The following is a 115343-nucleotide window of genomic DNA, read 5'->3' on the forward strand; positions in this document are numbered from 1 at the left end:
CCTGCAAAAATGGGATTGCTTAATGAACAACAACCCGCTTCAGTATCGACCGTATTATAATGAAAAGATTATATCATCTTTTTATGCCAGTGGCTATGAACGACAAGTATGACTTTATAGTGACATAGCAATGAACCGGGCAGCATTTTCCTTCAAAAATCCTCGCCACGCAATGCCCCTGTCCATGCTTCTATTTTCATAATGGTCCAATAGGCCTCTGAATATTTCTCCATCCTTTACCCTGAATGCAGGCCCGATTAACATTCCTTTTGAAACTAAAGGGATTTTTCTTATAAAAGCCAAATCCCCGGATTTCAGTGCCCCTTCCTGAGTAAAAGGGTTTACAACCGCTTCTTTGTGCTTATGTAGGATATTCTGTACAATTGTAGAATTTTCATAGCAGTCAATTTCCAGCACTTCCACCGGTTCCCATGCGGCGGTCAAAAACAGGGCGCCGAGCATCCTGTCTGTTTCCGTCATCCCATCTGCTTTTACCTGGAGAAACTGATGAAATACAGTCTTGTTTGCTGCCGTCTTATAATCAAATAGAAGCCATTGCCTGAAGAGCGTATCCAAAGCAGAACCTGATTCAGCTAGTTCAAGAGATAAGGAGAATTTTTTGGAGAAAATGAATTTTGCTCTTACCTTCTCCCGGATATTGGTCTCTCTTTCCAAGTACAGCAGGCTCTGGGTATACAACTCTTCCGTATGCCTTTCAGCCTGCTGCTGCTTTTTGTCCTTATAAGATGCTAAATTGATCAGTGGTTCTTTTTCCTTCACATTAAATCACACCTATTGCCATACGACTTTCTCTAAGCGTTCATTCCATCTGAATTTTCTTCCGGTTTTTGCCTGCGGTTTCCCGTCCAGGATGACATTATCGCCGGTGAAGCCGATATGGACCTTCAAAAGACTGCCGCCGACACCATACATATCCACTGGTATCTCATTTTCCTCAAAAGAGCGGATACGTTCTTCTGTAAAACCGCCTGATACGACAATTTTGACATGGTCGAAGCCTTCTGCATTTAATTCTTCACGAAGGGCAAGTATCAATTCAGCATTGACCCCTCTTGGATCAAATGTCCCAAGCAAGTGCTGATTTCTGACGAAGTATTTGTCAATCATCGTGCGTGAGGTATCAACACGAACACCTTTCAGCTCAGAACCAAAGGCCCTAGCCACTTTTAGGGCATCATCGATTACGTCATTATTATAATCCACCAGCGCAATCAATTCGTCTTCAGGGAACGTTTCCTTATATGCCTGCGCAGCCGCTACAATGTCTCCATTGAAGAGCTGTATGAGGGCATGCGGCATGGTCCCCATCCCCTGTTTGCCCCACCATTCATTCATGGCATGGGTCGCCTGGGCGGTAGATCCGCCGATAAAGGCTGCGTACCCATCTCCAGCCTGCTGGGTATAATGGTCATCACGGTCTCCCATAAAAATGACCGGCTTTTTCTTTCCTGACAGAGACGCCGCTTTCATCAATTTGTAGACATTGGTGGCAACCGACGTTCTCCTGCCAAGGATTCCGTCGATGATTCCTTCGAGATAACCAAAATCCTGATAACGCCCTGTAATGGTCAATACTGTTTCGAATGGAGCAATCTTGTCTCCATCCTTCAGTGAATGAATTTCGAGATCTTCCGGATTATCAGCGAAAGTATGCAGCAGAGCAATGACTTCATCTGTACCGCAGAGAACGGCATGCTCCTTTTGGAAGAACTGCATCGTGACTGTGCTGTCTGATTTATACTTCCTTGCAATTTCTCTTGTTTTTAAAAAATAAACAGCTGAGAACCAGCCTTCCTTGACCCTCTCATCAAACTTGAAAGTGTCGTTGGTCAATCTATTCAGTTTCCCTTGAAGTTTCAATTGAATTTCCTTCATCCTAAAAGCTCCTTACCATCAACTGTACACATCTATTGATTGTCATTGACTGAGTAATAAAGGAACATCAACCACAAAAACAGTTCCTTAAAAGTTAACGAAACAAAAAAGCGAAGAACGACTGGGTACATCCTTCACTTTTTTGCTATTAGGTAACTTGTATTCATTTTATTATAGTTTCATTCTTTTAAGAATACCACTTCTTAGATCATTGTACTAGTGTCTTGAAGCTCTTCAAGTTCCCTAGAAGAAATTAACACATCTCTAGGTTTGCTTCCTTTTGCTTCCGATACAATGCCGTGGCTTTCCATCATGTCCACAAGCCTCGCCGCACGGTTATATCCAACACGGAAATGCCTCTGGATGAGCGAAGTGGAAGCTCCGCCTTGGTTGACTACAAACTCACACGCTTCCAGGAACAACTCATCTTCCTGTTCATCCACCTGAGCCTTTTTCAGCAGCTCATCCTGCTGGAACAAGTAATTCGGCTCTCCCTGCCCTCTGACGTGATGGACGATTTCATCAATTTCATCATCAGAAACGAACGTTCCTTGAAGCCTAACCGGCTTGGACGATCCGTTTTCAAGGAACAGCATATCGCCCTTCCCAAGCAGCTTTTCGGCTCCACTCGCATCAATAATCGTCCTGGAATCCACTCCTGAAGAGACGGAGAAAGCGATCCGTGTTGGAACATTCGCCTTGATCAAGCCGGTGATGACATCCACAGAAGGACGCTGGGTCGCAATAATCAGGTGAATTCCGCAGGCTCTTGCTTTTTGAGCAATACGGCAGATGGCTTCTTCTACATCAGCAGGAGACATCATCATCAGGTCTGCCAGCTCGTCAATGACAATTACCAGATACGGCAGCTTTTGGCTCTTCTCGCCGTTTCTTTCTGCTTTAAGGTTGTAGCGGGTGATATCTCTGACTCCTGTATGAGCAAACAATTCGTAGCGTCTTTCCATTTCCTCCACGGCCCATTTAAGAGCGGCGGTCGCAGCTTTTACGTCTGTAATTACAGGACTAACCAGATGCGGCATGCGGTTATAAGGAGCCAGCTCCACCATTTTCGGATCGATCAGCAGCAGCTTCAGTTCCTGCGGAGAAGCTTTGTACAATAGACTCACCAGAATGGAATTGATGCAGACACTTTTTCCCGATCCCGTCGCACCCGCAATCAGTCCATGGGGCATCTTGTTCAGATCCGTGACAATCGGCTCCCCTGATATATCTAGACCTAATGCCGCTGTCAGAGGTGAAGAGCTTTCCTGGAATGGGCTGCTCGAAATGATCTCACTCAGTGAAACCGGACGGCTCTGCTGATTCGGGACCTCGATTCCGATGGTGTGCTTACCTGGAATAGGAGCTTCAATCCGGATATCTCTTGCAGCTAAACTCAATTTGATATCATCAGCCAGATTCGTGATTTTGTTCACTTTCACGCCAGGTTCAGGCTGAACTTCAAATCTCGTTACGGCCGGTCCTTCTGTTACATTCACGACACGCGCCCTGACATTGAAGTTCACCAGCGTATCATTCAGCAGTTCTCTTTGAGCTTCAAGCCACTCACCGCTCGTTTCCTTTACGATTGGAGGAGCAAGAAAATTCAATTGGGGAAATTCATAGCCTTCTTCCTCTATGGGCTCTTCCGCCAACTCTTCATATTTTTTCAGAGTAGTATTATCCTGGATTTTCTCTTCAGCAGCAGCCCGCTTAGTCTCGGAAACTGGTTCTGCCTTTGGCGGATGAACCATCTTCCTTTTATCCTGCTTCAGCATTAATACATTGAAGGGCAGGTGTGACCGTTTGGTAGGACTCTCTGAAGGTTCTGGCTGACTGCTGATTTTCTCTTCCGCAGGTGCCGGCTCAATATTAATCTCCTCTACACCTTGAGAAAGAACAGGTTCCGGGTCATTTTCTGACTCTAGTTCCTCATTCAAAACAGATTCCTCAGGATTTTCTTCTGGATATTCTTCAGCCTCTACCGCAACAGGGCTTTCGTATTGTAAATCATCTTGTTCCGGTTGATCTTCTTCATTATGGCTTTGCAAAGGAGATTCCTCTATGGCTGTCTCATCTTCCTTGACTGCCAGTGGGACATCTACAGTCTCATTCACCCGTTTTTCCATGTCACCCTGTTCTAGGGTTGATTCTTCTTCGCTCGTGTTTTGGACCCTCATCTCTTCCAATCGTTTTTTTCGATCCATTATCCGCTTATCCTGCTTCAGCATCAAAACATTGAAAGGCAGGTGCGAGCGCTTGGAAGCCGGCTGAGGTGATTGTTCGGGTTCATCCTGTGTGACTTCCTGGCCTTCCGCTGATTCTGCACCGTCTATAAACAGCTCTGCTTCCATTGTTTCACTCTTTAAGGACACGTCTTCAAAAACTTCATTAGTCTCTTCGGTCAAAGATTCCTCCACATCCTGCAATCCAGGTAAGGAGTCTGGAACTTCCTCCGTTTCAACAGATTTGGTTTCCTCAAAACCGTGCTGTTCTTCTGTTTCAATAACTGTGTCACCTTCAAAACCCCCTTTAACTGAAGGCTCTTCAGGCGTTTCCACTGTCACTTCGGTTTCATCTGACTGAAAATCAGAAGATTCTTCAACGTGTACGTCATTTGCCTCCACAAGCTCTCCAGCCGTTTCAGTTAAAGCTCTCTCTTTTTCATGCAGGAAAGGGAATGAGTCTGAACCTGTCTCCGTTTTAACGGGTTTGGTATCCTCAAAAACTTGCTGAGCTTTTGTTTCAATAACCGACTCAACTTCAGAATCACCTTTAACTAAATGATCTTCAAGGAGTTCCTCCGGTATTTCTGCTTCAGCAGACACAAGTTTAGATGATTCTTCAGCAGGTACGTCACTATGTAATCTTTCTGGCTTGGTTTCTTCCATTATTTTTAATGGCTCGAATTCATCTAGTAAAACTTTTTCTCCCTTAACAATATTATTAAGATCTTTGTTTTCGTTAGAAGGATTTGTATAGTCTTCTGAGCGTAAATCCTCTGAAATCCGAATTTCTGGCTGAGTCGGTTCAATAGCCTTTTCGGACTCTCTCCACAATCTTGGTTCATGGCTTTTCAGCTCGAATTGAATCGGATCCTTTTGTGCAGGTTTACTGAAGCCGTAAATAGGCGAGGGAATTTCCGTTGGACGGAAAGGACGTTTAAAGGGGTCTCCCTTTTTTTCAGAAGCCTTCTCTTTCTTCGGGCTGCCTTTCTGGATCTTGGCTTCTTTCTCATCTTTCTCAGATTGTTTCTCTTTCTCTTGAGAAGGGCTGCGCCTCTGCCTTCTCTGCTCTGATCGATTTTCTCTCTCTTCTCTTCGTGCTATCCCTTGATCCGGAATGACCGGAAACCTAAATTCTCCTTTAGGATATTGATAGGAGATCCTCGCTTCAATGTCTTTGTTTTTTTCATTAGGTGCATCTATATTTCGCTCTTCTTTATAAGAGGCTTCATCTGATTGAATAGGTTCATCTTTTAATCTGTTAAAAACTTTTTTAAGCCAACTCAAATGTTATCACTCTCTCTACTGTAATCATCTCTTTATTGTAACAGTTAAAAGAAAAAATTCGAGTAAAATCACCAGAATGGGAGATTTTGTCCATAATTGGTTTCCCAAGCCATCTGTTTTGTGTGACATGCTGCTCAGGTTGTCCGTACCTCCGTACTAAATGACCCTACAAAAAAATTGACCCTCCGGAATGAACTTCCCTCTGAGTCAATTTTTTGTTGGAATTATTATCAAATAGCAGCAAAGTTTACGAAAAGCTTTTAAATAGCAAACGGCTTTCCGACTTGTGCATCTTCTTCAAGAACCAGTATGCCTTTTTCTTGAGGAGCATCCGGAAGATCAAGCTCCTTCGCAGAACAGATCATGCCTGAAGAAGCAACGCCTCTCAACTCGGCATCCTTGATAAGCATCCCGCTAGGCATAACAGCTCCAACCTTCGCAACGACGACTTTCTGTCCACTGTCGATATTCGGAGCACCGCAGACAATCTGCAGCGTTTCTTCCCCAACATCCACTTTACAGACACTCAATTTGTCTGCATTCGGATGCTTTTCTTTTTCCTGCACATACCCTACAACAAATTTAGGAGAGAAGTCAGCCTGAAGCTCTTCTTCAAAACCATTCTTTTGGAGGGCGTCATTGATTTCCTTCAGCTTGTCCTGATTCATTTCCACCTGCCCATTGCTGTCAACCTTCAAGTAAGAGGAAGCATTGAACAAATTAAATCCGATCGTTTCGCCTGAGTTTTCATCAAAGATTCTTACCGCGTCACCTTTTTTATCAAATGCCTTCTCACCTTGAAAGCCAGGAACCATTGAAATGATTAAAGTATCTCCAACGCCTTCCAAATTATAAAATACGTTCATTCTTATTTCTCCCTTCCAGATTTACGATCCTGAGCCAAAATAAAAATCGGTTCCAATTCATTATCTTCATAAAGAAAAGATAAAGAAGTAATCGGAACTTTTCCGTTTGTAAAAAAGCTCATAGTCAATTCAGCAAGAATATCATACCCTGTTTCATTTCTGATGTCACCAATAATCAAGACATCCTGATGAGGAACGGAGATCGTCATTTCTCCTTCCGTTTTCTCTTTCATATCCTTAAGGAATGAAGCATTTAGAATCCGGCTCGCATCATAGCCGTCATTCGTGTTCAAGAAATGAAATACATTACCGGCAAGAGTATCCTGCTTCAGCTTAACCGGAAGAGAACGAAGGTTGAATCGTGCAGCTTCCTTCACTTTCTCCGCTGTCCATTTCTCTGCCTGCAGCAATTTTTCATCAATCATGCGGTAAGTAGCACCAAGATCCACCGCATAATAAATCCGCGTTTCCGCCGTATGATCTTCCGTTATAAAAGGCACATCCTCTTGTGTATCGGTCGGGAATGAGGTTGAGCGGATAACCGGAAAGATCTTCTTCTCTTTATCCGTCAGCGTGTGTTCATACCCCATCACATCCAGGGCCTCTTCCACATAGTAAACAACCTCATCGACGGCTTTCTCTTCCGAAACTTCCCACTTAGCAACAATCGGTGCCAGCGTGACACTGATTCCTTTTCCAGTATTGATATTTTCTATTCGCAAGACCTCTTTCTCCCTGTCAAAAAGAAACTTGCGGTCAGGAGAAGAAAGCCTCTCTTCTAGCTTCTTCCTCATTTTCTTAGCATCCATTTTATTTGTCCTCCTTTTCGTCAGGAGCATACTTTAATCGTTCTTATTGTACAATAAACAGCCTGTTATACAAAATGAAAGGGATAGATTTGCAAGGCTTCATTGATAGTGGTTTTTTTCCACTCTGAACTTAGCGCAGCATAAACAGTATTCTTTAATCCTCCTGAAAAAGGTGTTTACCGTGTAACCACCATGCTAGAAACCTTCATTCCCTTCTGCAGCAGGGTGTTTACCGCCTAATCACCAAGCTATAATTTCAAAATCCCACTAAAGCAGGGTATTTACCGCCTAGACACTTTTCCAAGCTCTGAATTCCAACAGGGGAACGGTGTTTAAGATACTACCGCCAAACGAATATCTTTCTAATCCTTCGACAAATTCCGGGGCGTGACTGTCACGCCCTGCAGACTTCCATGCAAAAAAAACAGAGGAACACGGGCGCTCCTCTGTTTAAGGCCATTACAGCCCTTGAATAAACTCTTCGATCTGCTCTTTCGTTTTTCTGTCTTTGCTGACGTACCGTCCTAGTTCTTTGCCGTTATCGAATGCAACGAAGCTTGGGATTCCGAATACGCCCAGGTCGGCACATAGGTCGATGAATTCATCTCTGTCAACGTATACGAATGTGTACTGAGAGTTATTTTCCTCGATTTCTGGAAGAACCGGATCGATCACACGGCAGTCAGGGCACCAGTCTGCTGAAAACATGAATATGTGCTTTCCTTCGCTTTTCATAGAGTTGAATTCTTCCATGCTGGATAATTTTTTCATCTTATTTCCCTCCTGTACTGATGTACAGCTGGTCTGATTTGATCCAGCCGATTTTTCTCATATAAAAAGATATTACCAGCGTAAGCAAGGCAGGTCCAACAATATGCAGCACCAAAATCTGTACCCATACCTGCCCGGAGAAGCCCATCGTTTTCAGCGTCATGATCTGCCCGACAAAACCACTGGTTCCCATGCCGGCACCTGCTGCATTGTTCTCCATGACCCATATCGTCGTCCCGATTGGAGCAAGGATCATTCCGGCTAACGTCGGCGGAATGAGTATACGCGGATTCCGGACGATATTCGGCACTTGAAGCATGGACGTACCGATCCCTTGTGCAAGCAGGCCGCCGAATTTATTTTCACGATAACTCATGACCGCAAAGCCGACCATCTGGGCACTGCACCCGATTGTCGCTGCGCCTGCAGCCACTCCGCTGAGGTCAAGCATCAGGGCAATGGCTGCTGATGAAATCGGTGCTGTCAGTGCCAATCCCATCAGAGCCGCTACCAGAATTCCCATAATGATTGGCCGCTGTTCTGTTCCCCATTCAATCCAGCTGCCGAAAAGAACCATAAATTCTCCAATCCACGGTCCTATCAAAGCCGCTGCCGTGTAACCCGCCGTAATGGTTACAAGGGGAGTGACAATGATATCCACCTTGGTCGTTTTACTGACTACCTTTCCGATTTCCGTGGAAAGCACAGCCGCGACATAAGCACCGGCAGGACCTCCCAGGGCTGCTCCTGCTGCTCCCGTAACCACGGCTGCAAAAAGAACGAGCGGAGGTGCGCCAAGTCCATAGGCAATCGCTGCCCCAATGGCTGGACCCATTAGGCCGATGGCCAGGTCCCCCATCTCGATAAGAAAATTAAAATCTAACTGTTGTCCAATCGTTTTTATAATGAGTCCTATAATCAAGGATGAGAACAAACCGAGTGCCATAAAGGACAAAGCATCGATAAAGTATACCTTTGCTGAAGGCTTGACTCCCTGTCTTTCTAAAAATTCTTTCATGTTGCCCTCCTTTTACACGTTATCAAACAGAATCATTTACTAGTGTAAAGACACATGTCGTAAAAGTCCACTATATTCTTTCCTCTTAGCTTTTGTTTTCCCTTAAATCTCCAGAGTATGAGTTATTTTCTCGCTATCGCCAAGGGAGAAAGAGGAAAAAGGGCAAAACAAAAACGCCCGATTGATTAACCAGGCGCAAAAGATAATAAGCTTTATTTATTTTTAACAGAAGAGACGACCTCCATCATGAACTCACTATCGTCGACCAAATCATCTTTAACGGATTGGGTTGTCATTTTAGTACCGCCGATTCCAGCAGTCAATTCAAATTGATCTTCCTCTACTTCACGAATCAAAAAATAACCGAATCGGTCATCGTCCCTGAAAGTTTCCTGCTTTACTATACTGGATTCATCCTCAACAGACAGTTCATAAAGCTGCTCACTGTCAGAAGACACATTCTGGTTATAAAATAAAATATAAGTATGATTTCCATTCTCTATAATTACATTATTAGCATTTTCCTCTTTGATGGTTGATCCAGATGGGAGATTAAAATGAAAGTTCTCTGTTTCCTCTGCCGCTTCTTCAACAGGACTTTCAAAGGTTTCTTTTACAGCTTCCACCGCTTCTTCCTGACTTTCCTCCAGTGTTGCACTACTGCAGCCTGCTGTCAGCATAAGCAAAGAAATGACAGAAAGCTTGAACATGATTGATTTTGACACCCACATCACTCCTTATCCAGCACTCATTCTTTTCTATCATACCCCTCAAAAAGGCCTATTGACAACCCTATTTTTAATAAGATTCCCCATCATTCGACAATTTATGAGAGCCTTTACATTCGTTTCGCTTTTTCATTCATGGTAAAATAAAACAAAACAATCATAAGGAGGCTTTTTTATGGAACTGACAGTCTATTTAGCAGGAGAAATACATAGTGACTGGAGAAGCGAGATTAAAGAAAAAGCTAAAGCATTACAGCTTCCCCTTTCATTCGTAGGGCCAATGGAGAACCATGAACGCTCAGATAATATTGGGGAGGAAATACAGGGAGAACAGCCTGGAGCTGTCTATAAAGATGACGCTGCCTCAGACCTCAACAATTTACGCACAGAAATTCTAATGTCGAAAGCAGATTTGGTCATTGCCTTATTCGGTGAAAAGTATAAACAATGGAACACGGCCATGGACGCAAGCGCCGCCATCGCTAAAGGCAAGCCGCTGATCCTCGTCCGTCCGCAAGAACTGCATCACCCGCTTAAAGAACTGTCCAATAAAGCAAATGTAACGGTTGAAACAGTCAACCAAGCCATCAAAGTTCTATCTTATATTTTCGAGACAGAGTAAAGGACGGATCAATTTTTTTGAAGAGGCTGGGACAAAACCATAATAAAAAGCTCTCTTCGCAAAGATTGTGGCTGAGTAAAAAGAATGGATTTCCGCTCCAGGTGCACGACTCCGTGGGGCGGGCGGTGAGCCTCCTCGGCTTTGCCTGTGGGGTCTCACCTGTCCCGCTAGTCCCGCAGGAGGTCGCACACCTTCCGCTCCAATCCGTCTACGTTCAGGAAAATCGATAAATAACCTTAAAAGCAACATCTTTCAAATAGTGCCTATTAAAATGAAAGAACCGCATGAAGTCAAGTATAAAACCTTGAACTCATGCGGTTTTATTTTTCTAATATCCCAACTTATGTCCCAGCCTCTTTTCTTTTGGGTTGAACGTTGAAGAGGGCCAGGAAAATGGGATTTACTATTATTATGCAGCCCGCTCAGCTTTCGAGGGACATCAAATCAAAAAAATCTCCACTTGATGTACCTCGCTCCGCCAGCGAAGTACATTATCTTGAGAATTTCCTCTTTTGATGTACCTCGCTTCGCCAGCGAAGTACATCATCTTGAGAATTTCCCCTTTTGATGTACCTCGCTTTGCCAGCTAAGTACATTATCTTGTGAATTTCCTCTTGTAATGTACCTCGCTCCGCCAGCGAGGTACATTATCTTGAGAATTTCCCCTTTTGATGTACCTCGCGCCGCCAGCTAAGTACATTATCTTGAGAAATTCCTCTTTTGATGTACCTCGCTTCCCCAGCTAAGTACATTATCTTGAGAATTTCCTCTTTTGATGTACCTCGCTCCGCCAGCGAAGTACATCATCTTGAGAATTTCCTCTTTTGATGTCCCTCGCTTCGCCAGCGAAGTACATCGTATCGAAAAAACCTTAAATGATGTACCCCGCGCACTCTCAAATAAAGACCTCTGCTTACCCCAGCTGTGAACCCGTTCTCCTGAAATTCCACTGCCCAACCAGGAGCTTTACCGTATGCTTGAACATCTCATCCCTGTTCACGGCTCCCTTTGTAAAGATGCCCATCGCTCCTTCATGCTGGCGGATTCCTTCACTTTGACAGTAATCATCCATGACCGGTCCAAGCTCTTCGCCATTCAGCAATCTATTGGCAATCGTTTCAGGCAAAAGAATTCTGGCACCCCCTGCTATGATGGGGTTCTCTCCTCTTTCAGCCAGCGCTCCCCAGTTACACAGAAACAAACCGTACTCAGTTTCCACCACGCCTCCCTCCAAACCGATTCCAAGATCACCTCTGGACATTTCAAGGACAGCTGCTCCACGGTTAATTGCCCCCTGGATGGTTTCTTCATCAGAGAAAGGCTGTTCACTGACACCCGATTCTGTTTTAAAACTTTCAAAATGCAGCTCTTCGGAGAGAATTTCTGCAAATCCTCCTTTGACAGCTCCAACCTTGGCTTTATTTTTTGTACCAATGCCTATAATCATCGTGTTTCCTCCTATTTTTATAAATTTTCACAAAAAGAAAGAGAGGTTAGCCCTCTCTCCCTTGATAGTCTATTAAGAATTTTGGCGGATGCTTTCGATTGTTGAGCGGTCGCACTCTTTAACAAGCTTTGTGATCAATTCTTTTGCCGCAGCATAGTCGTCCACGTGAATCATGGAAGCTGCAGTGTGGATGTAGCGGGAACAGATCCCGATGACTGCACTTGGAACACCCTCATTTGAGATATGGACGCGTCCTGCATCCGTTCCGCCTTGAGATACAAAGTATTGATATGGAATGTCATTTGATTCCGCTGTATCAAGGATGAACTCCCTCATGCCTCTGTGAGTAACCATTGAACGGTCAAGAATGCGGAGAAGAGCACCTTTTCCAAGATGGCCGAACTCTTTCTTGCTGCCTGACATGTCATTCGCCGGACTTGCATCAAGCGCAAAGAAAATATCTGGATTGATCATGTTGGCCGCAGTCTGGGCACCGCGAAGGCCTACTTCTTCTTGCACAGTAGCACCGGAATAAAGTGTATTCGGAAGGTCGACACCTTTCAATTCTTTAAGCAGTTCAACTGAAAGTCCGCAGCCGTAGCGGTTATCCCAAGCTTTTGCCAGAATTTTTTTCTCGTTTGCCATTGGCGTGAACGGACAGATCGGCACAATCTGCTGACCAGGCTTGATGCCGATTTTCTTCGCATCTTCTTTATCATCCGCACCGATATCAATCAGCATATTTTTAATCGCCATTGGCTTGCTTCGCTGTGATTCATCGAGCAGGTGTGGAGGAATCGAACCGATGACGCCTGTAACCGGACCGTTGTCTGTGATGACCTGAACACGCTGGGCCAGCAAGACCTGGCTCCACCATCCTCCAAGCGTCTGGAAGCGGATCATTCCGTTATCCGTCACAGAAGTAACCATGAATCCTACTTCATCCATATGGCCGGCTACCATGACTTTCGGGCTGTTTTCCTGACCCTTCCTTACGCCGAATATCCCGCCAAGGCCGTCCTGGATGACCTCATCAGAGTATTTTGTCAGTTCTTCCTTCATAAATTTACGTACAGCATGCTCATTGCCAGGCGCGCCAGGCAATTCAGTCAGCGTACGGAATAATTCCATTGTCTCTTGATTCATAATGGCTAAAACCCCTTTATGTATATAATGATAATCTCCATTCCTATTTTACAGAACTTTCAAGCGACTTTCCACAAATCTTGCTTAAAAGTGATCTACCCTTTAAGATGTACCTTCCTCGAAAGTTTAGTATAATGGAATCAGAAATATTCGTGCTAGGAGGAAAAGTAATGAATTGGAAATCGTTTTTACTCGGTGCAGGAGTTGGAATTGCTGGAGGATACTTACTGAAAGAAACGCTTAATACACAAACATTGCATTCTCCTGAAAAAGTTCTGCAAACCATGAAAACTGCATTTAAAAAAGAAGGGCCGATCAATGGATCCTGGATAGGCATGGTGCCGGAAAGCTATGAAGTATATCCGATTAAAACCAAAGTCTATCGCGGCGGCATCTCCCGCCATAAAGATGGAGCCCTTCAGCAATATGAATTTATTGCCGATTCTAAAACAGGGACGATTCTGAACATCCAGCAGCTGTCCTGACACCAAAAACGGAAAGGCCCATGATGAGCCTAAGGCCAGTGAAATCTACCGAATTTTATAGTCTACTTGTTGTGACCAAAGATAAAGTCAACTTCCCTTCCTTAAATAGGAAGAAAAGTTGACTTTTTTCTTTGAAAGCAATGTACATGCTGCTCTCTTTACTGCACTATCTTTGGAATCTTTTTATATTATCGAAAAATTTGCCTGCCGGGCTGGAAGGGTCCTATTTCATCTAGTCGTTAGAAAGATACTGATACAATCCAGTGACCGGTGGTACTTATTCATATCGTTCAGTATTTTGGATAGTAAATAAAGGAAAAAAGCTCCCTTATTTACTTCAAAACACTAAGAAGAGCTAAAATAGGGGAATAAATTTCCCTTATTTAACTAAATACAGTAGAAAGATGTGCTTTTTTATCATATAAGAGAAAAAAGTTCCTCTATTCACCCCAGAATGAGCTTGAATTTGCAATTAAGGGAAAAAAGTTCCCTTATTTTTACCGCTGGGTACCCTATTAAAGGTAATGACTGTCCGCTTACGCTATAAAACTCATTCCATCGGGCACACAACCAAGTGGTGTATGCATCTTGAATGGACTCCAACCTTCTTTCATACATTTGAAGCGTAAAAGACACGAATCTGCAATTAAAAATCTTTTATGGACTTTTCCAGTGAACTCATGAGCCTTTCCGTTTTTTTATTTCCGCCTATCCACAGACTGTTCGATTTCACCCTCTGGATTCCATCTAAGTGCACGGTAGACAGCGTCATGGTAAAACAAGAACCAGTATCCTTCATCCATGGCTTTTCTAATCCATTTTTCTTTTGCGTGAATAGATGTCATCGGATAATCATCATAAGCCAGGACCCATAAGGGATTTTTATGCGCATGGGTCGGCATTAAATCCGCCATATGAATGAGTTTATCCTCTCCTCTTTCGATAAGAATGATGGAGTGGCCATCACTATGGCCTCCAGTGTGAATCATCTTCACACCATCCAGCACTTCTATTTCATCCTTGAAAGCCTTCACCTGATGGGCGATGCTTTCCCAGTTTTCTTTCCAATATGTATTCTTGGAACGGATATTCGGATTCCTCATTTCATCCCATTCTGTTTGAGATGTGTAAATGACTGCATTAGGAAATACGGATACAAGTTCATCGCCTTCATATCTGGTCAGCCCGCATGCATGGTCAAAATGCATATGAGTCATCAATATGATATCTATGTCACTCGGTTTCAAACCCAGCGATTGCAGCGATTCCTCTATGGAGGATTCTTCCGACACTCCATAATTACGCTTTTGTTTATCCGAAAGTTTTCCTTTTCCAATTCCAGATTCAATCAATATATTCTTACCATCCAGCTGAAAAAAGATTGGATCCGTTCTTAACTCAATCTGATTCAGGTCATTAACTTCGTACTTTCTGGACCATAACGGCTTGGGCACGACCCCGAACATTGCACCGCCATCCATCCTGGTCACCCCGCCGTCAAGCCATCTAAAACTTAAGTCTTGCAGCTCCAATGATTCCATATTCCATCTCCCCTTTCTTTCTTCATATTATCAGAAAATTCCTCCGTATTAAAACTTCAACCATCAGGAAGGCCGTGAGTTAACACTCTAAAGCACTAAGAGGGACAGTCCCTATTCGCACGGTAACGCGTTAATTCAGCACAATTCTGCCTTTCCTAAACTCACTACAACAAAAAAACAGCCCACCTTTGTGAGCTGCCCATTCCTTACGACTATTTTTTTGGATACTTTACTTCACTACGGTAGATTCTTTCACCCCGGGAAGAAAATTTTTCTTCATACTCTGTCATGATGTTTCCTTCAAAATCACTGTTATGAAGATCCAGGCTGAGGAAAGTCAACAGAAGACCATAATGTGAAAAGCTCTGGAGCGAATACTCAAACAGCCCTTGGTTATCAGTCTTGAAATGAATTTCACCTTCATCCACCAGGATATCCTCATACAATTTCAAGAAGCCTTTAAATGTCAGACGCCTCTTTTCATGGCGGTTTTTTGGCCAAGGATCTGAAAAGTTAAGATACACCCTGTCTACATCATTTTTCTCAAAGTATTCTTTAAGGTTTTTGGCGTCAACATTCAACAGCTTGACGTTCGGTATGTCCGCCTCGATGATTCTGTCCAGGGCCGAAACAATGACACTCTCGTACAATTCAATGCCAATATAGTTAATGTCAGGATTGGCTTTAGCCATTTCCGTCACAAATTGTCCTTTGCCGGTCCCGACTTCAATATGAAGGGGGTTATTATTGCCGAATTCCTCACTCCACTTACCCTTCTTTTCTTCAGGCTGGGCAACAACATATTGAGGATACTCATTAAGCTTTTCGCTTGCCCATGGTTTATATCTTAAACGCATATAGACACCTCTTTTTTCTTGACCTCTTTTTAAAACTGTTTTTGTAAGTATTGTTGGCTATTCAAGGAGTAGTTGATCTTCGTTCCAGGCGTACGACTCCGCGGGGCGTGCGGTGAGCCTCCTCGGCTTTGCCTGCGGGGTCTCACCTGCCCGCTAGTCCCGCAGGAGATCGTTCGCCTTCCACTACAATCAACACTGTATAAAAAAGTAAAAAACAAACTTTTAGAATACAGCCATTAAAGTATAGTTCTTAAAAAACATCAATTTTAAAAAGAGTAAAAATAGAATTTCTCATCGTCAAAACAATACCATGACATCCCTTTCTCTGCAAGTCATGTCGGGATTTATCAGTATTTGATGAGTGGTTTTATAATCTGAAGTATTCACGAGGATATACCTGTATTACTATAAATCAGGGTTCTGTATGCGTTTACATATAAGTTAAGCATTGATAAGGGGTCTATAAGGCCCCTTATGCCAATTTGGATAGCGATGATGTTCTGTTAAGGTTATAAATGTAGCTTATTTGCACGGTCTTGAAACAAAGAAAAGGGGATGGATATAAATGAGTAAATTAGTAAATATCGCTGCTGAGGTTTCAGTTTTGGCCGGAATGGCTGTTATGTTCGTAGGGTACAGCTTGGCAGTATATCCTGTAGAGAAGTTGACTCAGCGTTCGTTTTCAATATAAGTAAAACTAAGAAAGCCGCCACAAAAAATTGTGGCGGCTTTCTTTGTCTGAATGAACGGACAGCCTTTTGTACCTTTTTATCGATTTGCGCCCGGCAAAAAAACATTTCTCCGAATTTCACACCAGACCTCTTTCCATCCTTCATCCCTATCCATGCATAAACAAAAAAAGAATCCACAAACTACATGTGAATTCTTTTCTATATCTCAACCGGAAAGGGTGTTATTATGCCACTCGGACATCATGATCAAATGAACTTGTTAAAGGATATATTAATTAACCACTCTGATGACTGCTGCGGTTCGGTCGCAGAGTGTGAACAGCTGGAACGGCTGGTGAAGTCCCTGATGGTGAACACGGACATAGGAGACGGTATCAAGCCGATTCTTCAGGAAGTTTATAACTACAGCCAAAATGGGATCAACTCTTCTGACCTCGATCTTCATATCACTTCCCAGAAACAGAACCTTTCCCAATGGGTTCATGACATGGACACTTTATCTTAGAGCTTAGACGATGGAGTGAAGGTATTCAATCCAGTGGTTCATTTCGTGGAATCTCGCCTTCCCTTTATGCCATTGAATGGACAATAGGGTTTGGGAGACCACATACCATTTCATTCGAAGCTTAAGGCTGTCTGTCATTGGGACACCATATTGCGAAAGCCACGTTTCCCAGTTCTCCTCAGGTATATACCAATAAAGGAGAAGGCCGATATCAATAGCCGGGTCGGCAATCATGGCTCCATCCCAGTCAATCAGATACAACTGGTTGTTATCCGAAAGCAGCCAGTTGTTGTGGTTGACATCTCCATGGCAGACTACATATTCGTCATGAGAGATATTGGGCAGATCCGTTTGGAGAAATTGCAGAGCCTCTCTCACCTTGGGATGTGACAGCAGCTCAAAATCGAGCCCGGTCTCCAGTTCTGCCAGCATATGTTCAGGCTGAAAACGCTCTTTTCCCAGTCTCTCCAGCATCGTTAATAACGGTCTGGAAGAATGGATTTTCTTTAAGAGCTTTGCTGCCCTTTCCTCTTCCATTTCTACAGGATCCAGTTCTCTCCCGTTCAGCCAATGCTGCGCTGTTATAACATCGCCATTCTCTATTCTTTTAGTCCAGACAAGTTTTGGGACAATCCCTTCAGCTGACAGCACAGCCAAAAAAGGAGAAGAGTTCCTTTTCAGAAAAAGCTTTTGCTCCTGATATCGGGCAAAAAATGCTTCTCCTGTTGCTCCTCCCGCCGATACAATTTCCCAATCCTGATCAAATAAGTGTTCCAATAATACTCACCCTCTATTGGTTCGCTTCATTTATATTAAAATAGTATCTTTTAAATATCGTATTTGTCTTTGCATAAAAAATTGCGGCTGATTATAGTAACAGGTTTCCATTCCATAACTATAAAATCGCCTGGAAAATAAAAAAGACAGCTATTGGGCAAAAAGTGCAATAGCCATCTTTATCAATAGTATCGTCTCTTGCCCCATTCCGTCAAGTCCTATCGAAAGCGGGGATCGCAGAGCAAATCTTATTCAGTACGTACCTAGAGAGTGATTTACAGCTGTTTATTAATCGATGCTGTCAAAAGCACATTATACTGCATCATTTCTCGATTCCAAGAGTTTGATGCTGTTCAAAACCACTTTTACTGCATCATTTACCAATTTCAAGAAGTTTGATGCCATTCAAAGCTATCTTATACAGCATCATTTTCCAATTCTTAAGATCTCATGCTATTGAAGCAGCATCAATTCCCGCTATCGAATATTTCATGCTGTTCAAATCCTTTATACAGCACCGTTCTCCCGACCTATTTATTTACCGCTGATCAAAGCTCTACCTGCAGCAAACATAACAGCTGACAGGATCAGCCTTCAATGTGTTTTTATTCAATAACTCCAGCGTCTCCAGTCCTGCACGTTTCCCGTCAGCTATCAGTTTCCACGGTGCTCCGCCTTCCGGAAGATGGACAGACGATCCAGACTCACGTGCATGAAATAGAATAAACATCTCATTCCAAGGGCCATATGCCTTAATGTTATGGAAATGCAATTTGACCATCCCAGGCCCACTGTAATCCGCCTTTATATGCTTCCTAATCAATTGAGGTGTGCTGAACCTTAGAGCCCCGTGGGATTTACGGATGGTGATCAGCCCTTTTATATATTCAACCTTATCCTGATATAACGTTCGCCTATGCCAATCAAGCTGATTGATTTTGTCCGGGGATTTGTAACTATTTTCGACTCCCTCCTTGGTACGGAGAAATTCCTGTCCAGCATGCAAAAACGAAATCCCTTGGGAAAGAAGGACCATCGACGTGGCAAGCATATGTCTCTCTTCCCTCTCTGCTTTATCAGGACAGCACGCCGAAATCTTATCCCACAAGGTATGATTGTCATGTGATTCAACATAGTTAACCGTCTGGGCAGGATGTAAAAACAGCCCGGATTCTTCTGTTAACCCAATGCTGCCTGTAAGCACTTCGGCGGCTCTTTTTTCGAGACCGCTGTGTCCAAGTGCAAAGCCCCTGTCATACAAGTTAAAGGTGCTCCCTTTGATACCGTCTCGAAATGAGTCATTAAATTGGCTGACTCCCTGCATCTTTCCGGCATTGCGGATGGCAGCCTTCCTGCTCTGAGGCAGCGGGGTATTTAAATCCCAGCCTTCACCGATGATCAATGCATTAGGCAGTATCTTTTCCACTTCCTTATGAACATCATTCATGGTTTCAACATCCAGAATTCCCATCAGATCAAAACGGAATCCATCCACCCTGTATTCTTTCAGCCAATACCGAACCGAATCCACAATGAATTTCCGTACCATTTTTCTTTCCGAGGCGATGTCATTTCCTACTCCGGTGCCATTGGAAGGCATGCCATTCTCGTCATATCGAAAATAATAGCCTGGAACAATTTTTTCAAAAGAAGATTCCTCTTTTATATAAACATGATTGTACACAACATCTAAAATGACCCGGATTCCCCTGCTGTGAAGGGAGTGGATTACCTCTTTCAGCTCATTGATCCTGATGTATGGGTTCTGGGGACTGGTCGAGTAGCTTCCTTCAGGAGCATTAAAGTTCAGCGGATTGTAGCCCCAGTTGTATCTCTCATCGTCCCGGAGATCTGATACTCCCTCAAAATCATTTACGGGCAGCAGTTCCACATGGGTTATCCCGAGTTCATCCAAATAATCCAACCCTGTTGAAAGTCCGTTTGACGTTTTCGTTCCGGCTTCCGTGAATGCCCGGTAGACGCCCTTATTCTTCATACCGCTTTCCTCATTCATGGAAAAATCCCGGACATGAAGTTCATAGATGATGCTGTCTGTCTTGGATTCCAATGCAGGGAGTGACTCCATGGCTGGAACCGTTTTACCCATGTCAACGACAGCGCCCCACTCACTGTTGAGTGATACAGATTTAGCATAGGGATCCACCGCTTCCTGCCAATGAAGATTGATACAGGTCAGATAAGTATAAAAACAGCCTTCTGCATTTTCCTCCAGAGTAAAGGTCCAAACTCCTTTTTCCCCTCTTGTCATGTCGTGCTGCTGGATGGCACTCATATCGAGGTCAGTGATTTTCAATTTGACCTTCGTCGCAGTCGGCGCCCAAACTTTAAAGGTGGTCCTGCCGGCATCAAGGCTCACACCCAAATCATTTCCTTCATAAAAATACTTTTCATCGAATTCCAGCGTCCTTATCACTGCTCCAACCTGCAGATCCGTTTCATTACCATGCTCATCTTCAATATGATAAGTCCTGTCCAGCTGAGGTTCAAAATCAATGGAACATATATATTTATTCTGTTCCTGCAGAGAGTGTCTTTCTCTAATCGTAAGAGGAAGCTTTTCTTTGTTCTCTTCTTTTATATAAAAAGCTGAAGACTTTCCCTCAAAATAGGCGTGGGGAAGCAGGACTGTTACCGTTTTCATTTCATCTAAATAGGCAAAGAATTTTCTTTGTATGATCAGCAAAAATATACACCTCCCCTATGGACTCAGCTATTGATATCCGCTGTCTTCCAATTATGATGCTGTACTTCGATATGTAGCTTTTTATTTTCTTCAATGAGCCCGATATACTCACCATCCACTTGAACAGGTACGGGTTCAGGCGATGTAATCAGAATTTCTTTTACCCTATAGGTTTCTACCTCTTTGAATGTGGTATGCTTGCCTAAAAATACGGACAGAAAGACCACTAGAAGCTTCAGCCTGGACAGGTTCTGGACAACCGTGAGATCCAGCATGCCATCAGCAGAATCAGCCTTGGGAGAGATTTTCATTCCCCCTCCAAAATATTGCTGATTCGAAATCGTAATAAACCATGTGTGCCGGAAGCTTTTCTTTTCCCCATCGATTTCTGCTTCCAGAACCAGTGGTTTGAATTTCATTGCTTCTGAAAAAACCAGAACAGCATAAATAAGTTTTCCCAGAGAAAGTCTATTCAGCCATTTCTTAATGGGGGAATGCTGTGCTCTCATCGTGACTTTTGCATCAAATCCTGCTCCCATACTATTCACAAAGTACCCTTTGCGATACCCATTCAACACATACAATCCAGTATCGTGGAATTTTTCTTGCAGCCGATCTTCTTGGAACAGCCTGATGACTGTAGCACCCTGATCAGCTTTTGCCGGCCACAAATAACCTTTCGCAAAATCATTTCCGCTTCCGGCTGGGAAATGACCGACTGTTACATTGTCATAGCCGATACATTGATTGATCAGGGCACTGATGGTACCATCCCCGCCTACTCCGACAATAAATAATTTCTCGTCAGGGGCTGCCTCCACAGCATTCCGGACGGCCGCCCTCATCTCATCAACCGAATGGGTGAAGCAGAGATCATCTTGATGAACCATTAACTGCTTCTGCAATTTCTCCCAGACAGGAACCAAATAGCTGTTTTTGGCATTCATATTTATGATATAAATAGTTCTCATATTTCTTCTTCATCTTCTCGTAAAGGATGGTTATCATCCGACTGCCACCCCGTTCTCTTAAAGGAAGTGCTTTGACAGAAATCCAGAAGTCCTTTAGCCAATTTCAATTGAACGTTTTTAATAGGGGAATGGGATGCCCTCATTTTTCCGAACCACTCTGCATGCGCTCTCTTGTCGATGAGATGCAGGTTTTGAGGAGCCATCCCATAATCGATATATCCATTTCGGCTGATGACCCCCTTTTTGATGGGAAGATTCACCTCCAGATGCTTCATGAGAGTGGAAATCACCGATTCCATCCTATTTAAAGAGATCAAAGGATTTAGCACCTTGGAATCCCTATCCCCAGTCTTCTTCAGCCAGAAACGTTCCTGAGATCCTATAAAAGCGGCTTCATCATCTTCTTCCATAAAGGTTAAGCACCAGATCTCTGTGGGGGTCAGTAAAAGAATATCCATTTCCATTGGAGCATTTTTGAACTTAAAAACCGGGAAATACATCAGAAAAATATTATCTGGGAACCTTTTCAAAAAATACATAAGCCGCTCGTCAGAAGTATAACTTTTATCAACGTAAGATTTTTCCATTATGGTAGAACTCGCCCACCTTAACTGAAAGTGAAACAACTGGTCGAGGAACAGGTGCTTCAGTTCCTCTTCGGTCGAAGGAAGTTCTGTAAAATTCAAATTCATCTCTGAATCTTCTTCTGAAGGAGGGGCCTGCATTTCAAGTTCCTGCCATTCCGCCTCCTCTTTCTCCCGTTTTTTGAACAACCCTCCAAATTTGGACATCAAACTTGTTTTCTCTGAGATATCCTCTGCTTCTTCAGGTTCTTCCTGAAATAACAGCTCTCCCTGGTCCCAGCTTTCCTTCCATTTTGCCCATTGCTGTTTTTTTAACCGGACAAATTGGGAAGGATAACGATAAGTATCCAATTCATACCGAGAAATATAGTCTTGCAGCTTAATTAGTTGCGCCATAAGTTTTTCCCCTCTTGCATTATATGTTTGTATTTTTATGTTTCTTACTAATAAATTTCAATCATAGGATCAACGTGAACTTCTCTACTTCTTCATACTTAGGTGTACGGTCGAGATGCGTCCGGTAGAGTACAAATTCCTCTATCCGGAAACCCAAAGGTTCTTTCAGTGAAAAAGGGGTAAGCAGGCTGCCGGCGAATCTTTCATCTCCTCCCCACTTCCTGGCAATCGTAATGTGTGGATTGAATGGCCTTTTGTCTAGTTCATATCCTTCCTGCAGGCATTCCGAGTACACAGCATCTCTTAAAGTGGACAAGGAAGAAGAAGGACTTACATCACTCCAGAGAATCCGGGGTGATGACGGATTTCCGAATGTTCCAAGATTTTGAACGGTTAATGAAAAAGAAGATAATTCTTTCTTCACCTCATGGATTCTGTCAATAGATTTTCTTAGGCGTTCTTCTTCGGTGCTCCCCAAAAAAGCCAAAGTAATATGGTAGTCCTCTGGATGTACCCATCGTTGAAACCGCAAAGCAGCCTTTACCCTTGACGACCAATCATCCATGCTTTTTTTCGTATCCTGCGGCAGCGGTACCGCATAAAAATAATGGTGTTGTTTCATCCTGCACACCTTTCCGTATTTTCATTAACTTTCATTTTATCAGACTAAGCATGCAACAGATATCTAAATCAGCAATTGCATGCTGGATTCCATCACAATTATTGCCATCTTTAATAGCCTTTACGCCTGGTAATTAAACATTTCAGTGAAGAGATAGCTGGGAACGACATCATGTGGATGTTCTTTTTGCAGTGCTGGTTACCCGATCAGGTTCATGACTGAGGACTGGTAAAAAATAAGGGAAGTTTTTTCCGTTAATTGCAGAATTGAGCTCATTTGGGTGGTGAATAAGGGAAATTTTTTCCCTTATATAAAGCAAAAGCGTCTATTTTCAACTTTTTTAGTCAAATAAGGGAAGTTTTTTCCTCTATTTAAGGTATTTTCGGCGCTAATCAGTCAATAAGGGAAATTTGTTCCTCTATTTGGTAGATCAAATTACTGACCACCTAACCGTTGAAAGTGACCTTTCTCTGTTCATGGATACGGGAATCAGCATCTTTTTATTGACTAGATGAGAATGTACTCTTCCAGCTTTAACTGGAAAATGTTTCCCTAAAAAATACAGAATATGATAGCTTTCAAAAGCAACAATGCTATCTTACCCTCATCCCCTTTTCTAAAGGAGGATCTTCGCTGCAGGCGTGCGACCTCCTGCGGGACTAGCGGGCGTCTAGTTCCAGCGCCCACCCCTCGGAGTCATGCGGCTGGAGCGGAAGTCCATTACTTTTAAACAGCTGCAATCTTTGCCCAAACAGCCCTTTAATAAAAAAGAGGCATTATTGAATTTTTAAGGAGAAAGCATTTACTATAGTAAACGAAATCATTAAATCTTATATATTTGATAAGATTTGTTAGAATTAGTAACATAATAATATAATGAATGGACTTATAACGAAGAACTCATTGACTTTAAATGAAAGGGCGTAATGATATGAAAGTCGTTCAAAATATAGCAGATTTAATCGGAGATACACCGCTGGTCAAGTTGAATCGCCTGAAACCCGAAGGCGGAGCGGAGATTTATGTAAAACTGGAATTCTACAACCCGAGCAAAAGTGTTAAAGACCGTGCTGCCTATCAAATGATTGTGGAGGCTGAGAACGCCGGGCTATTAAAAGCAGGCTCCACCATCATTGAGCCCACAAGCGGAAACACCGGAATCGGGCTTGCGATGAATGCAGCAGCAAGAGGATATAAAGCAATCCTTGTCATGCCGGATACGATGACACAGGAAAGAATCAACCTGCTGAAAGCCTATGGAGCGGAAGTGGTACTCACTCCGGGAGATGAAAAAATGCCGGGAGCGATTCAAAAGGCGAAAGACCTTACAAAGGAAATCGAGAACAGCTTCATGCCGATGCAGTTTGAAAATGAATCTAACCCTAATGCACACCGCAAAACAACAGCGGTGGAAATCATCGAGGCAATGGAGGAACTGGGTAAACCCCTATCCGCATTTGTTGCCACAGCTGGTACCGGCGGAACGATCACAGGAACCGGGGAAGTATTAAGAGAACACTACAAAGATCTCCAAGTTCATGTAGTCGAGCCTGCGGGTTCACCTGTCCTTTCAGGCGGACAGCCGGGCAAACATAAATTGGTCGGTACAAGCCCGGGTTTCATCCCAGAAATTTTGAATCAAGATGTATACGATGAAATTCATAAAATTGAGGATGAAGATGCGTATGATATCGCAAGGCGTATGGCCAGCGAAGAGGGAATCCTGGTCGGTCCATCTTCAGGTGCAGCCTGCTACGCCGCAATCCAGGTAGCCCAAAAGCTTTCACCGGATGATATCGTAATATGCATCGCTTGTGATACAGGAGAAAGATATCTGTCCAGCGATTTGTTTCGATTCTAATTAAGACTAACAAGGCGTGAGTTCTTCCTTAGGAGGACCCACGCCTTTAATTTATGCAAGCACAAATGCGGAAGCGCCTCGAACAGCCCCGACAGGCAAATGTTCCTCAGAGAAAAAAAAAGGCGGGCTTTCCTTTTATTCTCTGAGGGTTATTTGACCCCGAGGGGCTTGGCGCTGAAGCTGGACGAATCAAAAGCACAAGCGCCTCGGTCAGCCCCGACAGGCAAATGTTCCTCAGAGAAAAAAAGGCGGGCTTTCCTTTTATTCTCTGAGGGTTATTTGACCCCGAGGGGCTAGGCGCTGAAGCTGGACGGATCAAAAGCACAAGCGCCTCGGTCAGCCCCGACAGGCAAATGTTCCTCAGCGAAAAAAGAGGCGGGCTTTCCTTTTATTCTCTGAGGGTTATTTGACCCCGAGGGGCTAGGCGCTGAAGCTGGACGGATCAAAAGCACAAGCGCCTCGAACAGCCCCGACAGGCAAATGTTCCTCAGAGAAAAAAAAGGCGGGCTTTCCTTTTATTCTCTGAGGGTTATTTGACCCCGAGGGGCTWGGCGCTGAAGCTGGACGAATCAAAAGCGTAAGCGCCTTGACCAGCCCCGACAGGCAAATGTTCCTCAGAGAAAAAAAGAGGGCTTTCCTTTTATTCTCTGAGGGTTATTTGACCCCGAGGGGCTAGGCGCTGAAGCTGGACGAATCAAAAGCGTAAGCGCCTTGACCAGCCCCGACAGGCAAATGTTCCTCAGAGAAAAAAAGAGGGCTTTCCTTTTATTCTCTGAGGGTTATTTGACCCCGAGGGGCTAGGCGCTGAAGCTGGACGGATCAAAAGCACAAGCGCCTCGAACAGCCCCGACAGGCAAATGTTCCTCAGAGAAAAAAAAGGCGGGCTTTCCTTTTATTCTCTGAGGGTTATTTGACCCCGAGGGGCTTGGCGCTGAAACTAGCCGTGAATACTATAGCTATAAGTTATCCACAGAGGGTGATTTTATAATTTTCTAATCAATAAAAAAAGGCGCCGAAGCACCCTTCATGTATACTCACTCAGTCTATTTATCACTCCAGCGAAAGAACCGGGATGCAAGGTATGTGGAAACCACAGCTATGCCGAGCAGCACACCAACTTCAAGCCCGAATTCTGTAATAGGCGCTTCACTCCACGTCCCGCGAAGCATTTCGACCACATAATACAAAGGAAGGATTTTTGCTGTATATTGAAGCACCGTAGGCATCATTTCAAGTGGAAAAGTCGCGCCTGATAAAAACAGCATCAGGTTCAGGAACAAAGAGCTGATGGCAGCCGCGCTTTGTGTGTTCTTGGCTAGCGATGTCAGAAAAAGCGCGAAAGGAAAAAAGGCAAGGATGCTGATCAAAAGCGCCAAGAGCGTACTGCCGATATAAGCAGGCATGGACAGGTCATACATCAGCATGCCGAACACCATCAACAGGACAGCAGAGATTGCAAAAATGACGGTCCCCTGGAAGGTATGAGCGGCAAGGATTTTCCACGGCTGAAGCGGGGTTGATTGGTATCTCCTCAGTACACCTGTTTCACGGTAACCGGTTAATACCGTTCCCAAGGTAAAGAAAGAGGTGGTGACAATATTGACGCCAATCCAGGCAGGAACGAACATTTCAGCAAACATTCTCTCATCCAATTCCTGCCCGACAAACATGGATCCAAACAGCCAAATCATGGCCACTGGGAATAAAAAGGTCCAAAACACACTGAGGCGGTCTCTGAAGAACATTCTAGTCTCTAATGTAGCAAGCTTTATAATAGCGGTCATCCTGCAGCCTCCTCCTTTTCAAGATAATGAACAAACAGGTCATCAAGAGAGCCTTTTTCAAATTTAAAATCAGAAAGTACTATCCCATGTTCATGGCAGTATGTAAAAATACGATAAGCTGTCTCCTGCTGATCCTCACTGAAAACCTTAAATACTTTATCCTCTTTTTCCACCCTGACCACTTCAGGCAGTGCCTCTAAAAATCGCTGATCAACCTGGCCGCTTTCAAATGCAATAAACTGTCCTGATGGGTTGTCTAGTAACTCTTCAGGTGTATTCAATGCTTTCAGCTCACCGCTGTAAATCATCGCTACACGATCACAAAGCTTTTCTGCTTCCTCCATATAATGGGTCGTGACGACAATCGTACATCCCTCATCCCTTAACATTCTGATCATCGACCACATTTCCCTCCGCGCATGCGGATCCAACCCCATACTCGGTTCATCAAGAAACACAATTTCAGGGCTGTGCAGCGTCGCTAGTGCAAGGGTGACCCTTTGCTTCCAGCCGCCGGACAAATCCTCAAAACGCACATTCATTTTCTCATCCAGATTTAATAAGTCGATCAGATACTCTTTCTTTGTAGTATTACTATAAAACGAGGCAAACAGGTCCATCGCCTCTTTCACCTTCATTTTTCTCTGAATCGAGGTAGCTTGAAACTGTACACCTATCCGTTTATTCAACTCTCTCAGCTGCTGGCTGGGAACCAGCCCCAGTACATCTATCGTTCCTTGGGTCGGCTTACTGATTCCCTCAAGCATTTCAAGTGTCGTCGTCTTCCCCGCTCCATTCGGTCCGATGATCCCGAAGATTTCTCCTCTTCTTACTGAAAAAGAAATATTTTTCACCGCTTGGACGCTGCCAAAGTTTTTAGACAAATTTTCAACTGTAATAACGTTCTCCATTGTTCTCTCCCCCTTATACTTTAATTTCTCTGATTTACAAACCCCTCTACCAGACTATGAAGCAAGTCATATGATTAGGGGTTTTTCATGTAAAATTTTTTTAAAATTCTTTTTCACATTTAAAATTAGATTACTTATACATTCCAGCTCTTCAATTCTTCTTTTCTACATGGAGTTCTCTTTTTTCACTTAATATGATAAAGGCTCCCGCAGCAAGGGCCAGCCCCATAACCAATCCATAGATTTCTCCTCCTGACCACATAGCATGTAAACAATTCTTATGAACAAAGCTGAAACTGCGTTGACAAACTATGCCGATCCATTCCATCTTGGCTACTATATATACGGCAGATAAGTGATTAGGTTTCTTAAAATTCAGATTTTTATAAAGGTAGTCATTGAGATTCCCAAAAGAACTTACATCTTAGGTACTGAGAAGAACTATGCTGAGAGACCTGTACCGGTAACACTCACAGGGAATCGTGCCAATTTTCACGGCTGACCTGGTTTTCATGGTATGTTTTTCAATGAACCGAGACAATTTTCATGGCTGACCCGTTTTTACGGCACGCTTTCCGCCTATCCGTACCATTTTAACAGGCGATTCGTTTCATGCTCCGTTTAACGCCCTACAGAATTCATAAGAATTCAGACCTTAATTACCTCGTCTGAACTGTTTAATAAACCCTAACATCCTGACTTTTAAAACAACTTAGTTTTTTCGATATACAAAGTATAGGAACTCCGTTATACTAGTCATGTAAGCACTTAAATTTTTTTAATGGGGAGATTAATTATGAGCAAAAACTCAAAACAAAATGAACCATTAGTTACGCATATTTTCACAGCCGACCCTTCTGCACATGTTTTCGAAGGAAAGCTTTATATCTATCCTTCTCATGATCTTGACCATAATGGACCGACCAATGATAATGGTGACCAATATGCCATGGAAGATTACCATGTCTTGTCGATGGAAGATGAAAACGCGCCATGTGTGGATCATGGAGAAGCACTTCATCTAAAAGACGTACCTTGGGCCAGCCAGCAGCTCTGGGCGCCGGATGCGGCATTCAAGAATGATCAATATTACTTATACTTCCCTGCGAGGGATAAGGACGGAATCTTCAGAATCGGTGTGGCCACAAGTTCTAATCCTGCAGGACCTTTCACTCCACAGGAAAATTACATACCGGGAAGCTATAGCATCGATCCCGCTGTATTTGTTGATGAAGATGATAAAGCATATATGTACTTTGGAGGATTATGGGGAGGACAGCTCGAGAAGTGGCAGACAGAAACTTTTACAGCTGACGCAGAAGGTCCTGCTCCAAGCGCTCCTGCAATAGGACCGAGAGTAGCAGAACTGAACGATGACATGCTGACCTTTAAAAATGACCCGTCAGAAATCTCGATTGTCGACGAAGACGGCAATCCGATTACAGCAGGAGATGAAGACCGAAGATATTTTGAAGGTCCTTGGATGCACAAATATAATGGTCTTTATTATTTGTCTTATTCAACCGGAACCACTCACAAAATCGTCTACGCGGTCAGCGAAAACCCTCAAGGACCTTTCGTCTTTAAAGGAACGATTCTGACTCCGGTCAGCGGCTGGACCACGCATCATTCTATCGTTCAGTTCAAAGAAAAATGGTATCTATTTTATCACGACTGCTCCCTGTCAGGCGGAGTAGATCATAAGCGTTCGGTAAAATTCACTGAGCTGAAATATAACGAAGATGGAAGCATACAAACGATCGATCCTTATTAATCGATTCGTTTGCCCGGCAGCCGGTTCTCTATTGAGGGCTGGCTTTTTTGATGAATTGCTGCTTTTGTATGCATTAGGATGTTTAGAGACTAATCACCATACTATAATACTTTTTCCTGCTTTTAATAAGGTGTTTACCAGCTAATCACCATACTATAATACTTTTTCCTGCTTTTAATAAGGTGTTTACCAGCTAATCACCATACTATTATGCTTTTTCCCGATTTTAATAGGGTGTTTTCCAGCTAATCACCATACTATAATACTTTTTCCTGCTTTTAATAGGGTGTTTCCGGCTATTTATCATAATATTATGCTCATACCGGTGAACACCTGTTAAATTTTCTCCTTTCACCTTTAATTGACGATAATAAAGTTAAAGGGTATGGTTACCTAAATGAAAAACAGAATCTAAATAGAAGTATCTCTAAAACAAGGTGATTTCCCGTGGAAAATATAGTAGCAGAATGGCTCGGTTCCCTGAATGGACCTGCAGCTGCAGGAGTCAGCATCCTTTTAAACATTATCATCAGCACACTCGGGGTCATTCCCAGTGTATTTTTAACAGCGGCTAATATCTCCATCTTCGGTTTCGAATTTGGTTTATTTCTGTCATTCATTGGGGATGTACTTGGTGCCTTCATCAGTTTCATTCTCTACCGTAAAGGATTAAGAAAAATCGCAAGCAGGAAGAGCATTCAACAGAAGCATTTAAAAAAGCTGCTGGATTCCAAAGGCGTTGAAGCATTCCTCCTGGTTTTGGGTCTTAGATTGTTTCCTTTTGCACCATCCGGTTTGGTCACGCTGGCCGGCGCGTTCAGTACAATGGGTATTCTCAATTTCGCAGCCGCAAGTACACTTGGTAAGATCCCGGCCATTCTTATAGAAGCTTATTCCGTTCAGGAAGTGCTTTTGATGAGTAGAACAGGGAAATTCATTTTGACTCTCACTGCCATTGTGTTGATCGGGTCTTTCATTATCAGAGTCCGTAAGTCCGCTCGTAAATGAATCTTCTGTGAGCCACTAACTAAAAAGCATCTGCCTAGAGACAGATGCTTTAAGCTTATTCAACTGGAGAGGGCTCATGCGATTATTAAAGTTTGAACTTGGCTCGCTCGCTCGTATTCTGGAATTTTCGCTCGTATTTATGTATAAAGCGATCGTATAATCGCATACTCCGCTAATAAATGTGCATAACCCGGTCGCAAGCCCCCCGTCAATGCCCCCCTCTAAAATAGCCCACTTTCATGAGCCCCTCCCTTACCGTTTCTTCTCAAGAAGTCACGCCACAAGACCATTCTCCTATTCGCTGCATGCCAATCAGCTCATTTTCCAAAAAATGCTTCTTAAACTGATAGGATTTCCGATAGGATAGATGGGGAGGACTTCCCCTATTTCGGATGAAATGGAGTGGGAAAATGAAAAGGTTGGGATTGATTTTGCTTATGCTGTTTTTGATGCTGCCAGTCAGTGCACACGCTGGGAAAATCGGCGGGAAGGATAATCCCGGTGGTGTTCCCGGACAATGGTATGCCGGAGATGCTCCTGGTTACTCTGACCCTAATAAGCCGGTGCTTGTGTTTATCCACGGAATCAACAGCTCCTCCAAAATGTGGTGGGAGAGCAACAACATGTATCAAACCGCCCTCAATAATGGGTATCAAACTGCCTTCATCGACGTTCATCCAGACAAGAACATGTGGGATAATGGAACGATTATCAATAACCGAGTCCGTGACATCTACAACTATTTTGGCCAGAAGAAACTGGTGATAGTCGGCCACAGCAAAGGTGGTATCGATGCACAAAACGCATTGGTCCATTACGGAGCACACCCTTATGTTTCCAACCTCATCACTTTGTCTACACCTCATCACGGCTCACAGCTTGCCGATCTTGCTTATAGCGGATGGGCTGGCTGGCTTGCAAGTATTTTAGGAAGCAAAAATGATGCTACTTATTCACTTCAGACCGGATACATGAGAAATTACAGGCCTCAGATTGACACACATATCAACCGCTCTAAAAATTCCGTCTTTACTTTGGCCGGTACCAAATGGGGAAGCTTTGGATCTTCTCTATATTGGGGAGGACTCTACCTAAGCTCTTACGGTTCCAATGACGGTGCCGTAACGGTTGCCAATTCCCGGCTTCCTTACAGCAAAGAGGTCCGAGTCAGCAGCTGGAACCATACGACAGTCCGGGAAGGCGGGACATTCCAATATTTCCGCCCTTACTTAACACTTAACGCCCAGCCGGTTGCCGGAATCACATCTGCGGAATCAATGAGTGAGCCACTGGCACCGGAACTGGAGCCTGCCAATATCAGTGTCCTTCATAGGGGAGGAGAATTTTCAGCGAGTGCTCTCGAAAACTTCCAGGTGGAAGAAAACGTTGCTAAACTAGATCTTGACTGGCTCAGCGATAAAAAGATAAAAGATCTTGTAGTGACCAGCCCGTCTGGTGTTGAGTACAGGAAATTCACTCATTCAGTAGACGAAGGAGTATTCAAAGGCGGACATCACCACAGCTTTCAGATCCATAAGCCTGAAGCAGGTCAGTGGAGCGTAAAAGTGAACAAGAACAAAGCAGCCTACCTGATGACAGTCGGCTTCCATTCTGATTTAAACGAAGAGATCATCCTGGACGAGAAGACCCTTGAACTGAAGAACAAAGGCAGCAAAATTAAAAACTTCCAGGTCAATGTCAATATCAATAAAGATGGCCAGAAGAAGAAAGATGCCTCTATGATGATTTCGCAAAAAGGCAAAGTGCCATTTACGTTCAAAGAAGAGGGCGTCTACACCCTCACCCTGGATGTCAAAGGAAAAACCAAAGCGGGGAAAAAATTCGAAAGAACGATCGTTAAATCTATTTACGTGGACAAAAACGGGAACACGTATTAGATTTTAAATAATCGTCTATTAGGTAAATAACCACATTATTTAATAGGTGCAAATCCAGATCAATAGAAAGGACCTAACCTAGTATTACTACTAAAATGTTAGGTCCTTTCTGATTCATTTAGCCTCTTTTCTTCTCATGATCCCCAATGTATTCAGATTTTTATTTTTTCGGGTTAGTATCAAATAGCGTCAAATTATACGAAAAAAAGCCCTTTATAAACAATAGTGCACCATTATTGCACCTTAAACAGTATGTAATAAACTACTCATGCAGCGGGATTCCTATTATTGAATAAAAGTATAAATTTATGATGCCTTAACTGAAGTATAAATTGAAAAATTCAAGAATAAGACTGACTTTCCTTAAACCGCTTTCTTTGTATGCAGTTTATCAGGATATCGAGTTCTTGACTGATATCTATGGTAACCTGACTATCCAAGCCGTTTTGAGCAGCGGACTTGAATAGTTTTGCCCTGGTTTCTTCTATTAGCCTGTGCAAATCACACTCTCTCAAAAGAATCTCCTCCAGAGGATAATATAAACAGAATTTGGTATTTTTTCTAGCCTCCTAAAAATTATAAAATTTGTTCCTATTAATGTAAATTTAATGATGTTAAACTTTATTTAAGCATTACTTAACAAAAGGGGAAATGGGGTTGAGTTCACAGTGAACATTGAGCAGATTAAATACATATTGGAAGTAAGCAAAGAGGGGTCCATTACTAAAGCGGCTGAGAGGCTGCACCTTTCTCCTTCAGCCTTGAGCCAGTCTATTACTCAATTAGAAAAAGAGTTGGGAGTAACAATTTTTTCACGTTCCCGAAAAGGGACCATCCCCACTTCGGAAGGAAAAAAAGTTTTAAATCGCGGACATGAAATGATTCACAGCCTGGAAAAATTGTATAAAGAAATTTCAATAGATAAAGAGGAAAAGCTTTTAAAAATAGGATGTTCTCCCTCCATCACCTATCTTGTATATGATGCTTTTGTGCTTTTTTACGAAGATCACAGCAATGTAAAAGTAGAAATCATCGAACTGGACCAGGATGAAATTTTGAGCAGGCTGATCCACGGAGATATAGATTTAGCCTTTTCTCCTTTCGGTGAGGAGGAATTGAAAGGATTGAGAATCAGTGATTTTCTCGATTATCAATTAATCTATACTGGCTATGCCTGTCTTTGTGCTAGTAAACATTCTCCTCTTTTCTTAAAAGACTTTATCACCCCTGAAGATTTAAAAGGAGAAAAAGTAGTCATGTATAATTCAAAACGATCCAATCACTTTGTAAACTCCTATTTGCCGGGTGCTTCTCTTTTATTTACCACTAATAACATAGGGGTATTAAAGAGTGCGATTTTTGATGGACATGCCTCCTCTCTCGTATATAATTTCACTTTTAAAAACCATATGGACGTAAAAAAAGGGAACCTGGCCATCATTCCCTTCATGAACCCAGGCAAGATTCTCAATTATTTTTGGGTCATCTATAACCGGAACAAGGAGCTTTCTTATGAAGCCCAGGAATTTCAAAAGAAAATCATTCAATTGCTTAATGAGTAAGTTTAGAGCTGGATTCAGGAACACTGCTTGACAATAGAACTTTAATACTTTCTTATCCTATAAAAAAGAGATTAACGCAGTGTGCGTTAATCCCTCCCCTTAATTGCTTTGGTGTGTATGTCCTCTACAGACTTTCTTTAAAATCCTCCACCATACTTAAGAAACGGCTTTCTTCTTCTAAATAGGGAAGGTGGTTGCTTTCGTTAAAGATATATAACTGTGAATTCGGAATCTCTCTATGTATTTCTTCTGAATAATGCAGTGGACACTGCTTATCGTGGCTTCCGCAGTAAACTAGGGTTGGAATGTTAATCCCCGAAAGTTTTTCACGAATATCAAAATTGGGAAGCTCTTGAAAAGAGTAATAATCCAGCCTTCTTTGAACGACTCTTCCGCTTGATGGTCTCTTAAAATAGTCTTCTCTTTTATCTGCATTAAATAAAGACATGTTCGTCCATTCTTTATTGGCATTCTTTTTTTCCTCAACCGTTGCCTCAGATGATTTCAAAATGGCGAATATTTCTCTGAGACGTTTGTTTAATGGACTTTTGGAACAATACATACTTTCCCGGTTCTCCATATATTTTTTAGAGGCCGCAGCACCGCCGACAACCAATCCTTCAAGACTATCGGAATATAAATCTCCATAAACAAGCCCTAACATTCCGCCAGTAGAATGACCTGCAAAACTCCATTTCTCCAAACCCAATGCTTCCCGGATCGATTCAAGATCCTTCACTGATTCTGCCATGCTCAACTCTTCTGCCAACTCAGCCCTGCAAGAGTTCCCAGCTTCTTTCAGATTAACAAGAATAACTTTGAATTGATGCACAAAAGCGTCAGCAAAATAATAACCCAATTCATTAAATTCACTGTACAAGTGTGTGATACATACAGGTTTCCCTTTTCCTCTGACAAAGATTTCAAATAGCCCTCGATTCGTTTTTAGCAACTGCTGTTTCCACATAAGAACACCTCCGCTAGTCATATGTCTCAATATTAATTCTGTCAATTCATCCTTAATGCTTCGTATATTCTTGATAAAGTAGTTTCATAGCTTCAATAATCTTCTGATCTGCAGTTTTATCATGAAATCGGTTGGGCAGATTCACAGCTCCTACAGCAAAAAGGAGTGGTTGTTCTCCAAAAGCTCCCATGATGCCGATATCCACCAGAGCATGGTCCAACCCGCCAGTCATATGGTTTAAATGAAAGGAAGGAATCCCGTCTATACCGCCTTTTTGCCTAACCAATCCATTTATAATCGGAGTCCAGATGTCTGGTTTTTTTATATATTCTTCATAAATATGTATTATTAAATTTAAGGTTTCATCCAGTTTTCCCTTATTTTCTTGGCTTCTAGGATTCTCCGTTGCATGGATGGATGGGAATGCGGCTTGAATTGTGTGATTCACTTTCTCCCAGCCCCCACAGTACCTCACGATTTCTCCAGCAACATAGCTGTCGTGGCAGGCAATCATGACTTCAACAGCTTCCCGCAGCTGCAATGAACTTCTTAATTGAAGATGCGGATACAATTCTTTACTATCTTCTCCGGGATTAAAGGAAATATTATCTACAAGGTCATTCCAATTAAGCTCACCTGTTTCTACCCCCGCGGCTGCACAATACCCAATAGCTATCTTGGCAGCAGACGCCAGAGGGATTGTCATTTCAGGGTTGATGGAATCCAGGAAACCATTGCTCCTCGTGCAATAAACCTTAATCCCAATCTGTCCCTGCTGAATTTCGTTTAATTTAGCCAGTACCTGATTCATTTTGCTTGCTCCTTCTTTTGTCTAAAATTAAGGAATAAATCCAAGCTGCACCAATCCCGATCCAAAAAATAGCGAAGGAGGATAATAAGTCCCTTCCGAAAATCAAATTGTGGGAATGGTCAATGAACAACAAAAACAAGAAGATGTAAAACCCAAAAACCACTCCCTTATCCCAGTGACTTTTTTCGGACTGTGTCATATTTCTGAAGAACTTCATCTTAGCCTCCTAATCTTCAAAAACCAACACTCTTAATTGAGCAATTGAGAGCGTAGTACTAACCTGAACCTTTTCTTTAAACAGACCCTCTTCAAGAAATAGAAGTCTTACGTCACCGCTCCGAGTAATGGTTGCCTTCACTTTAAATGGGCCCTCCTTGAATAATAAAAGTTCGTATGAAGAAGTGATACCCAGCCTGGAGATTGAAGTCTTCCACCAAGATAGAATTTCCAGAGAATCCACCCACCCTGCTTCAGGGAATGCCAAATTATCAATGACAAAATAAATACGGGCCAATTTTCCTTTGTCTTTTTCTACTATTCCTTCATCAGAAACAACAAGTTTGAATTTCAAGATTGCCCTCCCAATTTAACAACTGGACATTCCATTATTAACTTATATATCAGAATGGAATTTTGTCATCCTTGGTTTTATACTTAAATTTCTTAGTAAGGTAAACCAACTCATGGTCCTTTTTAAACCCAACTTTCGTATAGAGCCTTATTGCTTTTTCATTTGTTGAGTCCACACAGAGTGTTACCGAATGCATAGAGTTGAATGAGAATAACCAATTCAGCGCTTGAGATACTAATCGGGCTCCTATTCCTTTCCCTCTTGCTGATTCATTTACTGCAAAGAATTATATGCTCGCTTCTCCAAATTCAGGTTCTGCTTCGGCATAAATATATCCTGTTAAAAGGCCGTCTTCACTCGTCATCATTACTTTATTAAAATCATTCATCCGTTCAATCATTTGACTGCCATTATAATAACTGCCAGGAAAAGTTTGGTCGTGCAGTTCTTTCATCGCACTATAGTACTCTGGTGTGATTTCTTGAATTGGCTCACCAATCACCTTCTTCACATCTTTACGGGCAAAGCCAAGGATGGACTGTACACTCTGGTGAACAAAACCCAGTCCCTCCGCCATGGCAATCACCTTCTCATTTTCCTTATTTGGAAACATACTGATACTGTGGACTTGATTTGGTATCAATTTAATCATCCGATCCCACATACTCTGCATGAATTCAATATGAGTTTCCTTGAGAAAAGGTCCCCAAATCTCGGCGGTATTATTTTCAATATCCGCATCAAAACCTAAAACTCCGACCAGCTTTTCTTGATCATAAGCAACCGAAAAGCTTTCCGTATAATGTATATCCGTTATATCATTCCCTGATTGAATGAGCGATCTCTTGACTATCCTCGCCGCAGTAACCTATATGTGAGGCTTCGTTTCTATTTAAATGGGAAATGAATTCTGCAACTCGATCAACTTCCCCTTCATTCATGGCTCTCATTTTCAACATTGCCGCTTCCCCCTAATGAACTGTCTCTTTAATAAATAGCTTTCTTGCAACTCAATAAAATCCCAGTGGAAGTATATACAAAAGATCAGTTATCTACAGAAAAGTTACAATCAAAATGACCATGAGTATTATCTTCAGGCGGTCTTAATTCCTTTGTGGCACAAGGATGAATAACATAATAGCTGCGAATATGGAAAAACCGCTCGCGATAGAAAAAGTATAATAAATGCTATATCCTTCCATAATAAGCAGGCTTATCGGCAAGGAAGCACAAACAGCACCCAGACAGCCCCCTCTCCTTGAATACCAAACAATCCAGCCCCATATAGGAGAAAAATAAAGGCAGCACCCATCCATGTAAAAAAATAATATCTAGGAAAAAAATCAAATAATATCATGGAATAGATGTAGTAGGAAATCAACATGCTCATAAAAAACACTATTGTATGGAAAGCTGCTGAGACAGAGGTCCGGCTTTTGGTAATGATGAGTGTTGAGATAAAAACCCAAAATCCAAGTTGATTTCCAATCACCCCTAAGATAGTACCATCAGCAAACTTGGCTATTATACCTAAAAGCAAACCCAACACACCTTACAAATAAGGTGCTTTTAATCTTTTCCCTGTCCAAAAAGGATTTTCACTTGAATGAACAGGACTCAAAGCAGCTCTTGTCAATTTCATTTCCTTCTTCCTTGTTCATCTTTATCCAGAAGGAAGGATATTCAGCATAATCAATTAAAGAGCAAAAGCTTTAAAGGCAGCGAATATCGAGAAAAATACAATCAAAGATAAAATAACATCCATTTTCTTATTCAGCTCTCTCTCTAAGCCAGGTATTCGTTCTATTAAGAAATAACTTATCGAGACAAGGCATCCAGCAAGGATCCCTCCTTCAAGTGTAGAAAGATCATATACATATTGATCAATCCACCTAAGTGAAATAACTGAAAAGGGAACAGAAAGGGCTTTGAAAAAAGTTGAATAAGTTTGCATAATTGCCGTCCCCCTCTTACGATCTCTGATTAATTTCTAATTAGACGAACACTAGTTCAAAATGGTTTCGTTATTCATGTTCCTTTTTCTCACTAATGAATCTTGCTCATACAGTTCTTTTAAGAATACAAAAACAGCAATCGAAAGAGGATTGCTGCTTGCACTTTAACTATTCAGTTCTACTATCGGCTGCTCTCTTTAGTAGTTTTGATATAATTCATTAAGAGAACAGTACCTGACACATTCAATATCAAACTCGAACCAAGCAAAATCCCCTTAAAGACAGTTGCTAACGGCATCGTAACTCCAAGCAGCAGAAAGATTAAACCGCATAGCACAAGCACTAACCCTTTTGTTTTGTTATCCATTAAAATAATCCTCCATACGATGACACATCAGATTTTATATCTATTATACGAAACAGCAGAAGATTGGTTTCATTTTTTAAACTTTTTTCCACTAGCATCCGTTACTTTTTCCTATCTATTATTCACTTATACTTATCCAGACAGCGAATAATGACATCAGGTCGATCTTTATGTATTTCATGATCACTATTTTCTGCGATTATCAGCTCTGCACTGTCTGTAAGCATGGACAACTCGATTTGTAACTCTCTCCAAGCATCCTCATACTGATATGCTTCTTCCTCTGGTATGCCATGCTCTATAAAAGGCACTGCTGATACCAACTCGTCCCTTGCAATGATTGTTAACGGAACTTCGGGAAATGGTCCAGCAGCTTTAATTATTTCGCTATCCTCTCTCCAATTAGCGAATTCTTCCGCAACGGTTTTAAAAAGAACTGGATTAGTGATAAAATCCTCATACATACTGAACTGTTCTTTAGTTAAATCCTTTTCAGCTTCCAGAAGGACATCACGGTAACTCGTTCTTAACTCTGCTCTTGATTTGGTTGATGAATTTCTATTACTCTCTATCATTTGTTCTACACTAATCATTGAATTCATAACAGGCAAATCCAATTCGTATAGTTTCTGAAAGTTATAAGATGTGGAATCTATCAGTATGACACCCTTTAATCTCTCAGGAAACATCTTGGCATATTGCTGGACACAGAGGCCGCCAAATGAGTGCCCGATCAACACGAAGGGGTCTTGGATAGCCAAATCGGTCAATAAGGCGTTTAATTCTTCAGCGATATTATTTACATTCCGTTGTGTTTCTGACTCTTCACTCCTGCCATACCCAGCCCTATGGTATAGGATGATGGTAAAATCCTTCTCCAATTTCTTTATGAAAGCATCCCAGTTGTAAATAGAACCGCCGATACCCAGTTCAAAAACTAGAATTGGCTTTCCCTCTCCTCGAACAATATATTCCAAACCTGATAACCTCATTTGATCCCCCTTAAAATTTTCTCTTACAATACATCTTAGCCATAGAAGACGGCGAGAATTCCACCTGGTAATTGGGGTGAAGTTCTCTTCTTGCTTTTTCAGTTAACTCTATTCCTATTCTGTTATGTTTCTCTTCAAGTTGTATTCCGCCTGGCCGGATTCGATCAAAGTCCCAATCAATCCATTCTCCATATCCCTCGGCCCAGTCTATTAATTCATCCTTCAAGCTTTCTGAAAGAGAAAGATCATTAATATCCAGATTACAATAGCATTTTTTACACCAAAACGGGTCAGCCCCTACATCACCTTCAATCATAAGTTCAAAGGTATCTCCTGAATCACACAAACATTTCATGTGTTATCGTCCCCTACCTATTTTTCATTAAGCTGTTTCTCTACTCATAATTGACTAAGACAATCTCCATGAAGGAATCAAGGAATGAAAGCGAAATAAATAACTCATCGGAATATGAATGGTGACATAAATAGTGAGAGTGGTGATATAAGTAAGAAACCATAAAGGCAGGGCCGCGCCAAGAAACAAGTAAAGGAGAAGCATCCCTGCAGGAAAAGGTACCAGCACAATCAACCACATCGGGCTACCCAAAAATTCTGTTAAACCACCTAAAGAAACAACGGTAAATCCTATTATGAATGCCTGCCAAAATGGAATACCGCTGCTGATGATCATGCTTCCCACATAATAAGAGAAGCCATTTAACGTAACCGCCAATATAAAATCAAACAAGTATTTTACTTTCACTTCCCCAGCTCCCTGCACCTTCAATGCTTCTTTATAAAATGATTGATTAATAATCCACTTTCCAATGGGTGTATCCTAATAAAATGAATCCAAATTTGACTGTGAAACTATTTTTAAGGAATGGATGATTCTTAAGAGTGCTTTTTTCTTCCTGATTTCAATGCTGGTAAGTTACATCTTTATTTTAACATAATTACCCATTTATTTTATATCTTCAGAATCTCCTAATAGTTAAAGGTCATTAAATGAAAAATGGAGTGTAATCACGTGATTACACTCCATCATCTTTTAGATTGCTCTTCATTCAATCATTTTTTCAAAACAGGAATCCAAATTTCACTTTTGACTACAGATGATCTTAAATCCTTACTTTTGATGGATAAGATTTCTGGCCCTTCTACTTGTTGATAGCTTGAGGCAGGAAACCACTCGGAATATATACGTCCCCATGTTTCCTGCAGTGTGTCAGGAAAAGGACCAGCAGACTCAAATACTGCCCATGTGTACTCGGGTACTTCGAGAACGGAATAGCCTTTTGGAGTACTATCTGTCGTCGCCGCCCCTATATAATGGTCCAACTCCCCTTTTTCCTCCATTCGAGCCTCCGAAAAGTTCGCAGAAGCCTGTATGATTCCTCCTGGTTCTAAGTTAGAGAGTTCGGTAAGTTCTTGGATTTCCTCATTATCCAATTTATTCCACATCGCGGTGATATGTGGGTTTTCACCACTAAATATAATAGGCACCCTCTTCTTGATCCCTGCGATTTTAAATGCTGCCTTATGTTCAATTCGGTAGTTCATTTCATTTCCTCCCATGATTGATAATTGAAAGGTCATTCGTGGAAATGCTTTTAATGCTCGGCTGTTATTTCTGGCTTCTGATGGAGTGACGCCATGCAAACCTTGATAGGCTCTTGTAAAAGAATCCGGCAATTGATATCCATATTTCATCGCAATATCAATGATTTTCATTCTGCTGTCACTTAGTTCAAAAGCAGCAAGAGTCAGTCTCCTTCTGCGGATATATTCCGATAGTGTAATACCTGCCAGAAAAGAAAACATTCTTTTAAAATGATATTCTGAACATAGAGAAAGCCTCGCCACTTCTTTAAAATCAATATCACTAGTAAGATTCTCTTCAATATACTGCAGTGAGTCATTCATGTTCTTAAGCAAATCCATTTTGTTGACCTCCCTTACCAAAACAATAACAGGAACTTCAATTTCCCAACCGACTTTCCATGCACAGAATTGCAGGGAAGCGGTAAATGAAAGAATAAATGCAATGGAACCAGCCTGCAAACCTATCAACTACTCGGATGCTGAAGGAGCGCTCTACCCTTTAAAGATACTTCTCTAAAATTTTCTGCTGAATTCTTATTATTTTGCTCCATTCACAATTCTTATCCACATCCACGAGATTGTGATATTGACCTTTCAAGCCTCATATCACAGCAATGTAATCTATTTTTATGTAAAAAATAGCCTATCACTTTAATGGCGTACCTTATGTTTATCTACCCATTCATGTTGCTGCCTCTGTTATAACCTTTCCTTCCCCTGGGACAATTACATCTCTGTGTCACTCCTTAATTCTCCGTATTTCAAAAACAAAATAAAGAATCCAAAAAGGTATCCAAAGAAATGGCCCATATGGTTTGAATTCTTGACGTAATAAGAAAATAAGCAGTACTCCCACAACTAAAAACGGCAGCAGAAGCATCCAGTAACGTTTACTTTTTAGCATTCATACCTCTCCACGGAACTATAATCAAATGGCAGTATGCACTCATAACTTGGCTATATCCCCATTAAAAACAAACAGTAAGCTCAATCGCCAACCGAAATTTTCCGTTCAAATATAATTTCATAATCTGTTGGTTTTCCATGTCCGTTATATTTGAGAGGCAGTACCTGAACCAATCTCCAGCCCTGTGCAGCGTGCTCATCGATTACCTCTCTGTGCTGAGGAGAAGTGAAAAATCCTCCAAGGGTCGTTTCAACATACTTGTATTCATACATTGGCAGCCCCTCCATCTTCTTTTATATGTTATATACGAGGCTGGCCTCGAAATGGTTTCAATCAGGAACTATTAACTAAAGAAAAACCCCTGTGAAGGTCACTAAGGGGTGCCGTTTTGGTAGAGAAAATTACCAATAGCATTATAAGTAGCAGGCTAATTCATATGAATTAGCCTGCTTTATTTGTTGTTATAACAATGTTTGTATTCGAATTTGGGGTTTATTAGCACTTCGAATATTGAACAGATAATAAATGAGATGTTAATTAGGGTGATAAATGACTTGTCAATTAGCAACCTGTTCTTGCGAAGATGAGCATCTAGTATTGTTTGATACAATTGTGAATAATGGATATTTCTATATACGGGCAGCTTGCTGGAATATGATCTTACTACAATGGGGTGGCATATAATGAAAATCTACTCAGTTGAGGATATACCGAAAAACAAAATAATTGAATTTTTCAAATTACATTGGGGAAGTCCAGAAATGGTTATTTCAAGTGGCGTTTATGATTGTAGTATATTAGAGGGTTTTGCAATTGTAAATGTGAAAGGAGCAATCATTGGCTTAATTACTTATATAATCAAAGATAAAGAATTGGAAATTATATCATTGGATAGTATTGAAGAAGGTAAAGGAATAGGCACATCGTTAGTTCAAGAAGTAGAAAATCTTGCTATTAAAAAAAGATGTAGACTCGTTAAACTTATAACAACAAACGATAATTTATCAGCATTAAAGTTTTATCAAAAAAGAGGTTTTATTCTTTCTCACATTATAAATAATGCAGTTGATAAAGCAAGAGAGTTAAAACCAGAGATACCCTTGATTGGCAATGAAGGTATCCCAATAAGAGATGAGATTGAATTGATAAAGATATTAAACTAACGAAGGCTTTAATGTAATAAGAAGATCCTAAAAAATCAAAAAACCCAGATCCTTTTGAATCTGGGTTTTTTGCTGTAAAATACAGTATTATTCTTAGATCTCTAAGCCTAGTTTATCAAAGTCCGTAAGTAAGACAGGTTTTTTAGACGCTTAATAATAAGGGGAGAATTTCCCCTTATTTAGTAAAACAGCTCCTAAAATGGCTTTAATAGAGGGAAATATTCCCTCTATTTGCTAAAAATCAGGTCAAAAGAGTCATTTTTCTTTGCTTAAGGGGAAAATTTCCCCTTATTCACCTCAAATCGGCATCTATATTTTATCATAACGGGAAATTTTCCCCTTATTGATCTAACATTGCATTGAAATCTCTTCTTATCATAAGCGTCTGCTCAATTGCAGGGTAAGAAAAAGTTAATAATAAATATCCACAATAAGAAAACGCACTGTGTATTTTAAAGTGAATTCACAGTGCGTTATCTTATTTGTATCTAATGCGCTCCTCTAAAGTAAAACTGTTTTCAAGCCTCACTGAGGTCTTCTCATACTTATATTACAGATTAACAACAATCACTTTCGTTCCCTGTCAATTCCAGGCCGTTGTTTTCCTGATTAAGATTGAGGGTCAGGTTTTGCGCAGCCGATTCTATTCTCGGGTCAATCGCTACCTTGATTGTATTAATCGTTGCTACTTCATCATTTTCTTCCGGCTCATCCAGAGCCAGCCCAACTTGTGGCTGTCCTCAGCCAAAGCCTGCAAAATAAAAACGAATGTTTTCGGCTTCGTGTTCTTTTAACATTTCCTGCAAGAAATCACGAGCTCCATCTGTGATCTTCACTATATCTGCACTCCTTACTATTTCATGATTTTTTCATGCCAATTACCATGATACCTTATTTATTCGGGAAAATGCGACCCAAAGACTCTTTCATTTCAGGTTTTACGTTAATTTTCGGCCGGGCAGCCTTTGCCATGCCCTCTGCCTCTTCAATCGAGTTTGCTTTCCCTAATGAAAGTAATGTCCCAATGGCTACTGTTCCGGTTCTGTTGCTGCCCCCTGCACAGTGAAAGTAAACCTTTTTCCCCTGTTCGTAGGCATCAACCACCATGTCTATAGATTTCCTGATGGATTCATCCTGGTGTTCAGCATCATCCACGATAGGGCTGTGTGTTCTATCGTATTCAACTTCTGGTGCTTCGGCACGTAAATCAAAGATGACATCCGCCTTGCCATTTTCCAGGATTTCTTTGGCTCCATCAGCACCGCCGATATAAATGCGATCTTGGATTAATTCATGATAGTGTTGAGTTGTCATATTTCCTCCGCCTTTTTAAAAGAGTGTTTAATATAGAAAGCTGCGTTTTGTACCCTTGAGGATGAACAGCTCTTTTCTTGCTTATTTACCAAGATAGTTCAGGCTAAATATGTGTACATACTCCTTGTTGAAAATGCAATATTGCTTTAGCAACCAGCCTCTTATAAAGATTTACTCCAATCTTGAACTCTGTTCCCTTCCAGGTATCTTTCCGTATCAAGTGCGGCCATACAGCCTGTCCCCGCTGCTGTGATCGCTTGGCGGTATTTGCTGTCCTGAACATCACCGCATGCAAAGACGCCGGGAATATTTGTTTCAGTCGTGCCTGGAACCACATCGATATAGCCATTTGAATCCGTATCAATCTGGCCTTTTAAGAAGGAAGTGTTAGGTGAATGGCCTATTGCGACAAAGATTCCGTCTGTGTCGATCAGCTCTTCCATTCCTGTTTCATTGTTTTTGACTTTCAAGCCTGTAACCTTCATTCCATCTGAGATGACTTCAAGAGGTGTCCTATTCAGGGACCAGGAAATTTTTTCGTTTTCTCTGGCACGGTCCTGCATGATTTTGGATGCCCTCAGTTCTTCGCGGCGGTTCACGATTATCACTTCTGATGCAAATTTCGTTAAGAAGCTTGCCTCTTCCATGGCCGAATCTCCGCCTCCGATGATGACGACTCTCTTTCCACGGTAAAAGAAACCATCACAGGTTGCACAAGTACTGACTCCGCGGCCGATGTTTTCAGATTCTCCCGGAATGCCCAGCATTTTGGCTGAAGCCCCAGTGGACAAAATAAGTGATTCAGTCTGGATCTCACCCATTCCGCTGACCTTCAAGGTAAAAGGACGCTGCGATAAATCAACATCGGTTACCCAGCCTCTTTTAAACCGGACACCAAATCTTTCCGCCTGGTTCCTCATATTGTCCATTAATTCCGGGCCCATGATACCATCAACAAATCCAGGAAAGTTCTCTACTTCTGTTGTTAATGTCAACTGCCCGCCCGGCTGATCTCCTTCTATAATAAGAGGTTCCATATTCGCTCTTGCCAAATAAATCGCTGATGTCAAACCCGCAGGTCCAGTTCCTAAAATCACTACTTTTTCCATATCGCATTTCCCCCATTTTACCGATTGATATATTTCGATACCTGTTCATGACCTGATTCGTCCTCATCCATAAACGGGACAATGGCACATTGTTCACTGTATTCTGAGGATACTTTCTTGATCCAGCCGGCTTCAGCTTTTGCTCTGCCTTTCAGTACTGGATCTGTTGTTTCTGTTGCGTGAAGGCTTTGGTTGATCAGCCACCATCTTGGCACAATGTTTGCACGCTTTAAGTCACTTTGCAGCCTGCCAGCTTCAAGCACAGGTGTTGCTTCTGCCAGCGTAACAATCACGACACCCGTTTCTTTCGGGTTGCGAAGCCGCGGCAGCAGTGTTTTTACACTTTGGGGAATTTCGCCAGTGGAACGGGCCAATTCTTTATGATAAGACTGAGCAGCATCCAGGAGAAGCAAAGTATGACCGGAAGGCGCTGTATCGATGACAACAATCTCTTCTTCCGATTTCGCCACCACTTCTGCAAAGGCGCGGAATACGGCAATTTCTTCTGTACATGGAGAATTTAAATCCTCTTCAATATACGCCATTGCCTCTTCATCCAAATCACTGCTTACATTGGACAGTACTTCTGTCTTATAGGCTTCTACCTCTGCTTTAGGGTCGATTCGGCTGATGGTCAGGTTGTCCTTTGCCTGGCTCCCCTTAAACATATATTCCAGATGTGCCGCAGGATCTGTTGTCGTCAACTGTACTTTATGTCCCTTCTCAACCAGTCCTATGGCTATCGCGGAAGCCATTGTAGTTTTTCCTACGCCGCCTTTACCCATCGTAAAAATGACTCTGGTGTTGGAGTTTGAGAAATCTTCAATGATAGCTCCGAGCCCCGGAAGGCTTATTTTCTCCAGTTGACTTTCCGTGTCTGCTTCATCGATGACCATTCCTTTGAATAAGTTTCGCAGGCTGTTAAGGCCAGTCAGTGAATAAGAAACTAATGGCAGGGAGTGAGTATCGAGCTGTTTCAAGTCTTCCGGAATCCCCTCTAGAGCTCTTTGCTGTCTGGCATGCAATGAAGAGGAAGCTTTATCTTCTGAAATATGTGAGTGCAGCAGCCCATTCATGACAAGCTTTTGGTTGATGATTCCGATCTCTTTTAACTCCCGTGACGCACGGCTTGCTTCCAGCAGGGATGATTCATCAGGCCTTGCCACAAGGTAAAGAGTTGTTTGCGCTGGATCTGCAAGGGCCTTCATCGTTGTGGAGTAGGCCTGTTTCTTTTCTGACAATCCTGATAAAGGCCCTAAGCATGAAGCTCCATGAGTCCTTTCCTCAAGAAAGCCGCTCCAGGCTGTCGGAAGCTGCAGCAGCCTCAATGTATGTCCTGTAGGAGCTGTATCAAAAATGATATGGTCATAAGACTCGACAAGGGTTGTATCACTTAATAAGTTAGTGAATTCATCAAAGGCCGCAATTTCAACTGTACACGCTCCGGACATCTGCTCTTCCATCGTTGAAACAACAGACTCCGGCAGTTTCCCGCGGTATGGTCCGATGACCTTCTCACGGTAAGCACGGGCGGCTTCTTCAGGATCCAGATTACAAGCAGACAGGTTAGCCACCCCCGATACCGGCATCGGGGTGTTGGTCAGCTCCACTTCCAGCACATCCTGAAGATTCGAAGCGGGATCGGTGCTCACAAGCAGAACCGGCTTTCCTTCATCTGCCAATCTTAATGCGGAAGCACAGGCGGTGGAAGTTTTTCCCACTCCGCCTTTACCTGTGAAGAATAAAAATTTTGTGTTGGCAATTGTCCTGGTATCGAATGGTTGAAACAAGAGCGTTCATCCTTTCTAATTCAAATCAAGTTTGATTTTAGGTTTTTTCTCTGTTAGTTCTTCCGGCTTAATTCCACACCATTGGGCAAGCTCACTGTTGGAAGGGTACTCACCGGCCTTTACTAACTCACCGTTCAGTAGGACGGCTGGAAGGGAGTCTGGACCTTTTTCATGAAGCAATTTATTAATTTCTTTATGGTCCACGAAAGCAGAAGGATCGCTGGCAAGGTTGAACCGTTTAATGTCAAAACCTTTTTTCTCTAAAAGAAATACTGCTGAAGCCATCCTTGTTAATTCAGGATCAACGCTCGGTCCGCAAACACCAGTTGGACAACATAAAGCAGGATCGAAAATGTCAATTTTGTTCATCTTTCATGCTCCTTTACAATCAAATAAGCATATGCTTATATGTTATTTTTGAGAAAAGCCAAGAGATAAGGTCCCTTGGCTGTCTATTTTATTTTCCAGTTTGCGCAAATGTATGGATGCGCTCGCCAATTTCATCTCTGACGCGCTGGAAGAAAGCCCATTTCTCTTCTTCGCTTCCTTGCGCTTTTGCAGGGTCATCAAAGCCCCAGTGCTCACGTTTCACATGAGGAGGTGTCATCGGGCATTTATCTGCTGCATCTCCACAAAGGGTAACAACTAAATCAGCATTGTTCAAGATTTCCGGATCAATGATATCCGATGTTTGATTGGAGATATCAATTCCTGCTTCGTTCATTGCTTTGACAGCGTTCGGGTTCAAACCATGTGCTTCAATTCCTGCGCTGTAGACGTTCCAGTCGTCACCTAAGTGTTTTTTTGCCCAGCCTTCAGCCATTTGGCTGCGGCAAGAGTTACCTGTGCATAAGAAGTAGAGCGTTTTTTTTGACATGATAATTAGTCTCCTTTTGGTGTAATAATATTTTTGTGAATTTACAGGTTTAAATTTTTTATATAATCAGCAGCCAAATATAAAGGCCGACTAATGTGATGAAAAGGGTTGGAATGGTTAAGATGATTCCGGTTTTAAAGTATGTTCCCCAGGAAATCTTCACGCCTTTCAGGGACAGTACATGAAGCCAAAGCAGGGTTGCAAGGGAACCAATTGGTGTAATTTTCGGACCAAGATCTGATCCGATAATATTTGCATAAATCAAGGCTTCCCGGACGGCTCCGGTTGTATCCGTCTCCGCGATGGCAAGGGCATCAATCATAACGGTTGGCATATTATTCATCACTGATGACAGGATGGCCGCGATGAATCCCATACCGATTGTCGCTGCGAACAATCCCTGGTCTGCCGTCACCTGAATGAGGTCTGCCAGGACATTGGTCAAGCCGACGTTTCGCAATCCATAAACAACTACATACATTCCGATAGAGAAGAAAACAATTGCCCATGGTGCTCCTTTCACAACCGTCCTTGTGTCAACGGCTGAACTTCGTCTGGCCATCAGCAGGAAGAAAATCGCGACTATACCTGCTATGAAAGAAACAGGAACTCCGATGAACTCGCTCGCAAAGTAACCGACTAGGAGTATCCCCAAAACAATCCATGATAAGTGGAACATCTTATGATCCTTAATGGCCTCCTGAGGCTTCTTCAATTGTGATAAATCGTAATTGGATGGAATGCTTTTTCTGAAAAATAAGTATAAGACAAGAATACTGGCAAGCAATGAAAACAAATTCGGAACGATCATCCGTGATGCGAACTCTACAAACCCTATATCGAAAAAGTCCGCTGAAACAATGTTCACCAAGTTACTGACAACAAGCGGAAGCGATGTGGTATCCGCGATGAATCCGCTGGCGATGATGAATGGAAACACCATTTTTTCGTTGAAATTAAGGTTTCTTACCATTGCTAGTACGATGGGTGTTAAAATCAGGGCAGCTCCGTCATTCGCGAAAAACGCTGCGACCAATGCTCCCAAAATGGAAACATACACGAACATCCTGACTCCATTACCTTTTGCTGCTCTCGCCATATGCAGGGCAGCCCATTCAAAGAAGCCTATTTCATCCAAAATGAGAGAGATAATGATGATGGCGATGAAAGCCAAAGTGGCATTCCAGACGATGGATGTAACGTCAATGACATCGTTGAAATCAACAACTCCCACAATCAGAGCCAGAATAGCTCCGCCGCATGCCGACCACCCAATAGATAACCCTTTGGGCTGCCAGATGACTAAGATGAGGGTGATCAGGAAAATCACCGATGCTAAAATAATCTGCGTCAAGATTCTTCCTCCTTTTTACTCACATGAAATTCTCAATCCTTGTTTCTCTAATTCTTTCAATCTGAATCCCTGGTCCGGGAGCTGATCGAGCAGGCTCTGTACCAAAGGGTAGAATTCACTATTCTTATTCAATGAATAAATAATCCACTGACCTCTCCGTGATTCACTCACCAATCCTGCATCCTTCAGCTTACGCACATGCTGGCTGATGGCCGGCTGGCTCGTTTTGAAAATTTCCACAAACTCACACACACAGCAATCATGATGGTCCAAGATTTTCACCATCGTTAGTCTTGTTTTATCGCCAAGCAATTTCAAGACAGCAGCAGCCTTTTCTAATTCAATCATGACAGCAGGCATTTCATAACCACCTTCCATTTCATTGATAATCAAATAATGATTTACTTATAAGCTTGGGTGATGTTAGTATTTTTAGTGTCTCAACCAGTAAAGTCATTTATTCGTTTTATATATAACGTTCTGCTTATATAATAATACACTTATATATTAATTTCAAGGATAGAATTGTAAAGGTTTTGTTAAGAAGAATATCGATTCAACACTTTTTGTAAAAGTGGAAGAGTTTAAAGACCATAACATTTGTGTGCTATGATTTCCGCTCCAGGTGTTCGACTCCGCGGGGCGGGCGTTGAGCCTCCTCGGCTTCGTCTGTATAAAAAGTGGAAGCGCCCTGCTCTGCCCCGACAGGCAAATGTTCCGGAGAGAAAAAAAGGCGGTCTTTCCTTTTATTCTCTTGAGGTTATTTGACCCCGAGGGGCCAGGCGCTGGAACTAGACGACCGCTAGTCCCGCAGGAGATCGAACACCTTCCGCTTCAATCTAACGAAGTTTCTTTTGAAATAATGGACTCGTACATAACTTAACGATTTTTATTATTCGTGCTATTTAAAGCCCCTTTATACCTCATCATCTTTTGATTTTGAGCATTTGATGCTGTTCAAAACTCCTTTTTACCCCATCATCTTTTGAATCAGATTATTTGATGCTGTTCAAAACTCCTTTTTACCCCATTAACTTGAGAATCTGAGCATTTGATGCTGTTCAAAACTCCTTTTTACCCCATCATCTTGAGAATCTGAGCATTTGATGCTGTTTAAAACTCCTTTTTACTCCATCATCTTTTGAATCTGAGCATTTGATGCTGTTTAAAAACGCTTTTATACCTCATCATCTTCAGAATCTGAGCATTTGATGCTGTTCAAAGCCCCTTTATACCTCATCATTCTGAGAATCGGAATTTTTGATGCTTTAAATACTCCTTTATACTGCTTGAAATAAGCTTTAATAGAAGCCCCCCCCCTCAATCCTCCTATACCAGTATGAAATCCAGCTTTACGATCATAAAAAAAGAGAACGAAATCCTAAGCGATTTCGTCCTCCACTAATTCGTGTATTTAGTTTATGTACTCCCGGGGCCCCCAGAATTTCTATTATAGCTCTGAAAGCTGTTTATTTAGCTGGGCCAATTCGTTTTCCAGCTGCTCTAGCCGCTCTTCCGATTTTTTTGTATTTCCTCCGACAGAATCCACTTTTTCCATATCTGCCTGGATACGGACATAATCAGCCTTTACCTCGCTGATTTTGTATTCTAATTCTCTTTTTGTCATGTCGTTAAACCCCCTTTTTATAGTAGTTGCTTTAGTATAAACAATTGAAGAATAGATTTCTTTTAAAAAGTTCTACTAGCTTTTTCAATAATTTCCTTAATAAAAGGTTCTTTTTGTTTCGTGTAAGCAGGTCGATCGTTTTTATATAGAGAAGAAAGCTCGCTCTTTAGCAGTGCATACTCTTCAGCTGCTCCAGGAAACTTCCTCAAATAATCACGAAACAGTAACTTCTCAACCCACTCGCTGCTATTCATTTCACAAATATGCAGGTGGCAGGTGCCTTTGCCCCACAAGCCTTTTCTAAAAAAACTTCTGTCGGTTAATTCCGGCTTAGGAACATACTCAAAATCGACTTCACTTAAAGGGGCGATCAGAGAAGAAACCACATTTAAATCCCTGACTCCTGCCAGAATATCGATGATAGGCTTAGCCTTCAGCCCTCTGATCGAAGTGCTGCCGATATGTTCAATTCCCACTACCTTATCTCCAACAGCTTCTAAGATTTTTTTCTTCTCATACTCGAACTGATCTTCCCATTGGGGATTATACTCACTCAGAATGACAACTGGTTTTTCCATTACTTCTCCACCACTCGTATAATTGTCCTTGTACTCTATGTAACTGAAACGAACGTTTTAATTTGGAAACTTATTCTGATTATTTCAAAACCCTTCAACAAACTCAAGGGAAATTTTCTTTCAAAATAGGGCTTTTATGAATACTGACTAGAATTCCAAGAGTGGGTTAAAGTATATGTTATTTTGCATAATTTCAATCTCAATAGGAACTTACCTTAACTATGTGCATTGAAACCTTTGTGTTTCTATTCCGTATATACAATTGAGAGGAGATGAAGTACGTGAAAATTCGGACGATCATATTGGCACTCGTATTATGTTTATTTTTGATACCTGCTCAAGTATCGGCAGTTGATTTTACAATTGAACATACCCAAATTGATGCATTTTTAAAGGAAGATGGCAATGTTCAGGTTACTGAGCAGCATACCTATCAATTTGACGGGGATTTTAATGGAATTACTCGTACTCTGATTCCTAAAGAAAACACGCGTATTGAAAACGTTGAGGCTGTTGAAAATAATAAACCCTTAGAGGTGAAACAAGAGGGAAATCTATATAAGATTTTTCGGGGCGGCTCGGATGAAACGATTACTATAGATCTTTCCTATACCATTAAAAACGGAGTGGAGGTATACACTGATCTAGGACAGTTTTACTGGCCATTTTTTGATAGCAGTAATGAATCCTCCTATGAGAACATGGATATTTATGTTCATCCTCCTCAACCAACAGGTGAAGTTCTTGCTTTAGGCTACGGTGAAGCAGCTGGCACCATTCAAACTACAAAGGATGGCGTTGTTCACTTTGAATTAGGAGAGGTCGAAAGCGGCGAAAACGGAGATATCCGGGCAGCATATGATGCTTCCATGTTTCCTGGAGCTTCCATCAATGAAGGTAAAGCAATCAGCAGCGACTTAACAGCTGAGATAGCAGCCCAGGAAGAAAAATTGGCCGCCTTTGAGAATAGAAAAGATTTTCTAAGTCTCATTGCACCATTCATTGTAGGAGCTTTCGCGATTTATTTATCGGCCCTGTTGATCACAGCTTGGAGAAAAAAGCGGGCTGTTATATGGGACGTCGAACGTAACTCTCTACAACAATCTCTTTTACCAAAAGAAGAGATGAGTTTACCAGCCACTATCCTTCATATGAAAAGCATGATTCCGAGTGGAAGTCTGCTCTCTGCAGCCCTATTGGATTTAGTCAGAAAAGGCATCGTTGATAGAAGGAGTGAAAATGAGTTTATCCTCGGCAATCGTTCTTCTGATCACCGTCACGAAGAGATGTTGATTCAATGGCTTTTCTATAAAATAGGAAATGAAGGTAAATTCTCGATTGATACTTTGGATAACTACATCGAAAATAAAGAAAATCAGCAGTCCTACCACGAAGATTTCACGAAATGGGTTGAAGAAGTAAAAGCTGAAATAAAGGAGCATAGGCTAGTCCAAAAGAAAGTCGGGCTGCGTTGGACAGTCGCAATCAGCGGCCTTCTTCTTCTCCCATTCACCATTCTCTTTGGAGTGCACGACTTATTGATGTGGATGTTCTTTTCATTACTCCTGTCCATACTCTTCATACTTTTTGCCATGCTATACCAGCCAAGGACTATAATGGGCGCACGGATAAAACACCAGTGGAATCATTTAAGCTCCACTTATACTAACGTTGATAAAAAACAGTGGAGTGAATGGATGAGCGATGAACAAATGCGGGCATTCATCTATGCGATTGGGATCAATGATAAAGCCATGCTGAAAAAGAATGAAAATCTTGCCAGCACAAATGCAGATTCAGGGTTCGGCTATACCTCCAGTGACATAGTGATGCTTATGATCATTGCAAGCACCTTGACAAACAGCTTCAACCAGGCTGAGGAAACAGTATCTGCCGGAACGGGAACAGGCTCAGTTCCTGGTGGAGGATCAGGTGTTGGCGGCGGGGGCGGAGGTTCAGGAGCCTTTTAGCGATAACTGAGCTTACCAGCATTCTAATTAATGGATTGTAAGAAAACACGACAGAAAAACTTAGAAAAGGGACTTGAAAGGATATCAAGTACCTTTTTGTTATGGAATTGCAGAGCTGCTGATCATAAGGATGTTGAATGAAACCACAGAGGCGGGCTACAATTTGATTACCCGGGAGGTTAGCAAAATAATTAGTCAACCCACTCAAGTTTTGGAATCTCATCTGACTGTAAAGAGTTTTCAGAGGAAAAACTAATTTCTACATTTATTTATAGTTGTCCATCTATTCCCTTTCCGTTGAATTTGTGTTCTCTTACATGAAAAGCAGCAATCCCCTGAGAGAACAGCTGCTGAATGGTAACTTGAGATGAAATCAAGCTTTATTAATCACCACTTATTAAATTCTAGTAACACAGATGTGTTAACCTTACATTCTTATAATAGCTTTTTATTTATATTTTCAGCAAAACCTTCCCCTCATAATCACGACTCTCAATCAATTTATGCGCCAGCCCGGCATCCCTTAAATTAAATACTTGTGCGATAGGAAGCGAAATTTTATTAGAAGCAAATAGTTCTATCACTTTTTCTGCAACAGGCTTCAATCTTGCCGGATCAAGTTTTCTTGTTGTTCCCAGACTAAATCCTTTAATATTCCTGCAGCTGCTATGTACATCACTTGTTTTGATTGTGCCCGCTTTTCCACTGCTGTTTCCAAATTGAACAAGGGTGCCGTAAAAGGCTAAGCAGTCTAAACTACTAGTGGTCACATCTCCGGCAACTGAATCGAATATCACATTTGCACCTTTCTGATCAGTCTCCTTTAATACTTCTTCAGAAAAAGTTTCATACGTGCATACAATATCCGCCCCTAATCTCTTAACATAAGATTCTTTTTCCAAATTACCGACAGTTCCTATTATCTTCCCGACACCTGCTATGCAGGCTAATTGAATCAACATTGATCCGACACCGCCAGCCGCGCTATGTATAACTATGGTGTCCGTTTCCTTCACTTGTCCGATCTCATGGAGAAGAATATACGATAAAATTGATACGGTTGGCATGGCGGAGGCTTGTTCAAATGACAGACTGTCTGGAATTTTAAAAACTAACTGTTCACTTGCTGCGACATATTCGGCATAAGATCCATTCTTAGGAAAAGCAATCACCCGGTCTCCTACCGAAAAGGCAGAGTCAGGAGAAACCTCTTGAACCGTTCCTGCAACATCCAATCCAAGTAGTAAAGGGAACTTTCCCTTTCCCTTATTTCCCACACGTTTCTTAATATCTGCATAGTTAACACTTGTATGTGATGCTTTAATTAGCACCTCGTTATGAGCAATGGCTGGTATCTCAATATCGGTGTATGTAAGAACATCTGCACTGCCAAACTCACTCTGTAAAATAGCTTTCATTCTTTTCACCGCCTTTCTTAACTAGGGTTTCTCCTAAAAATAAAATTAACACGAAAATTCCGAAAATTTGACTGAACATAACTCGTAGAAATAATATTCCTTGAAAAGGAGGACCATCTACTTTGAAAAATACTGAACCTGCCAAGGCACATCGTCTTGGACTGCTGACAATATCCATACAGATAGTAATAAATCTGATCTTAGTTTTCACTTTACATAACTTGGACTATATTAGCTGGGAGTTTACTTCTTTGATAATTGCCACATTAGGCATAGCTGCATTATTTATCATGAAACCCACACGCAATTTTTTTATTGACTCTTTGAAAAACTTTGAGGTTTTAAAGAAAGCATCGGTCTACTTACACGTTTCACTAGGTTTTTTAAGCCTTTTTTTCTTTCAGGCTTTTTGTACCACACTGATATTTCTCTAACGACCACAATGAACTTAATTAAAACAGCTGTACCTAAGATAAATAAAATGATCTGCGATAGGGTCTGCCCCGGATGAATTACGGCTTTACAACCAATTTATGAAGAATTATTTTTCAGGAACCTCCTGCAAGGATACCTTCAAACGAAACTGCCTGTTGTATGGAGCATCTTAATAGTAAGTGTCTATTTTGGAAGTTTTCATTTTGGTTATGTATATGTTGGACAGTATCTGGTATTATTGCCGGTATTTTATATGCCCTGCACAGGTCTCCCTATCCACCGATAATGTTTCACATTCTTTGGAGTCTGTTTTCATTGTTCTACTATAATTACATTTAAAGTATATCTAATGAAGCCATAGCTTAATAGGATGGCTTCTTAAATATTTCCCTTGAGTCTGTCACCGAAATATATATTTAGTTCTGACATGCATTCTGCAGCAGATAAACGCTGCTTTGTATCCAGCATTACTTCCGCAAAATCTTTTCCATCGCTTTTCCCTTAGCTAATTCATCAATCAACTTATCCAGATAGCGAATTTCTCTCATAGTTGGTTCTTCGATATCCTCCACTCGGATACCACATATCACACCTTTAATTAAAGTACGTGAAGAATTCAGTTGGGGAGCTTCCGCAAAAAAGGTTTCAAAGTCTGTCTTATTTTCCAGAAGTGCTTCTAACTCTTCCTGGCTATACCCTGTCAACCAGCTTATGATCTCATCGACTTCTTCTTTGGTACGTCCTTTTTTCTCCGCCTTCGCAACATAATGGGGATAGACGCTTGCAAAGCTCGTAGTATAAATACGATGTTTGGCCATGATACACCCTCGCTTCTATGGTTTTCTTTAGTATACCATGACTTTTTCAGAGCCTAAAACGTATCCTTGAGACATTTCTATTTACCCGGCCTAGGTATTTAAAGAAGGCTCTAATCAAGCAGACAAATTTTTCACTAAGCTTGTTGAAAGCCATACATCGCTACAAACACCAACAATAACGAAAGCGCTACACTTAAAACGTTCACCAAAACAAGGCTAATTTTGACCTTGCCTCTCATACCAAGGAAAGCAAAAGTCAATCCCGCCAAACCAAAAATCAAAGGCAAAAAGATGCTTACATTCAAAACAGCTGCGTATAGGTCATTTCCCCACTTAGTCAACCCAGCTATAATAGGGAAAACAGCCAGTAGAAAGAAGACTGCGGATAAGACTGAATAAGACTTCTTTTTCATTAACAAATCCTCCTCAGTTTAGATTTAAACTTTGGGAATGAATAGATACTCGGGACTTTAATGACTTCACTCCGTCTTTACTTGTTATTGTATTTTTTTATAACAGTGACGATAACGGCAATAATTAAAACAATGACGCTATTGATCAGCAAATAATATCCAACCTGCAAACCATAAAATATTGAAAATGGATCACGAATAATAAGTAATGCTACAACACCGCCAATTGCCCCAAAAACAGCTGCCAGCATTAATAGAACAAAAGCAGAAGCATATATACTTTTCTTTTTCTTGTAAGAAATAAACGCGATGATGTTTGCCATTACGATGAAGAAAATCATAAGTGTTATAAAGAAACCAGACATCTTAATGCCCCCTATCCCTGATGCAACTTCAATTAGATTTTGGTTCGAAAACCATCCTATTTAAAAACCTCTAAGTTGAAGAAACCCTTCCCAACACTGACAGTTAATTCCTGCAGTCTCTTAAGAATATGACGAGTTCCAAATAGTTAATGTTTCAAATTCAATTTATTCAATTATAAAATTCCAATCTCCATTTGCAGGAGGTCTCTTATTACGCTGGCTAGTTCTGGATCATCTATTGTTCTATTTTTACAAGCATAATTCTCCTACTCAAGAACATCTCCTGGAACCCATACAGCTATATCATCTCCAGGACATGCCGCTACTAAAAAAACTTCACTTTCGATTGTGTTACTTTGAACTTCCACTTGCCAACTCTCAAATTGGTCATGATGACCATTAATGAATAAAACTTCTCCAGAACCTAAAATTAAGTACAAGAGGGATTTCTTGTCCCAACTTAACCTCTACAATCTTCTTCAACCGCATTTCACACATTATCTTTGCAGATTTCACCCAATCAAGATTAGGTATTTCATTGGGCTCTGGATCTGTTTCAGGCATTGATTGAAACACCTTAATACCGCTTTCAATATTTATCGATATTTGTCCATCTATTCTAGGCCGGTTGTTTTCATTTTCAGAAAGAAGAACCCTTAATCCGTGAAATATTACCCCTTCAATCTGTGAACCCTTACATAAATAGTTTAATGTCTTCAAAGCTATATCTCTATTCTCTTTTTCCAATAAGATCACTCCAGAGTGGAACTTTTATATTAAAACAAATGTTATTTGAAATTTCCCTAATGCAGGAAACGAAACTGTTCGTTTAATAAAGGAAGAGCAAGCCGGAGATCTATTGGATTTTCTGTGATTGACTTAAAAAATCGAATAGCTCCTCATCTTCTATTCAGTCTTTTTATCCTGCCATTCCTTTAACATCTCTTCATCTATTTCTTCAACTATCTTTTCAGTTCCATCTGCCATAACCATTTTCACTTCTACATCTTTTTCCCTGCTGATGACATACCAAAATCTCTTATCTTCTTTAATATGAATAATTTTCGCCTGCATCTGCCCTGCATGAACTTCTTTAATAGAATTGTCACTTATCGCACCAGAATAAATATATGGTTCCTCGTGCATTGCCGACCATTTCACAGGAGTATCCCACTCTGCTCCTCTAGTTTGCTTCCAGTTCCAATGTCCGCCTTCCCGCTCAAAATATGCGATAAATATTTGCTCTCCTTGAAGATTGTTTTCTGTAAATACAGCAAGTGCATCGTTTGAGTGAACTACATTTTCTTCTTGATGAATTAGAGAATAAGAATATTGTACTTCTTCATCATATTCCTGTGTATTTTCCTCCATCTTCTTGTGGAAGAAGTCTTCAAAAGTATAATCATTTGTACATGCTGCCAAAAGTGTTATGCCTGTCAAAATGATTAGTATTAACTTCTTATTGATTTTCATCACCCTCTCTTCAAATGAAATTAATTAAACTAACTTTTATCAGTAAAAGAACGGAAGGATCGCTTGTTTAAAAGCACTTCAAATATCCAAGGCTAGTGAAAATATGATATAAACTATCTATAACCCTTGTATAATCTATCAACATCTGCTAAACTCTTCAAAGTATTTATAAAAATATATACCCTGTATAACCTCAAGAATAAGGCTTGGGGGTCTCTACCAGGAACCTTAAACTCCTGATTACAGAAAATGAATTTCTATTCTTTTTCTGTAATCAGGAGTTTTTTATTTTCTGAAATTTGAAGTTTATTGTGAAAGGACGTTGAATCAAGATGAATTTTAAAGTGTTTATACTGGCCTTATCAACTGTTGCGGTTGGTTTGGTTGAATTAATCGTAGGCGGCATCCTTCCAACGATAGCAGAAGATTTTAACATTTCATTAAGCAGTGCAGGACAGCTGATTACCGTTTTCGCATTGATTTATGCTGTAGCGGGACCAGGCTTGCTTGTCTTGACTAGCAAAATTGAGCGAAAAAAACTATATCTCATATCTCTGTTTGTTTTCTTTATCGGGAATATCATGACTTACTTTAGTCCTAATTTTACTTTTATGATGATCGCAAGGGTATTGACTGCAATGAGTACAGCACTCATCGTTGTCCTGTCTTTAACCATTGTTGCTAAAATTGTTACGCCTGCACATCGGGCAAAGGCTTTGGGGCTTATTTATATGGGAATCAGTTCATCCCTTGTGATGGGCGTTCCGCTTGGAATCCTTATTTCCGATACGTTCGGCTGGAGAGTGATATTCCTTGGAATTGCGATTTTGTCGATCGGATCCTTCATCCTTATTTCAATCTTTTTGGAGCGTGTACCAGGGGAAAGCACTATCCCTCTTTCACAGCAATTAAAAGCAGTTGCCAGCGCCAAAATAGGAAGTGCTCATCTTGCAACTGTATTCTTGCTGGCCGGACACTATACACTTTATGCCTATTTCACTCCATTTTTAGAATCGGAAATGAACTTGAGCTCCGGCTGGATTAGTATTTGTTATTTATTATTTGGGATTGCTGCTGTAAGTGGAGGGGCCTTTGGAGGCATTCTTTCCGATTCGATCGGAGCTCCAAAAAGCATTATCTTTGTGATCAGTGCATTTGCAATCGCCTTATTTATCTTGCCGTTTTCTACTTTTTCACTGGTCGTATTTATACCTGTTATGATGATTTGGGCCGCATTAAGCTGGAGTCTGGCACCGCCGCAGCAAGCCTACTTGATCAATACAGACCCAGCCACTTCGGATATTCAGCAAAGCTTTAACAATTCAGCTATACAAGTAGGGATTTCCCTAGGTTCAGGGTTTGGCGGGATAGTGCTTAATCAAACCGGAACCGTTACCCATACTGCCTGGTTTGGGGCCGCTATAGTAATCATTTCGTTACTATGCGCAGTATTTTCCCTGACTAGGACATCTATTAATAGAGAAAATATTGTTTCCATTTCATCTCAACCTGATTAAGTTCGAATCCGTGCATGAGGTTGATAAAATCAGCCTTATGTCTTTATTGCTGCTATTATCTTTAGTCAAAGATTGGTACCACTCATTACTTTGATAATGGGTGGTACTTTTTAATGGCTCGGCGCAATCGTCTTGATCTTTCTGATAAAGTAATAATGTTTATAGAGGGCTAGAGATAGCAAAAGGATTTTGACTGGCAGGATATCAATATACAAGATAGAAAGGATCACCAAGAAATCGGCAATGACATTTATTCTTATTTTCTCTCTCCGGGTCATCCCTTTTTTCTGCAAAAATGCTTCCACTTATTTTTTATATAAGGGCTCTTTGTATGAAAAAAGGCAAAATTAAGCTTGGCAAAACTACTAGCTTATCCACTTTGAATCTTACTTATACTATGAGGATGGTTATAGTAGCCTTTTTTATGATAGATGGTGGCGGAGGTGCCGCCATGGGAGTTTTTCGTAAACTCTGTTGCTATTTGAGGCCAATTCAGAAAAAAACAACCCAAATTCAAGAACATAACCTGGTAAATATGAATAGAAAAGAGCTGCTCTCCTATATTTGAGAAAAGACCCTTAGTATTCGGGGAAAAATCCGGCTCTTGGGATTTTTCCGAAAGCAACAATGTATGCGAAAAAGCCTTATATAAAGAAGTGTTCCTGAACCAACTGTCAAACCGCTTGGAGCTTCTGGCAAAGCAGAAAGCGGCAAACAAATAAAACGGACCGCCGGGCAATACAGGCAGCACTGTTCCCAAGACACCGATCGCGAGCGACAGGCAGCCAAGTATCAGAAATAGGATGATTTTTATCTTTTTTAAAGTGATCATAGCATTACCTCTATATGTGATAGTGGACTAAACGTCTGCACTTGTGGATAAAGACTCTACCTGATACCCTAATACGGACTCTTTATATTTCAAGACTAAGATTCACTAAACCTGCTATTAGTAGTACAAGCATTATGGCAAGATATATGTAATTTTTCTTGATAAAAAAGGTAACTATCAAAACTGCAGAAATTAAAAACCAAAAGAGATTATCTGCAGCAGCTGGCAGCAGGTCAAAGAAAAAGAGGTCAATTGCACTCTTTACAAGTAAAACCACTACCAATGCCATCAATATTGAGCCAGTTTTTCTGTTTTCTTTTATCGGCTTTTTAACACCCTTCACGGAATCCCCCCTCTATGGATTATTTTATCAGTAAATAAAGCAATGACTACTCCAGCAGCAGAATAAATAACGGCAAACAAGGAAATTCAATCACTTTGACTACTGTTAATTAACAATTAGCTGCTTTGGACTAAGCAATGGAAAAGTTATCTATATAATTTCAATGCCTCAAAAATGGCAGCTATCAACAGTAAAGGGATTTCTCCTTGTCTTCCATCAATGAAGATTTTTCTTGGCGGCAATTTACCTATCAAAGAAATTTTCGCCGCTTCTTTATCATTTCTGTAAAAATAATAGGCCCCTTCACCAGATGGCTTAGCCACTCTGATCAATTCGTTCTGAAAAGTAAAAGATGCAATTACATTACTGGGACTTTTCCTCTCTCCTTTAATCATGAATCTTTCGTTTGAATTGGAAGAGTTCAGTTCCACTTCCCAGCTGCTTTTAACAATGCCTTTTTTACCCTTAATTTTTTCCACCCGGACAACGGTATCGTTCAGCCTGTCGGTTCCTTTAATAGATACATAGTAATTAGGCATCAATAATGATAGGAACATTTTAGAAACAGAATTGTATTCTCTTCGAATTTGTCCTACATGCCCCATCTTCACATCTACAATTTCAATGGGCCTAGTCATAAACTTCAATGGATTTTCATAATAAAATGCTTTTTTCTCCCGATCATTAGAGACTCCGGGTTTCAATTCTACCCTGCCACTGCTCATTAAATAACTGATAGCAGCAAAAACAATGACAATAATTAAAACCAATATCAGGAACCAATCAGGTATGTGTTCCCCTCCGTACATTTAATCACCTCAATAACTTTTGATTATTCTATAAGAATTCTAAATCAATATTTAGAATAAGCTTAACATCGTTTACTTTTTTAAAGTATATTTTGTTTAACAAATATTTTCCTTGTCTTGTTAAAGCTTTCTACTCTATCTTTTTCTAGGTCTTCTTTAACTTACGGTGTTTAAACAGAATTACCGCCTATTTTTCATCTGTAATATGCCCTTAAGGCTTTGCAAAAAATTTAGTTTAAAGATTAAATTTTATAGACAAATAGGTTTATAGCCCTTTGGGTTGGGTATAGGTCATTGTTTATTATTTTATAGGGAGTTCTGGGAGTGTTTTAAGCTTAAAGTTAAAAATTATATTCCCGGCATAAAGAATAGACATGTGCAGGAGCCTTTTGTTCAGCTTTAAAGGTTTCATTTTGCATGTCAACTTCGAGTGAAAAATAGGGGGAGAACGTTCAATGGAATTGATGTCAAAAATCAGTGAAGAAGTTAAATCTTATATCTATGATAACGGAGAAGCATTCGATGAGAAGTTGCTTTCCGAAGCTGTAAACGTATCGACTAAGATAAAAGATATCTTAGATCGGGGAAACATAGATTTATTAAAAAATGCACGAAAACTCATATCCTATGTCCTTGAACAAAAGGATGAAGAATTAACTTCTTTTGCAGAACAGGAAGGTATTGCATGGGCAACTCATTCTTTAACACTATCCTTAAAATTGGAATGGGTACAAGCTATAAGAAGAACTTTGTGGCAGTTAATACACGACCTTGAATCCAATAAGAAGATCACGGATACCCGAAATGACTTTTTTGTGATGGAGAAGTTCGTTAACGATCGAATTGACCAGTTCCTCAACAGCTTTTTTATAAGTTATTCTTCTTATAAAGATGAAATGTTGCACAAACAAAGGGAGATTGTCGAACATTTATCTGTCCCAATCATTCCTGTAAGGGAAAATGTTTCTGTCTTGCCTCTGATCGGTTCAATGGATACATATCGTATGCAAATCATTGAGGACAAAGTTTTCACTGAAATTTCCACATCACGAATTCAATCTCTTATTATCGATTTATCAGGGATGGCCTTAATGGAAATTGATGTTATCGATGAATTCGAGAAAATTTTAGCTGGTGTTTCCATGATGGGATGCAGAGCTATCCTTACCGGTTTACGACCAGATCTCGTTAAGAGAATGGTTCATTCAGGAATCCGCTTTGACAGTGATATCGACACAAGAGGAACGCTTCAAGAAACCTTGAGGGAATATCTATAGAAAAAAGACTTAGAGTCCTTAACTTCTTACTTCTTATATTAGGGAATCTAGTTAGCTTTAAGTGAATGGAAAATTAGCAAAAGGAAGAAATCAATGCTTAACCTGTTCTGTTTTGAAGGACAAACTTCCAACTAACAAAAAGAAATTGTCGAATTATAATCAGCTAAAAAACAACCTTATCTATATAAAAAAATGGTCAGTGGCTCTGACCATTTTTTTATAACTGTTTATTACATTAAAGTTAGCAATAGGTAAGCGTTCGAAGTTATCTCCGGCTTTTCCCCCTGTTCCGTGCGAAGCATACTAATTTCCCAGCACTTCGCGGTCCATCTACTGATATGTAATAGATTATAAGTTCTCGGGCGGCTGCTTGTTCAGCAAACGCCCCTTTAGCATAATTAGAAGTTCTATAAATAACCCTTCATCCTGATTACCTTTCCATCAACTTCTGCACCGGCTTCTTCCATTCCCATTGCACAATAGAACTTAATCGCAGTTTTATTTGACGGGGAAACTCTTAAATGATATTCTCCGACTTTATTCTTTTCAAAGAATCTTTTTGCATAGTTATGTAATTCCTGCCCTTTGCCCTGCCCACGCATTTCGGGTATTAGATAATATAAATTTACATACCCAATGGTCTTGTCTTCATATTCACGAATGGTTAATTCTAGTTGTCCTATATAGCTACCATCTTCTTTCGCTAAAACAAAACCCCCAGGAAAACTCCTGATTTTCTCATCTAACCAGTTTATATACTCCTCTTCCTCACCGAAACCTGCAGTATCTCCAAAACTCACATAAAATGAGTCTTTGCGAAAATCGACTACTATATCTCGATGTTTCTTACTATCAATTTCTTCAAAGATCATATTAAGCGCTCCTTTAAATTGTCGATTCCACTGCTGGACGGCCCGTAATAATTAATCAGTTAAACAATTTAAGTTTCCTCTTTTCTCCCTTTTCCACTAACCTTTACTGAAATAAAGGGCGGTTCGTTTGTTACAGTACATTTATAACCAGCAGTTATCCAAAGTGATTATGAAAACACCAAACAATAAGAAACATACTCACTATTCCCCAAGCTGCGGCACTCACTATCCACCAAATTATGGATTTAGCTTCTGTTGGATTTTCCTCGTTTTCCGTATTTGCTGTTATAAAAGCAATTTTACTTTCCATCCCTTTTTTCATAAAAGCAAGAACAGCAAAGCCGACTATTATGAAAACAATAGTTATCCAGGGTAATAAGTCCATTTTCTATCCACCCTTTTTGGTTTGCAAATTACTTTCTTTTCAAACTTCTAACCTCCCTATACTCAAAGGGCAACAGCTTGTTCAGCCAACGCCTCCGTATACGGAATACAGTTATACAATCACTCACGACAAAAAGAAATAGTAAATTGCAAACGATAATAAAAATAAAGGAAGAATTATCATTTATTTTGTTCTAAAACCCTTAAATAACGAACTATTATCCGGGGCATACCAAAGTTCCAAAGAAGAGAAAAACAACAACAAAACAGCAATTAAAACCCCAAACACTATATCCACAATCATTTGCCTCCTCAACGATAATACTTGATCCCGTTATGATAATTTGATTTAGGGATATGACGATTACCAAATGGATAGAGTTTCAATCTTTTACACTAATTTCATTAAATGCTCCAATAATTGAAGAAGCAGTAGCCTGGGATCAGTTTTGGCTAATCTTTAGCTATGGCACCCCTTAATGAAATAAACCTAAGTTGGGACAATTCACCACTAACCCATTAACGATTTATAAAGATTTAATGCCTATTAAGCCCATATCTACAGAAGTCTCTATATACCCAATAATTTGTTCCATTGTGAACACTCTTAGTGGCTGTTCAAGTTCGTCACTGCCATAATCCATATCCCCTATGACATAAGGGACAAGTTCTATTATATCGTTAGATTCTACCTCTTCCGTGTCAATGATTGTCCCGCTTTCACTTAACAATTCACGTAATTCTTGTGTGAAGCCATAGTAATCTAATAGTTTCCCATTGAGTAACCGAAAATCATTATGGTATCTATTGAATATATCCTCATCTGCCTCCATTCGGTTCTTTAACCAAGGTAAATAAAAGCCTTTCAACCAAATGTCATCAGCGATTAAGTGAGTATAGTATCCCTGAATAAAGTGGGAATCTTTATTAAAGCTATATTTATGTATGAATTCCGTGTAATCAATATATCGGGAATAGTCTTTAACCTCACCTTTGTAAAAATGTGATAAGTCTTTAGGTGAAACTGCATCCGCTGCGATGCCCCCTAAAAGAAATGATGTTTTATCTTTTATTGACAGTTCATCTGCTATTCTATTTGCTATAAGCAGGTGCATGATCCTCGAACCCAATTTAATTTCCCCCTTTTCCCTTTCCTTTTAGGTTCAATAAAGATTGTAAAAGATCCTTTATTTCTATCCAATACTCTTCCAGGAAATGCCCCTTTCATCCAATAACTTCAACAAAAAGAGCGTTAATCCTTTTTCGATTAACGCCCCTGTAAGCGGAAGAAGATTTATATTATTTTTCTAATGTCTTCCCATCCGTATACAAATTCGCTTAACCTCCTTCCTGATATTTCTGTATCAATAGTGCCAATTTTTTCAGCCCCAAGAGCCTCATAAAATAATCTAGAATTATTATCTTTTAACACAATAACTGTGATCGCAAAAATTTCTTGTTTTAAAAATTCATCTATTATAGGCATTACTAGCAATTTTCCTAGACCACTTCTTTGGTATTCTTTTAATATATATATGGCATATAACTCACCACGGTATTGTGAGTATTTATTATCTCGTTGGGGACCACAACTTGAAAAACCTACTATTTCACCTGCACTATTTTCAGCTACAAAAACAATCCCTCCATTTGATATAATATCTTTCCATTTTAATTCTCGACTTTCGTAGCTCATCCTTATTAAATAGTCATCAGGCACAATGTCTTTATAAGTAGTTTTCCAACTATCTACTTGAACTTTAGCTATGCCTCTAGCGTCATTTATATTTGCTCTTTTAATATTCATATTTCAACTCAATTGAAATCAGCCTTTTCAGTATTTAGTAAAGTCCCCTTTCATGGGAGGCTGCTGCTTATTCAGCAAACGCCCCGGTTACTTGAATAACCCTTTGTAATAATATAGTTAATAATCAGCATCCCAAAACTTGTCCTTTTTCGTATACTTTATCAACGGATTGGAAATTATTGAATATCAAAATTAATGTTGGTGCCAGTTTTTTATTCTCTAATCTATGTTCATCGTGATAATTGTTATGTTTATTCAAACCCAATAAAAATCCAGCTGCAAATGAAACGATAATTATCTGCGAATAAGCGAGTATGCACGAGAAAAACTTACATTTCCGAAGGAGTAGTTCTGGAAGCAGCCAATGCAGTTAAAGCCTTCTCAATATAACTATATACTTCTTCTGCAATCCTTAGAAATTCTTTAACATCTACAATAGTATCCAGGTAACACGAATATAGATAGTCAACTAAAGCTGAATCAATATTGCAATAATCTGATATGGCACTCTTCATCTTAGTAATGTCATCTTGCCAAACCCCTGTATCCTCTAAAACCAAAGAGTATAATGCACGAATTAACCTCTTTGAGTAACCTTTGATGTATCTAGATTTCAGTGTGTCATCATTGGCATTAGATAGAAAGCCGCGAACGCGATCCACTGCCTCTCGAGTGTCTGAATTCAAGTCTAATATGAACTCTTGTGAAATAAGAATAGGCGGTACTTCTTCGCCAATATCAGTACCATGTATACAAACACAGATTATCTTGATCCAAAATCCCCATTCATTGGGCTTACTTCTTACATCACCCAGTGAACAAATAACTGTATCAACCTTAGTTACTAATCGATATTTTTGTAAAATCTGGTCCTTCAGACATGATACTTTATCATCATCTATATCTTCTGGTCTTTCGCATACTATTGTAAAATCTGCATCAGACTTAAATGGCTTAGCAGTACCTTTAGGAATTGAGCCACACATATAAATACTGTGAATCTTCCCATCGAACTCTGAAAGCAAGCTAGCTGTATACTCCTCTACAAATGTCTTGTACTCACTCTGAATATTGATCTTCTTTATAACCTTTTCCAAAACCATATCTGGTCTCCTTTTATCTTCTAAGATCATTTTATCTCCCCCCTTTTTAATTTTCACACTTCTTAAAGGAGTAAGTTTCATTGTCTTCCCTTATAGAAACGCAAATAAATGATGAACATCTGTATGTATATGTAAACGTAAATAATTCCAAATCCTATGACGAATTCTTTTGGCACTCTAGACTTTTCCAAGGTATGGTCAATTCCGAGCCGATAAGCATATGAACTAGCTTTTCGCAAATGCCAAGGTGAGGTAACGATAACCGCATTTCTCAGCCCTCTCTCGTGCATAATTTCTCGCGATTTCACCAAATTTTCATAAGTGCCCCTCGCTTTTGTTTCAAGTATAATTTGGCTGCCATCCACGCCTAATTCCACTAAGGCGCTTGCCATTATTTCTGCTTCAACATGGTTATTTGCGACAGATGCTCCCGAACAAATAACTACTTCAGCAATTCCATTGTGATAGAGGTCTGTTGCTTTATAAATTCGCTCTCGTAAAATTGGAGTCATTCTTCCATCCTTTTTAGCCGGATAACCAAGTACAATCATAGCATCTCTTTTTTGACCATGATTATAACCCGCTTTGTTAAAATGCTTACGAATAATATAACCCCAAACATAAGGCATATAAGTATTAAGCATAAAATATACAAGCCTATCATTTAACATATCTCCTCTGACATTCTCTTTATCAAACGACAGATAATATACTTTGTAATGGGTGCACATCGGATTTAATAACAATCATTTGTTCGATTAAACTGCCCAATAATGGAAGAAGGCAATAGCTGGATCAAATTAGCTGATCTTCAGTTATTGCCCCCCTTAACCAATGAGTGTAACGATATTATTTGAGGTCAAAACATTTCTCACAGATAAATTTACCTTCATTATTCAAATAAGCTTTTATCTCTGTCATTCCCTTTTTCTAATAAATAGCTTTCACAAAAAACGTCAAATCTTTTTTGAATTGCATCTCGTCTTACAGTTTTATATGAACTATTGCTCTGAAGATTCTTGATTATTTACAAACATTTGGGCATTTTCAAACTGAATGTCTAGCGCCTTATTTAACTCCATATTTTGAGTTGCGGGATCTGCTGCAGCTGTATCCAACTCTTTGATTATCCCCCTGAAATAATCTCTATATTTATTAAATTCTAAGCCTTTTTCTTCGAATACTTGAATTACTAATTCATTTTTGTCCTTTGCTTCTAAACTAAGCCAATCTTTCAATGGCTGATTTAATGCAATTTCTTTATTGTTTACCATTACAGTCACCACTTCTTCTTGAGTCACCTCTTTATCTGTATTGCTTTCATTCTCTTGACTACACGCAGCTAATGTAATTACTGTAATTAAAATTAACACTTTAAATAACTTCATTGAAACCTCTCCTTTGTAACTTAAATTTTTTGCGCAAAGGTAAAATCACTCTTTTCCAAAGCTTTCTTTGGAGGATTGACTTCTTTTCTTTCAACTTCTCCCTTACCTATCTTATCTCTCGATTCTTTAAGTCCTTCTAAAATAAAATTTAATGAGAGGATACTAAGGGAAAAGAATACAACTGGAAATACCAATAGCCATGGTGATATGGGGAGTTGATAAAAGTAACTTCCTATCAACCCTGACCACTCGTTTGATGTAGATAAGGCATATTTCGGTTCTCCGCTATATAGTTCAGCAAAATCAGCTCCACCAATAAATATTTTTAATAATCCTAGATGAGCGAGCAAGATTAAAACTTGAACAACCTGCTGAATGAACAATATTGGTATCCTTGGCTTTACAATTGGAAGCATCTGCTTTCTGAAGATATGCATTGGACTGGCCCCCATTATCTTTGCTGCTGATACATACTCTTTAAATGAAATTTCAATAAACTCGTCTTTAAAAACTTGTGAAAGCATCGGCACTCCAATCATCACGATGACTAACAACTGAATTACTGTTTTTTCGGTAACAGTAAAGACCGTCGATACGCTGACAGGCAGTAAAATAAAAAAACCTAACAGAGTAGCAGGTATATATCTAAAGGGTTCGGTTCCGCTTTGGACGACCGTTTTAATAAATGGCGACATATTGTATAAAAGGTAACCAAACATAATACTAAGGAGTATTCTTACAACACCCAATCCAAACGCTATTCCTAGCGTATATTTGGCCCCAGCAATAATTTTATAAAAGAGATCATCACCTGTACGATCTGTTCCAAACCAAAATTTTTCGGAAGGTGAAAATGGTGGTGCTTCTAAGGCCTTTCCCTCGGAATTGTATAGCACTCCATGCTGAGGAATTTCATTATCCATAAAAATGTAGTGATACAGACTAAGTAAGATTAACGAAGCAATAAACAAGAACCCTATCATGAATAGAGGGTTCCTTATTAATCTTTTTGTCAATAGGGTTCACCTCTCCAACGATATATTAAAGCATCAACAATTTTCAGACCAAGAATGACAGGAAGGAAGATAAGGATAATACAAACAGTAAATACCTCGGTTGAATTGAAACGAATAATAAATGATGTCAAACCATTTATATTGAAGATGTACTCGACCATCACTAAATTTGATAAGATAAGCCAAACAATATATTTTGAATGAGATAATAAATGAAGCATGGTATTCGGAAGAATATGCTTTAACATCACTTCATTTTTTGACAAACCTTTTGATATTGCAAAATGATAATATTCTTTCTCTCTTTCCTCGTTAAAACGCTGTAACATAATCCTGCTAATTAAAAAAGTGGGCAGGATACAAAGAGTAAGAAAAGGAATTCCAAAAGCCTGCTCTTCATAACCAGAAGCTACGCTAAAAAGTAAGATGTCTGTTTTTTTGAAAAACCAAATCACAAGCGACTGGATTGAAACAACAATAAAAATATCAGGGATTGATTCAGCTACGAAAAAGAGAAGATTGCTTTTTCTCCTAATATCTCTCGAAAATAAAGATACTAAGTATACAGTTGCGATGGATAAAATAATTGATACTATCACTGCGGATATGAGCATTTTCAGGGAAAAGAAATAAGGAGACCAAATATCAGGGAACAGTTCTCTAGGTGTTGTGTTTATGGAATGGTAATAAATATCACCGTTTACAATTGACGTTAATAACTGGTTTACCCCTTTTATATAATTTGAGAAATCAATTCCATATCCATTGAATAAAAAAGGAATAGAACCTATTAAGATAATAATAAAAATACTCCATCCTAATTTTAATACCCCTTTAAAATAGGACAAAGACACACCTCCCTTTCTTTCTTACATGTCCAAAAAAGGAATAAAAGGCAAATAAATAACCTTAAACCTTTTACTATCTTCAAAAAGTAGACTCCTATATCCATGATTGCTTATTTGTTAATCTGGCTTATTATGTGAATAAACCACTTCTGAAATAGTAATCAGATCATCTTTTGTAACATTAACTAAATCCTGACTTGAAACTGTGTACATCATGGTTTTTCCATCTTTATCAACCATCCATTTAACCTCTTGAATCGGGATGTCGGTTTCTTCTTCTCGTATATATAGCGCTTCTAAATCGTGAATCATTACAGATTCTAATGTAGTATCATTAGAAAACCGATATTCATCAATTTGCATCTTCATTAAAAAACTATTTACAACTATTTCGCTAGTCCCATTTGAATAACTTGTACTGACCGAAAGTTGTTCTTCTTGGGTTTTGAAGATTTCTTCTACTATTTCCTCCTCCGAGTTTTTGGCTTTTGCTAGTAGCTTCGCTTTTTCATAGGCAGAAAAGGGTTCATACCAGTTTCGGATCACTCCTTTTGCAAAGGAATAATGGTTAGGCAGTTCTTTATCTGGCAGATAAGAGTGTTCAATTGCTTCTTTGTATTGACTAAAATCGGTATAAATGTAGGGTGCGTCCACATAGTACAATTGTGGTGGGGTTTCTGCTGTACTTTGTTTAACTTCTTTTACACTATAAAAAGCTGCCACTTCGCCAGGCTCTAATTTCTTTGTATAATGTTCCTTTACCAGCTCTTCAAAGTTTTTAACGTATCCAGAGTTCGAGGTGTTATGATTTATATCATCCTTATCGAATTCAATTACCTTCTCTCCATTGGAAGAGTTCAAGAAGTATATCAACTGATGATCTGTAGCGTAAGTATAAATACCAGCAGTCAGTACAATCCCTAAGGCAACCACAGCTACTCTAGTCACCTTATTCAAACGGCTAAACAATCTATTGCCTTTCATTTTTGGATTACGTTCAATCTTTGCTTCTCGAACACCAAGTTGGAACCGGGTCTCTAATTCGTCGGGAACTTTAATCTTATCCATCTCTTCTCTAACTCTATTAGTCATAAAAATCAACCTCCTTTGCTTGTTTTCTCAGTTTTCCTAATGCTCGATACAATACGGATTTCGCTGTTCCTAATGGGATGTTTAGCAGATCAGCTATTTCTCGAAATGTATAGCCTTCATAAAACTTTAATATGACAAGGCTCTTTTCTTCTTCCTCCAATTCATCTAATAGTTCTTGAAGAGATAAAGAAAGAGGTATATCTTCTTCTTCAAGACCTATATATTCTTCATGTTGTGGCACTAACTGAAGTAATCTTTTCCTTTTTTTAAGAAAATTGATTGAACAAGTAATGGCGATTTTAATAATCCATGTTTTAAAAAACTGTGGATTATTTAAACTTTGAATATTTTTAAAAGCCCTATAAGCGACTTCTTGAGCCACATCTAGTGCATCATCTTCATTTTTTACATAAACGTATGCAATTTTGTATATGTCTGCTTTATATATTTCTAAAAGCTTTAGGAAGGCTTTTTCATTACCCTTCTGAGCTTTCTTCACTAAACTAATAATTTCGGTTCCCCCTTCCTCTTTATTTCTTTGTATACATTAGACAACATAGTTTATTATTTGGCTTAAATATTTTTAAGTTTTTTATTTTTTTTTGAAATGACTTTCTTAATTAAATTTCAAATATATTAATTACGACAAGATTTAATCCCTTTAGCCGGAAAAAAGGAACCAAATTAAACCGTATCGATCTGGCATTTCGTTTTAATTTTTTTGACCGTTAATCCATATTTACCAAAATGATTATTTAACTGATAGTTATAACAACGTTAATTTCATAAAAAAATTTGTGAAAATATATTTTATAAGGAGTACTAAAAAGGCATGATAATTAAAACTACTAATTACCATGCCTTTTTAGTTTATTTATTTTACTAATACCGTTATTTACAATAATATCCCAAATTCCATCTTCCGTTAAATGGCCCTTTAACGGAACAACTCTTTCCAAGAAAACAAAAAAAACAGCCCTATAAAAAGGCTGTTCCTTTGTATTCCTTATTCCCCACACTGCTGAACAATTCTCTCTTCAAAACCTGCCTGCAGTTTTCTAGTTATGTCTCCCGGCTCTTCGGTTTTGAAGCTTTCTCCGACTACTTTCACAATCGGCATCACTTCTGAAGTGGTGCTGGCGAGGAAGATTTCGTCGGCGGCGAGAAGCTCATCAATGCTGAATTCCTCTTCTTTGATAGTGATGTTTTGCTCTTTACAGATGTCCATGATCACTCTGCGGGTGATTCCGTTTAGAATCAGGTTTGTTGCAGGGTGCGTTTTGATGATTCCGTCTTTTACGATGAACATGTTGGATGATGATCCTTCTGTGACGGTTGAGCCCCTGTGGAGGATGGCTTCAAAGCAGCCTGCTTCAGCCGCTTCCTGCTTTGCCATGATGTTCCCCAGGAGATTAAGGCTTTTGATGTCACATCTCAGCCAGCGGACGTCTTCCACCAGTTTTGCGTGCACGCCTTTTTCCAACTTGTCTTTCGGTCTTTCGATTTCTTTTGTGTAGGCAGTAAAAGCTGGCTTCACATCTTTTTCTGGGTAGTGATGCTGCCTTGCTGCCACACCGCGGGAAAACTGAAGATAAATCGTTCCATCGTTAATATTGTTGCGTTTGACCAATGATGCTAGGAGGTTCTTCAGTTCTTCCAACGTGTATGGAAGGGTCATGCCGATCTTTTCAGCACTTTGAAATAAGCGTGTAAGGTGCTCATCAGCTGTAAAAAAAGTTGAGTTGTAGACACGGATCACTTCATAGATACCGTCTCCGAATTGATATCCTCTGTCTTCAATGTCGACTTTTGCTTTGTTTCTATCTAGAATCTGGCCATCCAATATTACATAATCCAATGTCTTCTCTCCCCTTAGAAACTATTTTTTTGCGAGCTCTGCAATCGCCTGTGCATAAATTGCCGTTGCTTTCAGGATGTCTTCGACAAACATGTGCTCATCTTTCTGGTGAGCCACATCCGCTCTTCCCGGGAATAACGGACCAAAGGCCACACCTGATTCCAATGACCTGGCGTAGGTTCCGCCTCCGATGCTTAATAGTTCCCCTTTATCACCCGTTTGCTCTTCGTAAACCTTTTGCAGGGTTTTTATTAAAACATGATCCTGATCCACATGGTGCGGCTCCGAATCAGAGAAGTTTTCAATAGAGAAGCCGTGCTTATTCACATGTGCTTCCAATGTCTCTCTGGCTTCCTTCATTTCAAAGGTAACAGGGTATCTCATATTCAATCCGAGTGATCCGCCGCTTTCATGATCAAAACGCAGTTTGCCGACGTTGATAGTCAGCGGGCCAGTGATATCATCCTCATAATTGATTCCGAAGCTCCTGCCTCTTGAATCACCATGGAAATGATTTTTGACAAAGCTAAAGTATTCCTTGGACGCGGAATCTACCTCACTGTCACTTAAGAAGCAAGCCAAAATCAGCCCGGCATTCTTTCCGTTGTCCGGTTCCATTCCGTGGGCAGAAATTCCTTCAAGTTCAAGGTAAAGATCGCCATTTTCCATGTAGTACTTTCCTTGCAGATCTTGCTCTTTCAAAAAGGAATGGTAGGCCTGCACCAGCCTGGAGTGGTCTGTTGAGACTGAAATCCTGGCCTTAGCAAAATCAGGAACCATATTGTAGCGTCTGCCTGATTCAAACTGAAGTACGCGCAAGCCAGCGTCTTCTCCGCTTCCAGGAACCTTTGAAACCAAGTCATAATCCGCAATTCCTTTTTCAGCATAAATGATCGGGAAATCCGCATCAGGCGCGAATCCCATTGTCGGCATTTCTTCCACCTTAAAATAGTGGTCAACACAGCGCCAGTCACTTTCTTCATCTGTTCCGATGATCATCCGGACACGTTTATCGAGCGGAATACCCAGTTCCTTGACGATCTTCATCGCATAGTAAGCTGCAATCGTCGGTCCTTTATCATCCATCGCTCCCCTGGCAAAGATTTTGCCATCTTTGATTTCGCCTCCGAACGGATCGACACTCCATCCATCTCCTTCAGGAACAACATCAACATGACAAAGGATGCCGAGCAATTCGTCTCCTTGACCGAATTCAAGATGCCCTGCCAGATGATCAACATTCTTAGCTGCAAAACCATCTTTTTCACCAAGGTTTAATAAATATGTAAGAGCTTCCTTTACCCCTTCCCCAAGAGGCGCTTCATCTGTCGTATTCTCTTCATTAAGGATACTTTTAATCTGCAGGAACTTCTGCAGGTCTCCTAATAAGTCACTTTTACGTTTCTCTACTTCTTCCATCCAGTTAATATTCATAAGCAATCTCCTTTTCCAAAATGGGTTGACTACTCTCTATTCTATACGTTCTGAGCCTTCATGCAAATGATCACAATTTATTAGATTGTAAATTGCCACTCAGGTTGTATGACATCGCTGGGTGGGAGGGGACTTTCTATTAAAAAACACCAAAATAACGCAGCATCGAAATGGCCAGGACGGCAAAATATGGAATAAACGCCAGAGTTCTGGTTATGCTTTGGACTTTTATGAACTCAGCTTTCACACTATATTTGCTTCCAATCGGGTGCTTGATGACCAGCTTCTCCCAGATCCATTCGTTCCACGCAAGAATGGACAGCGCCACCAGAGCTGCTGCGCCAAGCTTCAGCCATAACGCCGGAAGTACAATCTGTGAAAAGGAAAGGACTCCGATGGACTGAGTATAAGTCGCACTATAGGTGAAGTTCCGGATCAATACCTTGGTGAATAACTCAAGGTATCCTAAGGTTGGAGTCTGTCTCTTGAATAGGCGCTGAGATTTCCGGAAAAGCCGCGGCTTGCTTCGTTCTGAAGAAACCGGTTGTTTTTCCACATGCTGCGAGAACATAAAGATGAGTGAAATCCATTTCACCTTTAAAATTCCTTCGATGTGGAGATTTCTTTTCATTGAATTTTTACTGAAGATTCTCTTTCGATTCAAAATCAGGGAAAGAACGACCAACCCAACACTGACCAGCAGCAGGATGACATCGAAACCGGCAGCAATAAGCCAGTAGGCAGTCCCCCACAATTGCAGCTGAACACCGATAGCCACTAAGAATAGTCCCGTCCTCTTCCAATCTTTCTTTCTGCCTGCCAGCACTCCTTTTACGGCCATATGGCTCCATTTTGAACTCAACAGAAAAACAATATAAACCACAAAAGAAAAGAAACTGAAGGCATAATGGTTCAGCCAAAAAGGGGCCAGGAGTCCCCCGACTGCAGCGGTTAACAAGAATGAGCCACTATAAGAACTGAATATCCCCCACTTTTTTAAACCGAGGACCAATCTTTGATGTTTTACCAGAAACACCTGGTCCGCTTCCAGCAGGCACGTTCTGAAGTATCCTGTAAGAATGTACAAAAATGGAATCAGATAGAACAATTCGAATGGAATCTGTTCCACCCAATCGGGAATCTCTATCCACCACGACCTGTAAATCATCGTGCTGATCACCAGTGATGGAATGATCAAATAGAGCATAACGGTCCAGTCTGCGACGGATTTGATAGCCTTATATTGAAATAGAAATCCATCTCGGTACCTGCGAGAGAAAAGCTGGAAACTATTCACTGCCTTCCCTCTCTTCATCGGGGATGCAATCATAGAGGCTTCCTCCCTCTGCTCCGCATTCCTTCAACACTTTCTCTAGAGGTCCCGAAGCAAGCATCGTCCCTTGGTCTATAACGACAAATTCATCGCAAATCCTTTGAGCTGTGTCGAGAACATGCGTACACATCAAGATTCCCGCACCTCTGCTTCTCTCTTCTTCCAGAGATCTCAGCATCAATTGGGTTGCGTTGGGATCAAGTCCGATGAACGGTTCATCAATGATCAGAAGCTGCGGTTCTGTCAATAATGCCAGCACAATCATGCCTTTTTGCTGCATTCCTTTTGAAAAAGTCGAAGGAAACTGATGCGCGTGGTCAAACAGCCTGTATTTCTTAAGAAGTTCTTCGCCTCTCTGTTTGTAAATGTTCTGCGGAATTTTCTCCACACTTCCAACAAAATCAATGTGCTCCCAAAGAGTCAGTTCATCATAGTATATCGGCCTTTCAGGAATATACGAATATGTGACATCCTCAGCAATATCCGTTTCGCCTTCCATGAACGGCAGCAGCCCCAGCATCCCTTTAATAGTCGTACTTTTTCCGGCCCCATTGGAACCGATCATCCCCAGAATACTACCAGAAGAAATTGAAAATGCTACATTATGTATTAAAGACTTTCCAGCTTCATATCCACCCTGCTCTATATCTACTTTTAAAATAGTCATTAGTTCCCCTCCACTAGTTACATACGGATTACCGAAAAAAAAGTTCTGTTTTTTTAATTTTTCAGACGGGTATACATATACTATAAGGAACAACCCTTCTTCAAGATTTAATTTTTTGTAAATTTAGACATTATTCTAGAATTCTAATGTGAAGAGGGGTACAATAGAAGTATTCCAGCATCTATGAAAAACCAAATGAAAAGGAGCTGTCTCAAACGGAATATTTTCCTTGATGAGTAGAATCTCTATAAGCTGATATGCAGGCTTTGCCTTTGGGAAAAAAGATGAGGGAGTGGTTTTTTGAAACCTTCAACAAATCGTATGCTGACTCGAATTAAATCGATCTACATTTTTATTAAGAAGAATGGCACTGTGACCACACAGGACCTGGTAGATGAGTTTTGCATTACTCCGCGCACCATTCAACGAGATCTGAATGTATTGGCTTACAACGACTTGGTAGAAAGTCCAGGCCGAGGCCAATGGACAACGACGGAAAAGAAGGTTAAAATGACCTCCTAGCTACATAGGTTAGCTGGAACATCAACACTTGAGATGAACATTAAAATGAATACGAACAAAAAGAGCTGATGCAGACCGCATCAGCTCTTTTCTTATTCTATCTTAAAATTCTTCAATTCTTCGACTTCTTCTTCCGTGAGTTCCCGGTATTCACCCAGCTCCAGTGTTTCATCCAACGGCAGAGGTCCCATCGACATCCTTTTCAGATAAATGACCCTCTTGCCCACTGCTTCAAACATCCTTTTCACCTGATGGAATTTTCCTTCAGTGATCGTTAATTGTATTTCTGACCGGAGCCCGGAAGAGATGATTTCAAGTTCACCCGGTTTTGTTTCGTATCCATCATCCAGCGTGACTCCTTTGGCAAAAGCAGTTACATCTTCTTCGGTCACTTCTCCATCAATGACGGCAAAGTACGTTTTCGGAACATGCTTTTTCGGTGAGAGCAGCTGATGCGAAAGCTGTCCATCATTGGTGATCAGCAATAAGCCTTCTGTGTCTTTATCAAGTCTTCCAACAGGAAACGGATTGAAAATTTGGTCCTCCATCTCAAGAAGATCAATGACCGTTTCTCCTTCAGCATCCTCTGTGGCAGACAAAACACCCGGCGGCTTGTTCATCATAAGATAGACAAACTCTTTATAAACAACCTCTTCACCATGGACGGTGACCGTATCTTTTTCCGGATCAACCTGGAACTTTGCATCTTTGACCACTTCGCCGTTAACGATCGTGCCTCCGCCTTTTAAATGTTTTTTCACTTCTTTTCTGCTTCCGTATCCCATATTGGATAACAATTTATCGATTCTCAAGTTTTGTCACTTCCCATTCTGTAGGTGTTGGCCTATACCCTTACGCTGGGTTCGCATAGGCTGTAGTGAATATAAAAATAAAGCTGTTTTCGCATACATTGTTGCTTTTCGGAAAAATCCCAAGAGCCGGATTTTCCCCCGGATACTAAGGGTCTTTCTCAAAACTGGGAGAGAAGCTCTTTTCTTTTCATGTTTACCAGGTTATTCCCCTGAACTATGGTTGTTTTTTCAGAATTGGCATCAAATAGCAACAAATTTTACGAAAAGAGCCATAAATAATGCGAGGTGTGCATGTATGTATCCTAGACAGCAAGGACTGGGCGGTTTGTTCCTTCCCCTGCCTCAATTTCCCCAGACTCCCGGTTATGGCGGAGGCTATGATGGAAGCTACGGCGGAGGAGCCGGTTCTTTTGAAAACCGGCTGGACCGTCTCGAAAGGCAATATCAGCGCCTGGACCGCAGGGTTGACCGTTTGGAGCGGCAGGTAGAGAGGATTCAAAGGCAGCTGGGTTATTAATACGGATGAATATAAATAAAAACGAAGAGGCGGATATTTATAGAACCGCCTCTTTTATTTAAAAAGTGAAGCGCCCTGGGCAGCCCCGACAGGCAAATGTTCTCAAGAGAAAAAAAGGTGATTTTCCCTTTTATTCTCTTGAGGTTATTTGACCCCGAGGGGCTGGGTGCTGGAACTAGATTGACCACTATTTCCAGCGCACGTCTTCACCGCCTTCAGCTCTCGGCCCTCTCCATAAATGGAAATGCAGAAATACTAACATAAAAAACAATCTATTTTTTTGCTCTTCTATATCACATAGCTTTCTCTGAATCATAATCAGATGAATTTTCAATCCCCACTTTTATATCATGTTCGATGAGTGATAAATCATTCGGGCAGACACTGCTTATCTACTGCCCCATCCGCAGCTTCCTTCTGACCTTAGCCGCCCTTTCGCCGAACAGCCTGTCTGCAAGACGTGATCTGAAGCTGAGATAGAAATAGATGAGCGCACCGGCTCCTCCGCAAATCGCTACGAGCGCAATGGCCTGCATTTTTGCCGAAGGATCCAGGAAGTTAGCCAGGATTACATACAGCACAATGACAGCCGCCGCCATCACTGCGTTAAACATGATAATCAGCAGCGTCCGTCTGAAGACGGTATTGTATTCATAATTTCCATAAATTTTAATGACAATAAGGTTAATGACAGTCGCTGCCAGATAGCCAAGAGTCGTGGCAAGGATCGCTCCCTGAGTTTCCATCAATTTGATCAATGGGATATTAAGTATGAGTTTTACGAGCAAACCAACAAGCAAGCTGAGTATCGTATATTTTTGTTTGTCGATGCCTTGAAGAATCGCTGCCGTAACAGCAAACAGTGCAAACAAAATCGCTACGGGTGCGTAGGTTCTCAACACTTCTGTCCCCAGATCACTGTGGCTGTAGAACAACGTATAGGTCGGCTCAGCCAGCAGGGAAATCCCAAGTGCAGCTGGTATTGTTAAAAATAACAGAATCTGAAAAGTTTGATCGAGCTGGCGGTTCATCTTGCCATATTCATTTTTAGTATAAGCAGAAGTAATCAATGGCAGCAATGACATAGAAAATGCCGTAGCCAATGAAACAGGAATGATGACAAGCTTATGCGCGGCAAAGTTCAAAACCCCGAAAGCTGTATCCGCTATATCCGAATTTCCGATGGCGCCCATTGCCCTGTTAAAAGTCACCTGGTCGACCAGTTGAAACAGCGGGTTTGCAATGCCGACGAAAATAAAAGGAATCGAATAGGCTATGATTTCTTTATAAATTTCCACCAAGGAAATGTCCACGGTTCCTTTATCATCTTCCAGCATTTTATCAAAGCGGGGCTTTCGCTTGAACCAGTACCAAATCAGAGAGGCGAGACTGGCAGCTCCCCCGACAAACGCACCAAAAGTCGCAACGCTGATGGCGGTTGTCATGTCTCCTTTGATCACATAAAGGACAACATAGACACCGACCAGGAGGAAGACGATCCGGACAATCTGTTCAATTACCTGTGAAACAGCCGTCGGCCCCATAGAATTGTGTCCTTGAAAGAACCCCCTGATCAAACTCATAAACGGGATGATGATCAAAGCGAAGCTGACTGCCCTGATGACGGTGGTCACCTGTTCAACCGTGATAACCTGCTCATCACTTGGGATAGTTATTTCGGCAAAGAAAGGAGCGAATGCATACATGATCAGGAATGAAACAATACCGGTAAGGGTCATTAAAACGAGACCTGATTTAAACAGCTTTCTTCCAACATGATACTCCTGCATAGAATTATATTTAGAGATGAATTTTGACACTGCCAGCGGTACTCCCGCCGTCGCAATCGTCAAAAAGATCGTGTAAGGGACATATCCATAGGAATAGAGTGAAGTCGGTTCAACCTCATTACCCAGTAAAGCGTAAAACGGTATAACAAAAAAAAGACCGAGAAACTTTGAAATAAATACGCCGAGCGTTAAAATAAACGTACCTCTAATTAAAGTCGATGACATAAAAATTCCCTTCCGAAACTTCTAATTTCACACTATAGGTAGTTTACTATTCAGACTTATGAAACACAACTAGAAAGCAATCGGAGCAGGGTTTGAAATCTATGGCAAATAGCTTTAAAATTAGCAGTGACAGCGTGAAAGATGGTGGAATGAATGAAAAAATATGATGTAATCGTAATTGGAGGAGGCCCATCAGGTTTGATGGCATCCATCGCCGCAGGAGAAAACGGCGGGAAAGTCCTCCTGATTGATAAAGGAAACAAGCTCGGCAGAAAGCTTGCCATCTCAGGCGGAGGCCGCTGCAATGTGACAAACAGGCTCCCAATTGAGGAAATCATCAAGCATATCCCTGGAAACGGCCGCTTCCTCTACAGCGCCTTTTCCGAGTTCAATAATGAAGATATCATTGCCTTTTTTGAAAAACTGGGCATTGAACTGAAAGAAGAAGACCATGGCAGAATGTTCCCTGTTTCCAACAAGGCCCAATCCGTTGTAGACGCTCTTTTAAACAGAATGAATGAGCTTGGCGTCGAAAAACGGACGAACTCGCCTGTTAAAAAAGTGAATTATGTGGGCGGCCGGGCTGCAGGTGTTACATTGCAATCCGGTGAAAGCTTCGCTGCCGGTTCCGTCATCATCGCAGTAGGAGGGAAATCCGTTCCCCACACAGGCTCTACAGGTGACGGCTACGCCTGGGCAGAAGATGCCGGGCACACGATCACAGATTTATTTCCGACAGAAGTGCCGCTAACCTCAGATGAACCCTTCATCAAGGAACGTGAACTTCAAGGATTATCTCTTCGTGATGTGGCACTCAGCGTCCTCAACCCAAAAGGAAAAGCGTTGGTCACCCATAAAATGGACATGATCTTCACCCATATCGGCATTTCCGGCCCAGCCGTCCTTCGCTGCAGCCAATATGTCGTCAAAGCAATGAAGAAATGGAACCTGACCCATGTGACCATGCATATCGACAGCTTTCCTGATAAGAATGAAGAAGTATTATTTCAGGAACTGAACTCTCTTATCAAAAAAGAAGAAGAGAAAAAAGCGGTGAAAAACATCCTTAAAGGCCTGATGCCTGAACGTTACCTCTTGTTCCTGCTCGAGCGTGCCGAAATCGATCCCAGCCAGCAGGGCATCACTCTTTCAGGTGAGAAAATCCGCGAATTGGCCCGCCTGGCAAAAGGGTTCACCTTCACAGTCAATGGAACCCTTTCCATTGACAAAGCCTTCGTAACAGGAGGCGGCGTGTCCGTTAAAGAAATTCAGCCAAAGACAATGGCCTCGAAAAAAATGGACGGCCTGTTCTTCTGCGGCGAAGTCCTCGACATCCACGGTTACACAGGAGGATACAACATCACCTCCGCTCTTGTAACTGGGAGGCTCGCCGGTGTCAATGCGGCTTTAAGCGCGTTGGAAGTTTCGAAATAATTGCGGTGAAAATGCCGGCTCCCTCTCCTTCCCTTTCGGTTGGAGAAGGAGCCGGTGTTTTTTTGTTAAACTTTATCCCTTTAAAGCACGACCAGGGACAGTCCCTCTTCGCGCTTTAAAGGGATAAAGCGGAATTTGGGCAGGCCGCTCGTATTTTGGGTTTTCCGCTCGTATTTATGAATAAAGCGATCGTATATGTGCATACTCCGCTCGCAAAAGTGAATAACCCGCTCGTATACTTGCATATCCCGCTCGCATAGCCACTTCGTCGGTTGGAGAGGGAACGGAGCGTTTGGATCGGAGATGGGGAGTGCGCTCATATTTTGGATTTCCCGCTCGTATTTGTGCATAATGCGATCGTATATCTGCATACTCCGCTCATAAAAGTGCATAACCCGCTCGTATTCTTGCATACACCGCTCGCATAGCCACCTAACCCATACAATGAGCGCCTAACTTCGTCTCTTTCAGGTGACATAAACCGAATTTCCACCGTGGGTAACCCCATAAATCACTTTTTATAAACAATCATCGCGGAAAAACAGTAGATTTGCTCATCATCCACTTCTTCCGGCATCGCCGCCACATGATATTTGATATCGACAATGCTGTCTTCATCCACCGACTTCAAAAACTTATTCATATCCTTTTCCAAATCCTTTTCATGCTCATAATCGAATACTTTTACCTGGATCATGATCATTTCTCCCTTTTCACATATTTATTAGCATTTTAGACATTTTTTCTAATTTTCAGTCATGTGTCTATCAGTTTAAGTACATCATAATGCTGAATGGCATGTATCTACCTGGGCTCGATGGGTACACGAGTTGCACCTAAACCTAGAACTCATGTATCCACAACGACTCGCCGGGTACATGAGTTGCATCAAAACCCGAAACTCATGTATCTACAACAGCTCGTTGGGTACACGAGTTGCATCAAAACTAGGAACTCATGTATACACAACAGCTCGATAGGTACACGAGTTGCACCTAAACCCGTAACTCATGTGTCCACAACGGCTCGCCGGGTACACGAGTTGCAGCTAAACCCGTAACTCATGTATCCACATCGACTCGCTGGGTACATGCGTTGCATCAAAACCAGGAGCTCATGTATCCACAACGGCTCGATGGGTACATGAGTTGCACACTAACCAGGAACTCATGTATCCACATGGTCTCGCTAGGTACATGAGTTGCACACTAACCAGGAATTCATGTATCCACAACGACTCGCTGGCTACACGAGTTGCAGCTAAACCCGTAACTCATGTATCCACATAGGCTCGATGGGTACACGAGTTGCAGCTAAACCCGTAACTCATGTATCCACACCGACTCGCTGGGTACACGAGTTGCACACAAACCAGGAACTCTTGTATCCACAACGGCTCGATGGGTACATGAGTTGCATCAAAACCTGAAACCCATGTATCCACATGGTCTCGCTAGGTACATGAGTTGCTCCAATACTAGGTACTCATGTACCCACAGACACACGCTGGGTACACGAGATGTATCAAAACCAGCAACTCATGTATCCACGTCGGCTCACTGGGGACATGTGTTGCATCAAAACCAGGAACTCATGTATCCACAACGGCTCGATGGGTACATGAGTTGCATTAAAATCAGGAACTCATGTATCTACAACAGCTCGCTGGGTACACGAGTTGCATCAAAACCAGGAACTCTTGTATCCACAACAGCTCGCTGGGTACACGAGTTGCACCTAAACCACAAACTCATGTATCCACAGACACACGCTGGGTACACAAGTTGAACCTAAACCTGAATCTCATGTATTCAAACCGACTCACCAAGTTCACGATTCACACCAAACCAGAAACTCCTGTACCCAAAAAATAACTCCAAAAATAAATTGACTTTTCCATCCAAGGAAAATATAATACTTAAAAATAATGAAACATTGAGAAGGATCAGTAGGATGATCCAGTCATTGAAAGAGAGGGAGCTCCCGGCTGCAAGGTTCCCATTGGCTTCCATCCGAACCTGCCTTTGAGTTCTGTAGCGCATACAGCGGTTCAAACCGTTATCATGATATGAGAGTAAAGCTTTGCTTTGAATCAGGGTGGTACCGCCAGTTTTTCTGGTCCCTGACATCGCAGGGCTTTTTTTGTTTTTATAAGGCTCTTTTCGAAAACTTTATTGCTAGTTAATATGGATTTCGGAAAATAACGGCATGATTCCCCAGAAATATCTTCGTAAACAAGAAAGAAAAGAGCTGCAACCTCTGTTTAGAGAGGAAACTCTTAGTATCAGGGGAAAAATCCGGCTTTCGGGATTTTTCCGAAAGCAACATTATATGCGAAACAATCTTTAAAAAATATGGAGGTGCAAGGAATGGGAAAAGAGTTTGTAAAGAACATCACTGGCATGGATGAAGATTTTGCTCAGTGGTATACCGATGTAGTCACAAAAGCTGAATTGATCGATTATTCCAGTGTCCGGGGGTCAATGATCATCCGCCCCTACGGCTATGCTCTTTGGGAAAATATCAAAGATGCACTCGATAAAAGAATAAAAGAAACCGGGCACGAGAATGTTTACATGCCTCTTTTCATACCGGAAAGCCTTCTGCAGCGAGAGAAAGATCACATTGAAGGGTTCGCTCCAGAAGTCGCCTGGGTCACGCACGGCGGTGAAGAAGAACTTCAGGAACGTCTCTGTGTCCGCCCGACATCAGAAGTCCTGTTCGGCGAGCACTATAAAAACATCATCCATTCATACCGTGACCTTCCAAAGCTATATAATCAATGGGCAAACGTTGTAAGGTGGGAAAAAACAACGAGACCGTTCCTGCGCACTCTTGAATTTCTTTGGCAAGAGGGCCATACATGCCATGAAACAGATGAAGACGCTCATGATGAAACAGTAAAAATGCTTGAGGTATATGCGGAGCTTTGTGAGAACATTCTCGCCATCCCTGTCATCAAAGGACAAAAAACAGAAAAAGAAAAGTTCGCAGGAGCCAAATACACTTATACCATCGAAAGCCTGATGCACGATGGAAAAGCATTGCAGTCCGGGACCTCCCACCATCTAGGTGACGGGTTTGCCAAAGCATTCGGCATCCAGTTCTCCGACCGTGAAGGCAATCTTCAATATGTGCAGCAAACGTCATGGGGATTCACTACCCGAATTATTGGAGCGATGATCATGGTCCATGGTGATGACCGCGGCCTTGTCATTCCGCCAAAAGCTGCTCCGACTCAATTGATGATCGTGCCAATTGCCCAGCACAAGGAAGGCGTATTGGACTTTGCCTACAACCTGAAAGACAGATTAGCAGGTACCGTTCGGGTAGGTATCGATGCCAGTGATAAAAAGCCTGGCTGGAAGTTTAATGAATATGAAATGAAAGGAATTCCTCTTCGTCTGGAGGTCGGCCCTCGGGATATTGAAAATAACCAAGTCGTCATTGCACGCCGAGATACTGGGGAAAAAGTGACGGTCAGCCTTGATGAGCTGGAAAGCAAAATCGCCGATCTGCTCGATGACGTACAGAACAGCCTGTTTGAAAAAGCTCTTAAACACCGAGAGGAAAAAACAAGCATTGCCTTGAACTTTGAAGAATTTGCGGAAAAATTGGATTCCAACAAAGGATTCATCAAAGCCATGTGGTGTGGTGACCAGGTTTGTGAAGACAAAATCAAAGAAGAAACTGGTGCAACCTCACGCTGCATACCGTTTGAAGAAGAGAAAGTTTCAAATGATTGTGTATGCTGCGGCAAGGAAGCGAACCAGCTTGTTTATTGGGCTAGAGCTTATTAAATAGAAAAAGGATGCCCGTTTTTGATAAGGGGCATCCTTTTTCTCAATTCACTTAATCATCTGGTCAGCAAGGTCTATCAACACTTCACGCGTATCATATTTTTCAGAATTTGAAATGTAGATGTTGATATCAATACCTTCTTTATTCTCAAATTTCATTGTTCCCCCATCTTCTCCTATATTTAATTCGCCTGATACTCCTTTTTTGAGTTCTACTTGCTCAAGAGACTGATTTCCCTGTCCTATAAACTCCTTATCAAAATCAAAGGCTTCAACAAAAATGACCTCAACGCCATTGGCTGCCCTAAATTCCACTGAAATATCTTTCCCATCTGAATTCGATTGGAAATGCCAGTCATAGATTCCATCCACGATAAACTCTGCTTCAAAAGGAAGGTTTTCCGGCAGTGTCAATTGGAATGGCAACGCATTTAGAGCATCCTCAACTGAATCTGCATTATAAAGTTTGGGCTGCCTGCTTTCTATTTCTTCCCTCTGCTCATCAGACAACCCATCAGGCCCAGTGCTTTCACTTACACTTTCTTTCAAAAGAGAAGTATCCAATCTATCAGGCTGCCTGTCTGCCGAAAATGGCAGGATTCCAGTCTGGCTGCCTATTATGCCAAGTACCAGTAGAACCGCCGCACCTGCGAGACCCCAGCCTACTAACTCGGGAAACCATCTTCTCTTTGGCAGGAGAGTGTGATTGTCCTCTATCTTGGTGAGCAGTTCCTTTTCCTCTTCTTTAGAAAAAACCCGTCCTTCTCCGATATGATTGTGAATTGCATCATGAATTCGCTTATTATTCATAGAGATCGCCTCCAAGCTTTTGGTTCAAAAGGTCACGGGCACGGGATAATCTGGTTCTGATCGTAGAAGAATTCATTTCAAGTATTTCTGATATTTCTTCAATTTTTAACTCTTGATAATAGAAAAATATGATGACTTCCCTGTATTTCACCGGAAGAGCAAATACTGCTTCACTCAACTCTGTTTTCTGCTGCTGTTTCAGCAAGTAGTGTTCGGGGCTCTCTGTTTTTGAATTTGAGGAGAAAGTATTCGTTAACAATAGCTTCTTATAATGCCAGCTTCGGAGATAATCCTTCGCTTTATTGGCCGCAATAGATAGAATCCATGCTTTTGCTGAGTTTTCCTTTTCCAAGGTATCCATCTTTTGAAAAACAGTGATGAATACTTCCTGTACCAAGTCCTCTGCCGCACTCCAGCTTTTCACGTATGAGTAAATCAGCCTCTTAACATCCTCGCCGTATTCGGTGACGAGGTCTCTGATTGATCGCTCTTTTCCTGCACCCTGTTCAGCACTCTTTGTCATATCACACCACCATAAATCGTATTTTCACTTAACAGACGATTGCCGCTTGTGAAAAGTCCCATTTTCTTTTGAAAAACTTCACTTTACCCCTTTAAAGTGCTGAGAGTGACTGTCCCTCTTAGCGCGTTAAAGGACTAAAATCTGCTAGTTCTGGAAAGTTTATCGGCGAACCGCTTTAACTTATCGGCGCTTTTTAACTTTTATCGGCGTAATTTTGGATTTATCGGCGTTTTCACGACTTTTATCGGCGTAAATCCAGATTTATCGACCAAGCGACAAATTTCGACACGAACATTCCGCACCTTATGTTCCTCACCACAAGCCCCTGCCCCAAGCAAAACAAAAAAAGCACGCTCGAGAGCGTGCTTCCAACTAACTTAAACGCATTTGTCCTTTGGCTGTGTTTCGCCTTCCCACTCGAGCATGCCGCCTTCCATGTTGACGACTTTGAAGCCGCGGTCATGCATGAACTGGCTGACTTTGCCGCTGCGGTTGCCGGAACGGCAGATGAGGATGTACTCTTTGTCCTTATCGAACTGATCAAGAGATTCTGGAATATCTCCCATTTTGATGTGTTTTGCTTTTGGGATCATGCCCTCTTCTACTTCTTCGTCTTCACGAACGTCGACAAGATCAAGATTCGCTCCCTCATCCAGCATTTTCTTCAATTCATCTGTTGTGATTGTTTTATAGCTCAATATGTACCCACCTTTCTTCATTATTTTTTCATTATATCAGAGCTCTATGCACGGGAAAAATAAGAAGGCCGGCACCAAAAGCGCCGGCCGGGATTAATTAGTTTGCTACGATGTTAACAAGTTTGCCAGGAACAGCAATCACCTTGCGTACAGTCTTGCCTTCGATAAACTCCTGAACCTTTCCATCTTGAAGGGCAATTTCCTGAAGTTCATCTCTACTGATGTCGCGTGGGACAGTCAGTTTGGCACGAACTTTTCCATTCACCTGGAACACAATTTCGATTTCGTTGCTGACAAGCTTTGACTCATCATATGAAGGCCACTCTGCATAAGCTAATGTTCCTTCATGGGCAAGCTTGCTCCACAGTTCTTCGGCAAGATGCGGAGTAACAGGTGCAAGCATTTTAACGAAGCCTTCAATGTACTCTTTTGGAAGTACGTCTGCTTTGTAAGCGTCGTTGATGAAGACCATCAACTGGGAAATTCCTGTGTTGAAACGAAGTCCTTCGAAGTCTTCTGTCACTTTTTTCACGGTCTGGTGGTAGCTCTTTTCGAGATCTTTGTTCGTTTCGTCTTTGACTTTTTCGCTGATGCTTCCATTTTCGTCTACTAGAAGTCTCCATACACGATCAAGGAATCTGCGGGAACCGTCCAATCCGTTTTCACTCCAAGCGATTGAAGCTTCCAGAGGTCCCATGAACATTTCGTACATACGAAGAGTATCGGCACCATGAGAGGAAACAATCTCATCTGGATTCACGACGTTTCCTTTGGATTTACTCATCTTTTCGTTGTTTTCCCCGAGGATCATCCCTTGGTTGAACAGCTTTTGGAATGGCTCTTTTGTTGGCACTACGCCGATATCGTAAAGGAATTTGTGCCAGAAACGTGCATACAGCAAGTGGAGCACAGCATGCTCTGCTCCGCCGATGTACATGTCGACCGGCAGCCAGTGGTTCAGGTTCTCTTCACTCGCAAGTGCCTCCTCATTATAAGGATCGATGTAGCGAAGGTAATACCAGCAGCTTCCCGCCCATTGCGGCATGGTATTCGTTTCACGGCGTCCTTTTTTCCCTGTTTCAGGGTCTGTGACATTGACCCACTCGCTGATATTGGCAAGAGGTGATTCACCAGTTCCCGAAGGCTTGATTTCCGTCGTTTTAGGTAGTGTCAGCGGCAGATCTTCAACAGGAACTGTCGTTGTCGTGCCGTCCTCCCAGTGGATGACCGGAATCGGCTCGCCCCAATAACGCTGGCGGCTGAACAGCCAATCTCTCAAGCGGTAAGTCGTTTTCTTCTCACCGACACCTTCTTTTTCAAGCCACTCGATTGCTTTTGTGATTCCCTCTTCTTTTCCAAGACCATTAAGGAAATCAGAATTGACATGCTCACCGTCGCCTGTGTACGCTTCTTCGTCCACATTTCCGCCGGCTACAACTTCTTTGATAGGAAGCTCGAATTTTTTCGCAAATTCATAATCTCTTTCATCATGCGCTGGAACCGCCATGATCGCGCCTGTTCCGTAACTCATCAATACATAGTCGGCAATCCAGATCGGCATTTTCTCGCCGTTGATCGGGTTGATCGCATAGGCGCCAGTGAAAACGCCTGATTTATCTTTTGCAAGGTCTGTACGCTCAAGGTCACTCTTCGTTTTCACTTTATCAATATAAGCAGCAACCGCTTCTTTTTGCTCGCTCGTTGTGATTTCGTCCACCAGCCCATGTTCAGGAGCCAGCACGGCATACGTTGCACCGAAAAGGGTGTCGGGGCGGGTTGTGAATGCAGTGAACTTCTTATCAGTGCCAGCAATGGCAAAGTTGACTTCCGCTCCTTCAGAACGGCCGATCCAGTTTCGCTGCATGTCTTTAATGCTCTCCGGCCAGTCAACCTCTTCAAGGTCTTCAAGAAGGCGGTCTGCATAAGCCGTGATTTTCAGCATCCACTGCCTCATCGGACGGCGCTCTACTGGATGTCCGCCGCGCTCACTCTTCCCATCAATGACTTCTTCGTTTGCCAGAACCGTTCCAAGTGCAGGGCACCAGTTAACGGCAACTTCATCGACATAAGCAAGATCTTTTTCATAAAGCTTTGTAAAAATCCACTGTGTCCATTTATAGTAATGAGGATCCGTTGTATTGACTTCGCGGTCCCAATCATAAGAAAATCCAAGAGCCTTGATTTGGCGGCGGAATGTGTTGATGTTCTTCTCAGTGAATTCTGCCGGGTCGTTACCAGTATCAAGCGCATACTGCTCTGCCGGCAGGCCGAATGCATCCCAGCCCATCGGATGAAGGACATTGTATCCCTGCATTCTCTTCATGCGGGAAAGGATATCTGTCGCCGTGTATCCTTCCGGGTGCCCTACGTGGAGGCCGGCACCTGATGGATACGGAAACATATCCAGTGCATAGAATTTCGGTTTATCCTTTTCGGTTTCAGTTTTGAATGTTTTTTGTTCTTCCCAATAATGCTGCCACTTTTGTTCGATGTCTTTGTGGTTAAAGCTCATTGTGGGGAACCTCCTTTTTTGATAAAAAATAAATTACTGTTTCAATCACTTTGCTTTTCCTAAAAGGGTTCGTTGATTTCCGCTACAGGATGCTCGACTCCTCAGGGCGGTCGGTGAGCATCCTCGGCTTTGCCTGTGGGGTCTCACCTGCCCGCTGCTCCCGCAGGAGGTCGCTCATCCTTCCGCTCCAATCAACTCTGTAGAAAAACCCATTTTTATACTGAAAAGCATAACCCTTTAAAACCATTAAAAAACAAAAAAACTCCCGCCCCAATTATTAATAAATAATAATTGGGACGAGAGGTCTTTGATAAACTCCCGCGGTACCACCCAGATTAGTGTACACGCACTCACTTGATTCCATCCTTAACGCGGAAAACGGCAGGCATTACTTAGGTTCACACCCGCAACTCAAAGGCGAGTTCATGATGGTATCCGGTTGACTTGCACCTGCCGTCAACTCTCTAAAACGGTTCCTCATCACTACTATTCCTTATCAACGTTGAATTCTATACAACTATTGTATTCACTATTTTATGCAAAAGTATACGGAGTTGCAAGCCTAAATAGATAAATATTTTCTTTAAGGCTCTTTTCATAAGCTTTGCTGCTATTTGATACTAATAATTTCGATAAAATTTGGTAACACCGCGAAGAAAAGAGCAGCCCTTCCCCGTTTAGAGTTAAAACTCTTAGTATATGGGGATAACCGAAAGCAACATTATATACGAAAACAGCCTTCTTTAAAGACGAATTGGTGTTTGAATATTCGAGTCTGTAAAAAGTAATACTACTTATATTTGAGTATGAAACATTCAGCATTCCTCCATACTATTAGATATGCTTCAATTACGATTTTGGAGGAATGAGTATGATCTACACTCTGCATTGGGTTTACTTTATCATTATGGCAGCAGGAGCTGTTTATTTTTATGTGTTAAGCAGAAATCCTCAAGGCGTACCACGGTATGAATATGTAATAGCTACTTTCATTCCTTGCTGGTCAGGGGCCGCCTATTTGTCAATTGCTTTAGGGCAGGGCTTTCTTGAATCAAATGAAAGAGTAATATACTTTGCCCGATACCTGGATTGGGTTGTAACTCCCCCCTTATTGCTCCTTGCTTTGGCACTTACAGCAATGTTCTATAAAAAGGAGAAAGATAAGGCTCTAATCGGTTCCCTCATAGGAGCAGATGTGTTTATGATCCTCACAGGTTTAATCGCAGATTTTTCTACTGGAGCTCAAAAATACATATGGTATTCTCTAGGGGTGCTGGCACTTCTGATAATCCTGTATATCATCTGGTATCCTTTAAGAAAAATAGCGAAATCCTCGAATAAACAATTAGGTAAACACTATGACCATACTCCCTTATACCTTACCGCTTTTTGGTTTACTTATCCGACGGTTTGGTTATTAGGGCCATCTGGTTTGGGTCTTACTCAAAGTGGAATTGAGATCCTTGCATTTATTATTTTACCTATTTTCTCTAAAGTAGGTTTCAGCATTTTAGATCTTGGAGGGCTAAGAAAACTTGGGTTACAAAAAGAGAAGCCGCGGACGGTTCAAATGTAATTTTTTGTAGTACCAGCCCCTAGATACAGGGAATAAAAAACAGGACTATTCTTCAGTTTTGGAGGACAAAACTAGAAAAAGCAGTCCAAAATGGTCTGCTTTTTTACTATGCATACGTCAAAATTTTATTAAATGAGTAAGTCACCAAAGGAAGGGAACTTAAATAAAGGAAAATTGCTGGGGAGAGGTAAATAAGGGAAGAATTTTCCGTTAAGCATGCTCCGCAACCCTATTTTCATGTTTTTTTAGTAAAATAGAGGAAAAACCTTCCTCTATTTTACCTGTTTTTTCCGACATTTTTAAAATAAGGGAAATTTCTTCCCTTATGCTATAAGCTCATGGTGCTGGTTCTCATTTGGTCCGAACTTTAAAATTCTTTATGGTTTTTGATACCATTCCGCAAGTGAATTCGCCAAGCAAATCAAAAGGCTTCAATATTTATTTCAGTGTTCTCAAATCGTAATACGATTTTAGGTGCGAAAACACATTTAAAAGCAAAAGATAAGCCGTATTAACAATAAAAAAAGCCTACAAATAATGTTGTTAATTCGTAGGCTAAAAGATTTACATATTGCACCTTTAAACTGAACTACTTATCAAATAGAGAAAAGTCCTTTTGATTAAGAGAGTGATACTGATACTGCTTCTTTCTTCTTAAGAGACTTGTCATAGACTGCTGTAAAGATAATTGCAACGGCAAATAATCCAATTAAAGCGGTGAATAGGAATGAAATCCCGAAACCATCCACAAGCAGCCCGCCTAATACTGGTCCGATCATCCTTCCGCCAGTAGCTGTACTGTTGACAATCCCCTGGTAGAATCCTTCCCTGCCCTTTGGAGCAAGGTCATTGGCAATGGTAGGAACTGCCGGCCAGATGAGCATTTCCCCAATGGTCATAATGATCATCGCGATCGCAAACATCTGGAAAGCTTCGGCCGTCGCAGCCACACCGAACGAAATCATGAAAATGACAATTCCAATCTGAATCTGCATCTTTAAGTTATTTTCAAAGCGGCGGATGATCTTGGACAGAATCGGCTGTGCCAGGACGATCAATCCTCCATTGATGGTCCACAGCAAGCTGTATTGCTTCAGGCTGATATTGATTTCCTGCGTATAGCTTGCGATGGTCGACTGCCATTGCACATAGCCGATCCAGCACAGGATATAGGCTGAACAGATCAAGATCAATGCTGTGAATTTAGCTTTATTTTTAATAAAAGCACCTTCTTGGATCACTGAAGTCTGCTTTCCGGTATTCACACTGATGTTCTTGTAGCCAAAGAAGGCGATCAAGAAGAAGACAACATACATAATCAAGTTTGCTAGAAAGATATATTGAAAGGAATAAGAAGCAACGAACCCTCCGAGTGCGGCACCGACCGCGACACCGACATTCTGCGCAACATAGATGGCATTGAATGATTTGCGTCCGCCCTCAGGCCAGACAGATCCTGCCATGGCGTAGACTGATGGAAAAACAATCCCAGAACCAAAACCGACGATTGCAAGAAATATAATATAGTGCGGCCATCCGTGATAAAAATTCATTCCGACAAGAGCCAGCAACGTAATGATGATTCCCGTTAAAATTGAACGGTATCCACCGATTTTATCAAAGAGGCTTCCTCCAAACAGATTTCCGATGACACTTGCCCCGGCATTCAGCATAAGGACCAATCCCGCGACTGATAACGACTTTCCGAGATGTGAATTAATATATATCGCATTCAGCGGCCATAAGAACGATGCTGCCGTGACATTTACCATCATACCGGCAATCAGCAGCCACAATGATTTAGGCATAAAGAACGCTTCCCTTCCCTGAGATATTTCGATTCCCAAAATGAATTATAGGGCTTTTCAGAGCACTGCGCAATACACTTTGGAATAGAGAGATAATTCCAAAAAAGACTGGGCTTCTAAGCGGGTTTGGAACTGGTCATCAGCATGATTATCTGGGAAGGCTTTGAAGGGCAGCTGACAGCTTTTGCTTTAATTTCCTTTTTCCCCGCACCGGTTTTCCTTTTTACCTTTTCAATTTCCTTTGTTTTACTTTTCCCTGAAGTTCCATGCTGTTCGGCGGACGATCACTACTTCTGCCAGAACCCCTACAACTCCTCGGTTTATGTTTCTTTTAACAGCGAATGTTTTCGATAAGCTTTGAAGTAACTTCTCCAAAAAAAGGCCGCCATAATTGCGGGAAGCAGCTTCATGAGGACAAATGGAGTTTCAAATAAGAATGCTTTCCAAAATAATGAGCCGTCCATGCTCCACAGCCCTTCATGATATAACTCAGCATCGCTGTAGAGCATAAATGAATAAGCCAAAAACACAGTGCCCAGCCAAAAGGAATAATTCATCAATCTTCTATAATATTGACCCTGTGATTGCCGGTCAGAGAAGATTTCATTTTGATCATCGTCTTCTTTTTGCCAATACCGTATGCCGCTGAGCCAAGGTCCCTTTAAATAGTTCCACCCAAAATCCTCATAAATCCCTTTGTATTCTGCGAGCTTTTCCTTAGGCAGATTATCTTGATAATCAAGCCGCATGACATATCTCTTGTCCGTTTGTTCGAATGTGTAAATTCCCAATCCACTAATATGGGTGCAGCGATAGCCTTTCTGTAATTGCTCGTTCAGCCATTGCTCTTCATTCTCGATATTAAAGAACAGTTTAAACTTCTTCACTTCATTCACTTCCTTCATACAAGGATAAAATATGCAAAAGCCTTTCTTGTTCTATTTTCAAAACGGCTTTTCCTTCTGAAGTAATCATATAGATTTTTTTCCGGCCGGAATTTCCAACAGGTTCAATCCAGCCATGCTTATTCAAGTTTTCAATCGCCCCATATAACGTACCAGCCGCTAATATAACGCTGCCATTGCTTAATTTTTCTATCTTCTGCATGGCGGCATATCCATGGAGCGGTTCACGCAGAGCCAATAAAATATAGTGCATGGTTTCAGATAACGGCAATAATTTATGTTTCATACTTTCACCCTCTATTCAGTTCGACTATATAGTTCAACTTAATAATAAGTTATTACAGTTCAACTGAATAGTCAATAGCTTTTAACACTTATCGTTAAACGTTTATAATCCAATTAAAAAAAGCCGATTTCCTTAACAATGGAAATCGACTTTTTGAGTGTTAATATTCTTAATCAAATAAAAGGGAGTGACAAAATCAATGCGATTTGCCACTCCCTTTTCATGTTGTATATTTTTGACTCACAAACTAATCCGTAAATCAACCTATCTACACACTATGAGCAAAGTCCTCAAGCATCTTCTGATATATATAAAGCGAATCAATCTCAACATTTTCTTTGTTTCCATGCCAGTTTTCCCCGACTGGTCCAAATTCGATTGCCGGAATGCCAAGCTGTGCGAAAAATTGGGTATCAGCCGCTCCGTGCTGTCCGAAGAATACAGCTTCTGTTCCTGTATTTTCTTCAACAGCGGCTTTGATTTTTTGCACATAGTAGTCCTCTATATCCGTTCTTACCGGCTCACTGAACATGCTGACGAACACCGAGCTGTCAATCGCATTTTCAATCTGCTTCACGACATCATCCTTTGTTTGCTCCGGCAGGTAACGGATGTCATACTTCAGCATACAATTTCCAGGTACCTTATTATAGGCATCTCCCCCTTCAATCATAGCGAGGTTGAGGGATGGAGTCGGATAGTAGTCAGAGCTTTCTTTCATAAACGGCAAATCCTTTATTTTCCGATGAACTTCATAGGCCTTTTCTATCGCGTTTTCACCTTCCCACGGCCTGCTTCCATGGGCCGGGATGCCTTCCACCTCAATGTTCAGCCTCAATACTCCTTTTGCCTGAAGGGCGATTCCAAGCTGTGTCGGTTCCGAACAAATGACAAAGTCGCCTGTATAGCCTTCTTCGACCAGATGGCCCGTGCAATTAAAGCCGCCGATTTCTTCATCAGAAACGATTTGCAGCTGGATATTGGTATCGAGTTCCTCATCCTTCAAAGCAGCCATGGCCTTCATCATGCAAGCAACTCCCGCCTTCATGTCAGCAGAACCGCGCGCATAGATCTTTTCATTCTTCTCACGTGGAATGAATTGCTCCTCTTTACCGCTTACTACATCAATATGGCCGTTGAAAATAACCGTCTTATCTCCACTTCCTACTTCGGATACCAGCATTTTATAGCCATTGTTTTCTATGATGTTTACCGGCAGTCCATTTTCCTCCAGCCATTGACCGCAGAACTCAATTGCCTTGTTGCTTCCTTGTTTTGTCGAACTATTGATTAAAAGTAACTCTTTTAAAAGTTCTTTTAGTCCTTCCATAATCATCCTCCTTTAATAGAGCTGCTAATTTTCTTTACCACGAACATGAAGAGATGAACCTTAATGATTAATAGTTTTCTCGGAGAGCGGTTCCATCTTCCTATTTTTTTCAATTTGATTCTGTAAAAGATTGCAAAACTCGCAACTATTCGACCATTTCCACAAATCTATAAACACCTATAATTAAAGTTGGAATTCAATCTATTGTTTAGGCTCTTTTCGTAAACTTTGTTGCTATCTAATATGAATTTGTAAATAACGCTATATTTCACCAGTAATATCCTGGTAAGCAAGAACGAAAAGAGCTACTCCCTCTGTTTGGAGAGAGAAACCTTAGTATCCGGGGATTTCCGGAAGCAACAATATATACAAAAAAACTATTATTTAAGGGGATGGACAACTTGAAAAAAACCTTCCGTACAGTTGGAAGAACAGCAGCCGTAACTGCCATGGCATTATCTATACTTGCTTCGCCGATGTCATGGGAAACCGTGATGGCCAAGAAGCCGGATCATGCTGGTAAACACGAAGTAGAATTAAGAATATTAGGAACTACCGACATACACACACACCTCTATAATTATGATTACTATAAAGATGCATCTACTGACGAATTCGGATTGGCTAAAACGGCAACACTCATCAAGCAGGCCAGGGCTGAAAAAGAGAATACCCTCCTGTTTGATAACGGTGACCTGATTCAAGGAAATCCACTTGGTGATTACAAAGCAAAAGTAGATGTCTTGGAAGAGGGTGAAACACATCCAGTCTTCCAGGCAATGGAACTATTGGACTATGATGCCGCAACACTAGGAAACCATGAGTTTAATTACGGAATGGATTATCTTGATGAAGTTTTGGATGATTCTCCGTTTCCATACGTAAGTGCCAATGTCTACAAAGATGATGGTGACAATAATCCTTCAAATGATAAACACTATGTGAAGCCATATGAAATTATTAAGAAGAAAGTTGTAGATACTTTTGGCAGAACCAAGGTGATCAAAGTCGGGGTCATCGGTGCTGTCACTCCTCAAATTGTTCAGTGGGACAAGGCTAACCTTGAAGGCAAGGTCATCACAAAAGATGTTGTGGATTCAGTTGAAAAGAACATACCTAAGATGAAAAAAGAAGGAGCGGACCTAATCGTTGTCCTTTCACACTCCGGTATCGGTGATGAGCAAAGAGTGGAGCTGGAAGAAAACGCCGCCTATGACCTGACAAAAGTGGACGGTGTAGACGCCATCATTTCCGGTCATAATCACTTGAACTTCCCTGGGGACTTCACAAGCCTTCCAGGTGTTGATGCCGATAAAGGGACTATCAATGGAGTGCCTGTTGTCATGCCAGGAAGCTGGGGCAATCAACTCGGAGTCATGGACCTTACGATTGAAAAAGTAAAAGGCAAATGGAAGGTGAAAAGCTCTGAAACAAACTTAAGAGGGATTTACGACAAAGTAGAAAAAAAAGCATTAGTAGAAGCTGACCAGGAAATACTTGATGCGGTAAAAGAAGCACATGAAGGAACCGTCAACTATGTAAATCAGCCTGTCGGAACAACGACTGCGGATATACACAGTTATTTCGCCCTTGTACAGGACGACCCGTCCATTCAAATCGTGACCAACGCCCAGAAGTGGTACATTGAAAAACAATTGGCGGGAACCGTTGAATCGGACCTTCCAATCTTGTCTGCAGGTGCACCATTCAAGGCAGGAGGCAGAAACGGAGCAAGCTACTATACTTATATCCCTGAAGGCCAAATCGCCATCAAAAACGTAGCAGACCTTTACCTTTATCCAAATACTGTAGCAACAGTGAAAATTACTGGAGCAGATGTGAAGGAATGGCTTGAAATGTCTGCAGGGCAATTCAAACAGATTGACGAGAGTGCAAGCAGCGAGCAGCCGTTGATCGACTCAAGCTTCCCGACTTACAACTATGATGTCATTGATGGGGTAACGTATGAAATTGATGTTACAGAACCTGCTAAATACGATGGCACAGGAAACCTCGTCAACGGAGATGCTAACCGTATCAAAAACCTCCAGTACGATGGCAAACCAGTCAACCTTGACCAGGAATTCCTTGTGGTAACGAATAACTACCGTGCAAACGGAACATTCCCTGGTGTTAAAAATAGTACTCAAACTGAAATGTATCCTGATGAAAACCGCCAGGCCATCATCGACTATATCCGTGATCTTGGCTCCATTGATCCAACAGCGGATGGAAACTGGAAGTTTGCACCGGTCAGCTCAAGGGTCAACGTGACATTCGAAACATCCATGTCAGCGCAGCAGGCTCTTTCTGAGGATGACACCATTGAATTTATTTCAGAAGCTTCTGATGGATATGGAAAATATATTGTAGAATTCCCCATCGCTCTTGCTGGGAATCAATGATCTGCATGGCCAGCTGGTTATGTTCAACAGCAAAAACAATGCAGGCGGCATTGAATAGCTGGCAGCCTACCTGAAACAAAAGGAAGCCGAAGTAGACAACACTTTCATGGTTCAAGCAGGTGATGCAGTCGGAGCGAGTTCTCCCGTCTCTGCCCTTCTTCAGGATGAGGCGACAATCGATATCTTAAACCGTCGTGGATTCGATATTGGAACTGTGGGGAACCGTGAATTTGATGGTCAATAATTATATGGCAGGCGGCGGTGACGGATACGCCATCTTGGCCGCAGTCAACAACCGTACGATTGAAGTAGTGGACCTTGATGCTTTAGTGAATTAGATTGAAGCAAAGGGCGAGGTCAATCCTCAGATTGTGGGACGTAAGACAAAAGTGAATTAGCATTACAAAAGCGCAAGCGCCCCGTTCAGCGCCGAAATGTTCTCTGAGAAAAAAAAGCGGTCTATCCTTTTAGTCTTCAAAGGTTATTTGACACCGAGGCGCTGGAGCAGGATTTAAAACGCTCCCTTGATCCCTATGAAGAAATGCTATCTTATCATTTGGCTGTTTTCGTAGATATTGTTGCTTTCGGAAAAATCCCAAGAGCCGGATTTTTCCCCGGATACTAAGAGTTTTGACTCTAAACGGGAATAGCAGCTCTTTTCTTTTCGGTGTTACCAGAATTCATCTCCGTAATAGGGTTTTTTGCGAAATTAGTATAGAATAGCAACAAAGTTTACGAAAAGAGCCTATCATTTAAAAAATCCAGCTTGGCCATTGCGGTCCAAACTGGATTTTTTTATATTTTCGAATCAATGACACTCTCTTCTTTTACTGAGGCTTTGATTTTGGTAATCCGCTTATCGTCCATTTCCTCAATGGAGAACTCGATGTTATTGAACTTGACGACAGGTCGCTCACTCTCATTCGGAATGAAGCCCAGTTGACCTAGAACAAAACCGTTTAATGTATCAAAATCTTCAATTGGCAAATCAGCCTTCAGTACTTCTTCCACTTCATACAGATTGGTAGATCCCAGAATCATAAAGGTTTCTTCGTCTAGTTGATTTATTTCATCCTCTTCCAGCTCAGGTTCATCATACTCATCCGAGATACTTCCGACGATTTCCTCCATGATATCTTCTATCGTCACAACACCATCTGTTCCACCGTATTCATCTATTACAATCGCCATATGTGTATTGTTTTTCTGCATTTCCGCAAATAGTGAATCAATGCTTTTGGATTCCAGTACATAATATGGATTTCGAACAAGTGTCTTCAGGTCAAATGTTTCTTCCCCGCCATCTTCAAGGAACTGAATGAGGTCCTTCACATGGAGGATTCCGATGATTCTATCCAGATTCTCTTCATAAACAGGGAAACGCGTATATCTTTCAACATTTACGATATGAGCTGTTTCCTTAAGGTTTAAATCATAAGGAATGGCCACAATATTTGTTCGATGGGTCATGATGTCCGCAACGTCTTTGTTGTCTAATTCAAAGATATTGTTGATCATGATTTTTTCATTTTCCTGTATCGTGCCCTTTTCTTTTCCAACATCAACCATCATTCTAATCTCTTCCTCTGTCACATTTTCATCCTCTGCATTCGGGTCCACCCCAAAAAGCCTGACAATCGTGTTGGTTGATAAGGTCAGCAACTTAACGAAAGGAGAAGAAATCTGAAATCTTTGAAAGAACAGAAAGCGGGACCACGGCAAAGCGGGAAATCCCTTCTGCTTTTTGCAATGCAAGCCTTTTGGGTACCAGCTCTCCCAGCACAAGCGTAAAGTAGGAAAGTATGAGAGTGATAACGACGACCGAAATCGTTTCTAACAATGCTGCTGAAACAGGCACCCCCATGTCGAGCAGGAAGCTAGTCAGCCTGCCTGCAAAACTCTCGGCTGCGAAAGCACTCGCAAGGAAACCTGCTAATGTAATCCCTATTTGGATCGTCGCCAGAAACCGGCTAGGTTCTGATAACAGGTTATGAAGAAGGATCGCTTTTTTGTCCCCCTTCTCTGCCTCCATCTTTACCTTATTGTCATTCAAAGAAATTAAAGCAATTTCTGATGCGGCAAAAAAAGCATTCAGCACGATAAGAATGAAAAGTATTAACAACTCTATCCCCAATTAAGTTTGCCCTCCAAGTGTTCAACATTTTAATTAAAACTTACATATTAATCCTATTATATTTGGATAGAAGCATATTACACAAATCCCGAAATGGTTGAATTTGGGCTGAATTATGGCTGAATTTATTCAAAAAACATTGCAATTAAGTATGCTTTCTTTCATTATTGCGTCCTTGCGAGCCCAATCATTGATTTTTATTTTCTGACTTATTTGGGCAGCAAAAGTTAGGTGAATTTTTAATATAGGACTCAGCTCGTTTTTTTATTATTGATGGTACGTTTCTTGCTTAATCGTGCCATCTCAGCTTCGTTTTCTATTTGTAAGGCTCTTTTCGCAAACTTTGTTGCTATTTTATATTAACTTCCTAAGAAAGCCGCTTGTATGCCAAAAGAAATGAACTACTCCCCGTAGTATTGCAACCTTACCTTCATTTCCCTTTACGTAGAGGATTGAAGCGGAAGGCGTACAATCTCCTGCGGGACTAGCAGTCATCTAGCTCCTTGCGGTTATTTGCCTGTCGGGACTGACCAAGGCGCTTCCACTTTTGAAGCAAGGTGAGACCCCCATTCTAGTTGTAGCGGCCCGCGGAGTCGTCCGCCTTGAGCGGAAATTCATTTTGATTAAAGCAGCCACATTTTTCACGAAAACAGCCATTATTAATAGCACGTTTCCACTCATAAGAATTTTTCAAAATAACCAAAAGGTGAATTTCCAGACAACATAAAGTGCTTCTCTGGTTAAGGAGAAGCACTCAGTTTATTACTTATTATCCAATTCCCGGTTTTTGGATTTCACCGGCTGGCCATGCTCTTCATACCGCTTCTTAGCCTCTTTTACCGGATTGTACTCTTTACCAAACTCGGTATCGAGGTTTCGTTCGGCATTCCTTGTTTTCTGCTCGGGGTTATTTTGCTTAGACCGCTTCTTCAATGCAATTTCCCTCCCACTGAATCAGGATCATGGTCTAACAGGACCATTTCATTTTGGAATTGCTGAAGCTGCAAGCGCATTCTGTGCAGTTGTTCACGCTGCTGAGAATTTGCGCTGTTTGCCAGATGCCTGATATCATTGACGGCCTCTTCAACCATCTGCATGGCATCTGTGTACTCTTGATCATGGTAATGCTCTTGTTTCGCTCCTGATTTATATTGCTGCTGGGCATAACGGAGTGCATCTTCACACTTTTGCAAGCACTCATCCACAGATTGTCTAGTCGCCATCTTTATCCCTCCAAAAAACTTCCTAAATGAAGCTGTGCTTCTTTGTTTAGTGTTTGTTATAAAATCGGAATCATCAGTGGAAAATCATTCCTTACTCAACTGTAACCCTGCTGTAATTGGATAAGACGGGCTTTCATGGTAAAATGCTTCTATCATGACCACAGAGAGTACATAAGGAGGTGTTTGTCATAAAAGAGACAAACCCATTTCCGTATGCCGCTGATGTAAAACGGTATCATACTTGGAATTATCATTTGAGAAATCATTTTGGACATAAAGTTTTTAAAGTAGCTCTTGATGGCGGGTTCGATTGCCCCAACCGCGACGGCACAGTAGCTTACGGTGGCTGTACCTTCTGTTCGGCTGCAGGCTCTGGTGATTTTGCCGGAAGCCGAGTAGATCCGCTTGAAAAGCAGTTCAACGATATAAAGGACCGGATGCACCGCAAGTGGAAAGATGGAAAGTATATGGCGTATTTCCAAGCTTTCACCAATACGCATGCGCCTGTTGAAGAGCTGCGGGAGAAATATGAGACAGTACTGAAGCAAGAAGGCGTTGTCGGCATATCGATTGCTACCAGGCCGGACTGCCTGCCTGATGACGTTGTCGAATATCTCGCTGAATTGAATGAGCGGACATATCTATGGGTGGAACTGGGACTGCAGACTGTCCACGAAAAAACAGCCAGCCTGATCAACAGGGCCCATGATTATCAAACCTACGTTGAAGGTGTCAACAAACTCCGCAAGCATGGAATTCGTGTCTGTTCTCATATTATCAACGGACTTCCACAGGAAGATTACACAATGATGATGGAAACGGCCAAAGAAGTGGCTAAACTGGATGTACAAGGGATAAAGATTCACCTTCTGCATCTCCTCAAAGGAACTCCCATGGTAAAACAGTTCGAAAAAGGACAGCTGGAGTTCCTTTCATTTGATGAGTATGTAAGCCTTGTCTGCAATCAGCTTGAAATTCTGCCGCCGGAAATGATTGTTCACCGGATCACGGGAGATGGTCCGATCGACTTGATGATCGGGCCGATGTGGAGCGTGAACAAATGGAATGTCCTCAATGCTATAGACGCTGAGCTGCAGCGCCGGAACAGCTGGCAGGGAAAATTTTATAAAGCGGAGGTGGAAGTATGAAGCTCGAAAAAGTCCTTCCGTTTGCAAGACAACTGCTTTCCTCAGCTGTAAAACCTGGTGACATCACCATAGATGCCACACTAGGAAACGGCCACGATACCCTTTTCCTGGCACAGCTTGTCGGAGAAAATGGACGAGTATACGGGTTCGATGTGCAGGAAGACGCTCTGTTTAACACCAGAGAGAGACTTCAAACACATGGTTTGCAGGAGCGGGTAACACTCTTTAAGCAGGGGCATGAAACAGTCGGCAGTGTCATTCCTCCTGTCCATTATGGCAAGGTCACTGGTGCTGTATTTAATCTGGGCTATTTGCCAGGAGGCGATAAAACCATCGTTACCAGACCGAAAACGACGATCACCGCCATCGAAAACCTTTTGGAGATGATGGCCCCTGAAGGAATCGTTGTTCTTGTCATTTACCACGGACACCGTGAAGGAGCCGTCGAAAGAGACTATATCCTCAGATATGTGGAAAGGCTCGACCAAAATTATGTCCATGTGCTTCGCTATCAATTCATGAACGGTCTGAATAATCCGCCTTTCATTGTGGCGTTGGAGAAAAGATAAAAGAATGTCCTGCGAGTAGGGTTCGTTGAAGTCTGCCGGAATTTAGAATCTACTGGTTATTAACGGTTAACAAAGAAAAAGTCAACCTTTCTTTCTAATTTGAAAGAAAAGTTGACTTTTTTCTTTGAAATTTGTTGCTCATTTCATTAGCTTTGGCTCTTTTCGTAAGGCTCTTTTCGTAAACTTGTTGCTATTTGATATTAATTCCGAGAAAAAACATATTATGAGGGTTGAAAACTGGGAAAACCGAAAAAGAAAAGAGCTACTCTCCCTCGATGAAAGATATAACTCTTAGTCCGAAAGCAACAATATTGGCGAAAACAACCTTAGCTTTAGAACCCTCTTGGAACATTTGCCTGCCGGGACTGAAAGGATCTTCATCAACTCATCTATGGAAAGATGCTTATTCAAGGCAGTGACCGCAGAATTTATTTAAGGGTTAGCGCTTGGGATAATAAATAAAGGAAGAAAATTCCCTTATTTACTAAAAAGCATTAAATAAGGCTAAAATAGGGGAATAAATTTCCCTTATTTAACTAAACCACTGAAAAAAATAGAATTTTTTATAATATAAAGGAAAAAACTTCCCCTATTCATCCCAAAATGAGCTAGAACTTAAAAATAAGGGAAAAAACTACCCTTATTTCACATACCGCTAGATACCTAATTAACGAACTAAATGGCCATTGGTAATATAAGGCATGCTCCATCCTACGCCCGCTAAGCGGAGCAGCAGAAGTCAATATAACTTTTAAAAAACAACACTATTCTTTCACAGCGCCCATTGTAATTGCCTAAAAGTCTCTTTGGATCTTCCCTGATGCGCTCTTTTGATGTACTTCTTAGGAACATCATACAAGCTGCCGATATTTTTTTCATATCCCCTAGTGTCCCCTATCCAGTTCTACTGTAGACCCCATTTACAAATTCCTGACTATGATCTTCACAACAACGCATCCGCCACTAAATCAAATGATTTCAGCTTATCGTCAAAGTCATAAGTGATCGTTACCAGCATAATTTCATCTGTTTGATATTGTTCACTTAATTCAAGCAGCTGCTTTTTGACTTTTTCCGGGCTGCCAACGACCATGCGTTTTCGGTTTTCCCTGATCCTCGCTTTTTCAAAAGAACTGTATTGATAGGATGCCGCTGTTTCCGGGCTTGGTGTCCCATTAGAACGCATGCCTTGTTCGACCATCAGGATTGATAAGTCGATGCTTGATGCCACCCGTTCCGCCTCTTCATCCGTTTCTGCGCAAATGACAAAAACGGCTGCCATGTTCTGAGGCTGTGCCAGGAATTTTGATGGCTTGAAATGCTTTCGATACTGGTTCGTATACTGTGGTCCGTCCTCCCCATTTATGAACTGTGCGAATGTGTAAGGCAGGCCTTTCTCTGCCGCCAACATGGCACTTGAAGGACTTGACCCAAGCATCCATACGTCCGGCACCGTGCTGATGATGGGTGACGCCTGAAGACCATCATAAGGATTGTTTTCTGGACGTTCGTCCGTCAGATATCCAAGCAGGTCATCAATTTGTTCAGGATACTGGTCAACATCGCGATAGCTTCCGTTATTTAAAGCAAGAGAAGCTCTCGGCATTCCACCCGGGGCTCTGCCGATGCCTAAATCGATCCGCCCGGGATTCAATCCTTCCAGCACCCGGAAATTTTCCGCCACTTTATATGCGCTGTAGTGAGGCAGCATCACACCTCCTGATCCAACACGAATTCTTTCCGTTTTGGCTGCCAGGTGAGCGATCAGCACCTCTGGCGAAGAACCCGCCAGGCTTGTAGTATCATGATGTTCGGACACCCAGAAGCGGGTGAATCCGAGCTTTTCAACATGCTGTGCCAGCTTTACCGTATTTTCAAGAGCTGTTTCAGGACTCATTCCTTCTGCTACTGGAGATTGATCCAGCACACTTAACTTTAAAGACACACTTCACCAACTCCTTCGTTCGTTCCTAGTGAATATTATTATCTTTTTTGAGAAAAGAAATGTCCACTAACATGCTTAAAGGAGATACGACGGATGAGAATCAGAATTATCAATACATGACAATAGAAAAAAGATGACCCTTTTTCGGGCCATCTTTTTCGATCAGGAACTTTTTTTCCATCCCTGAAATCTTCTATATAGTTTTCCGTTGTAATAAAAAAACTTTGTCACCCAGCCAGACGCATTGAGGAATTCTTTTGAAAAAGAATACACCTTTTGCTGCTTCCAGGCTTTTTCATCAGACAGGTACACACCGATTAAGCCTTTATTAATTAAACGGTGAAAGTCAGCATGGGGAAGCTGGCTTGTATTTTCATCTGCCTTTTTTAAAAAGTGAAGCAAACGATGTTTTAACACTTCTTCATTCTCATAATAGAAACAAAAGTTCAAATCCCCGCCTTCGATATCTTCCTCCTGATCGATAAAGTAGTCGAGCAGTATGTGCAGCCCTTGAATATAAGGGAAGTATCCATTTCGGATAGAATCGGCCTGGACACTTTCATAATCCTCCCTGAGAGCGTATGATACCAGACAGAATATTCCCAGGGTGGACCCTGAGCATGCCGAAAATTCATACCAATCCATTTCCGGCAGGGTGTCTTTGTGTTGATGAAACCAGTTTTTAAGCCTGTCTGTTCTTTCTTCTTGCTTCACATGCTTATGTATTTGCAAATCACAGTAATAATCGCAGAGCTCATGCAAATAAGGCTTGATGGAAGAGTACCCCGGCACCTCTTTTAAAACAGATTGGCATGTTTGCACAAGGTCGGCCAGGTAGCCTCCATCATCCTGGTCTTCTCTGTGGCGGTAATAATGCCTCAAAGGTGCCTCGACCGTCAAAGCATCCTTCATGGATTCATGCAGGGCCGAAAAGTCTTCAGGATCAAGGGATGTACTGCGGTCACAGAGGTTATCCAGATAATCACTGATGGTCTGGTAGGCGACAATAAATTTGATTGCTCTTTCTCTTTCCGTTAACGCCAGCAGAGCCAATATCGAGCCGCCTTCACAATGAAAGGTTTTATGCCGGATACTGGCGAGTGCCTGCGTTCTCAACTCATGGTTGGGAATTGTTTCGGCTTTTCCAGTCCAGACAGCCAGCTCTCTGTGAACCGCAGGAAAAACCTTTCGATAAACTTGACTCATCAATGAAATGGGATGAGTGGGTATGGACATTCTCTTCACCTCTCACGATTCTTCATTAATCCTTCACAACATATCCGATTGTCTTCAACCTGGTTTCCACGAATGTTTTAGCATATTCAAACACTTCATCTCGCTCTGGTTCGTTAAAAATTTCGTGATAGAACTTAGGCCATTCCTTATAGTGCATTTCCGAAAGCGAAAGTTCAGTGAACCATTTTTTCACAGAAGACTTATCTACAATCTTATCATCTCCGCCCTGCATGACCAACAAAGGAATATCGGGCATTTTCCCAACGTTGATAAATGCCTGCTTGATCGCCTTGTCCAGTTCCCTGTACCACCGCACAGAAACCTTTGTTACATACAATGAATCGTTACTATCGATTTCCCTGACATCCGCGTTCCGGGTAGCAAGATCCACAGATAATCCTGATGAAAATTTCACGTGCGGCGCTACCTTATTTAAAATATGTGAAAGAAGGTCAATCGGCTTCGGAGGGGTATCGACCAATCCCAAACATGGAGAAGACAAAATCAGGCCGGCGATATTGATATGAGATTCCTGCATCATCCTCGCAGCAACAAGACCTCCCATACTATGGCCGATTACAAATACCGGCAAATCAAATTGATAGGCCGCCTGTACCCAATCCTTCACTTCGATAATATATTCATCAAAAGAGTCGATATGTCCTCTTTGAGCCCTCGAAGTCATCCCTTGCCCAGGCAGGTCTCCCATAATGACGTGAAAGCCTGATGTCCGCCACATTTCAATGAGCCACCCATAACGGCCATGATGCTCCATTGCACCATGAATAATGACAATGACCGCCTTCGCTTCCTGTTCAGTTTCCCATTTCCACATGGCAATTCCTCCTTAATCAACATTCAATAATGATCGTTACTTATGTTAAACTCAATTTATTAGGCTTTTTTCTAAAGGCTGTTTCGTATATTTTGTTGCTTTCGGATATTCCCTGATACTAAGAGTTTTATCTTTTATCGAGGCAGAGCAGCTCTTTTCTTTTCGGTTTTATCAGTTTTACCCCTCTTAATATGGTTATTTTTTCGCAATTAGTATCAACTAGCAACAAACTTTGACCTTCCAAGGACAATTAATTCTTCAGAGAGGGCCGGAGTGGAATCTAGTATTCAGCGGCTGCTTTTTTTTTGAAAACAGCCATTTATTTAGACTAATTATAACTGCCTTTTGAAAGGAGAAGCAAAATGATTTATGAATATAAAGGTAAAGTACCCAAAATAGCTGATAGCGCCTATATTGCTGATTATGTAACGATTACGGGAGACGTCGTTATCGGGGAAGAATCTTCTGTCTGGTTCAACAGTTCCATCCGCGGAGACGTGGCTCCTACCATCATCGGCAGCAAGGTCAATATCCAGGATAACTCAGTTCTTCACCAAAGTCCCAATAACCCGCTTATCCTGGAAGATGAAGTTACCATCGGGCACAGTGTCATTCTACATAGCTGTAAAATCAGAAGAAAAGCGCTGATCGGCATGGGCTCCACCATCTTGGATAATGCTGAAGTCGGCGAGGGCGCCTTCATCGGAGCCGGAAGCCTTGTCCCGCAAGGAAAAGTCATCCCTCCAAACAGCCTGGCATTCGGCCGCCCGGCAAAAGTGATCCGGGAGTTAAATGATCATGATATCAGTGAGATGCAAAGAATCTCGAGGGAGTATGCCGAAAAAGGCCAGTACTATAAATCACTAAAGCCCCTCAAGTAATAGATTCTACTGTTTTTTACCCATTATCCCTTCCAGTTATTCTTTCTTGGGAGGGATTCTTTGAATGGTATGCCTTTCACTGGGATTGGAAAGTTTTCTTGTGGTTTTTCTTCGAGGTTAAAGACAAAAGCTTGGAGCTTTAGTTACTAAAGCCCTGCTTGATAACCTCTTCTGCTGAAATTAATTCTCCTTGGGTAGCTAAAACCCTTCTTGGTGACCTTTTCCCCGAAAATCCCGGCGCTTTGGACAGCTAGAGTCTTTCTTGGTGACCATTGTGGCTTACCCACCCTGCATTTTGGACAGATAGAACCCTCTTTAGTTACCTTTTCCACTGATATCCCAGCGTTCTGGGCAGCTAGAACCTTTCTTGGTGACCTGTTTCGTTTGAATTCCCCGCTCTTTGGGTCTCTAGAGCCCTCCTTGACACCACTTCATACGAAACTCCTCTTCCAAAAACAAAAAAGCCCGAAGAAAATACTCCGGGCCTTTAAATGTAACCAATATAAAATTAAGCTTGAACCTGCTGTTTAAGAATCTCAGCTTTGTCCGTACGCTCCCATGGAAGATCAAGGTCGTTTCTGCCAAAGTGGCCGTAAGCAGCTGTCTGCTTGTAAATTGGACGGCGCAGATCAAGCATCCTGATGATGCCTGCAGGGCGAAGATCGAAATTATTGCTGACCACTTCAATCAAAGCCTCTTCAGATACTGTACCTGTACCGAATGTATCGATAGAAATCGATACAGGACGTGCTACACCGATTGCGTATGCAAGCTGAACTTCACATTTATCAGCTAGTCCGGCAGCAACGATGTTTTTCGCTACGTAACGCGCTGCATAGGCAGCAGAGCGGTCAACCTTTGTCGCATCCTTACCAGAGAATGCACCGCCGCCGTGGCGAGCATAACCGCCATACGTATCAACGATGATTTTACGGCCAGTCAAGCCTGCATCCCCTTGAGGTCCGCCGATAACGAAACGGCCTGTAGGATTGATGAAGTATTTTGTCTCATCATCGATAAGCTCTTTAGGAACGACTGGATCGATGACATATTCTTTAAGGTTTCGCTGGATACGCTCCAATGAAACTTCCGGATGGTGCTGAGTCGAGATAACGATTGTGTCGATGCGGACAGGCTTGTCGTTTTCATCATACTCTACTGTCACCTGTGTTTTACCGTCTGGGCGAAGGTATGGAAGCACATCATCTTTGCGCACTTCAGTCAGGCGGCGGGAAATTTTATGAGCCAAAGAGATTGGAAGAGGCATAAGCTCTTTGGTCTCATTACAAGCGAAGCCGAACATTAGACCTTGGTCTCCAGCTCCGATTGCATCGATTTCTTCGTCGCTCATTTGACCTTCACGAGCTTCGAGCGCCTGGTCGACACCCATAGCGATATCGGCAGACTGCTCATCGATGGAAGTCAATACCGCACACGTTTCAGCATCGAAACCGTATTTCGCGCGGGTATATCCAATTCCTCTGATTGTTTCACGCACAATCTTCGGAATATCTACATAAGTATTCGTTGTAATTTCTCCAGCAACCAATACTAGACCAGTAGTTACAGACGTTTCACAGGCTACGCGTGCATTCGGGTCATTTGCAAGGATTGCATCTAGGATAGAATCAGAAATTTGATCACAAATTTTATCTGGGTGTCCTTCCGTTACGGACTCAGATGTAAACAGACGACGTTTAGTTGACATCGGTGTTCCTCCCTTAGAAAAAAATAATTGGCAGAACAGAAAACCGGCCTGTTCTCACTACTTAATCACGGTACTCATTCCCTTAGTAGTATGAAGTAAACATGGAGATTTTATCAAAAGAACTCAGCGCCGGGGCTGAAAGTTTCCAATAAAAAAACCTTCCCGTCTAAAAATAGAGGAAAGGTTGTGATTTAAGCCGCGCCTTTCACTCTTATTGATCAAGGAATATCCTTGCATCAGATTAGCACCTTTGCCTGGAAGTAACCTGTACAGGATCGTTGTTGAAGTCTTCCTGTACTATTCTTCACAAGCAGGTTGCTGGGTTTCATTGGGGCTGTCCCTCCACCAGCTCGGAATAAGAGTATCCGTTCAATGGTCAATATTAACTTACTTTGTCAAAACGTGTCAACCATTTTTATTTAAGACCAAATTTTCTGGTTAACCCCTTCTTCCTAAAGGATTAGTTGTTAATGCGGCAGGCCTTAAAAAGTTTCTGGAAATTTGTAAATCTATGCTTCAATTCACACAAAACTTCCTATATAATAAGATTCGCCATGAAAACGGTAACATTTCTGAAGAACTTGCAATAGCATAACTTAATATAGAATATTCCTGCTTTTTTAATCGGTGCCGATTCGGCTTGGAAGGGCACATTTTATTTTGTTACGAATAACACCCTTTCTTTTCTGCTTCACCTTATGAAGGCTGTTACTGCAGCGGGAGATAATATAATAAGTTCAAAATAAATGTTTACCTCCCCCTCTTTAAGACTAAATCATTAATAGGGTGTAAAATGGTAGCGCTCTCACTTTTTTTTAGGCTCTGTTAGTTAATATTGGTGGTATAATATTTTGGGTTCAAGTGCCAATAAGAAGGACTCATTCAATTAAGAAACTTGATAAATGCTGATTAATCGACTTGCTTTTCCTTTTAATTCTAGCGTAAATTTTCAACCAAATTTATTATGAAAAGTTGCTGCGTCAGTTTATATTGGATTCTCAGTTCCTCCGAATATGTTGACTGGAGTGGAAGGTGTACGATCTCCTGCGGGAGTAGCGGACGTCTAGATCCAGCACCTAGCCCCGCGGGGTCGTACACCTGGAATGGAAGTCCACATACCCATTAAAAACAACAACAGTCTTTAACAGAGCCTACTTATAAAGGATAATTGTGACAATTTGATAACAGGTTTAAAAAATAGCTAAATAGTATAGACTAATGGTTTTATTGTGTTATACTATTTCTTGAGAAACAAAGGGGTATTTCAATATCGCTCGCCTTTTAAAAGCTTTTCACTGCTGCTCCTGTCCAAAATAAGACAGCTGCACTGAGGGGATAGGATTGTTTTTTAAAAGGAGAGCACTAAATCATGTACAAAGGAAGGTTAGTTACTATGACTTCAGTTAGCCTGTCTAATAAACTAAATGAATTACTTAATGGGAAGAACATAAAAGTACAGTTATCTGTACCTCAATTAGTTGAGAAGGTTTTGAATCGGAACGAAGGAATTCTGACTAATTCAGGTGCTGTCCGTGCAGAGACAGGCAAATATACTGGCCGTTCTCCACAGGATAAATTCACTGTTGAAGAACCTTCGACAAAAGATAAGATTGAATGGGGCTCTGTGAATCAGCCGATTTCCACAGAAAGCTTTGACAAACTATATAATAAAGTCATTGATTACTTACAAGAAAAAGAAGAATTTTTTGAATTCAAAGGTTTTGCAGGAGCAGATCCTAAGCACCGTATGCCGATCAGGGTCATCAACGAATATGCCTGGCATAACCTGTTTGCCCACCAGCTGTTCATCCGTCCCAGCCAAGAGGAATTGAAGGATCACAATGCAGAATTCACCGTAATTTCAGCTCCAACTTTTAAAGCGGATCCGGCTGTTGATGGAACAAACTCCGAGACATTCATCATCGTTTCTTTTGAAAAGAGAACAGTGTTAATCGGAGGAACTGAGTATGCAGGCGAAATGAAGAAGTCCATTTTCTCTGTTATGAATTTCATGCTTCCTGAAAATGATATCCTTTCCATGCACTGCTCTGCCAACGTTGGCCAGGAAGGTGATGTCGCACTGTTCTTCGGCCTTTCCGGAACAGGAAAAACAACTCTTTCTGCTGATCCGAACCGCCGTTTGATCGGTGATGACGAGCATGGCTGGTCTCCAAATGGTGTTTTCAATATTGAAGGCGGCTGCTATGCCAAAACCATCGACCTTACACGTGAAAAAGAACCGCAAATCTTTGATGCCATCCGCTTTGGATCGGTACTCGAAAATGTAATGATGGATGAAAACACGCGCATTCCAGATTATGAAGACAGCACACTTACGGAAAATACACGTGCTGCTTATCCGCTTCAGGCCATCGATAATATTGTTGATCCAAGTGTCGCGGGACATCCTAATACGATTATTTTCCTTACAGCAGATGCATTCGGAGTACTGCCTCCAATCAGCAAGCTGACGAAAGAACAAGCAATGTATCACTTCTTAAGCGGTTACACATCTAAGCTGGCAGGTACGGAAAGAGGAATCACTTCTCCTCAGGCGACATTCTCTACTTGCTTCGGTTCGCCATTCCTTCCGCTTCCTGCTACAGTTTATGCAGAGATGCTTGGAAAGAAGATTGATGAGCACAATGCCCAGGTATATCTAGTGAACACAGGCTGGACTGGCGGCGAGTATGGTGTCGGCAGCAGAATGAAGCTTTCTTACACACGCGCTATGGTGCAAGCCGCTCTAGAAGGGGAACTGGCCAACGTGGAAACAGCCACAGATGATATCTTCGGCCTTAGAATCCCAGTGCATGTACCAGGTGTTCCTGATGAAGTGCTGCAGCCGCGCAAGACTTGGTCTGACGAAGAAGCTTATGTCGAAAAAGCAAAAGAACTTGCAGGCAAGTTCAAAAACAACTTTACCAAATTCTCGAACGTCCCTGAAGAGATTCAATCCAAGGGCGGACCAAATAAAGGATAAAATACTAAAGGCGGGCTCCTAAATTGGGCCCGCCTCTTCTATTTAATTCGTGCTGTTAAGCGAAATCAGCTGATAAGTGATCACCGTTTCTCCATTTTCCCATTGCAGCCGTTTGATTTCTGCTATTCCATTGGTTTCGCCATCCCTTGTTCTCTTGACCTCTACCGGAATTTCCATCGGATATAAACGATAACCTTCCTTCACCAGCTGAAATGTATTTTCCTCTAATCTCTTTTCTCTGCCTTTTGTTACAACCATTGTATTTAATTCAAGACCCATTCCCACTGATCAACACTTCCTTTAGCTGTATTTTTTCATCCAATCACAAACCAGTTTGACGATTTCCCTGTTGATGGCCGGAGGAAAATAATGTGTATAGTTTTCAAAATAATAGGTATCGACATGTTTGTCCAGTTCTTTCAAACGGTTTTCAAGCCTGTGGGCATGTTCAATGGAAACATTGTGATCCTTTGCACCATGCACAATAAGGACCGGAGCCTCTATTTCATCCAACCTGTATAAAGGTGTCCTCCATTTGTATCTTATAGGATACTTCTTGGGCGTACCTCCGATGACTCTCTTCATCATCCTGCGAAGGTCTTTCCGTTCCCCATATGTGAGCACCATATCGGAGACCCCGCCCCAGGTAACCACCGATGCAGTTTCTTTTTTATCTATTGCGGTCAGCAGCCCCATGACACCTCCMCTGGAAAAGCCGAATACATGGACCTTGTTTCCCAGCACTCTTGGGTAATCTGACAGCAAGTCAAACGCAGCATACGCATCATTCCGGTCGTCCCCCGCAAAGTCCTCATTCCCTTCCCCGCCTTGGTTTCCACGGTAAAAAGGAGCAAACACAATGAATCCTTCCGACGCGAATTGAGCGATGCGGGCCGGACGTACCTGCCCGACATTTTTGATGCCTCCTCTTAAATATAGAAATCCAGGGTAGGGCTGGTCATCTTTAGGCTGGGCCATCATGCCTTTCACACGCAGGCCCTCTGCATAATATGTAACCGAATAAAGCTCTACCGAGGGATTCGGTGAAGGATAAATTTCTTTTTCAAGTATTGTACCGTTTTTCATCTTCTCACCCTTTCATTATAGATAATAGATTTAAGTCCCCTGCAGTTTTGTTTTGTCGACCCGATGCCTCTACCCGCTTCAATAAAAAATTCCGCTCACCGCTTTGCCGTCTAGGCTATCACACATTTTTTGTTTTTACATACGATAGGTAGCAAACAACATATGTTTGTCATCCCCGGTACATCGACTCTTTGCAGCCAATAGGACCGCGGGCCGTGACAGCATTAAAGGAGAGGAACCAAATTGAAAAGGCTGCTGAAGATTAGTTTTTCATTCTTTATGATCCTCATTCTCTCAATCGGTGTTTGGGGCTGTTCCAATGAAGAAGAAAAATTGGAGAAAGTGAGAATTGCCGAAGTGACGCGGTCCATTTTCTATGCTCCTCAATATGTCGCCATTGAAAAAGGCTTCTTTGAAGAAGAAGGACTGGATATTG

The 115343-nt window shown here is 41.5% G+C and carries 111 protein-coding genes, 4 pseudogenes, 2 riboswitches and 2 other annotated features (1 of these 119 only partly in view); of the genes and pseudogenes, 27 read left to right on the forward strand and 88 right to left on the reverse strand.

Translation table 11 applies throughout. The features are described from left to right. Positions 1-114: 114 nt before the first annotated feature. The 8 genes from FZC78_RS01820 to FZC78_RS01855 form a co-directional block, all read right to left on the reverse strand. Positions 115-780: a hypothetical protein gene (locus FZC78_RS01820; protein WP_148937985.1), complete on the reverse strand. Its 666-nt coding sequence runs from the start codon at positions 778-780 to the stop codon at positions 115-117. A gap of 12 nt (positions 781-792) precedes the next feature. Beyond that, entirely contained in the window at positions 793-1896 is a 1104-nt protein-coding gene (locus tag FZC78_RS01825; RefSeq protein ID WP_148937986.1) for a nicotinate phosphoribosyltransferase, read from the reverse strand. A gap of 203 nt (positions 1897-2099) precedes the next feature. Further along, entirely contained in the window at positions 2100-5408 is a 3309-nt protein-coding gene (locus tag FZC78_RS01830) for a DNA translocase FtsK (protein ID WP_286365464.1), read from the reverse strand. Between the two features lie 260 nt (positions 5409-5668). Beyond that, positions 5669-6274 (reverse strand): YtpR family tRNA-binding protein, encoded by a 606-nt coding sequence (ytpR, locus tag FZC78_RS01835; protein WP_148937987.1) that lies wholly within the window; start codon positions 6272-6274, stop codon positions 5669-5671. A gap of 2 nt (positions 6275-6276) precedes the next feature. Then, positions 6277-7083: a DUF1444 domain-containing protein gene (locus FZC78_RS01840; protein WP_148937988.1), complete on the reverse strand. Its 807-nt coding sequence runs from the start codon at positions 7081-7083 to the stop codon at positions 6277-6279. A gap of 459 nt (positions 7084-7542) precedes the next feature. Continuing rightward, complete coding sequence (locus FZC78_RS01845) at positions 7543-7854, reverse strand: thioredoxin family protein (protein WP_148937989.1); 312 nt, start codon at positions 7852-7854, stop codon at positions 7543-7545. A 1-nt stretch (position 7855) separates the two neighbouring features. Further along, positions 7856-8872, reverse strand: coding sequence for a PTS transporter subunit IIC (locus tag FZC78_RS01850; RefSeq protein ID WP_148937990.1), 1017 nt, complete (start codon positions 8870-8872; stop codon positions 7856-7858). 212 nt (positions 8873-9084) lie between these two features. After that, positions 9085-9597 carry a hypothetical protein gene (locus FZC78_RS01855; protein WP_148937991.1) on the reverse strand — a complete coding sequence of 171 codons (513 nt, stop codon included), beginning with the start codon at positions 9595-9597 and terminating at the stop codon, positions 9085-9087. A gap of 178 nt (positions 9598-9775) precedes the next feature. Between FZC78_RS01855 and FZC78_RS01860 the strand changes: the two genes are divergently transcribed. Continuing rightward, a complete protein-coding gene (locus FZC78_RS01860; RefSeq protein ID WP_148937992.1) occupies positions 9776-10222 on the forward strand; it encodes a YtoQ family protein in 447 nt (148 codons plus the stop codon). Positions 10223-11135: 913 nt separating this feature from the next. On the opposite strand, the gene FZC78_RS01865 is transcribed toward FZC78_RS01860, so the two are convergent. Next, the gene (locus tag FZC78_RS01865) at positions 11136-11669 is read right to left on the reverse strand and encodes a DUF84 family protein (protein ID WP_148937993.1); all 534 of its coding nucleotides are present in this window, start codon (positions 11667-11669) and stop codon (positions 11136-11138) included. A gap of 72 nt (positions 11670-11741) precedes the next feature. Continuing rightward, positions 11742-12815: a M42 family metallopeptidase gene (locus tag FZC78_RS01870; RefSeq protein ID WP_148937994.1), complete on the reverse strand. Its 1074-nt coding sequence runs from the start codon at positions 12813-12815 to the stop codon at positions 11742-11744. 170 nt (positions 12816-12985) lie between these two features. On the opposite strand from FZC78_RS01870, the gene FZC78_RS01875 reads away from it, so the two are divergent. Further along, positions 12986-13300: a hypothetical protein gene (locus FZC78_RS01875; protein ID WP_148937995.1), complete on the forward strand. Its 315-nt coding sequence runs from the start codon at positions 12986-12988 to the stop codon at positions 13298-13300. A gap of 698 nt (positions 13301-13998) precedes the next feature. On the opposite strand, the gene FZC78_RS01880 is transcribed toward FZC78_RS01875, so the two are convergent. Further along, a complete protein-coding gene (locus FZC78_RS01880; protein ID WP_148937996.1) occupies positions 13999-14841 on the reverse strand; it encodes a YtnP family quorum-quenching lactonase in 843 nt (280 codons plus the stop codon). Between the two features lie 212 nt (positions 14842-15053). Further along, complete coding sequence (gene trmB / locus FZC78_RS01885; RefSeq protein WP_148937997.1) at positions 15054-15698, reverse strand: tRNA (guanosine(46)-N7)-methyltransferase TrmB; 645 nt, start codon at positions 15696-15698, stop codon at positions 15054-15056. Positions 15699-16263: 565 nt separating this feature from the next. Between trmB and FZC78_RS24470 the strand changes: the two genes are divergently transcribed. Beyond that, positions 16264-16389 (forward strand): hypothetical protein, encoded by a 126-nt coding sequence (locus FZC78_RS24470; RefSeq protein ID WP_262371021.1) that lies wholly within the window; start codon positions 16264-16266, stop codon positions 16387-16389. Between the two features lie 227 nt (positions 16390-16616). Then, positions 16617-16895 carry a YtzH-like family protein gene (locus FZC78_RS01890; protein WP_148937998.1) on the forward strand — a complete coding sequence of 93 codons (279 nt, stop codon included), beginning with the start codon at positions 16617-16619 and terminating at the stop codon, positions 16893-16895. Between the two features lie 3 nt (positions 16896-16898). Here the strand turns inward: FZC78_RS01890 and FZC78_RS01895 are convergent, their stop codons facing one another. The 5 genes from FZC78_RS01895 to thpR form a co-directional block, all read right to left on the reverse strand. Then, positions 16899-17672: a phosphotransferase family protein gene (locus FZC78_RS01895; RefSeq protein WP_148937999.1), complete on the reverse strand. Its 774-nt coding sequence runs from the start codon at positions 17670-17672 to the stop codon at positions 16899-16901. A gap of 556 nt (positions 17673-18228) precedes the next feature. Beyond that, positions 18229-20376, reverse strand: coding sequence for a type I pullulanase (gene pulA, locus FZC78_RS01900; RefSeq protein WP_148938000.1), 2148 nt, complete (start codon positions 20374-20376; stop codon positions 18229-18231). 23 nt (positions 20377-20399) lie between these two features. Further along, on the reverse strand, positions 20400-21347 hold the full coding sequence (locus tag FZC78_RS01905) for a diacylglycerol/lipid kinase family protein (protein WP_148938001.1): 948 nt from the start codon (positions 21345-21347) through the stop codon (positions 20400-20402). Further along, entirely contained in the window at positions 21344-22327 is a 984-nt protein-coding gene (locus FZC78_RS01910) for an NERD domain-containing protein (protein ID WP_148938002.1), read from the reverse strand. The genes FZC78_RS01905 and FZC78_RS01910 overlap by 4 nt, the downstream gene beginning before the upstream one ends. Positions 22328-22388: 61 nt before the next feature. Further along, entirely contained in the window at positions 22389-22949 is a 561-nt protein-coding gene (gene thpR / locus FZC78_RS01915; protein WP_148938003.1) for an RNA 2',3'-cyclic phosphodiesterase, read from the reverse strand. Between the two features lie 931 nt (positions 22950-23880). Between thpR and cysK the strand changes: the two genes are divergently transcribed. Beyond that, on the forward strand, positions 23881-24810 hold the full coding sequence (gene cysK, locus FZC78_RS01920; RefSeq protein WP_148938004.1) for a cysteine synthase A: 930 nt from the start codon (positions 23881-23883) through the stop codon (positions 24808-24810). A 1043-nt stretch (positions 24811-25853) separates the two neighbouring features. Here the strand turns inward: cysK and FZC78_RS01935 are convergent. After that, positions 25854-26594 (reverse strand): ABC transporter permease, encoded by a 741-nt coding sequence (locus tag FZC78_RS01935; RefSeq protein WP_148938005.1) that lies wholly within the window; start codon positions 26592-26594, stop codon positions 25854-25856. Then, positions 26591-27505, reverse strand: coding sequence for an ABC transporter ATP-binding protein (locus FZC78_RS01940; protein ID WP_148938006.1), 915 nt, complete (start codon positions 27503-27505; stop codon positions 26591-26593). Before FZC78_RS01940 ends, FZC78_RS01935 begins: the two co-directional genes overlap by 4 nt. Before the next feature lie 796 nt (positions 27506-28301). Between FZC78_RS01940 and FZC78_RS01945 the strand changes: the two genes are divergently transcribed. The 3 genes from FZC78_RS01945 (at position 28302) to FZC78_RS01955 (ending at position 32185) form a co-directional block, all read left to right on the forward strand. Then, positions 28302-29279, forward strand: coding sequence for a glycoside hydrolase family 43 protein (locus tag FZC78_RS01945; protein ID WP_148938007.1), 978 nt, complete (start codon positions 28302-28304; stop codon positions 29277-29279). Between the two features lie 447 nt (positions 29280-29726). Continuing rightward, positions 29727-30287, forward strand: a complete 561-nt coding sequence (locus FZC78_RS01950; protein WP_148938008.1) for a TVP38/TMEM64 family protein — start codon at positions 29727-29729, stop codon at positions 30285-30287. A 410-nt stretch (positions 30288-30697) separates the two neighbouring features. Further along, a complete protein-coding gene (locus FZC78_RS01955) occupies positions 30698-32185 on the forward strand; it encodes an esterase/lipase family protein (protein ID WP_252183469.1) in 1488 nt (495 codons plus the stop codon). Between the two features lie 341 nt (positions 32186-32526). On the opposite strand, the gene FZC78_RS24475 is transcribed toward FZC78_RS01955, so the two are convergent. Further along, the gene (locus tag FZC78_RS24475; RefSeq protein WP_148938010.1) at positions 32527-32700 is read right to left on the reverse strand and encodes an aspartyl-phosphate phosphatase Spo0E family protein; all 174 of its coding nucleotides are present in this window, start codon (positions 32698-32700) and stop codon (positions 32527-32529) included. Between the two features lie 153 nt (positions 32701-32853). On the opposite strand from FZC78_RS24475, the gene FZC78_RS01965 reads away from it, so the two are divergent. Then, positions 32854-33747: a LysR family transcriptional regulator gene (locus FZC78_RS01965; RefSeq protein WP_148938011.1), complete on the forward strand. Its 894-nt coding sequence runs from the start codon at positions 32854-32856 to the stop codon at positions 33745-33747. A 124-nt stretch (positions 33748-33871) separates the two neighbouring features. On the opposite strand, the gene FZC78_RS01970 is transcribed toward FZC78_RS01965, so the two are convergent. From FZC78_RS01970 to FZC78_RS02030, 14 genes and pseudogenes are all read right to left on the reverse strand, one after another. Next, positions 33872-34714 carry an alpha/beta fold hydrolase gene (locus FZC78_RS01970; RefSeq protein ID WP_148938012.1) on the reverse strand — a complete coding sequence of 281 codons (843 nt, stop codon included), beginning with the start codon at positions 34712-34714 and terminating at the stop codon, positions 33872-33874. A 52-nt stretch (positions 34715-34766) separates the two neighbouring features. Continuing rightward, entirely contained in the window at positions 34767-35525 is a 759-nt protein-coding gene (locus tag FZC78_RS01975; protein WP_148938013.1) for a serine hydrolase, read from the reverse strand. Next, positions 35506-35742: a hypothetical protein gene (locus tag FZC78_RS23420; RefSeq protein ID WP_187444762.1), complete on the reverse strand. Its 237-nt coding sequence runs from the start codon at positions 35740-35742 to the stop codon at positions 35506-35508. Before FZC78_RS23420 ends, FZC78_RS01975 begins: the two co-directional genes overlap by 20 nt. A 9-nt stretch (positions 35743-35751) precedes the next feature. Beyond that, positions 35752-36096, reverse strand: a complete 345-nt coding sequence (locus FZC78_RS01980; RefSeq protein WP_148938014.1) for a hypothetical protein — start codon at positions 36094-36096, stop codon at positions 35752-35754. A gap of 49 nt (positions 36097-36145) precedes the next feature. Then, positions 36146-36367, reverse strand: a pseudogene (locus tag FZC78_RS24665) (GNAT family N-acetyltransferase); the annotation flags it as partial. A 15-nt stretch (positions 36368-36382) separates the two neighbouring features. After that, complete coding sequence (locus FZC78_RS01990) at positions 36383-36748, reverse strand: hypothetical protein (RefSeq protein WP_148938015.1); 366 nt, start codon at positions 36746-36748, stop codon at positions 36383-36385. 166 nt (positions 36749-36914) lie between these two features. Further along, the gene (locus tag FZC78_RS23425) at positions 36915-37055 is read right to left on the reverse strand and encodes a hypothetical protein (RefSeq protein WP_187444763.1); all 141 of its coding nucleotides are present in this window, start codon (positions 37053-37055) and stop codon (positions 36915-36917) included. Between the two features lie 737 nt (positions 37056-37792). Then, positions 37793-38050 (reverse strand): hypothetical protein, encoded by a 258-nt coding sequence (locus tag FZC78_RS02000; protein WP_148938017.1) that lies wholly within the window; start codon positions 38048-38050, stop codon positions 37793-37795. A 182-nt stretch (positions 38051-38232) separates the two neighbouring features. Continuing rightward, positions 38233-38418, reverse strand: a complete 186-nt coding sequence (locus FZC78_RS02005; protein ID WP_148938018.1) for a hypothetical protein — start codon at positions 38416-38418, stop codon at positions 38233-38235. Positions 38419-38540: 122 nt separating this feature from the next. Continuing rightward, positions 38541-39410 carry an alpha/beta hydrolase gene (locus FZC78_RS02010; protein ID WP_148938019.1) on the reverse strand — a complete coding sequence of 290 codons (870 nt, stop codon included), beginning with the start codon at positions 39408-39410 and terminating at the stop codon, positions 38541-38543. Between the two features lie 10 nt (positions 39411-39420). Next, positions 39421-39765, reverse strand: coding sequence for a hypothetical protein (locus FZC78_RS02015; RefSeq protein WP_148938020.1), 345 nt, complete (start codon positions 39763-39765; stop codon positions 39421-39423). A gap of 54 nt (positions 39766-39819) precedes the next feature. Continuing rightward, positions 39820-40173 (reverse strand): hypothetical protein, encoded by a 354-nt coding sequence (locus tag FZC78_RS02020; RefSeq protein WP_187444764.1) that lies wholly within the window; start codon positions 40171-40173, stop codon positions 39820-39822. Positions 40174-40481: 308 nt separating this feature from the next. Next, entirely contained in the window at positions 40482-41354 is an 873-nt protein-coding gene (locus FZC78_RS02025) for an AraC family transcriptional regulator (protein WP_148938022.1), read from the reverse strand. 648 nt (positions 41355-42002) lie between these two features. Continuing rightward, the gene (locus FZC78_RS02030) at positions 42003-42194 is read right to left on the reverse strand and encodes a DUF4177 domain-containing protein (RefSeq protein ID WP_148938023.1); all 192 of its coding nucleotides are present in this window, start codon (positions 42192-42194) and stop codon (positions 42003-42005) included. Between the two features lie 411 nt (positions 42195-42605). Here FZC78_RS02030 and FZC78_RS02035 point away from each other — a divergent pair, with 411 nt between their 5' ends. After that, positions 42606-43085: a GNAT family N-acetyltransferase gene (locus FZC78_RS02035; RefSeq protein WP_113927589.1), complete on the forward strand. Its 480-nt coding sequence runs from the start codon at positions 42606-42608 to the stop codon at positions 43083-43085. 891 nt (positions 43086-43976) lie between these two features. Here the strand turns inward: FZC78_RS02035 and FZC78_RS02040 are convergent. The 9 genes from FZC78_RS02040 to FZC78_RS02080 form a co-directional block, all read right to left on the reverse strand. Beyond that, positions 43977-44399 carry a protein-tyrosine phosphatase family protein gene (locus tag FZC78_RS02040; protein WP_148938024.1) on the reverse strand — a complete coding sequence of 141 codons (423 nt, stop codon included), beginning with the start codon at positions 44397-44399 and terminating at the stop codon, positions 43977-43979. Between the two features lie 161 nt (positions 44400-44560). Further along, positions 44561-45508 carry a thioredoxin-disulfide reductase gene (gene trxB, locus FZC78_RS02045; protein WP_148938025.1) on the reverse strand — a complete coding sequence of 316 codons (948 nt, stop codon included), beginning with the start codon at positions 45506-45508 and terminating at the stop codon, positions 44561-44563. A gap of 17 nt (positions 45509-45525) precedes the next feature. Next, the gene (gene arsA / locus FZC78_RS02050) at positions 45526-47298 is read right to left on the reverse strand and encodes an arsenical pump-driving ATPase (RefSeq protein WP_148938026.1); all 1773 of its coding nucleotides are present in this window, start codon (positions 47296-47298) and stop codon (positions 45526-45528) included. 15 nt (positions 47299-47313) lie between these two features. Then, positions 47314-47667, reverse strand: coding sequence for an arsenite efflux transporter metallochaperone ArsD (gene arsD / locus FZC78_RS02055; RefSeq protein ID WP_148938027.1), 354 nt, complete (start codon positions 47665-47667; stop codon positions 47314-47316). A gap of 88 nt (positions 47668-47755) precedes the next feature. Further along, positions 47756-48175, reverse strand: coding sequence for an arsenate reductase (thioredoxin) (arsC, locus tag FZC78_RS02060; protein ID WP_148938028.1), 420 nt, complete (start codon positions 48173-48175; stop codon positions 47756-47758). Positions 48176-48233: 58 nt separating this feature from the next. Then, positions 48234-49529, reverse strand: coding sequence for an arsenic transporter (locus tag FZC78_RS02065; protein WP_148938029.1), 1296 nt, complete (start codon positions 49527-49529; stop codon positions 48234-48236). Between the two features lie 15 nt (positions 49530-49544). Continuing rightward, positions 49545-49889 carry an ArsR/SmtB family transcription factor gene (locus FZC78_RS02070; protein WP_148938030.1) on the reverse strand — a complete coding sequence of 115 codons (345 nt, stop codon included), beginning with the start codon at positions 49887-49889 and terminating at the stop codon, positions 49545-49547. 1090 nt (positions 49890-50979) lie between these two features. Further along, the gene (locus FZC78_RS23430) at positions 50980-51156 is read right to left on the reverse strand and encodes an SE1832 family protein (protein ID WP_162785109.1); all 177 of its coding nucleotides are present in this window, start codon (positions 51154-51156) and stop codon (positions 50980-50982) included. A 62-nt stretch (positions 51157-51218) separates the two neighbouring features. Beyond that, positions 51219-51734, reverse strand: coding sequence for a GrpB family protein (locus FZC78_RS02080; protein ID WP_148938031.1), 516 nt, complete (start codon positions 51732-51734; stop codon positions 51219-51221). A 281-nt stretch (positions 51735-52015) separates the two neighbouring features. On the opposite strand from FZC78_RS02080, the gene FZC78_RS02085 reads away from it, so the two are divergent. After that, positions 52016-53704, forward strand: coding sequence for a DUF2207 domain-containing protein (locus FZC78_RS02085; RefSeq protein ID WP_187444765.1), 1689 nt, complete (start codon positions 52016-52018; stop codon positions 53702-53704). A 452-nt stretch (positions 53705-54156) separates the two neighbouring features. Here FZC78_RS02085 and FZC78_RS02090 read toward each other — a convergent pair whose 3' ends face one another. Then, the gene (locus tag FZC78_RS02090; protein WP_148938033.1) at positions 54157-55122 is read right to left on the reverse strand and encodes a quinone oxidoreductase family protein; all 966 of its coding nucleotides are present in this window, start codon (positions 55120-55122) and stop codon (positions 54157-54159) included. Positions 55123-55651: 529 nt separating this feature from the next. Between FZC78_RS02090 and FZC78_RS24670 the strand changes: the two genes are divergently transcribed. Beyond that, positions 55652-55843: a CPBP family intramembrane glutamic endopeptidase gene (locus FZC78_RS24670; protein WP_353733556.1), complete on the forward strand. Its 192-nt coding sequence runs from the start codon at positions 55652-55654 to the stop codon at positions 55841-55843. Positions 55844-56024: 181 nt separating this feature from the next. Here FZC78_RS24670 and FZC78_RS02100 read toward each other — a convergent pair whose 3' ends face one another. From FZC78_RS02100 to FZC78_RS02120, 5 genes are all read right to left on the reverse strand, one after another. Beyond that, positions 56025-56375 (reverse strand): DUF2200 domain-containing protein, encoded by a 351-nt coding sequence (locus tag FZC78_RS02100; RefSeq protein ID WP_148938034.1) that lies wholly within the window; start codon positions 56373-56375, stop codon positions 56025-56027. Positions 56376-56509: 134 nt separating this feature from the next. Next, complete coding sequence (locus tag FZC78_RS02105) at positions 56510-56788, reverse strand: hypothetical protein (RefSeq protein ID WP_148938035.1); 279 nt, start codon at positions 56786-56788, stop codon at positions 56510-56512. 77 nt (positions 56789-56865) lie between these two features. Continuing rightward, positions 56866-57153, reverse strand: coding sequence for a 3-isopropylmalate dehydrogenase (locus tag FZC78_RS02110; RefSeq protein ID WP_148938036.1), 288 nt, complete (start codon positions 57151-57153; stop codon positions 56866-56868). Between the two features lie 399 nt (positions 57154-57552). Further along, on the reverse strand, positions 57553-57900 hold the full coding sequence (locus FZC78_RS02115) for a hypothetical protein (protein ID WP_148938037.1): 348 nt from the start codon (positions 57898-57900) through the stop codon (positions 57553-57555). 159 nt (positions 57901-58059) lie between these two features. Continuing rightward, on the reverse strand, positions 58060-58626 hold the full coding sequence (locus tag FZC78_RS02120; RefSeq protein WP_252183470.1) for a hypothetical protein: 567 nt from the start codon (positions 58624-58626) through the stop codon (positions 58060-58062). 163 nt (positions 58627-58789) lie between these two features. Continuing rightward, positions 58790-58889, forward strand: a riboswitch (purine riboswitch). 69 nt (positions 58890-58958) lie between these two features. On the opposite strand from FZC78_RS02120, the gene FZC78_RS02125 reads away from it, so the two are divergent. Continuing rightward, entirely contained in the window at positions 58959-60143 is a 1185-nt protein-coding gene (locus FZC78_RS02125) for an MFS transporter (protein ID WP_148938038.1), read from the forward strand. A gap of 110 nt (positions 60144-60253) precedes the next feature. On the opposite strand, the gene FZC78_RS02130 is transcribed toward FZC78_RS02125, so the two are convergent. After that, positions 60254-60436, reverse strand: a complete 183-nt coding sequence (locus tag FZC78_RS02130) for a DUF454 domain-containing protein (protein ID WP_148938039.1) — start codon at positions 60434-60436, stop codon at positions 60254-60256. A 38-nt stretch (positions 60437-60474) separates the two neighbouring features. On the opposite strand from FZC78_RS02130, the gene FZC78_RS24105 reads away from it, so the two are divergent. Next, on the forward strand, positions 60475-60711 hold the full coding sequence (locus FZC78_RS24105) for a hypothetical protein (RefSeq protein WP_252183471.1): 237 nt from the start codon (positions 60475-60477) through the stop codon (positions 60709-60711). Positions 60712-60795: 84 nt separating this feature from the next. Here the strand turns inward: FZC78_RS24105 and FZC78_RS24675 are convergent. The 3 genes and pseudogenes from FZC78_RS24675 to FZC78_RS02145 form a co-directional block, all read right to left on the reverse strand. After that, positions 60796-60975 (reverse strand): annotated as a pseudogene (locus tag FZC78_RS24675) (YbaN family protein); the annotation flags it as partial. Positions 60976-61057: 82 nt separating this feature from the next. Next, positions 61058-61318 carry a hypothetical protein gene (locus tag FZC78_RS02140; RefSeq protein ID WP_148938041.1) on the reverse strand — a complete coding sequence of 87 codons (261 nt, stop codon included), beginning with the start codon at positions 61316-61318 and terminating at the stop codon, positions 61058-61060. Positions 61319-61464: 146 nt separating this feature from the next. Continuing rightward, on the reverse strand, positions 61465-62127 hold the full coding sequence (locus FZC78_RS02145; protein ID WP_148938042.1) for a tubby C-terminal domain-like protein: 663 nt from the start codon (positions 62125-62127) through the stop codon (positions 61465-61467). Between the two features lie 455 nt (positions 62128-62582). On the opposite strand from FZC78_RS02145, the gene FZC78_RS02150 reads away from it, so the two are divergent. Next, positions 62583-63404, forward strand: a complete 822-nt coding sequence (locus FZC78_RS02150; protein ID WP_148938043.1) for an STAS domain-containing protein — start codon at positions 62583-62585, stop codon at positions 63402-63404. 407 nt (positions 63405-63811) lie between these two features. Here the strand turns inward: FZC78_RS02150 and FZC78_RS02155 are convergent, their stop codons facing one another. The 15 genes from FZC78_RS02155 to FZC78_RS02230 all read right to left on the reverse strand — a co-directional run bounded on the left by FZC78_RS02155 (position 63812) and on the right by FZC78_RS02230 (position 77206). Further along, complete coding sequence (locus FZC78_RS02155; RefSeq protein WP_148938044.1) at positions 63812-64276, reverse strand: GNAT family N-acetyltransferase; 465 nt, start codon at positions 64274-64276, stop codon at positions 63812-63814. Positions 64277-64430: 154 nt separating this feature from the next. Continuing rightward, entirely contained in the window at positions 64431-64661 is a 231-nt protein-coding gene (locus FZC78_RS02160) for a hypothetical protein (RefSeq protein WP_148938045.1), read from the reverse strand. Between the two features lie 526 nt (positions 64662-65187). Then, positions 65188-65790, reverse strand: coding sequence for a hydrolase (locus FZC78_RS02165; RefSeq protein WP_148938046.1), 603 nt, complete (start codon positions 65788-65790; stop codon positions 65188-65190). Between the two features lie 164 nt (positions 65791-65954). Further along, positions 65955-66467, reverse strand: a complete 513-nt coding sequence (locus FZC78_RS02170) for a GNAT family N-acetyltransferase (RefSeq protein ID WP_148938047.1) — start codon at positions 66465-66467, stop codon at positions 65955-65957. A 329-nt stretch (positions 66468-66796) separates the two neighbouring features. Next, positions 66797-67570, reverse strand: coding sequence for a nucleotidyltransferase domain-containing protein (locus FZC78_RS02175; RefSeq protein WP_148938133.1), 774 nt, complete (start codon positions 67568-67570; stop codon positions 66797-66799). A gap of 77 nt (positions 67571-67647) precedes the next feature. Beyond that, positions 67648-68241 (reverse strand): YdcF family protein, encoded by a 594-nt coding sequence (locus tag FZC78_RS02180; RefSeq protein ID WP_187444766.1) that lies wholly within the window; start codon positions 68239-68241, stop codon positions 67648-67650. A gap of 330 nt (positions 68242-68571) precedes the next feature. Further along, positions 68572-68958, reverse strand: coding sequence for a hypothetical protein (locus FZC78_RS02190; protein ID WP_148938049.1), 387 nt, complete (start codon positions 68956-68958; stop codon positions 68572-68574). A gap of 20 nt (positions 68959-68978) precedes the next feature. Beyond that, the gene (locus tag FZC78_RS02195; RefSeq protein WP_148938050.1) at positions 68979-69974 is read right to left on the reverse strand and encodes an ABC transporter permease; all 996 of its coding nucleotides are present in this window, start codon (positions 69972-69974) and stop codon (positions 68979-68981) included. Continuing rightward, on the reverse strand, positions 69971-70822 hold the full coding sequence (locus FZC78_RS02200; RefSeq protein WP_148938051.1) for an ABC transporter permease subunit: 852 nt from the start codon (positions 70820-70822) through the stop codon (positions 69971-69973). Before FZC78_RS02200 ends, FZC78_RS02195 begins: the two co-directional genes overlap by 4 nt. Before the next feature lie 117 nt (positions 70823-70939). Further along, positions 70940-71914, reverse strand: coding sequence for a hypothetical protein (locus FZC78_RS02205; RefSeq protein WP_148938052.1), 975 nt, complete (start codon positions 71912-71914; stop codon positions 70940-70942). Then, entirely contained in the window at positions 71907-72413 is a 507-nt protein-coding gene (locus tag FZC78_RS02210; protein ID WP_252183472.1) for a sigma-70 family RNA polymerase sigma factor, read from the reverse strand. Before FZC78_RS02210 ends, FZC78_RS02205 begins: the two co-directional genes overlap by 8 nt. A 507-nt stretch (positions 72414-72920) precedes the next feature. Then, entirely contained in the window at positions 72921-73772 is an 852-nt protein-coding gene (dat, locus tag FZC78_RS02215; RefSeq protein WP_148938054.1) for a D-amino-acid transaminase, read from the reverse strand. Between the two features lie 21 nt (positions 73773-73793). After that, positions 73794-75206: a dipeptidase PepV gene (gene pepV, locus FZC78_RS02220; RefSeq protein ID WP_148938055.1), complete on the reverse strand. Its 1413-nt coding sequence runs from the start codon at positions 75204-75206 to the stop codon at positions 73794-73796. A 139-nt stretch (positions 75207-75345) separates the two neighbouring features. Next, positions 75346-76536 (reverse strand): ABC transporter permease, encoded by a 1191-nt coding sequence (locus tag FZC78_RS02225; protein ID WP_148938056.1) that lies wholly within the window; start codon positions 76534-76536, stop codon positions 75346-75348. Then, on the reverse strand, positions 76496-77206 hold the full coding sequence (locus FZC78_RS02230; RefSeq protein ID WP_148938057.1) for an ABC transporter ATP-binding protein: 711 nt from the start codon (positions 77204-77206) through the stop codon (positions 76496-76498). The genes FZC78_RS02225 and FZC78_RS02230 overlap by 41 nt, the downstream gene beginning before the upstream one ends. 300 nt (positions 77207-77506) lie before the next feature. Here FZC78_RS02230 and FZC78_RS02235 point away from each other — a divergent pair, with 300 nt between their 5' ends. After that, entirely contained in the window at positions 77507-77728 is a 222-nt protein-coding gene (locus FZC78_RS02235) for a DeoR family transcriptional regulator (protein WP_113927180.1), read from the forward strand. Positions 77729-77820: 92 nt separating this feature from the next. Here FZC78_RS02235 and FZC78_RS02240 read toward each other — a convergent pair whose 3' ends face one another. After that, positions 77821-78540: a pseudouridine synthase gene (locus FZC78_RS02240; RefSeq protein ID WP_148938058.1), complete on the reverse strand. Its 720-nt coding sequence runs from the start codon at positions 78538-78540 to the stop codon at positions 77821-77823. A gap of 295 nt (positions 78541-78835) precedes the next feature. Here FZC78_RS02240 and FZC78_RS02245 point away from each other — a divergent pair, with 295 nt between their 5' ends. Beyond that, positions 78836-79057, forward strand: a complete 222-nt coding sequence (locus FZC78_RS02245; RefSeq protein ID WP_148938059.1) for a hypothetical protein — start codon at positions 78836-78838, stop codon at positions 79055-79057. Between the two features lie 392 nt (positions 79058-79449). Here FZC78_RS02245 and FZC78_RS02255 read toward each other — a convergent pair whose 3' ends face one another. After that, positions 79450-81072 carry a putative polysaccharide biosynthesis protein gene (locus FZC78_RS02255; RefSeq protein WP_148938060.1) on the reverse strand — a complete coding sequence of 541 codons (1623 nt, stop codon included), beginning with the start codon at positions 81070-81072 and terminating at the stop codon, positions 79450-79452. Positions 81073-81225: 153 nt separating this feature from the next. On the opposite strand from FZC78_RS02255, the gene FZC78_RS02260 reads away from it, so the two are divergent. Next, entirely contained in the window at positions 81226-82506 is a 1281-nt protein-coding gene (locus tag FZC78_RS02260; RefSeq protein ID WP_148938061.1) for an NAD(P)/FAD-dependent oxidoreductase, read from the forward strand. A 511-nt stretch (positions 82507-83017) separates the two neighbouring features. Here the strand turns inward: FZC78_RS02260 and FZC78_RS02265 are convergent. Next, complete coding sequence (locus FZC78_RS02265; RefSeq protein WP_148938062.1) at positions 83018-83203, reverse strand: sporulation protein Cse60; 186 nt, start codon at positions 83201-83203, stop codon at positions 83018-83020. Between the two features lie 1229 nt (positions 83204-84432). Then, positions 84433-84633, forward strand: a binding site (T-box leader). Positions 84634-84875: 242 nt separating this feature from the next. On the opposite strand from FZC78_RS02265, the gene proS reads away from it, so the two are divergent. After that, on the forward strand, positions 84876-86306 hold the full coding sequence (gene proS, locus FZC78_RS02270; protein ID WP_148938063.1) for a proline--tRNA ligase: 1431 nt from the start codon (positions 84876-84878) through the stop codon (positions 86304-86306). A 48-nt stretch (positions 86307-86354) separates the two neighbouring features. Here the strand turns inward: proS and FZC78_RS02275 are convergent, their stop codons facing one another. The 4 genes from FZC78_RS02275 to leuS all read right to left on the reverse strand — a co-directional run bounded on the left by FZC78_RS02275 (position 86355) and on the right by leuS (position 90849). Further along, on the reverse strand, positions 86355-87116 hold the full coding sequence (locus tag FZC78_RS02275) for a hypothetical protein (protein WP_148938064.1): 762 nt from the start codon (positions 87114-87116) through the stop codon (positions 86355-86357). Continuing rightward, complete coding sequence (locus tag FZC78_RS02280) at positions 87109-87639, reverse strand: sigma-70 family RNA polymerase sigma factor (RefSeq protein WP_148938065.1); 531 nt, start codon at positions 87637-87639, stop codon at positions 87109-87111. The genes FZC78_RS02275 and FZC78_RS02280 overlap by 8 nt, the downstream gene beginning before the upstream one ends. Before the next feature lie 377 nt (positions 87640-88016). Then, positions 88017-88358: a rhodanese-like domain-containing protein gene (locus tag FZC78_RS02285; protein WP_148938066.1), complete on the reverse strand. Its 342-nt coding sequence runs from the start codon at positions 88356-88358 to the stop codon at positions 88017-88019. A gap of 76 nt (positions 88359-88434) precedes the next feature. Beyond that, the gene (leuS, locus tag FZC78_RS02290) at positions 88435-90849 is read right to left on the reverse strand and encodes a leucine--tRNA ligase (protein ID WP_148938067.1); all 2415 of its coding nucleotides are present in this window, start codon (positions 90847-90849) and stop codon (positions 88435-88437) included. Positions 90850-91138: 289 nt separating this feature from the next. Next, positions 91139-91358, reverse strand: a binding site (T-box leader). A 362-nt stretch (positions 91359-91720) separates the two neighbouring features. Here leuS and FZC78_RS02295 point away from each other — a divergent pair. Next, positions 91721-92425, forward strand: a complete 705-nt coding sequence (locus FZC78_RS02295) for a bacteriorhodopsin (RefSeq protein ID WP_187444767.1) — start codon at positions 91721-91723, stop codon at positions 92423-92425. Between the two features lie 620 nt (positions 92426-93045). Here FZC78_RS02295 and FZC78_RS02300 read toward each other — a convergent pair. From FZC78_RS02300 to FZC78_RS02315, 4 genes are all read right to left on the reverse strand, one after another. Further along, positions 93046-94233 (reverse strand): MDR family MFS transporter, encoded by a 1188-nt coding sequence (locus tag FZC78_RS02300; RefSeq protein WP_148938069.1) that lies wholly within the window; start codon positions 94231-94233, stop codon positions 93046-93048. Positions 94234-94553: 320 nt separating this feature from the next. After that, positions 94554-95120, reverse strand: coding sequence for a DUF2812 domain-containing protein (locus FZC78_RS02305; protein WP_148938070.1), 567 nt, complete (start codon positions 95118-95120; stop codon positions 94554-94556). A gap of 1 nt (position 95121) precedes the next feature. Further along, complete coding sequence (locus FZC78_RS02310) at positions 95122-95424, reverse strand: PadR family transcriptional regulator (RefSeq protein ID WP_148938071.1); 303 nt, start codon at positions 95422-95424, stop codon at positions 95122-95124. Positions 95425-95692: 268 nt separating this feature from the next. Then, a complete protein-coding gene (locus FZC78_RS02315) occupies positions 95693-96754 on the reverse strand; it encodes a M20 family metallopeptidase (protein WP_148938072.1) in 1062 nt (353 codons plus the stop codon). 392 nt (positions 96755-97146) lie between these two features. On the opposite strand from FZC78_RS02315, the pseudogene FZC78_RS02320 reads away from it, so the two are divergent. Further along, a pseudogene (locus tag FZC78_RS02320) lies at positions 97147-99394 on the forward strand (bifunctional 2',3'-cyclic-nucleotide 2'-phosphodiesterase/3'-nucleotidase); the annotation flags it as partial. A 560-nt stretch (positions 99395-99954) separates the two neighbouring features. Here the strand turns inward: FZC78_RS02320 and FZC78_RS02325 are convergent. Then, positions 99955-101293 (reverse strand): annotated as a pseudogene (locus FZC78_RS02325) (hemolysin family protein). Positions 101294-101840: 547 nt separating this feature from the next. On the opposite strand from FZC78_RS02325, the gene FZC78_RS02330 reads away from it, so the two are divergent. After that, complete coding sequence (locus FZC78_RS02330) at positions 101841-102020, forward strand: hypothetical protein (RefSeq protein ID WP_148938073.1); 180 nt, start codon at positions 101841-101843, stop codon at positions 102018-102020. Positions 102021-102055: 35 nt separating this feature from the next. Here the strand turns inward: FZC78_RS02330 and FZC78_RS02335 are convergent, their stop codons facing one another. Beyond that, positions 102056-102226: a glycogen biosynthesis protein GlgD gene (locus tag FZC78_RS02335; RefSeq protein ID WP_148938074.1), complete on the reverse strand. Its 171-nt coding sequence runs from the start codon at positions 102224-102226 to the stop codon at positions 102056-102058. Then, on the reverse strand, positions 102223-102516 hold the full coding sequence (locus FZC78_RS02340) for a YtzC family protein (protein ID WP_148938075.1): 294 nt from the start codon (positions 102514-102516) through the stop codon (positions 102223-102225). Before FZC78_RS02340 ends, FZC78_RS02335 begins: the two co-directional genes overlap by 4 nt. A 188-nt stretch (positions 102517-102704) precedes the next feature. Between FZC78_RS02340 and FZC78_RS02345 the strand changes: the two genes are divergently transcribed. Then, entirely contained in the window at positions 102705-103664 is a 960-nt protein-coding gene (locus FZC78_RS02345) for a TIGR01212 family radical SAM protein (protein WP_148938134.1), read from the forward strand. Then, entirely contained in the window at positions 103661-104233 is a 573-nt protein-coding gene (locus FZC78_RS02350; RefSeq protein WP_148938076.1) for a class I SAM-dependent methyltransferase, read from the forward strand. Before FZC78_RS02345 ends, FZC78_RS02350 begins: the two co-directional genes overlap by 4 nt. A gap of 943 nt (positions 104234-105176) precedes the next feature. Here the strand turns inward: FZC78_RS02350 and FZC78_RS02355 are convergent. From FZC78_RS02355 to FZC78_RS02365, 3 genes are all read right to left on the reverse strand, one after another. Then, entirely contained in the window at positions 105177-106178 is a 1002-nt protein-coding gene (locus FZC78_RS02355; RefSeq protein ID WP_148938077.1) for an LLM class flavin-dependent oxidoreductase, read from the reverse strand. A gap of 162 nt (positions 106179-106340) precedes the next feature. After that, the gene (locus tag FZC78_RS02360) at positions 106341-107414 is read right to left on the reverse strand and encodes a tetraprenyl-beta-curcumene synthase family protein (protein WP_148938078.1); all 1074 of its coding nucleotides are present in this window, start codon (positions 107412-107414) and stop codon (positions 106341-106343) included. A 25-nt stretch (positions 107415-107439) separates the two neighbouring features. Then, positions 107440-108249 (reverse strand): alpha/beta fold hydrolase, encoded by an 810-nt coding sequence (locus tag FZC78_RS02365; RefSeq protein ID WP_148938079.1) that lies wholly within the window; start codon positions 108247-108249, stop codon positions 107440-107442. Between the two features lie 362 nt (positions 108250-108611). Here FZC78_RS02365 and FZC78_RS02370 point away from each other — a divergent pair, with 362 nt between their 5' ends. Further along, positions 108612-109130: a gamma carbonic anhydrase gene (locus FZC78_RS02370; RefSeq protein WP_148938080.1), complete on the forward strand. Its 519-nt coding sequence runs from the start codon at positions 108612-108614 to the stop codon at positions 109128-109130. A gap of 508 nt (positions 109131-109638) precedes the next feature. On the opposite strand, the gene metK is transcribed toward FZC78_RS02370, so the two are convergent. After that, positions 109639-110838 (reverse strand): methionine adenosyltransferase, encoded by a 1200-nt coding sequence (gene metK, locus FZC78_RS02375; RefSeq protein ID WP_148938081.1) that lies wholly within the window; start codon positions 110836-110838, stop codon positions 109639-109641. Between the two features lie 208 nt (positions 110839-111046). After that, positions 111047-111200, reverse strand: a riboswitch (SAM riboswitch). 1031 nt (positions 111201-112231) lie between these two features. Between metK and pckA the strand changes: the two genes are divergently transcribed. Then, entirely contained in the window at positions 112232-113821 is a 1590-nt protein-coding gene (gene pckA / locus FZC78_RS02380; RefSeq protein ID WP_148938082.1) for a phosphoenolpyruvate carboxykinase (ATP), read from the forward strand. 42 nt (positions 113822-113863) lie between these two features. On the opposite strand, the gene FZC78_RS02385 is transcribed toward pckA, so the two are convergent. Both FZC78_RS02385 and FZC78_RS02390 read right to left on the reverse strand, forming a co-directional pair. Then, complete coding sequence (locus tag FZC78_RS02385; protein ID WP_148938083.1) at positions 113864-114106, reverse strand: DUF2584 domain-containing protein; 243 nt, start codon at positions 114104-114106, stop codon at positions 113864-113866. Positions 114107-114121: 15 nt separating this feature from the next. Then, complete coding sequence (locus FZC78_RS02390) at positions 114122-114907, reverse strand: alpha/beta hydrolase family protein (protein ID WP_148938084.1); 786 nt, start codon at positions 114905-114907, stop codon at positions 114122-114124. Positions 114908-115150: 243 nt separating this feature from the next. Between FZC78_RS02390 and FZC78_RS02395 the strand changes: the two genes are divergently transcribed. Further along, positions 115151-115343 carry the 5' portion of an ABC transporter substrate-binding protein gene (locus FZC78_RS02395; protein WP_148938085.1) on the forward strand. It continues 812 nt past the right edge of the window, so only the first 193 of its 1005 coding nucleotides appear in the window; the start codon lies at positions 115151-115153; its stop codon lies beyond the right edge, outside the window.

Origin of the sequence: Rossellomorea vietnamensis (assembly GCF_008180415.1) — a bacterium.
GTDB classification, from domain to species: domain Bacteria; phylum Bacillota; class Bacilli; order Bacillales; family Bacillaceae_B; genus Rossellomorea; species Rossellomorea vietnamensis_C.

Coding starts and splice junctions, on each gene's coding strand:
- FZC78_RS01875 (WP_148937995.1), top strand. CDS start 12,986: ATGAATTGGAAATCGTTTTTACTCGGTGCAGGAGTTGGAATTGCTGGA.
- trmB (WP_148937997.1), bottom strand. CDS start 15,698: ATGCGTTTAAGATATAAACCATGGGCAAGCGAAAAGCTTAATGAGTAT.
- FZC78_RS01970 (WP_148938012.1), bottom strand. CDS start 34,714: ATGTGGAAACAGCAGTTGCTAAAAACGAATCGAGGGCTATTTGAAATC.
- pepV (WP_148938055.1), bottom strand. CDS start 75,206: ATGAATATTAACTGGATGGAAGAAGTAGAGAAACGTAAAAGTGACTTA.
- FZC78_RS02280 (WP_148938065.1), bottom strand. CDS start 87,639: ATGACAAAGAGTGCTGAACAGGGTGCAGGAAAAGAGCGATCAATCAGA.
- FZC78_RS01865 (WP_148937993.1), bottom strand. CDS start 11,669: ATGATTATAGGCATTGGTACAAAAAATAAAGCCAAGGTTGGAGCTGTC.
- FZC78_RS02090 (WP_148938033.1), bottom strand. CDS start 55,122: ATGAAAGCTATTTTACAGAGTGAGTTTGGCAGTGCAGATGTTCTTACA.
- metK (WP_148938081.1), bottom strand. CDS start 110,838: ATGTCAACTAAACGTCGTCTGTTTACATCTGAGTCCGTAACGGAAGGA.
- FZC78_RS01880 (WP_148937996.1), bottom strand. CDS start 14,841: ATGGAATCATTGGAGCTGCAAGACTTAAGTTTTAGATGGCTTGACGGC.
- FZC78_RS02340 (WP_148938075.1), bottom strand. CDS start 102,516: ATGGCGACTAGACAATCTGTGGATGAGTGCTTGCAAAAGTGTGAAGAT.
- arsD (WP_148938027.1), bottom strand. CDS start 47,667: ATGAACAAAATTGACATTTTCGATCCTGCTTTATGTTGTCCAACTGGT.
- FZC78_RS02035 (WP_113927589.1), top strand. CDS start 42,606: ATGAAAATCTACTCAGTTGAGGATATACCGAAAAACAAAATAATTGAA.
- FZC78_RS02180 (WP_187444766.1), bottom strand. CDS start 68,241: ATGTTAAATGATAGGCTTGTATATTTTATGCTTAATACTTATATGCCT.
- FZC78_RS02105 (WP_148938035.1), bottom strand. CDS start 56,788: ATGAAAAAGAAGTCTTATTCAGTCTTATCCGCAGTCTTCTTTCTACTG.
- FZC78_RS02040 (WP_148938024.1), bottom strand. CDS start 44,399: ATGACAACTCAACACTATCATGAATTAATCCAAGATCGCATTTATATC.
- FZC78_RS02225 (WP_148938056.1), bottom strand. CDS start 76,536: ATGATTGCATCCCCGATGAAGAGAGGGAAGGCAGTGAATAGTTTCCAG.
- FZC78_RS02300 (WP_148938069.1), bottom strand. CDS start 94,233: ATGCCTAAATCATTGTGGCTGCTGATTGCCGGTATGATGGTAAATGTC.
- FZC78_RS02155 (WP_148938044.1), bottom strand. CDS start 64,276: ATGATCTTTGAAGAAATTGATAGTAAGAAACATCGAGATATAGTAGTC.
- FZC78_RS02205 (WP_148938052.1), bottom strand. CDS start 71,914: ATGACTAATAGAGTTAGAGAAGAGATGGATAAGATTAAAGTTCCCGAC.
- FZC78_RS01860 (WP_148937992.1), top strand. CDS start 9,776: ATGGAACTGACAGTCTATTTAGCAGGAGAAATACATAGTGACTGGAGA.
- FZC78_RS01825 (WP_148937986.1), bottom strand. CDS start 1,896: ATGAAGGAAATTCAATTGAAACTTCAAGGGAAACTGAATAGATTGACC.
- FZC78_RS02125 (WP_148938038.1), top strand. CDS start 58,959: ATGAATTTTAAAGTGTTTATACTGGCCTTATCAACTGTTGCGGTTGGT.
- FZC78_RS02150 (WP_148938043.1), top strand. CDS start 62,583: ATGGAATTGATGTCAAAAATCAGTGAAGAAGTTAAATCTTATATCTAT.
- FZC78_RS02255 (WP_148938060.1), bottom strand. CDS start 81,072: ATGTCATCGACTTTAATTAGAGGTACGTTTATTTTAACGCTCGGCGTA.
- FZC78_RS02025 (WP_148938022.1), bottom strand. CDS start 41,354: ATGGATTTGCTTAAGAACATGAATGACTCACTGCAGTATATTGAAGAG.
- FZC78_RS01845 (WP_148937989.1), bottom strand. CDS start 7,854: ATGAAAAAATTATCCAGCATGGAAGAATTCAACTCTATGAAAAGCGAA.
- FZC78_RS01905 (WP_148938001.1), bottom strand. CDS start 21,347: ATGAGAACTATTTATATCATAAATATGAATGCCAAAAACAGCTATTTG.
- FZC78_RS02350 (WP_148938076.1), top strand. CDS start 103,661: ATGAAGCTCGAAAAAGTCCTTCCGTTTGCAAGACAACTGCTTTCCTCA.
- FZC78_RS02145 (WP_148938042.1), bottom strand. CDS start 62,127: ATGTACGGAGGGGAACACATACCTGATTGGTTCCTGATATTGGTTTTA.
- FZC78_RS02070 (WP_148938030.1), bottom strand. CDS start 49,889: ATGCCTGCTGTCATGATTGAATTAGAAAAGGCTGCTGCTGTCTTGAAA.
- arsC (WP_148938028.1), bottom strand. CDS start 48,175: ATGTCAAAAAAAACGCTCTACTTCTTATGCACAGGTAACTCTTGCCGC.
- FZC78_RS02265 (WP_148938062.1), bottom strand. CDS start 83,203: ATGATCCAGGTAAAAGTATTCGATTATGAGCATGAAAAGGATTTGGAA.
- FZC78_RS01935 (WP_148938005.1), bottom strand. CDS start 26,594: ATGACCGCTATTATAAAGCTTGCTACATTAGAGACTAGAATGTTCTTC.
- FZC78_RS02005 (WP_148938018.1), bottom strand. CDS start 38,418: ATGGATAACAAAACAAAAGGGTTAGTGCTTGTGCTATGCGGTTTAATC.
- FZC78_RS01840 (WP_148937988.1), bottom strand. CDS start 7,083: ATGGATGCTAAGAAAATGAGGAAGAAGCTAGAAGAGAGGCTTTCTTCT.
- FZC78_RS02295 (WP_187444767.1), top strand. CDS start 91,721: ATGATCTACACTCTGCATTGGGTTTACTTTATCATTATGGCAGCAGGA.
- FZC78_RS01890 (WP_148937998.1), top strand. CDS start 16,617: ATGCCACTCGGACATCATGATCAAATGAACTTGTTAAAGGATATATTA.
- FZC78_RS02360 (WP_148938078.1), bottom strand. CDS start 107,414: ATGTCCATACCCACTCATCCCATTTCATTGATGAGTCAAGTTTATCGA.
- FZC78_RS02000 (WP_148938017.1), bottom strand. CDS start 38,050: ATGCAAACTTATTCAACTTTTTTCAAAGCCCTTTCTGTTCCCTTTTCA.
- FZC78_RS01940 (WP_148938006.1), bottom strand. CDS start 27,505: ATGGAGAACGTTATTACAGTTGAAAATTTGTCTAAAAACTTTGGCAGC.
- FZC78_RS02110 (WP_148938036.1), bottom strand. CDS start 57,153: ATGTCTGGTTTCTTTATAACACTTATGATTTTCTTCATCGTAATGGCA.
- proS (WP_148938063.1), top strand. CDS start 84,876: ATGGGAAAAGAGTTTGTAAAGAACATCACTGGCATGGATGAAGATTTT.
- FZC78_RS02170 (WP_148938047.1), bottom strand. CDS start 66,467: ATGAATATTAAAAGAGCAAATATAAATGACGCTAGAGGCATAGCTAAA.
- FZC78_RS01910 (WP_148938002.1), bottom strand. CDS start 22,327: ATGGCGCAACTAATTAAGCTGCAAGACTATATTTCTCGGTATGAATTG.
- ytpR (WP_148937987.1), bottom strand. CDS start 6,274: ATGAACGTATTTTATAATTTGGAAGGCGTTGGAGATACTTTAATCATT.
- FZC78_RS01955 (WP_252183469.1), top strand. CDS start 30,698: ATGAAAAGGTTGGGATTGATTTTGCTTATGCTGTTTTTGATGCTGCCA.
- FZC78_RS02315 (WP_148938072.1), bottom strand. CDS start 96,754: ATGGAAGGACTAAAAGAACTTTTAAAAGAGTTACTTTTAATCAATAGT.
- FZC78_RS02015 (WP_148938020.1), bottom strand. CDS start 39,765: ATGAAATGTTTGTGTGATTCAGGAGATACCTTTGAACTTATGATTGAA.
- FZC78_RS02275 (WP_148938064.1), bottom strand. CDS start 87,116: ATGAATAATAAGCGAATTCATGATGCAATTCACAATCATATCGGAGAA.
- FZC78_RS02190 (WP_148938049.1), bottom strand. CDS start 68,958: ATGAAGTTATTTAAAGTGTTAATTTTAATTACAGTAATTACATTAGCT.
- FZC78_RS02160 (WP_148938045.1), bottom strand. CDS start 64,661: ATGGACTTATTACCCTGGATAACTATTGTTTTCATAATAGTCGGCTTT.
- FZC78_RS02100 (WP_148938034.1), bottom strand. CDS start 56,375: ATGGCCAAACATCGTATTTATACTACGAGCTTTGCAAGCGTCTATCCC.
- FZC78_RS01945 (WP_148938007.1), top strand. CDS start 28,302: ATGAGCAAAAACTCAAAACAAAATGAACCATTAGTTACGCATATTTTC.
- FZC78_RS23425 (WP_187444763.1), bottom strand. CDS start 37,055: ATGTTGAAAATGAGAGCCATGAATGAAGGGGAAGTTGATCGAGTTGCA.
- FZC78_RS02245 (WP_148938059.1), top strand. CDS start 78,836: ATGTATCCTAGACAGCAAGGACTGGGCGGTTTGTTCCTTCCCCTGCCT.
- FZC78_RS23430 (WP_162785109.1), bottom strand. CDS start 51,156: ATGACAAAAAGAGAATTAGAATACAAAATCAGCGAGGTAAAGGCTGAT.
- pckA (WP_148938082.1), top strand. CDS start 112,232: ATGACTTCAGTTAGCCTGTCTAATAAACTAAATGAATTACTTAATGGG.
- FZC78_RS02010 (WP_148938019.1), bottom strand. CDS start 39,410: ATGAGGTTATCAGGTTTGGAATATATTGTTCGAGGAGAGGGAAAGCCA.
- FZC78_RS02230 (WP_148938057.1), bottom strand. CDS start 77,206: ATGACTATTTTAAAAGTAGATATAGAGCAGGGTGGATATGAAGCTGGA.
- FZC78_RS02030 (WP_148938023.1), bottom strand. CDS start 42,194: ATGTATGAATACAAGTATGTTGAAACGACCCTTGGAGGATTTTTCACT.
- FZC78_RS01870 (WP_148937994.1), bottom strand. CDS start 12,815: ATGAATCAAGAGACAATGGAATTATTCCGTACGCTGACTGAATTGCCT.
- FZC78_RS23420 (WP_187444762.1), bottom strand. CDS start 35,742: ATGAAGTTCTTCAGAAATATGACACAGTCCGAAAAAAGTCACTGGGAT.
- FZC78_RS02120 (WP_252183470.1), bottom strand. CDS start 58,626: ATGAAAATCAATAAGAAGTTAATACTAATCATTTTGACAGGCATAACA.
- FZC78_RS01990 (WP_148938015.1), bottom strand. CDS start 36,748: ATGATTAAATTGATACCAAATCAAGTCCACAGTATCAGTATGTTTCCA.
- leuS (WP_148938067.1), bottom strand. CDS start 90,849: ATGAGCTTTAACCACAAAGACATCGAACAAAAGTGGCAGCATTATTGG.
- FZC78_RS02080 (WP_148938031.1), bottom strand. CDS start 51,734: ATGGAAAAACCAGTTGTCATTCTGAGTGAGTATAATCCCCAATGGGAA.
- FZC78_RS01850 (WP_148937990.1), bottom strand. CDS start 8,872: ATGAAAGAATTTTTAGAAAGACAGGGAGTCAAGCCTTCAGCAAAGGTA.
- FZC78_RS02370 (WP_148938080.1), top strand. CDS start 108,612: ATGATTTATGAATATAAAGGTAAAGTACCCAAAATAGCTGATAGCGCC.
- FZC78_RS02175 (WP_148938133.1), bottom strand. CDS start 67,570: ATGGTTTTGGAAAAGGTTATAAAGAAGATCAATATTCAGAGTGAGTAC.
- cysK (WP_148938004.1), top strand. CDS start 23,881: ATGAAAGTCGTTCAAAATATAGCAGATTTAATCGGAGATACACCGCTG.
- FZC78_RS24105 (WP_252183471.1), top strand. CDS start 60,475: ATGAAAAAAGGCAAAATTAAGCTTGGCAAAACTACTAGCTTATCCACT.
- FZC78_RS02260 (WP_148938061.1), top strand. CDS start 81,226: ATGAAAAAATATGATGTAATCGTAATTGGAGGAGGCCCATCAGGTTTG.
- FZC78_RS24470 (WP_262371021.1), top strand. CDS start 16,264: ATGAGTAAATTAGTAAATATCGCTGCTGAGGTTTCAGTTTTGGCCGGA.
- FZC78_RS01975 (WP_148938013.1), bottom strand. CDS start 35,525: ATGAATCAGGTACTGGCTAAATTAAACGAAATTCAGCAGGGACAGATT.
- FZC78_RS02310 (WP_148938071.1), bottom strand. CDS start 95,424: ATGAAACATAAATTATTGCCGTTATCTGAAACCATGCACTATATTTTA.
- thpR (WP_148938003.1), bottom strand. CDS start 22,949: ATGAAACAACACCATTATTTTTATGCGGTACCGCTGCCGCAGGATACG.
- trxB (WP_148938025.1), bottom strand. CDS start 45,508: ATGGAAAAAGTAGTGATTTTAGGAACTGGACCTGCGGGTTTGACATCA.
- FZC78_RS02285 (WP_148938066.1), bottom strand. CDS start 88,358: ATGAAGAAAGGTGGGTACATATTGAGCTATAAAACAATCACAACAGAT.
- FZC78_RS02365 (WP_148938079.1), bottom strand. CDS start 108,249: ATGTGGAAATGGGAAACTGAACAGGAAGCGAAGGCGGTCATTGTCATT.